This is a genomic window from Variovorax sp. YR750 (genome assembly GCF_900109805.1).
Taxonomy (GTDB): Bacteria; Pseudomonadota; Gammaproteobacteria; order Burkholderiales; family Burkholderiaceae_C; genus Variovorax; species Variovorax gossypii.
This window is the reverse complement of the sequence record NZ_FOBJ01000016.1, coordinates 111,450-224,025: the sequence shown is the minus strand read 5'-3', so window position 1 is coordinate 224,025 and position 112,576 is coordinate 111,450. Positions and strand designations below refer to the sequence as shown.

General features: G+C 68.5%; 103 protein-coding genes and 1 tRNA gene (2 of these 104 only partly in view). 40 read left to right on the top strand and 64 right to left on the bottom strand.

The features are described from left to right. Positions 1-1,580, bottom strand: the 5' portion of a protein-coding gene (locus tag BMY35_RS29145; RefSeq protein WP_093206473.1) for an FAD-dependent monooxygenase. Its footprint begins 169 nt before the window's first position; only the first 1,580 of its 1,749 coding nucleotides appear in the window; its start codon is at positions 1,578-1,580; its stop codon lies off the left edge, out of view. A 98-nt stretch (positions 1,581-1,678) separates the two neighbouring features. On the opposite strand from BMY35_RS29145, the gene BMY35_RS29140 reads away from it, so the two are divergent. Beyond that, positions 1,679-2,461, top strand: coding sequence for a helix-turn-helix transcriptional regulator (locus BMY35_RS29140; RefSeq protein ID WP_093206472.1), 783 nt, complete (start codon positions 1,679-1,681; stop codon positions 2,459-2,461). A 10-nt stretch (positions 2,462-2,471) separates the two neighbouring features. Here BMY35_RS29140 and BMY35_RS29135 read toward each other — a convergent pair whose 3' ends face one another. Further along, positions 2,472-3,575, bottom strand: coding sequence for a fumarylacetoacetate hydrolase family protein (locus BMY35_RS29135; RefSeq protein ID WP_093206471.1), 1,104 nt, complete (start codon positions 3,573-3,575; stop codon positions 2,472-2,474). A 148-nt stretch (positions 3,576-3,723) separates the two neighbouring features. Here BMY35_RS29135 and BMY35_RS29130 point away from each other — a divergent pair, with 148 nt between their 5' ends. Then, positions 3,724-4,908 carry a DUF3108 domain-containing protein gene (locus BMY35_RS29130; protein ID WP_093206470.1) on the top strand — a complete coding sequence of 395 codons (1,185 nt, stop codon included), beginning with the start codon at positions 3,724-3,726 and terminating at the stop codon, positions 4,906-4,908. Positions 4,909-5,022: 114 nt separating this feature from the next. Continuing rightward, on the top strand, positions 5,023-5,334 hold the full coding sequence (locus BMY35_RS29125) for a BTH_I0359 family protein (RefSeq protein WP_093206469.1): 312 nt from the start codon (positions 5,023-5,025) through the stop codon (positions 5,332-5,334). A gap of 37 nt (positions 5,335-5,371) precedes the next feature. Here the strand turns inward: BMY35_RS29125 and BMY35_RS29120 are convergent, their stop codons facing one another. The 5 genes from BMY35_RS29120 to BMY35_RS29100 all read right to left on the bottom strand — a co-directional run bounded on the left by BMY35_RS29120 (position 5,372) and on the right by BMY35_RS29100 (position 10,890). Beyond that, on the bottom strand, positions 5,372-5,902 hold the full coding sequence (locus BMY35_RS29120; protein ID WP_177213732.1) for a spore coat protein U domain-containing protein: 531 nt from the start codon (positions 5,900-5,902) through the stop codon (positions 5,372-5,374). Then, complete coding sequence (locus tag BMY35_RS29115; RefSeq protein WP_177213731.1) at positions 5,860-8,181, bottom strand: fimbria/pilus outer membrane usher protein; 2,322 nt, start codon at positions 8,179-8,181, stop codon at positions 5,860-5,862. The genes BMY35_RS29120 and BMY35_RS29115 overlap by 43 nt, the downstream gene beginning before the upstream one ends. A 43-nt stretch (positions 8,182-8,224) precedes the next feature. After that, complete coding sequence (locus BMY35_RS29110) at positions 8,225-9,040, bottom strand: fimbrial biogenesis chaperone (RefSeq protein ID WP_093206466.1); 816 nt, start codon at positions 9,038-9,040, stop codon at positions 8,225-8,227. A 30-nt stretch (positions 9,041-9,070) separates the two neighbouring features. Beyond that, positions 9,071-9,586, bottom strand: coding sequence for a Csu type fimbrial protein (locus BMY35_RS29105; RefSeq protein WP_093206465.1), 516 nt, complete (start codon positions 9,584-9,586; stop codon positions 9,071-9,073). A gap of 248 nt (positions 9,587-9,834) precedes the next feature. Continuing rightward, the gene (locus tag BMY35_RS29100; RefSeq protein ID WP_093206464.1) at positions 9,835-10,890 is read right to left on the bottom strand and encodes an AbrB family transcriptional regulator; all 1,056 of its coding nucleotides are present in this window, start codon (positions 10,888-10,890) and stop codon (positions 9,835-9,837) included. Positions 10,891-10,968: 78 nt separating this feature from the next. On the opposite strand from BMY35_RS29100, the gene BMY35_RS29095 reads away from it, so the two are divergent. Beyond that, positions 10,969-11,862: a ChaN family lipoprotein gene (locus tag BMY35_RS29095; RefSeq protein ID WP_093206463.1), complete on the top strand. Its 894-nt coding sequence runs from the start codon at positions 10,969-10,971 to the stop codon at positions 11,860-11,862. A 72-nt stretch (positions 11,863-11,934) separates the two neighbouring features. Here BMY35_RS29095 and BMY35_RS29090 read toward each other — a convergent pair whose 3' ends face one another. From BMY35_RS29090 to BMY35_RS29070, 5 genes are all read right to left on the bottom strand, one after another. Continuing rightward, a complete protein-coding gene (locus BMY35_RS29090) occupies positions 11,935-17,253 on the bottom strand; it encodes a beta strand repeat-containing protein (RefSeq protein ID WP_093206462.1) in 5,319 nt (1,772 codons plus the stop codon). Positions 17,254-17,331: 78 nt separating this feature from the next. Then, complete coding sequence (locus tag BMY35_RS29085) at positions 17,332-18,735, bottom strand: CsgG/HfaB family protein (RefSeq protein ID WP_093206461.1); 1,404 nt, start codon at positions 18,733-18,735, stop codon at positions 17,332-17,334. A 13-nt stretch (positions 18,736-18,748) separates the two neighbouring features. Then, a complete protein-coding gene (locus BMY35_RS29080; protein ID WP_256229942.1) occupies positions 18,749-19,267 on the bottom strand; it encodes a hypothetical protein in 519 nt (172 codons plus the stop codon). A 432-nt stretch (positions 19,268-19,699) separates the two neighbouring features. Then, positions 19,700-20,275 (bottom strand): methylated-DNA--[protein]-cysteine S-methyltransferase, encoded by a 576-nt coding sequence (locus BMY35_RS29075; protein WP_093206460.1) that lies wholly within the window; start codon positions 20,273-20,275, stop codon positions 19,700-19,702. 120 nt (positions 20,276-20,395) lie between these two features. After that, positions 20,396-21,730 carry an omega-aminotransferase AptA gene (locus tag BMY35_RS29070; RefSeq protein WP_093206459.1) on the bottom strand — a complete coding sequence of 445 codons (1,335 nt, stop codon included), beginning with the start codon at positions 21,728-21,730 and terminating at the stop codon, positions 20,396-20,398. A 231-nt stretch (positions 21,731-21,961) separates the two neighbouring features. On the opposite strand from BMY35_RS29070, the gene purU reads away from it, so the two are divergent. Next, on the top strand, positions 21,962-22,819 hold the full coding sequence (gene purU / locus BMY35_RS29065) for a formyltetrahydrofolate deformylase (RefSeq protein WP_093206458.1): 858 nt from the start codon (positions 21,962-21,964) through the stop codon (positions 22,817-22,819). 81 nt (positions 22,820-22,900) lie between these two features. Here purU and BMY35_RS29060 read toward each other — a convergent pair whose 3' ends face one another. From BMY35_RS29060 to BMY35_RS29045, 4 genes are all read right to left on the bottom strand, one after another. Further along, a complete protein-coding gene (locus BMY35_RS29060) occupies positions 22,901-23,275 on the bottom strand; it encodes a YXWGXW repeat-containing protein (protein ID WP_093206457.1) in 375 nt (124 codons plus the stop codon). Positions 23,276-23,440: 165 nt separating this feature from the next. Continuing rightward, entirely contained in the window at positions 23,441-24,760 is a 1,320-nt protein-coding gene (locus tag BMY35_RS29055) for an SGNH/GDSL hydrolase family protein (RefSeq protein WP_177213730.1), read from the bottom strand. Between the two features lie 65 nt (positions 24,761-24,825). Beyond that, the gene (locus BMY35_RS29050) at positions 24,826-28,122 is read right to left on the bottom strand and encodes a carboxyl transferase domain-containing protein (RefSeq protein ID WP_093206498.1); all 3,297 of its coding nucleotides are present in this window, start codon (positions 28,120-28,122) and stop codon (positions 24,826-24,828) included. Between the two features lie 13 nt (positions 28,123-28,135). Next, positions 28,136-29,749: an AMP-binding protein gene (locus BMY35_RS29045; protein WP_093206456.1), complete on the bottom strand. Its 1,614-nt coding sequence runs from the start codon at positions 29,747-29,749 to the stop codon at positions 28,136-28,138. 85 nt (positions 29,750-29,834) lie between these two features. Here BMY35_RS29045 and BMY35_RS29040 point away from each other — a divergent pair, with 85 nt between their 5' ends. The 3 genes from BMY35_RS29040 (at position 29,835) to BMY35_RS29030 (ending at position 35,188) form a co-directional block, all read left to right on the top strand. Further along, entirely contained in the window at positions 29,835-30,542 is a 708-nt protein-coding gene (locus BMY35_RS29040) for a TetR/AcrR family transcriptional regulator (protein ID WP_093206455.1), read from the top strand. Positions 30,543-30,569: 27 nt separating this feature from the next. Then, positions 30,570-31,826: a branched-chain amino acid ABC transporter substrate-binding protein gene (locus tag BMY35_RS29035; RefSeq protein ID WP_093206454.1), complete on the top strand. Its 1,257-nt coding sequence runs from the start codon at positions 30,570-30,572 to the stop codon at positions 31,824-31,826. Between the two features lie 140 nt (positions 31,827-31,966). Beyond that, positions 31,967-35,188, top strand: coding sequence for a bifunctional cytochrome P450/NADPH--P450 reductase (locus tag BMY35_RS29030; RefSeq protein ID WP_093206453.1), 3,222 nt, complete (start codon positions 31,967-31,969; stop codon positions 35,186-35,188). A 25-nt stretch (positions 35,189-35,213) separates the two neighbouring features. Here BMY35_RS29030 and BMY35_RS29025 read toward each other — a convergent pair whose 3' ends face one another. Further along, positions 35,214-35,858, bottom strand: coding sequence for a DUF1444 domain-containing protein (locus BMY35_RS29025; RefSeq protein ID WP_093206452.1), 645 nt, complete (start codon positions 35,856-35,858; stop codon positions 35,214-35,216). Positions 35,859-36,064: 206 nt separating this feature from the next. Between BMY35_RS29025 and BMY35_RS29020 the strand changes: the two genes are divergently transcribed. Continuing rightward, positions 36,065-36,598, top strand: coding sequence for a hypothetical protein (locus BMY35_RS29020; protein ID WP_143080770.1), 534 nt, complete (start codon positions 36,065-36,067; stop codon positions 36,596-36,598). A 25-nt stretch (positions 36,599-36,623) separates the two neighbouring features. On the opposite strand, the gene BMY35_RS29015 is transcribed toward BMY35_RS29020, so the two are convergent. The 6 genes from BMY35_RS29015 to BMY35_RS28990 form a co-directional block, all read right to left on the bottom strand. Then, entirely contained in the window at positions 36,624-37,508 is an 885-nt protein-coding gene (locus tag BMY35_RS29015; RefSeq protein ID WP_093206450.1) for a hypothetical protein, read from the bottom strand. A gap of 177 nt (positions 37,509-37,685) precedes the next feature. Next, entirely contained in the window at positions 37,686-38,465 is a 780-nt protein-coding gene (locus BMY35_RS29010) for an esterase/lipase family protein (RefSeq protein ID WP_093206449.1), read from the bottom strand. A gap of 86 nt (positions 38,466-38,551) precedes the next feature. Further along, positions 38,552-39,187: a TetR/AcrR family transcriptional regulator gene (locus tag BMY35_RS29005; protein ID WP_093206448.1), complete on the bottom strand. Its 636-nt coding sequence runs from the start codon at positions 39,185-39,187 to the stop codon at positions 38,552-38,554. Between the two features lie 30 nt (positions 39,188-39,217). Then, positions 39,218-39,649: a phasin family protein gene (locus BMY35_RS29000; RefSeq protein ID WP_256229935.1), complete on the bottom strand. Its 432-nt coding sequence runs from the start codon at positions 39,647-39,649 to the stop codon at positions 39,218-39,220. A gap of 85 nt (positions 39,650-39,734) precedes the next feature. Beyond that, the gene (locus BMY35_RS28995; protein WP_177213729.1) at positions 39,735-40,292 is read right to left on the bottom strand and encodes a hypothetical protein; all 558 of its coding nucleotides are present in this window, start codon (positions 40,290-40,292) and stop codon (positions 39,735-39,737) included. Between the two features lie 162 nt (positions 40,293-40,454). Next, positions 40,455-42,152, bottom strand: a complete 1,698-nt coding sequence (locus BMY35_RS28990) for a WS/DGAT/MGAT family O-acyltransferase (protein WP_093206445.1) — start codon at positions 42,150-42,152, stop codon at positions 40,455-40,457. A gap of 209 nt (positions 42,153-42,361) precedes the next feature. Between BMY35_RS28990 and BMY35_RS28985 the strand changes: the two genes are divergently transcribed. Further along, positions 42,362-44,431, top strand: coding sequence for a prolyl oligopeptidase family serine peptidase (locus BMY35_RS28985; protein WP_093206444.1), 2,070 nt, complete (start codon positions 42,362-42,364; stop codon positions 44,429-44,431). A 2-nt stretch (positions 44,432-44,433) separates the two neighbouring features. Further along, positions 44,434-45,354 (top strand): arginase, encoded by a 921-nt coding sequence (gene rocF, locus BMY35_RS28980; RefSeq protein ID WP_093206443.1) that lies wholly within the window; start codon positions 44,434-44,436, stop codon positions 45,352-45,354. A 129-nt stretch (positions 45,355-45,483) separates the two neighbouring features. On the opposite strand, the gene BMY35_RS28975 is transcribed toward rocF, so the two are convergent. The 14 genes from BMY35_RS28975 to BMY35_RS28910 form a co-directional block, all read right to left on the bottom strand. After that, positions 45,484-46,047: a DUF805 domain-containing protein gene (locus BMY35_RS28975; RefSeq protein ID WP_093206442.1), complete on the bottom strand. Its 564-nt coding sequence runs from the start codon at positions 46,045-46,047 to the stop codon at positions 45,484-45,486. 50 nt (positions 46,048-46,097) lie between these two features. Continuing rightward, positions 46,098-47,462 (bottom strand): DUF58 domain-containing protein, encoded by a 1,365-nt coding sequence (locus BMY35_RS28970; protein WP_093206441.1) that lies wholly within the window; start codon positions 47,460-47,462, stop codon positions 46,098-46,100. A gap of 8 nt (positions 47,463-47,470) precedes the next feature. Further along, positions 47,471-48,466: an AAA family ATPase gene (locus tag BMY35_RS28965; protein WP_093206440.1), complete on the bottom strand. Its 996-nt coding sequence runs from the start codon at positions 48,464-48,466 to the stop codon at positions 47,471-47,473. Between the two features lie 14 nt (positions 48,467-48,480). Then, a complete protein-coding gene (locus BMY35_RS28960) occupies positions 48,481-49,782 on the bottom strand; it encodes a DUF4350 domain-containing protein (RefSeq protein ID WP_093206439.1) in 1,302 nt (433 codons plus the stop codon). Then, positions 49,779-50,483: a DUF4129 domain-containing protein gene (locus tag BMY35_RS28955; protein WP_256229934.1), complete on the bottom strand. Its 705-nt coding sequence runs from the start codon at positions 50,481-50,483 to the stop codon at positions 49,779-49,781. The genes BMY35_RS28960 and BMY35_RS28955 overlap by 4 nt, the downstream gene beginning before the upstream one ends. 160 nt (positions 50,484-50,643) lie before the next feature. Further along, on the bottom strand, positions 50,644-51,375 hold the full coding sequence (locus BMY35_RS28950) for a hypothetical protein (RefSeq protein ID WP_093206438.1): 732 nt from the start codon (positions 51,373-51,375) through the stop codon (positions 50,644-50,646). Then, the gene (locus tag BMY35_RS28945) at positions 51,365-52,354 is read right to left on the bottom strand and encodes a stage II sporulation protein M (protein WP_093206437.1); all 990 of its coding nucleotides are present in this window, start codon (positions 52,352-52,354) and stop codon (positions 51,365-51,367) included. Before BMY35_RS28945 ends, BMY35_RS28950 begins: the two co-directional genes overlap by 11 nt. Next, entirely contained in the window at positions 52,351-53,082 is a 732-nt protein-coding gene (locus tag BMY35_RS28940) for an RDD family protein (RefSeq protein WP_093206436.1), read from the bottom strand. The genes BMY35_RS28945 and BMY35_RS28940 overlap by 4 nt, the downstream gene beginning before the upstream one ends. 16 nt (positions 53,083-53,098) lie before the next feature. Further along, a complete protein-coding gene (locus tag BMY35_RS28935; RefSeq protein WP_093206435.1) occupies positions 53,099-53,617 on the bottom strand; it encodes an RDD family protein in 519 nt (172 codons plus the stop codon). A gap of 83 nt (positions 53,618-53,700) precedes the next feature. Beyond that, the gene (locus BMY35_RS28930; protein ID WP_093206434.1) at positions 53,701-54,714 is read right to left on the bottom strand and encodes an FUSC family protein; all 1,014 of its coding nucleotides are present in this window, start codon (positions 54,712-54,714) and stop codon (positions 53,701-53,703) included. Beyond that, the gene (locus BMY35_RS28925; RefSeq protein WP_093206433.1) at positions 54,711-55,181 is read right to left on the bottom strand and encodes a MarR family winged helix-turn-helix transcriptional regulator; all 471 of its coding nucleotides are present in this window, start codon (positions 55,179-55,181) and stop codon (positions 54,711-54,713) included. Before BMY35_RS28925 ends, BMY35_RS28930 begins: the two co-directional genes overlap by 4 nt. Before the next feature lie 44 nt (positions 55,182-55,225). Next, a complete protein-coding gene (locus BMY35_RS28920) occupies positions 55,226-55,921 on the bottom strand; it encodes a DUF2242 domain-containing protein (protein WP_093206432.1) in 696 nt (231 codons plus the stop codon). A gap of 86 nt (positions 55,922-56,007) precedes the next feature. Continuing rightward, on the bottom strand, positions 56,008-56,670 hold the full coding sequence (locus tag BMY35_RS28915; RefSeq protein WP_093206431.1) for a nucleoside/nucleotide kinase family protein: 663 nt from the start codon (positions 56,668-56,670) through the stop codon (positions 56,008-56,010). A 36-nt stretch (positions 56,671-56,706) separates the two neighbouring features. After that, a complete protein-coding gene (locus BMY35_RS28910) occupies positions 56,707-57,981 on the bottom strand; it encodes a Glu/Leu/Phe/Val family dehydrogenase (protein WP_093206430.1) in 1,275 nt (424 codons plus the stop codon). Between the two features lie 232 nt (positions 57,982-58,213). On the opposite strand from BMY35_RS28910, the gene BMY35_RS28905 reads away from it, so the two are divergent. From BMY35_RS28905 to BMY35_RS28895, 3 genes are all read left to right on the top strand, one after another. Continuing rightward, entirely contained in the window at positions 58,214-58,540 is a 327-nt protein-coding gene (locus tag BMY35_RS28905) for a DUF4148 domain-containing protein (protein ID WP_093206429.1), read from the top strand. 135 nt (positions 58,541-58,675) lie between these two features. Further along, on the top strand, positions 58,676-59,140 hold the full coding sequence (locus BMY35_RS28900) for a hypothetical protein (RefSeq protein ID WP_093206428.1): 465 nt from the start codon (positions 58,676-58,678) through the stop codon (positions 59,138-59,140). Positions 59,141-59,278: 138 nt separating this feature from the next. Next, a complete protein-coding gene (locus BMY35_RS28895; RefSeq protein ID WP_019657564.1) occupies positions 59,279-59,746 on the top strand; it encodes an Lrp/AsnC ligand binding domain-containing protein in 468 nt (155 codons plus the stop codon). Between the two features lie 15 nt (positions 59,747-59,761). Here BMY35_RS28895 and BMY35_RS28890 read toward each other — a convergent pair whose 3' ends face one another. Next, positions 59,762-60,466, bottom strand: coding sequence for a YggS family pyridoxal phosphate-dependent enzyme (locus tag BMY35_RS28890; RefSeq protein WP_093206427.1), 705 nt, complete (start codon positions 60,464-60,466; stop codon positions 59,762-59,764). Between the two features lie 51 nt (positions 60,467-60,517). Here BMY35_RS28890 and BMY35_RS28885 point away from each other — a divergent pair, with 51 nt between their 5' ends. Beyond that, positions 60,518-61,561: a type IV pilus twitching motility protein PilT gene (locus tag BMY35_RS28885; protein WP_093206426.1), complete on the top strand. Its 1,044-nt coding sequence runs from the start codon at positions 60,518-60,520 to the stop codon at positions 61,559-61,561. Positions 61,562-61,697: 136 nt separating this feature from the next. Beyond that, on the top strand, positions 61,698-62,834 hold the full coding sequence (locus BMY35_RS28880; RefSeq protein WP_093206425.1) for a PilT/PilU family type 4a pilus ATPase: 1,137 nt from the start codon (positions 61,698-61,700) through the stop codon (positions 62,832-62,834). 5 nt (positions 62,835-62,839) lie between these two features. Here the strand turns inward: BMY35_RS28880 and BMY35_RS28875 are convergent, their stop codons facing one another. Continuing rightward, the gene (locus BMY35_RS28875) at positions 62,840-64,393 is read right to left on the bottom strand and encodes an MFS transporter (RefSeq protein ID WP_093206424.1); all 1,554 of its coding nucleotides are present in this window, start codon (positions 64,391-64,393) and stop codon (positions 62,840-62,842) included. Further along, a complete protein-coding gene (locus tag BMY35_RS28870) occupies positions 64,390-64,872 on the bottom strand; it encodes a MerR family transcriptional regulator (RefSeq protein WP_093206423.1) in 483 nt (160 codons plus the stop codon). Before BMY35_RS28870 ends, BMY35_RS28875 begins: the two co-directional genes overlap by 4 nt. An 87-nt stretch (positions 64,873-64,959) precedes the next feature. On the opposite strand from BMY35_RS28870, the gene BMY35_RS28865 reads away from it, so the two are divergent. After that, complete coding sequence (locus BMY35_RS28865) at positions 64,960-65,868, top strand: NAD(P)-dependent oxidoreductase (protein WP_093206422.1); 909 nt, start codon at positions 64,960-64,962, stop codon at positions 65,866-65,868. A gap of 69 nt (positions 65,869-65,937) precedes the next feature. On the opposite strand, the gene BMY35_RS28860 is transcribed toward BMY35_RS28865, so the two are convergent. The 3 genes from BMY35_RS28860 to BMY35_RS28850 all read right to left on the bottom strand — a co-directional run bounded on the left by BMY35_RS28860 (position 65,938) and on the right by BMY35_RS28850 (position 67,842). Next, entirely contained in the window at positions 65,938-66,759 is an 822-nt protein-coding gene (locus BMY35_RS28860) for a BON domain-containing protein (protein ID WP_093206421.1), read from the bottom strand. Further along, positions 66,756-67,367, bottom strand: a complete 612-nt coding sequence (locus BMY35_RS28855) for an SIS domain-containing protein (RefSeq protein ID WP_093206420.1) — start codon at positions 67,365-67,367, stop codon at positions 66,756-66,758. Before BMY35_RS28855 ends, BMY35_RS28860 begins: the two co-directional genes overlap by 4 nt. A 97-nt stretch (positions 67,368-67,464) precedes the next feature. Beyond that, positions 67,465-67,842 carry a YraN family protein gene (locus BMY35_RS28850; protein ID WP_093206419.1) on the bottom strand — a complete coding sequence of 126 codons (378 nt, stop codon included), beginning with the start codon at positions 67,840-67,842 and terminating at the stop codon, positions 67,465-67,467. Positions 67,843-67,913: 71 nt separating this feature from the next. Between BMY35_RS28850 and rsmI the strand changes: the two genes are divergently transcribed. Further along, positions 67,914-68,867 carry a 16S rRNA (cytidine(1402)-2'-O)-methyltransferase gene (rsmI, locus tag BMY35_RS28845; protein WP_093206418.1) on the top strand — a complete coding sequence of 318 codons (954 nt, stop codon included), beginning with the start codon at positions 67,914-67,916 and terminating at the stop codon, positions 68,865-68,867. On the opposite strand, the gene BMY35_RS28840 is transcribed toward rsmI, so the two are convergent. Together BMY35_RS28840 and BMY35_RS28835 are read right to left on the bottom strand one after the other, a co-directional pair. After that, positions 68,864-69,409, bottom strand: a complete 546-nt coding sequence (locus tag BMY35_RS28840; RefSeq protein ID WP_093206417.1) for an RNA 2'-phosphotransferase — start codon at positions 69,407-69,409, stop codon at positions 68,864-68,866. The two genes, rsmI and BMY35_RS28840, sit on opposite strands and share 4 nt — an antisense overlap. After that, positions 69,406-70,299 (bottom strand): LysR family transcriptional regulator, encoded by an 894-nt coding sequence (locus BMY35_RS28835; RefSeq protein WP_177213728.1) that lies wholly within the window; start codon positions 70,297-70,299, stop codon positions 69,406-69,408. Before BMY35_RS28835 ends, BMY35_RS28840 begins: the two co-directional genes overlap by 4 nt. A gap of 101 nt (positions 70,300-70,400) precedes the next feature. Between BMY35_RS28835 and BMY35_RS28830 the strand changes: the two genes are divergently transcribed. After that, entirely contained in the window at positions 70,401-70,922 is a 522-nt protein-coding gene (locus BMY35_RS28830; protein ID WP_093206415.1) for a hypothetical protein, read from the top strand. Positions 70,923-70,939: 17 nt separating this feature from the next. Here BMY35_RS28830 and BMY35_RS28825 read toward each other — a convergent pair whose 3' ends face one another. From BMY35_RS28825 to BMY35_RS28805, 6 genes are all read right to left on the bottom strand, one after another. Next, positions 70,940-71,668, bottom strand: coding sequence for a glutathione S-transferase (locus BMY35_RS28825; protein WP_093206414.1), 729 nt, complete (start codon positions 71,666-71,668; stop codon positions 70,940-70,942). 68 nt (positions 71,669-71,736) lie between these two features. Further along, complete coding sequence (locus tag BMY35_RS37950; protein ID WP_143080769.1) at positions 71,737-72,279, bottom strand: hypothetical protein; 543 nt, start codon at positions 72,277-72,279, stop codon at positions 71,737-71,739. Positions 72,280-72,289: 10 nt separating this feature from the next. Then, the gene (locus tag BMY35_RS28820) at positions 72,290-74,125 is read right to left on the bottom strand and encodes a LysM peptidoglycan-binding domain-containing protein (RefSeq protein WP_093206413.1); all 1,836 of its coding nucleotides are present in this window, start codon (positions 74,123-74,125) and stop codon (positions 72,290-72,292) included. Between the two features lie 16 nt (positions 74,126-74,141). Beyond that, positions 74,142-76,895, bottom strand: a complete 2,754-nt coding sequence (locus BMY35_RS28815; protein WP_093206496.1) for a type VI secretion system Vgr family protein — start codon at positions 76,893-76,895, stop codon at positions 74,142-74,144. A 680-nt stretch (positions 76,896-77,575) separates the two neighbouring features. Further along, a tRNA-Arg gene (locus BMY35_RS28810) sits at positions 77,576-77,650 on the bottom strand. A 43-nt stretch (positions 77,651-77,693) separates the two neighbouring features. Continuing rightward, complete coding sequence (locus BMY35_RS28805; RefSeq protein ID WP_093206412.1) at positions 77,694-78,368, bottom strand: TetR family transcriptional regulator; 675 nt, start codon at positions 78,366-78,368, stop codon at positions 77,694-77,696. A gap of 178 nt (positions 78,369-78,546) precedes the next feature. Here BMY35_RS28805 and BMY35_RS28800 point away from each other — a divergent pair, with 178 nt between their 5' ends. From BMY35_RS28800 to BMY35_RS28785, 4 genes are all read left to right on the top strand, one after another. After that, complete coding sequence (locus BMY35_RS28800) at positions 78,547-79,833, top strand: efflux RND transporter periplasmic adaptor subunit (RefSeq protein WP_093206411.1); 1,287 nt, start codon at positions 78,547-78,549, stop codon at positions 79,831-79,833. Positions 79,834-79,851: 18 nt separating this feature from the next. Continuing rightward, the gene (locus tag BMY35_RS28795; protein WP_093206410.1) at positions 79,852-83,019 is read left to right on the top strand and encodes an efflux RND transporter permease subunit; all 3,168 of its coding nucleotides are present in this window, start codon (positions 79,852-79,854) and stop codon (positions 83,017-83,019) included. Then, on the top strand, positions 83,012-84,445 hold the full coding sequence (locus BMY35_RS28790; protein ID WP_093206409.1) for an efflux transporter outer membrane subunit: 1,434 nt from the start codon (positions 83,012-83,014) through the stop codon (positions 84,443-84,445). The genes BMY35_RS28795 and BMY35_RS28790 overlap by 8 nt, the downstream gene beginning before the upstream one ends. Before the next feature lie 152 nt (positions 84,446-84,597). Continuing rightward, entirely contained in the window at positions 84,598-85,221 is a 624-nt protein-coding gene (locus BMY35_RS28785) for a c-type cytochrome (protein ID WP_093206408.1), read from the top strand. A 56-nt stretch (positions 85,222-85,277) separates the two neighbouring features. Here the strand turns inward: BMY35_RS28785 and BMY35_RS28780 are convergent, their stop codons facing one another. From BMY35_RS28780 to BMY35_RS28770, 3 genes are all read right to left on the bottom strand, one after another. Beyond that, the gene (locus tag BMY35_RS28780) at positions 85,278-85,844 is read right to left on the bottom strand and encodes a DUF2946 family protein (protein ID WP_093206495.1); all 567 of its coding nucleotides are present in this window, start codon (positions 85,842-85,844) and stop codon (positions 85,278-85,280) included. Positions 85,845-85,948: 104 nt separating this feature from the next. Further along, the gene (locus BMY35_RS28775; RefSeq protein WP_093206407.1) at positions 85,949-86,947 is read right to left on the bottom strand and encodes a YheT family hydrolase; all 999 of its coding nucleotides are present in this window, start codon (positions 86,945-86,947) and stop codon (positions 85,949-85,951) included. Positions 86,948-87,020: 73 nt separating this feature from the next. Beyond that, on the bottom strand, positions 87,021-87,473 hold the full coding sequence (locus tag BMY35_RS28770) for a YybH family protein (RefSeq protein ID WP_093206406.1): 453 nt from the start codon (positions 87,471-87,473) through the stop codon (positions 87,021-87,023). 218 nt (positions 87,474-87,691) lie between these two features. Here BMY35_RS28770 and rutA point away from each other — a divergent pair, with 218 nt between their 5' ends. From rutA to rutF, 6 genes are read left to right on the top strand one after another with little or no spacing between them, the layout of a single operon-like run. Continuing rightward, a complete protein-coding gene (gene rutA / locus BMY35_RS28765) occupies positions 87,692-88,804 on the top strand; it encodes a pyrimidine utilization protein A (protein WP_093206405.1) in 1,113 nt (370 codons plus the stop codon). 16 nt (positions 88,805-88,820) lie between these two features. Next, positions 88,821-89,612 (top strand): pyrimidine utilization protein B, encoded by a 792-nt coding sequence (rutB, locus tag BMY35_RS28760; protein WP_256229918.1) that lies wholly within the window; start codon positions 88,821-88,823, stop codon positions 89,610-89,612. A 26-nt stretch (positions 89,613-89,638) separates the two neighbouring features. After that, a complete protein-coding gene (gene rutC, locus BMY35_RS28755; RefSeq protein ID WP_093206404.1) occupies positions 89,639-90,031 on the top strand; it encodes a pyrimidine utilization protein C in 393 nt (130 codons plus the stop codon). A gap of 5 nt (positions 90,032-90,036) precedes the next feature. Further along, complete coding sequence (gene rutD / locus BMY35_RS28750) at positions 90,037-90,843, top strand: pyrimidine utilization protein D (RefSeq protein ID WP_093206403.1); 807 nt, start codon at positions 90,037-90,039, stop codon at positions 90,841-90,843. Then, entirely contained in the window at positions 90,840-91,436 is a 597-nt protein-coding gene (locus tag BMY35_RS28745; protein ID WP_093206402.1) for a malonic semialdehyde reductase, read from the top strand. Before rutD ends, BMY35_RS28745 begins: the two co-directional genes overlap by 4 nt. Before the next feature lie 14 nt (positions 91,437-91,450). After that, positions 91,451-91,999: an NADH-dependent FMN reductase RutF gene (rutF, locus tag BMY35_RS28740; RefSeq protein ID WP_093206401.1), complete on the top strand. Its 549-nt coding sequence runs from the start codon at positions 91,451-91,453 to the stop codon at positions 91,997-91,999. 42 nt (positions 92,000-92,041) lie between these two features. Here the strand turns inward: rutF and rutR are convergent, their stop codons facing one another. Then, entirely contained in the window at positions 92,042-92,746 is a 705-nt protein-coding gene (rutR, locus tag BMY35_RS28735; RefSeq protein ID WP_093206400.1) for an HTH-type transcriptional regulator RutR, read from the bottom strand. Positions 92,747-92,957: 211 nt separating this feature from the next. On the opposite strand from rutR, the gene BMY35_RS28730 reads away from it, so the two are divergent. The 7 genes from BMY35_RS28730 to BMY35_RS28700 all read left to right on the top strand — a co-directional run bounded on the left by BMY35_RS28730 (position 92,958) and on the right by BMY35_RS28700 (position 99,828). After that, positions 92,958-93,959 (top strand): isopenicillin N synthase family dioxygenase, encoded by a 1,002-nt coding sequence (locus BMY35_RS28730; protein ID WP_093206399.1) that lies wholly within the window; start codon positions 92,958-92,960, stop codon positions 93,957-93,959. Positions 93,960-93,963: 4 nt separating this feature from the next. Further along, positions 93,964-94,350 carry a VOC family protein gene (locus tag BMY35_RS28725; protein ID WP_093206398.1) on the top strand — a complete coding sequence of 129 codons (387 nt, stop codon included), beginning with the start codon at positions 93,964-93,966 and terminating at the stop codon, positions 94,348-94,350. A gap of 63 nt (positions 94,351-94,413) precedes the next feature. Then, positions 94,414-95,523 (top strand): BMP family ABC transporter substrate-binding protein, encoded by a 1,110-nt coding sequence (locus BMY35_RS28720; protein ID WP_093206397.1) that lies wholly within the window; start codon positions 94,414-94,416, stop codon positions 95,521-95,523. Between the two features lie 19 nt (positions 95,524-95,542). After that, complete coding sequence (locus tag BMY35_RS28715; protein WP_093206396.1) at positions 95,543-97,072, top strand: ABC transporter ATP-binding protein; 1,530 nt, start codon at positions 95,543-95,545, stop codon at positions 97,070-97,072. After that, entirely contained in the window at positions 97,065-98,228 is a 1,164-nt protein-coding gene (locus tag BMY35_RS28710) for an ABC transporter permease (RefSeq protein WP_218153027.1), read from the top strand. The genes BMY35_RS28715 and BMY35_RS28710 overlap by 8 nt, the downstream gene beginning before the upstream one ends. Continuing rightward, the gene (locus BMY35_RS28705) at positions 98,225-99,157 is read left to right on the top strand and encodes an ABC transporter permease (RefSeq protein WP_093206395.1); all 933 of its coding nucleotides are present in this window, start codon (positions 98,225-98,227) and stop codon (positions 99,155-99,157) included. Before BMY35_RS28710 ends, BMY35_RS28705 begins: the two co-directional genes overlap by 4 nt. Next, the gene (locus BMY35_RS28700) at positions 99,154-99,828 is read left to right on the top strand and encodes a cysteine hydrolase family protein (protein ID WP_093206394.1); all 675 of its coding nucleotides are present in this window, start codon (positions 99,154-99,156) and stop codon (positions 99,826-99,828) included. Before BMY35_RS28705 ends, BMY35_RS28700 begins: the two co-directional genes overlap by 4 nt. Positions 99,829-99,831: 3 nt before the next feature. On the opposite strand, the gene BMY35_RS28695 is transcribed toward BMY35_RS28700, so the two are convergent. Beyond that, positions 99,832-100,590, bottom strand: coding sequence for a hypothetical protein (locus BMY35_RS28695; RefSeq protein ID WP_093206393.1), 759 nt, complete (start codon positions 100,588-100,590; stop codon positions 99,832-99,834). A 46-nt stretch (positions 100,591-100,636) separates the two neighbouring features. Here BMY35_RS28695 and BMY35_RS28690 point away from each other — a divergent pair, with 46 nt between their 5' ends. The 3 genes from BMY35_RS28690 (at position 100,637) to BMY35_RS28680 (ending at position 102,793) form a co-directional block, all read left to right on the top strand. Then, the gene (locus BMY35_RS28690; protein WP_371287204.1) at positions 100,637-101,236 is read left to right on the top strand and encodes a LemA family protein; all 600 of its coding nucleotides are present in this window, start codon (positions 100,637-100,639) and stop codon (positions 101,234-101,236) included. Positions 101,237-101,324: 88 nt separating this feature from the next. Continuing rightward, positions 101,325-102,242, top strand: a complete 918-nt coding sequence (locus tag BMY35_RS28685; protein ID WP_371287203.1) for a TPM domain-containing protein — start codon at positions 101,325-101,327, stop codon at positions 102,240-102,242. Between the two features lie 5 nt (positions 102,243-102,247). Beyond that, on the top strand, positions 102,248-102,793 hold the full coding sequence (locus tag BMY35_RS28680; RefSeq protein WP_093206490.1) for a TPM domain-containing protein: 546 nt from the start codon (positions 102,248-102,250) through the stop codon (positions 102,791-102,793). Between the two features lie 38 nt (positions 102,794-102,831). Here BMY35_RS28680 and pdeM read toward each other — a convergent pair whose 3' ends face one another. After that, positions 102,832-103,509: a ligase-associated DNA damage response endonuclease PdeM gene (gene pdeM / locus BMY35_RS28675; RefSeq protein ID WP_093206392.1), complete on the bottom strand. Its 678-nt coding sequence runs from the start codon at positions 103,507-103,509 to the stop codon at positions 102,832-102,834. Between the two features lie 65 nt (positions 103,510-103,574). Here pdeM and trxC point away from each other — a divergent pair, with 65 nt between their 5' ends. Then, entirely contained in the window at positions 103,575-104,024 is a 450-nt protein-coding gene (trxC, locus tag BMY35_RS28670) for a thioredoxin TrxC (RefSeq protein WP_093206391.1), read from the top strand. Between the two features lie 4 nt (positions 104,025-104,028). Here trxC and BMY35_RS28665 read toward each other — a convergent pair whose 3' ends face one another. The 7 genes from BMY35_RS28665 to BMY35_RS28635 all read right to left on the bottom strand — a co-directional run. Then, positions 104,029-106,791, bottom strand: a complete 2,763-nt coding sequence (locus BMY35_RS28665) for a ligase-associated DNA damage response DEXH box helicase (protein WP_177213727.1) — start codon at positions 106,789-106,791, stop codon at positions 104,029-104,031. Continuing rightward, a complete protein-coding gene (locus BMY35_RS28660) occupies positions 106,788-108,443 on the bottom strand; it encodes an ATP-dependent DNA ligase (protein ID WP_093206390.1) in 1,656 nt (551 codons plus the stop codon). Before BMY35_RS28660 ends, BMY35_RS28665 begins: the two co-directional genes overlap by 4 nt. 1 nt (position 108,444) lies before the next feature. Beyond that, positions 108,445-109,476: a ligase-associated DNA damage response exonuclease gene (locus tag BMY35_RS28655; RefSeq protein WP_093206389.1), complete on the bottom strand. Its 1,032-nt coding sequence runs from the start codon at positions 109,474-109,476 to the stop codon at positions 108,445-108,447. A 77-nt stretch (positions 109,477-109,553) separates the two neighbouring features. Further along, on the bottom strand, positions 109,554-110,096 hold the full coding sequence (locus BMY35_RS28650; RefSeq protein WP_093206388.1) for a DUF3617 domain-containing protein: 543 nt from the start codon (positions 110,094-110,096) through the stop codon (positions 109,554-109,556). A gap of 77 nt (positions 110,097-110,173) precedes the next feature. Further along, the gene (locus BMY35_RS28645) at positions 110,174-110,884 is read right to left on the bottom strand and encodes a phosphatase PAP2 family protein (protein WP_256229909.1); all 711 of its coding nucleotides are present in this window, start codon (positions 110,882-110,884) and stop codon (positions 110,174-110,176) included. A 25-nt stretch (positions 110,885-110,909) separates the two neighbouring features. After that, a complete protein-coding gene (locus tag BMY35_RS28640; protein WP_093206386.1) occupies positions 110,910-112,076 on the bottom strand; it encodes a Gfo/Idh/MocA family protein in 1,167 nt (388 codons plus the stop codon). A 170-nt stretch (positions 112,077-112,246) separates the two neighbouring features. Next, on the bottom strand, positions 112,247-112,576 hold the end of the coding sequence (locus BMY35_RS28635) for a substrate-binding domain-containing protein (RefSeq protein WP_093206385.1). 633 nt of this gene lie beyond the right edge of the window; 330 of the gene's 963 nt are visible here — the last part of the coding sequence; the start codon falls outside the window, past its right edge — the gene reads right to left on this strand; it ends in the stop codon at positions 112,247-112,249.

The window sequence follows — 112,576 nt, the reverse complement described above, 5'->3', positions numbered from 1 at the left end:
TCGGTGCCCGGGCTGGCGATGCTGCGAACCACAGAGGGCAGCGCGCCCTTCCGTGCCTGCTCGATGTCCGGGGCCGGCAGCGCGACGAGGTCGGGCCGCAACACCAGCAGCGTGAAGGTGGGCGCGATCCAGTCGGTGAGGTGACCGCGTTCGAGCTGCTGCTCGGGCATCGCCTCGCCCGGCAGCGGGCCTGCGGGCAGCGCGTCGCCCTCGCTCGACAGCGGCGAGGCGGCATAGCGCACCGCCTGCGTCTGGCGCGGGTTGATGAGCTGCGCGATGCCGCGATGCGCCTCCGACAACGACAGCGCCGCCTCGCGCAGCAGGTCGAAGCCGCGCGACGGTGGCGACATGAACTCGGTGCTGCGCATCGCGTTCTCGGCGTTCACGTGGAAGGCCTCGATGCGCTCCTGCGAGTACGAGTCGAGCAGCGCCGCGTCCGACAGGCCCTTGGCCACGAAGGCCAGCTTCCACGCGAGGTTGTCCGCGTCGTCGAAGCCCGAGTTGAGCCCGCGCACGCCGAAGATCGGCATCGCATGCGCCGCGTTGCCCGCGAAGACGACGCGGCCGTGGCGGTAGCTCTCGAGCGTCATCGCACCGGCACGATAGACCGAGGTCCACACCGTCTTCCACGGCAGGTGGCCTTCGCCGATGGCGTCGAGATGGCGCTGCACGAATTCGGCCACTGCTGCCGGCTGCAGCGCCTCCTCGGTGCTCTGGCCGGGGCGCAGCTGGTAGTCGATGCGCCAGATGTCGTCGGGCTGGCGGTGCATGAGCACGGTCGAGCCGGGGTTCCACGGCGGATCGAACCAGGCGCGGCGTTCGGTCGGGTGGCCGCTCTTCAGCTCGATGTCGATGATCACGTAGCGGCCTTCGTAGCCCGTGCCTTCCAGCGCGAGCCCCATCGTCTTGCGCACGAAGCTCTGGCCGCCGTCGCAGGCCGCGAGCCACTGGCCGCGCAGCCGGTAGGCACCTTCGGCATTGCGCACATCGAGCGTCACGCCTGCGTCGTCCTGCGAGAGGCCGGTGAGCTCGGTGCCCCAGCGGATATCGACGAGCCCCGGCGTGCGCTCGTTGCGGCGCAGGATTTCCTCCAGCAGGTAGTGCTCGGCGTAGTACTGCTCGAGATTGATCATCGGCGGCAGCTTCTGCCGCTCGTCGTTCGGCATCTCGAAGCGGAACACTTCGGCCGTCTTGTAGAAGCTGCGCCCGCCGGTCCATGGCAGGCCCTTGTCCATGAAGGCACGCAGCACGCCGAGCCGCTCCATGATCTCCAGGCTCCGGCGCGAGATGCAGGCCGCGCGGCTGCCAACGCACACGGTGTCGTCGGCCTCGAGGATCACGCTGCGCACGCCGTGGTTCGCGAGCCCCAGCGCGAGCGCCATGCCGACCGGGCCGCCGCCCGCGATCACCACCGGGTGGCTGCCGGCTTCGACGCCGCCGGGTTCGAGCGCGGGCGTCCTGGGTTCGTAGCGCGTGTAGTGGAAGGCGCCGACGGAGGGCGGCAGTTCGGTGGCGCTGGCCGGCGGTGGCACGGGGCCGCTGGCGGCATCGCCGGGAGAGGCAGCGGGGGAGTTCGTCATCCGGCGGGATTGTCCCGATGCGCGCGGGGCGGCAATGTCATAACTTCGTACGAGGTAGTTACCCGAATCCCCGCTCTCCAATTCCCCGTTTTCCACGCATGAGACGCTGGCGCATCCACCCCGCCGATGACACGACGCTGGCCGCGGCCGTGGTCGGCGACGTGCTCTCCGGCGTGGGCACGCCGCTCCTGGCGACCAGCTATCTCAAGGCCATGCAGCGCGTGATGCCGGTGACCTTCTGCACCGTGTTCGTGGTCGACGCCGCGGGGCGCATCGAGCTGGTGTCGGCCGCCAGCAGCTACGGCAGCACGGCCGAGCGCACATCGGAGCGCTACGTGGCGCAGCGCTTCGATCTGCTCGACCCGAACATGGCCTGGCTCGCGGCGCGCAAGCTGCCGAAGCGCGCGCAGCTATGGATGGGCCACCAGCGCGCCGACGAGGTGGCCGACCCGGTGTACCGCGCCGCCTGCTATGGCGACGTGGGCATCCGCGAGCGCGCATCGGTGCTGTTGCTGCAGCCCACGGGGCAGCGCGTGGCGGTGAGCTTCTACCGCAGCCTCGCGCAGCCGGAGTTCGGCGCGGCGGACTTCGCGCTCATCGAGGCGCACGCCACGCTGCTGGCCGACGCCACCGCGGCGCACGGTCGCAGCGCCGTGGCTGCGCGGAAGGCGGTGGAACCCGCCCTCGCCTCGCGGCTGCTGAAGCTGAGCCTGCGCGAACGCGAGGTCATCGGCCACCTGATGGCCGGCCGCACGGCCAAGGAGGCCGCGCGCGAGATCGGCGTGGAGCTGACGACGGTGCGCACCCACCAGTACCGCGCGTTCCGGCGGCTGGGGATACGGTCGCAGAAGGAGCTGCTGCGCGGCGCGGGGCCGCACTGAGCGAGCAGCCTCAGTCTTCCGAGGCTTCTTCCGCCTGCGGCGCCTCGTCGCCGACTTCCCCGGCCTGCTGCGGCTTCACCAGCGACACCGGCGCTTCCTTCGGGCGGCCGGCGGTGGACACGATCTCCTGGTCGATCGCGCCGAACAGCGAGCGCCCGTCCAGCCCCTTCATCTCGATGCGGATGGTGTCGCCGAACTTCATGAAGTCGGTGTAGGGCTGGCCGGTCTGGATGGTCTCGATGCAGCGCTTCTCGGCGATGCACGAGTAGCCCTTGGGCCAGTCCATGTGGCCGTTCTTCTCCACGCCCTTGTTGCTCACGGTGCCGCTGCCCACGATGCTGCCGGCGCGCACGTTGCGCGTCTTGGCGATATGGGCGATGAGCTGGCCGAAGTGGAAGGTCATTTCCGGGCCGGCGTCGCACATGCCGACCTTGCGGCCGTTCCAGCTGCTTTGCAGCGCGAGGTGCACGCGGCCTTGCTGCCAGGCCTCGCCCAGCTCGTCGAGCGTCACGGCCACGGGGCTGAAGGCGGTGGCGGGCTTGCTCTGGAAGAAGCCGAAGCCCTTGGCCAGCTCGGCCGGGATGAGGTTGCGCAGGCTCACGTCGTTGGCCAGCATCACGAGGCGGATGCCCTCCAGCGCCTGCTCGGGCGTGGCGCCCATGCGCACGTCGCCGGTGACGACCGCGATCTCGGCCTCGAAGTCGATGCCCATGGCCTCGCTGGGCACGACCACGTCGTCGGTCGGGCCGAGGAAGTCGTCGCTGCCGCCCTGGTACATCAGCGGGTCGGTGTAGAAGCTCTCGGGCACCTCGGCGTTGCGCGCCTTGCGCACCAGCTCGACGTGGTTGATGTACGCCGAGCCGTCGGCCCACTGGTAGGCGCGCGGCAGCGGAGCCATGCACATCGACGGATCGAAGGGAAAGGCGTGGCGCGCGCGGCCGGCGTTGAGACTGGCGTACAGGTCCTGCAGCTGCGGGCTCATGAAGCCCCAGTCGTCCAGCACCTGCTGCAGCCGGTTGGCGATGCCGGTGGCGTAGTGGGCGAGCGTGAGGTCGCGCGATACGACGACGAGCTGGCCGTCGCGCGAGCCGTCCTTCAGGGTGGCGAGTTTCATGATGCGGTGCGTGCTTGCTGGGAGGAAGGACGGGGACGCGGCGCCGGCACGGACCGGGCGCCGCTCCCACTTAAACTGGTTGGACGGGCGGCAGTTTACCGAGGTGGTCTTCGTGAACCTCCGGGCCGGCGCCTCACTCCACACAACGATGCCGACGCTCGTCGCCCCTTCTTCCCAGTTGCCTGCAGGCCTGCCCGGGCGTCCGTCGTGGCGCGCGCTGATCGGGCTGACGCTGCTCGTGGCGCTGGTCCACGTGGTGCTGCTCGGGGTGGCGCCGATGGCCATCGGGCCGGAGCCTTCGCCGCTGGCGAGCAAGTTCAGCACGCGAACCATCGTCATCGCGCCGCCGGCCTCGGAAGCACCCGCGCCTGCCGCCGCACCGGCCCAGGCCAAGCCCGCGCCGCCGCCCAAGCCGCGACGCCCGCGCGAGCCCACGGCGCCCAGGCCGAAGCCGGCCCCGGCAGCCGTCGCGCCGACGCCGGAACCCGACACCCCCACGAATCCCGCCCCGGAAACGCCCGACCTGACGGCCCAGGCCGCTACCGATTCAGGAGCAACGTCGCCGGAAGCGGCGGCCAGCGCGCCGGCGGGCCCGACCTCTCCCGCCGGCGGCACCGGAACCAGCACCGCGGCAGCCGTCGGCGGCGAAGGCTCGGGCACCATCGCGGGCACCCAGGCGATGAAGATCCCGGGCTCGGTCACGCTCGATTTCGAGGCCACCGGTCAGTCGGGGGCCTCCCCGCAGCGCGGCGTGTTCGGCGAGCTGGTCTGGCTGCAGGACGGCAGCCGCTACGACGGACGGCTGACGCTCAAGGCGGTGTTCTTCACGCTGCTGAACTGGCACAGCACCGGGCGGATCGGCCCTTCCGGCCTCGAGCCGGAGCGCTATTCCGAGAGCCGCAAGTCCGAGGTGGCCTCGCATTTCGCGCGCGACCGGGGGCAGGTCGTGTTCAGCAACAACGCGCCTCCCGTGCCCCTGCTGGCCGGCGCCCAGGACCGCATGAGCGTGATGATGCAGCTCGGCGGCCTGCTGGCCGCCAGCCCGGAGCGCTATCCGGCCGGCACCAAGATCTCGGTGCAGACCGTGGGCCCCAAGGATGCCGATGTCTGGGTCTTCGTGGTCGGCGAGGAGGAAAAGCTCAGCCTCCCGGCCGGCGAGTACGTCGCCCGCAAGCTCACGCGCGACCCACGCCGGGATTTCGATAGGAAACTGGAGCTCTGGCTTGCGCCAGCGTACGGCTACCTTCCCGTGCGCATCAAGCAGACGGAGACCAACGGGGACTTCGCTGACGCGCAATTGCGCAAACCCCTGCCTGCGGGCCCGTCAAATTGAGGAGAAAGTCACACCAACGGAGCAAAAGGGACTGGAGATATGCCAATTAGCCTGTTGGTTTTACAAATAGACAACCTATCTTGAAACTGGCGCGTTGATTGCTATCTAACCCCCATGAACGCCATCGACATTCTCACAGGGCCCGCCATGAACATGCTTTATGACTCGGAGTCTTTCGTCGTCGTGCACGTACAGCCCAACGAGGGCGACGCGCCCGCGCAGCCGAACATGCCGGTTCTGGAGCGCCACGGCTTCGAGATCGTGGACAAGCGTTCGGGCAAGGAGGTCTACCTCGATGGCTCATGGGCGGAACTGTTCCAGCAGCAGATCGCCGCATGGCAGCTCAACACCCCTACCCAGGAAGAAGTCGAAGACACGCTCGAGGGCTACGCCGAACTGGCGCATACCCCGGTCCTGGTGCACTGAGCCCCCACCGAAAACCGCAACACGCGACACGCGAGCCTCAGTAGGTCACGGTCACCGTGATGGTGTCGGAATAGCTGCCCGGCGCGGCCGTGTACTGGCCGGCGGGTATGCGTCCGTAGACGGTGTGCGTGGTGCTCGCGCTGGCATTCCCATTGAACCCGACCGATACCGAAGCGCTGCCCGACACCGTATCCGTCGCCCACACCGTTCCATAGCCCGAGCTGGTGTAGAGGTTGTAGCTCAGGGTGCGGGAGCCGTAGCTCATGTAGCGGCTCGCGGTCGTTCCCGAGTTTCCCGCGCTCAGGCTCAACGTATAGCTCAGGGTGTCGGTCCCGAGGATGCGCCCCGAGAAAGTGGCTGTCACCGTGATGGTGCTGCTCGTGGTCGTGGCGCTCGACGTCCCCGCGCTGTAGCTGCCGAAGCTCATGGCCGTCGCGCTGACGGTGGCCGAGCAGTTCAGCGTTCCCAATCCCGAGCCCGAACATGTCGCGTGCGTCGGTGCGGCACACAGGAATAGCACGCCGATCAGCGCGCCGAGACCGATGACGCGGGCGTTCCTGTTTCGCATGTGTAAGGTCCGATCTGTGGCAAGGTGCCGGCGGTGGAGACGGGGCCGACCGTGAAGCTGCAACGCCCGCCGCGCCATCTCGCCTCGAAGCGTTCGCCCGCGCGGGGCCGGTCGAGCTGCAACGCGCCGCCGTAGCCCGTGATCAGCGGCGCGGCGCGGTTCTCTCCCACGACATCGATGCCCGCCGGCAACGGCGAGCCGTCGGACAGCAGGACTCGCATGGTGACGCTCGCATCGCGCGAGATGTCGAAGGTGGCCACTGCAACGCCCTTGTACGAGGGCACCACTTGCAGCACGTCGGAGTGCACCTGCGCCGAGATCGGCAGGTCGCCGTTGTCCACGCTGATCCTGTTCGCCTCGTAGGCGTGCAGTCCCGTCACCAGCGCGCGCCCCTCCCCATCGGTGGTCGTCGCCAGGTTGTTCTCCCGATAGATCCTGATGCCGGCTGCACCGGGCACCGTCACCAGCGCGAAGCCGTCGCTGGACGACTGCGCCGCGAAGAACATGCCCGACGCATAGCCCAGCGAGCCTTCGGCCAGGACTCTTGCGCTGGTTTCCTTGTCGAGTTCGACGGCCTGCGCGGTGAACGTCGCATAGGGCGTGCGCCAGGTCGCCTCGGCCTGCGCGCGCTCGGTTTCGCCGTGCGAGGCGGCCACGCGCCAACCCAGGCCCTCGTCGCTCGGCGGCGTCTGGCTCACGTCGATCGTGGTGGTGGTCCTGCCGTTGTTCCGGCCCATCGTGGCCGACGCGGTCTGCCGCTCGCCCAGCGGCAGGGTCAACATCAGCCCGACCGAGGCCACGCGCTGCCGGCTCGCTGCGGTGGCCCCTGAATCGGTGCGCGCCACGTAGGTATTCAGGTACACGGCGCCGAGCTGGATGGAATGGTTGAGCGACAGCACCTTCGCCTCGTCGCCGCTGCTGTAGCGCAGTGCCGTATAGGCCAGCCCCAGGCTGCCGAGGCGGCGGCCGAGGGAACGGCCCACGAACAACTGGGCCTGTCCCGTGGTGTGCGTCTGGCTGTCAAGCCAGGCGACCTGCATGAAGCACGCGCTCGCCGTCTGCCGGCTGGCCGAGAAGCTCCACTCCGGGGCGATGTGCGCGAACGAGACACGCGCCAGCCTTCCGCTGCCCGTGTCCTGCGAACGACTGGTCGCGCCGTGCATGCCGAACTCTCCCAAAGGCGCCCACACCCAGGTCAGGCCGGCGCCGGCGACCTGAAGCCGTGGGCCACCCTCGCCATGCAATTCCAGCGTGGCCGTGTCGCTGAGACCGCGGCGCCAGTTGCCGGCGGCGAACATGCTGCCGTAGTCGTTGCTGCGAAGACCATAGTTCAGGCGGCTCCATCCGAGGTTGACCGAGTAGTCCGAAAGGCCCGCGCGCAGCAGGTTCGTGCTCACGTAGTAGGGCGTGGTGACGGTGCGCCGCACGCCCAGTGCGTCGGACACCGAGAAGCTCATCTCGCCCGCGCCAGTGAGCACCGGCACGTTGTTCAGCGAGAAGGGGCCTGAAGCGACCTGCCCCTGGTAGTGCAGCGTGTTGTTGACGTAGGCCTCGAGCGTCGACGCCACGGCCGCCCCGCCCGTGAGAGAAGGCACGGGATAGCTGATGTAGCCGGGGCTCAGCCCGAACTGGGTGCCGAACTGCAGTCCGGCGAAGCGCGACGGCGTGGACCATGCGGCGTTCTGCGTGATGGCGTCGCCGACTGTCAGCCGCGTGAGGCTGTCGGGGTCGTCGAGGCGGTAGTAGCTCTCGAGCCGGACCGTCTGCGCGAGCGACGAAACACCCGCCGCATCCTGGTAGGCCGTCTGCCCGACGAGCACGCTGTTCGCCAGCAGTCCCCAATGGCCGGACACCGTGCCGTCGAGCAACCCCGACGCGGCCGTGCCGTTGCGGTCATGCTGCAGCGCGACGCTGTAGTTGACGAAGGCGGCATTGACCGACGGCGTCAGCGCCGGCCGGCCCGCAGCCCTGCCTGCGAGCGCGTTTGCCACGAAGGCCGTCGCCGGCAGGCTCACGCGCGCCGTCTGCGTGCTTTCCTCGAGCGTCACGCTGCCGTCCGGCAACGCGGCGAGGTCGTAGTAGTCCACCCCACCGACCACTGCCGCCGTGCGATCGGGAACGACGACGCGCCATGCCTGCAGGTCGGCGCGGCTGAAGAGCAGCCGGCCGCCCTGCCGCAGCGCCGAAAGCGCGGCCCCCTGCGCCGCGCCGTTGACCTCCACGTCGACGATCAGCGCAGCGGGCGCCGCATCGTCCGCCGCCCGGGCCTGCATCGCCATCAGGCAACCGCAGAAGCAGCAGGCAGCGCAGGCCGGCAGCAGCCTAGCGAGCCACGGCAGCCGCACCTGGCACCTGCAGGAAGACCGGGGGCAGCGGCACGTCGGAATCCGTCTGCGCCTCGAACTGCAGACTCGTGCCCGGCGGCAGCGAAGGCAGCGACACCGGCAACCGGGCGCCCTGCCGCGGCAGCACGTAGACCGACATCCGCTGGCGCAGCAGCTCCTTGCCATCCGCCTGGCGCACGGTGACTTGCGTGAACTGCAGATGCTCGCGCCCCAGGTTGTCGACGGCCAGCGTGGGCGCGGACTGAGGTGCGGACGTGGCAACCGGCGCGCCTAGGCGCCAGGTCGCCGAAGGCGTGCCGGCAGGCGTCGAAGGAGGCACGAAGATCGGCAGCACCAGCTGCAGCAGGGTCTGCAGTTCGGGGCCGGCCCCCGGCGCTTCGCCGCCGCCATCGGCCACAGGAAGCGCCTTGTCGCGCGGCAGCTGTCTCAGGAAGATCCGGTAGCTGCGTTCGGCGTCGGCCAGCGCGCCCACCTGCAGGCCGAGGCGCACGATCTGCCGGCCATTGGGCGGAATCCGGAAGATGGCCGGATTGACCAGCACCTCGCGCGTCGGCGCATACACGTCCTGCCCGTCCTTCTGCGACCAGCTCATGACCTCGGCCTGCATCGGGATCTCGCTCGCGCCGTCGTTGGTCACGGTCAGGGAGGCCACCGGCCGGCCGGGCTGCAGCACCACGCGCACCGGTGCGATCTGGATGCTGGCGGCGCCGGCATCGAAGGAGCCGGCCATCGCGGCTGCGAGCGCGATGGCCGCCGCACGCGACATGCCGATGCTGCCGGCGAGATGGCGCATGAGCCGATCGACGAGCACGATCCGCGAAGCTCAGTAGGTGAGCGTCAGGGTGATGGTGTCGGTGTAGTCCGTGGCAGGCGCTACTGCGTACTGGGCGGCCGGGATCTTGCCGTAGACCGTGTAGGTCACGGCCGATCCGGTGCCGGTGTAGTCGGTGCCGGTGGTGCTGTTGCTCCAGTTGGTCGCGTAGGTCGAGTCCTTGTAGAGGCCGTACGACAGGCTGTTGTAGCCGCTGGTCGCGGTGGCGCTGGTCATGGTGCGTGCCGTCACCGAGCCGCTGGTGCCTCCGCTCATGCCCAGCGAGTAGGTCGTGCCGTAGGTGCACTGCACGGTGAACGCGGTGCTGCCGGTGAGGGCCGTGCCCGGCGTGAAGCTGCCGAAGGCGAGCGTATCGGGCGTGGACATGGCGCAGGAGCTCAGCACCGTTGCCGTCACCTTGAAGGTCGTGGTCGCCGTCGTCGCCTGCGCGGACTGCAGCGGCAGCACTGCAAGCGCCACGACGGCCGTCATCGTGGCGATGGCGCCACCAAGTCTCGGGATATTCATGCTTCGCCCTCGGAACAGTAGATATTGGAAAGAACCGCCGGACGGGTGTCCGGCCCTGAATCGCAAGCCGAATGTGGTCTTTGGTATGACTGGCCAGCGACGGGCGCAGTAAACCTAAAGAGTTAGGAAACAATTAGCAGCGTGTGAGGAAAAAGTCTCGGAAGTAACCGAAGCCTGCGAACGGGCAAAGAAAAAGCGCCCCGCGGGCGCTCCTTGCTGCTTTCTGCTTCTTCGCCGGGCGCCCGCCCTCAGCGGTAGATCCACCGGAACATCGGCCCCACGATCAGCAGCACCGCCACCAGCCGGCAGACCTGGAAGGCTGTGACCACCGGCACGCCCAGCTGCAGCACCTTGGCCGTGATCGACATCTCGGCGATGCCGCCCGGCGAGGTGCCCAGGATCATCGTGGCCGGATGCAGCCCGGTCGCCCAGGCCAGCAGCCAGGCCACGGCGGCGCACAGCAGCAGCATGCCGAAGGTGCCCAGCACCACCGAGCCCAGCCAGCGCGGCGCCGTGTGCAGGAACTCGCGGCTGAAGCGCACGCCCAGGCTCACCGCGATCACCAGCTGCGCCGTGTTCGACATCCACGTGGGCACGGCCGACAGCGACTGGCCCGCCATCGTGAAGCCCATCGCCACCAGCAGCGGCCCGATGAACCACGGATTGGTGCGCTTCAACGCGCGCATCGCCAGGCCGCCGATGCCGGTCGCCGCCGCCAGCAGCGCGAGCCCGCCGGGGTTCACTTCGCGCACGCCGGGCGGGTTGATCTCCAGCCCGTGCAGCCCGCTCCACTGCATCGCGAAGGGGATCGTCACCGTCACCACCACCAGCCGCAGACTGTGCGCCGCGGCCACCAGGTCGGTGCGCGCGCCGGCCGACTCGGCCATCAGGGTCATTTCCGAGGCACCGCCGATGGCACCCGAGAAGTAAGTCGTGGCTCTCATCGACTTCGCCGGCACCTGCGGCATGCGCGACGCATGCATCGAATGCAGCCAGCGCCCGAAGCCGACGCCCAGCAGCAGCGCCCAGGCAATGGCCAGCACGATCGCCCACCACACGCTGGCCACGAGCCCCACCACGTGCGGCGTGAAGTACAGCCCGAGCGCCGTGCCGATGGTCCATTGCCCCGCGTTGCGCAGCGGCGTGTAGCTCGCGGTGGGCGCGCCGGCGATGGAGGCCAGCGACACCGCGAGCAGCGGGCCGATCATCCAGGGAAGCGGCGTGTGCAGGGCCAGGCACGCGCACGCGGCAGCGAGCGCCAGCAACAGCGTGGCCAGCACGCGAACGGGATAACGGGAAGACACGGACCGGAGGAAGGGACGACAGGGAAAAGCGGCGGCGGACGGCACCGCGTGCGCGCGCCGAGGGCATAGTATGGCGCGATGCCTCTTCCTTACTGGCCCGCCCGGGCTTCACGCTTCCTGCTGCCGCCCCTGTTCGCCGCCACCGCGTTCACGACGGGCTGCACGGCGCTTTCCTTTTCTTCTTCCGGCGCCGCCGACGCGCCCGATGCCCCCATCGCCCGCCGCGTCGCGGCGCTGCAGCCGGTGGATGCCGTGCTGCTCGGCGAGCAGCACGACGCCCCCGAGCACCACGTCATCGAGCGCGAGGCGGTCGAGGCGCTGGCCGAGCGCGGACATCTCGCCGCGCTGGCGCTGGAGATGGCCGAGGAAGGCCGCAGCACCGCGCAGCTCGCCCGCACCGCCACCGAGGCGCAGGTGCAGGCCGCCCTCGACTGGAGCGACAAGGCCTGGCCCTGGGCCAGCTACGGCCCCGCCGTGATGGCCGCCGTGCGCGCGGGCGTGCCCGTGGTCGGCGCCAACCTGCCGCGCGCCCGCATGAAGGACGCCATGGCCGACGTCTCGCTCGACGTGCAACTCAACGGCGAGGCCTACGCCGCGCAGCAGGACGCCGTGCGCGAGGGCCACTGCAGGATGCTTCCCGAGTCGCAGATCGTTCCCATGACGCGCATCCAGGTCGGCCGCGACCGCGCGATGGCGCAGGCCGTCGTCAAGGCGAGGAAGCCGGGCCAGACGGTGCTGCTGATCGCCGGTGCCGGCCACGTCGTGCGCGCGCTCGGCGTGCCGCAGCACCTGCCCGACGAGGTCAAGGTCGCCACCGTGCGGCTGCTGGCCGCGCAGGCCACTTCGGCGACAGACCCCGCCACGGGCGACTACGACCGCATCTGGCGCACGCCGCCTTTGCCCGAGAAGGACTACTGCGCCGAGTTCAAGCGACAGCAGCAGCAACAGACGAGGCCGCAGCCGAAGACCTGAGCGCGCGACCCACGAGAAAAAAGCCGCCGGCCCGAAGGCTCGCGGCTTTTCTTTCTTCAGGAGTCCGCAGACTCAGCGCGAGGTGATCGTCGACACCACCGAGTTGCCCGTCGCCGAGGCCGTGATCTGGTTGCCCGTGGTGCGCAGCGTGCTGTTGCCCACCGGACCCGAGACCGCGACGCCGAAGTTCACGCTCGTCACCGTGGCCGTCACCGCGCCGCTGTTGACCTGGTAGTTGCCGATGGCCGCGCTCGGCGCGCCGGTGTTCAGCGCCGTCTGCGTCACGCGGTTGGTCGCGCTGTTGCCGAAGGCCTGCGCCGCCAGCGTGTTGCCGGTGACGCCGGCAGCGCCGTTCGACACGCCCGCGCCGGTGCCGTTGAGCGCCACCTGGTAGCTCGTGCCCGTGCTGGTGGCCGACACCGCGCCCGCGTTGTTCTGGCTGTTGAGGATCGCCGCGCTGGCGCCCACATTGAGCGCCAGCGGCGCGCCGACCAGGCTCGAGGTACCCACCGTGGCCGCACCGCCGTAGCTGCTGCCGGCGCCGGACTCGAGCACGTTGGTCGCCGCGTTGCCGCGCGCCAGCGCCGCCGTCGTGTTGCCGTCGAGCGAAACGCTGCTGCCGTTGAGCGGCACCGCGCTCGCCAGCGTGGCATTGGCCACCGTGCTGGCAGTTGCCGTCACGCCCGCCGTGCTGCCCTGCACGTTGACGATGCCGGTGCTGGCGCCCTGCGTCGCGCTGCTCGCCACCGTGGCGGTATTGGCCGCGCGGTTGGCCGTGGCCTCGGCGAAGGTGCTGTTGCCCGAGATCGTGAGCGCGCCGTTGATCAGCCCCGTGGTGGGCGCGGCGTTGTCGTCGTTGTGGATCGAGGTGGCGGCGGTGCTGCTCACCGTCGATGCGGCCGTCTGGCGGTTCGACAGCACGTGGTCGCCGGTGGCCGTCACGTTGTCGGCGCTGCCGGTCTCGCCGAGCGTGGCCGAGCCGGTGGCGCCCGCAGGCAGGGTGTTGACCGCGCTCACGCTCAGCGTGTTCGAGGCGTCGTTCATCACGCCCAGCGCGGTGTTGCTGTTGCCCGAGAGCCGCACCGTCGAGCCCGTGGACCCGGCCGGCGCGAACAGCTCCTGCGTGGACGATGCCGTCACCGGCGCGGTGCCCGCCTGGCTCGACTGCAGCGCAGTGCGCGCACCCACGTTCGAGCCCGCCAGCGTCACGCTGTTGAGCGCCGTGTTGGCCACGGCCTTGGCGCTCTGGCTGTTGTTCGTCACGCCCAGCGTCGAGGCATTGACTGCGGACAGCGGCGCCGAGTCGATGCCGATGCTGCCCGTCGCGGTGGCCGAGACCGCGCCGGAGCCGACCTGCACGTTCGCCAGCGCATGGTCGGCCGACACCGCCACGGACGAAGCCGGCCCACCCGTCGCGGTGGCCGACGCCGGCGCACCGCCCGCGATGGCGCCGCTCTTCACGTCGATGCTGTTGGTGGCTGCGCTGCCGGTCGCGGCCGCGATGGTGCTGTTGCCGTCCAGCGTCGCGCTGCTGCCGACGAGCGCGGTGGGGCCGGTCAGCGTGAGCTTCGTCGCGTTGTTGGCGTTGGCGATCACTGCCGCGCTGCTGTCCTGCGCGTTCAGCACCGCCGTCCTGGCCGACTGCGAGGCGCCGCCGGACAGCGAGGCCGCGTTGGTCGCGCGGTTGGCAGACGCTTCCGAATACGTCGTGTTGCCCGAGACCGCGAAGCTGCTGTTGACCAGGCCCGAGTTGCCGGCCACCAGCCGGTCCTCGTTGTAGATCGCGGTGTCGGCGGTGCTGGTGACGGAGGTGCCGGCCGACTGGCGGTTCACCAGCACCTGGTCGCCCGCGGCGATGGTGTTGCCGGGCAACGGGCCCTGCGCGATGAGCGCCGGCGCCGGCAGCGAGCCCGAGGTGCCGCCCGTGACGGCGAGCTTGTTGTCCACGTCGTTGATCACGCCCAGCGCCGTGTTGGCGTTGTTCGACAGCTTCACCGACGAGCCTGACACCGAGGCCGGCGCGAAGGCCTGCATGAACGAACGCGCCTCCACCGCCGCCGTGCTGCCCTGCCCCGACATCAGCGCGGCGCGGGCCGACACGTCGGTGGCCGCGAGCGCGATGGCGTTGCTGCCGGTGTTGGCCACGGCCTTCGCGCTCTGCGTGTTGTTGGAGGCGCTCAGGGTCGAGCCGGCGATCACCGCGCCGGGCGCCGTGTCCACGCCGAAGGCGGCTGCCGTCTTGGAAGAGATGGTCGGGCTGGTCACGAGCTGGATGTTCGAGAGCGCATGGTCGGCCACCGCGCCTGCAATGCCGGCGATGCTGGTCGCGCCGCCGAGCGGCAGTCCGTTGCCCACCGCGATGGTGTTGCCCTTCACGTCGATGCGGTTGGCCGCGGCATTGCCCGTGGCGGAGCCGCCTGCGGAGTTGCCGTCCACCGTCACCTGCGAGCCCTGGATGCTCGCGCCGCCCAGCACCACCTGCACGCCGTCCTTGTTGGTCAGCAGCGGGCCTTCCTGGCCGGTGAGCGAGCTCACCGCCGCGCTGGTGAGCTGCAGGTTCTGCACCGCGGTGGTGGTCGAGACGCCGACGGCATCGATGCCCACGCCGTTGGCGGCGCTGTTGCTGGTGGCGCCGGCCAGCGTGGCGTTGCCGGTGGCGGCGATCTTCGAGTTGCTGACCGCTCCGCCGACAACCACGTTCACCTCGGGCCCGCCGCTGCGCTGCGCCGACACCGAGCCCTGTCCCGATTGCGCGTTCTGCACGCTGAAGGCCGCGTTGGTGGCGAGCACGTTGCCTGTCAGCGTCGCGCCCGACAGCGAGAAGCCGGAGGTGTCGATGTCGTTGCCCGTCACCTTCACCGTGTTGCCCGTGGCGCGGCTGCCGTAGGCCAGCGCCTCGGCCGTGTTGCCCGAGCTGGTGACCGAGCCGTCGGCCAGCGTGCCCGTGACCGTGGTGCCGGCCACCACGCCACCGGCCGCGATGGCCGAAACGCCGGTGCCCGCGCCCGCCACCGCCTGCGTGTTGGTGACGTTGGCCACCGAGGCATTCGCGCCGCTCAGGTTGTTGATATTGAGCGTCACGCCACTGGCGGCGTCGTTGCCGTAGGCGGCGGCGACGAAGGCGTTGCCGCTATTCGCGACGCTGGCGGCGGAGACGTTGCCCGCGACCGCGGCCGCGAAGGTGTTGGCGCCGGTGGCCGCGGAGTTGACGTTCGCCTGCACCGACTGGTCGTTCAGCACGCCGTAGGCGGCGCTCACCGTCGGCAGCGCGCCGGCCGAGTTGCTGAACGGCAGCCCGCCGAGCAGGTCGACCGTGACGCTCGATGCCGGCGTGATGCCCAGGCCGGGTGCGGCCGCGAGGTTGCCTGCGCTCACGCCCAGCGTGTTGGCGGCCGAGTTGCCGTAGGCGATGGCGCGCTGGAGGTTGTCGGTGAGCGCGGCCGAGCCCCCGCTCAGGTTGCCGTTCACCAGGAGGCGCGCCTCGGGGTTCGACAGCCCCGCGCCGACGGCGGAATTGGCGTCGTTCATCTGCACGCTCGCGATGCCCGCGCCCGTGCCCACCGAGTTGCCCGAGAGCGTGAGCGTGTTGGTGGCGCCGCTGCCCAGCGCCACGGCTTCCTGCCGGTTGTCGTCCAGCACCAGCGTGCTGTTGGCGACCGGCGCGCCGCCGCCGTTGGCGACCAGCCAGATCTGCGAGCCGATGCTGGTGGCCGCGACGCCGCCGCCGTAGTTGCCCTGCAGGTTGGTAAGCGTGGCCGAGCCGCCGGCGGACACGCGCCCGTCGGAATTCGTGCCGCCCGTGAGCGTGGCGTTGCCCGTGCCCAGCGCCACCGTGCCGGCCTGCAGCGCGAGGCTCTGCGTGATCTGGTTGCCCTGCGCGGTGGCCGCCGAGGTGTTGTCGGAAACGCTGACCGTGCTGCCGGTGGTCTGGCCCGTGCCGGGCGACTCGCCCGTCTGCGCCGCGATGACCGAGGGCAGCAGCAAAGCGCTGACCGGCGCGTTGGAGTTGGCCTGCTGGTTCGACACCGCGGCGGTGCCGGTGAACGAGGCCGCATTCTTGCCGGTGGCGATGGCGCTGGAGGCCGTGTTGCCCGTGACGGCCGCCGTGATGCTGTTGTCCGCGAGCGTGACCTGGCTGTTCTTGCTCGACTGCACGCCGGCCAGGATCTGCGCGCCCGTGGTCTGGGCGACAGTGGTCACGCCGAGGTTGCCCTGGCTGTTGACGATGGCCAGGTCGCTGTTGACGTTGCTGGTCACGCCCACGCCGTTGTGGATGCTGTTGTTGGCCGCGGTGGCGGCCGTGCCGGTGCCCGCGACGCTCACGTCGTCGATCAGGATGCGGTTGCCCGCCACGCCTGCCGTGGCGCCCAGCGCCTCGTTGCCCGTGGCCGCGCTGGAGATAGCGTTGCCCTGCACCGACAGCGAGCCCTGCAGCACGTTGGAGCCGCCCGCGGGCGCGCCGCTGACGATGCCCATGATCACCGAGCCGGTGTTGGAGGCCGAGCGCGTCGCGAGGATGCCGTTGCCGTTCGCCTGCAGGTTCGCGACCACCGCCGAGCCGGCGAAGGTCGGCGCGCCGCCCGACTGGATCTCGGCCGTGCTGTTGGCGCTGTTGGCCTTGAGCACGGCGGAGATCGAATTGCGTTCCAGCGATGCGGCCGTGGTCAGCGTGTTGCCCGCGTTCGCGGTCAGCATCAGGTCGACCATGTTGCCCAGCACCACCGCGCTGGAGCCCGTGCCCGTGGCCGACTGCAGCGAGGTGACGACGATGTTGCCCTTGGCGTCGAAGAGCGGCGCGCCCGCCGGATAGGTCAGCACCGAGGTGCCCGCCTGCGCCGGCGCCGCGACCGCCGCGGCGCCCGAGACGATCGAGCTGCCGCTGTTGAGCGTGGTGGCGGCGGAGATGGTGTTGTCGGCGTTGACCACGCTGCCGGTCTGCAGCGTGCTCGATTCCGAGGCCAGCTTGCTGCCGGTGACGCTGCTGTTGATGACGCCGGTGTTGGTCGCGACGCCGAGAGTGGCCGCGTTGTTCACCGGCAGGCCGGGCGCGGCCTGGATGCCGTTGCCGAAGCTGTTGCCCGTGGCGGTCGCGCCGATCAGGTTGCCGCTGGTGCTGATCGCCACCGGGTTGGGATTCGACGGCGTGCCGGTGGACGTGGTGCCCACGGTGGCGCCGGTGATGGCGGCGTTGACGTTCGCAGAGTTGGTGGTGCCCGCATTCACCGAGGGCGTGCCCGTGGCGGTGCCGTTGTAGGCGGCGTCGACCGAAGTCTCCGCGGCCTGCGCGCCGGAGGCCGCGGCGATCAGCGCCATCGCGACTGCGGTGCCGATGCTGCTGCGGCCGAACATGGGCGCGCGTGCGGCCCGGCTCTGGATCTTGCGTGCTTTCATGTCATGACTCCTCGGATGTTGGATGCGGTCTGGCTCGGAAAACGGATGGATGCGCGCTGCGCGGAACGCGCGAAGCGGTCAGTCGCCCTTGACGGCGCTGTCGGAAGAAGATGAAGAAGGCGCAGCGCCGCTGACCACCGGGCTGCCGATGCGCAGCTTGGCGATTTCCTGCAGGCCCGGGCCGTCGCGGTGGATCGACGTGTCGGCCGCGTCGGGCCGCCAGGTGATGCTGATGGCACCCGGCGCCACGCCGCGGTTGGCCAGCGCCGAGGTGACGGCCGCGATGCGCTGGTCGGTCAGCTCGTCGCGCTTGCGGGCGTCCCAGTTCTCGGTGTCGCGCGCCACCAGCACGATGTCGGTCGTGCCCTTCTTGGCGGCGCCGGCGATCTGGTCGATGAGCGCGAGCGAGCTGCCGCCCAGCGTGGTCGCACCGAAGTCGAAAGGCACCTGCGTCGCCGTGCCCGTGAGGCGCGCACCGCCGGCGCCACCCGCGTTGACGGCCACGCTGCCCTGCGCCACCGGCGAGGCGACGGCCGCGCCGCCCGCCGTCGCTACGCCCGGGTTGTCGACCTTGCGCAGTTCGGCCGCGGGCGTGAGCGGAATGGGCTCGCCGCCGCCCGGGCGCATCGTCATGCAGGGCCGGTAGTCCACCTGAGTGACGGCCGACATGAGGCGGACGACGCCTTCCTCGAGCGCGGCGCGCACGCCCATCTGCACCGGCTCCTGGCCCTTGGCGCCGATGTCCACGTCGTAGAGCTTGCTGCCGAAGAAGCGGAACACGTTCAGGCCCACCTCGTAGCCGTTGAACTGCTTGGTGAGGCTCACGGTGCGCACCACCATCAGCGACTTGGTGTCGACGATGCGCAGGTCGATGCTCACCGACTGGCTGAAGGTGCGCGCCTTCACGCCCACCTGGTTCACGCCGAACTCGGCGCCACCGGAGTTGATGTTGTAGTTGAGTTCGGTGATGCCGCCGACGATGAAGTAGTCGGACTTGTTGATGGTGCCGCCGAAGTACGGCAGCCACGGCACGTTCTGCCCGCCGTTGGGCCCGCCTAGCTGGTGCGTGCGGCCGTCGCCCAACTGGCGGCGATCGGCGTACGCGAGCTCGCGCTCGGCGATCACCGGGTCGAATCGCTCGGCGATGCTCACCGCGCCGCCGAGCTTGCCGAGCGCCGAATACACCATCAGCGCGCCGCCCTGCGTGATGGCGTTGCCTTCGTTGATGCTGTACTTGCCCGTGTAGTCCTTCACGTCGCCCACGCCGATGATGACGGGCGGGCGCCGCGTGGCCGCGATGTGGTCGGCGTAGCAGGCGAGCACCGCCTCCATCGGCGTGACGTTGTCGCGCACCGAGGGGCCGAGCACCACGGGTGCCTCGTTCGGCGCGAAGCGCTGCTGCGGCGCGGAGACGCAACCCGCCAGCGCCAGCGTGGCGACGGCGGCTGCGAGAACGAATGTGCGGCGAATGCGATGCTGCATGACGCGCTCCCGCTCAGTTGAGCACGCCGAAGGCGCACGCCGAGCTGCCGCCCACGCTCGCGGTCTGCGCGCCGGTGTTGCCCTGCGTCGAGTTCAGCGCCTGGTTGGCCGCGCCCTGCACCTGTGAGCTGGTACCGCCGACGATGCCCGATGCGACCGCGCCCGAGTTGGCCTGCGAGGTGCCCACCGTCGCGCCGCCGAGCGTGCCCACGGCCGTGCGGCTGTCGTTGCCCGATGCGTTGGAAGTGGAGCCTGCCGTGCTCGGCGAATTCGCGACCGTGCTGTTGTTGCCGTCGTTGCCCGTCGAAGTGGCCGAGACGTTGCAGTTGTACTGGCGGCCGATGTTGTTGGTCGTGTTGTAGACCGGTGCAGAGTAGTAGCCGCTCTTCTGCTTTCGGATCATGTCCTGGATCGCGGCCTGGTTGACCTTGTCGGTGCTGGTCTGGAACTGCCATGCGGCGTTCTCGCCGACGTTGTTGGCATGCGCAGCCAGAGGCACGCACAGCAGTGCCCAAAGAAATACGCGTTGCATGACGATCCCTCTTTCGCAAACGCACCCGAGGAATTCACGAGTGCCGTGTTTCGCGAGGGGATGCTAGGCACCGGCTGCAGTGGCCGGTATCCCTGGAACCGGTGGGCGGCATCCCGCGAACCGGTAGAAATGAAAGTGGCATGCCCACGACCTCGCGAGGGCCAAAGGGGCCGCGCGGCGCTTGCGGCCGCGCGTCGGAAGTTCAGGCTAGTCGCCGAACCAGAACAACAGCCAGACGCTGACCGAACCCAGCGTCGCCATCACCAGAATGAGCTGGAGACCGGCGGGAAGCGGCTTGCTCATCCAACGCTCGAAGTCTTCTTCCATCTCCGTCTCCTCGTTCTGGAATGAGGGGTCGGAGCGTGAAGCGTTTGCCGTCTTCTGTCAAAGCAGAAGAAATACCTCGTCGATTTCTTCGTCGACCTTTCTCATTCAGAACGGAAGCGACATCGTTGCCGGCTCCGCGAGCCTGCCGGCAGGCTTCGCATCGACCGCCGGCAGCGCGCCCTCGTGCTGCAGCAGTCGCTGCTTGCGAAAGACGCCACCGGCATAGCCCTTGAGGTCGCCGTTCTTGCCGATCACGCGATGGCACGGCACGACGATGCTGATCGGGTTCGATCCGTTGGCCGCGCCAACGTCGACGGCAGCGCGCGGATCGTCGAGGCCCAGATGCCGTGCAAGCTCGCCGTAGCTGGTAGTGCGGCCCGCCGGAATGCCGCGAAGCGCGGCCCAAACCTTCTGCTGCAGCGCGTCGCCCAGCGTGGCGACGGGCAGCGTCTCGATGGCCGCGAGGTCGCCGTCGAAGTAGCGACCGATGGCATTGGCCACCGTCTGCGGCGCAGAGCCTTCGCCCAGTTCCACTTCGTCGTCGTGCAGCTGCCGCAGAAGACGATGCAGGCGGGCGCGATGGTCCGCGAAGTCCAGCGCATGGATCGCGCCGGCGTGGTCGGTAACGAGAAGAAGCTCGCCCAGCGGCGAATCGAGACGGCTCAGTTGCAGCTTCAGCATGATCGTGTCCTCGAAAAGGAGAAGGCGGCGGGGGCCGCGAACAACTTCATGTTGCGCGTTCCCCGCCGCCTTCACTCGCCGTATCCGGACATCGATGTGCGATGCCCTTTCAGCGTTCGCTCAGGCGTGAGCCTTGATCGAATCGGCCAGCGTGTTCACCAGCGTGTCGATGTGCGACTTCTCCACGATGTACGGCGGCGCGATCACCAGCACGTCGCCCGCGGGCCGTACCAGCGCGCCCTTGTGGAAGCAGTCGAGGAAGATCTCGTAGGCGCGCTTGCCCGGCGTGCCCGCGATGGGTGCGAGCTCCACCGCGGCGGCGAGGCCGAGGCTGCGGATGCTGATCACGTTGGGCAGGCCCTTGAGCGTGCTGTGGAATGCGTCGCCCAGCACCTTTCCCATCTCACCTGCGCGCGCGAACAGGTTTTCCTGCCTGAAGAGATCGAGCGTGGCGATGGCCGCGGCGCAGGCCACCGGGTGGCCCGAGTAGGTGTAGCCATGGAAGAACTCGACCACGTGCTCGGGCGCGTCGGTCTTCATCATCGCGTCGTAGAGCTTGTCGCGGCAGATCACGCCGCCCAGCGGAATGACGCCGTTGGTCACGCACTTGGCGAAGTTCAGCATGTCGGGCACCACGCCGAAGTAGTCGGACGCGAAGTTGGTACCCATGCGGCCGAAGCCGGTGATGACCTCGTCGAAGATCAGCAGGATGCCGTGCTTGTCGCAGATCTCGCGCAGGCGCTTGAGGTAGCCCTTGGGCGGCAGGTACCAGCCCGCCGAACCGGCCACCGGCTCGACGATGATCGCGGCCACGTTGCTCGGGTCGTGCAGCGGCAGGATTCGCGTCTCGAGCTCGACCAGCGGGTCTTCGGCCCACACCGGCTCCTCGTTGTGGATGTAGGCGTGGTTCACCGGGTCGTGGATGAAGCGCATGTGGTCCACGCGCGGCAGGAAGGCCGAGCCGAACACCTTGCGGTTCCCCGGAATGCCGCCCACCGACATGCCGCCGAAGCCCACGCCGTGATAGCCCTTCTCGCGGCCGATGAACACGTTGCGGTGGCCCTCGCCGCGCGCGCGGTGGTAGGCCAGCGCCACCTTCATCGAGGTGTCGGCGGCTTCCGAGCCCGAGTTGCAGAAGAGCACCTTGTTGAGGTCGCCCGGGGCGAGCGAGGCGATCATCTCGGCCGCCTTGAAGGCCTTGTCGTTGCTCACCTGGAAGGCGGTGGCGTAGTCGAGCGTGTCGAGCTGCTGCTTGATCGCTTCGTTGATGGGCTTGCGGTTGTGGCCCGCGCCCACGCACCACAGCGAGGAGATGCCGTCGATCACCTTGCGGCCGTCGTGGGTGGTGAACTCCATGCCGTCGGCCGCCACGAACACGCGCGGGTCCTTGCGGAAATGACGGTTGGGGGTGAAGGGCAACCACTGGTTGTCCATGTTGAAGTCCTGATAGGCCATGTCTCGCTCCTGCGGTTGGGGTATCTGGGAGGGGAAAATCGCGATTCTGGCACCCCTGCCACAATTACGCCCCTGGATATGGATCACCCCCAGGCTTGCCCACTGCGTGCGGCCGCCAACCCCCTTGCCGGGGGCGATACCTGCGGCCCGGCAAAGCCGGTTCCGCGGTATCCCTGGAATCGGCGCGCGGCGGTAGAGCCGCATGCCGGTTGATCGAGCAACTGAACTGATATGACGACGAATACGCCCGCCTACATCCTGAACCTTTCCTGCCCCGACCGGACGGGCATCGTGCACGCCGTCTCGGGCTTCCTGCTCGAGCGCGGCGCCAACATCGAGGAGGCGGCCCAGTACAACGACCATGACACGGGCCTGTTCTTCATGCGCGTGCGCTTCGCCTGCGGCGCCCACAGCGAATCCGCGCTGCGCGAGGAACTGAAGACCTTCGCCACAGGCTTCGGCATGACCCTGCAGCTGCACGCCGCCGCCGAGCCGATGAAGACGGTGATCCTGGTCAGCAAGGAAGGCCACTGCCTGAACGACCTGCTGTTCCGCTGGAAGAGCGGCCTGCTCGCCATCGACGTGCGCGCCATCATCTCGAACCATCGCGACTTCTACCAGCTGGCCGCCAGCTACAACGTGCCCTTCCACCACATCCCGCTGACGGCCGCGACCAAGGCACAGGCCGAGACGAAGCAGCTGGAAATCATCGAGGCCGAGGGCGCCGAGCTCGTGGTGCTCGCGCGCTACATGCAGATCCTGAGCGACAACCTGTGCCGCAGCCTCTCGGGCCGCGCGATCAACATCCACCACTCGTTCCTGCCCAGCTTCAAGGGCGCCAAGCCCTACTACCAGGCCCACGACCGTGGCGTGAAGCTGATCGGTGCCACCGCCCACTACGTGACGGCCGACCTCGACGAAGGCCCGATCATCGAGCAGGACGTGGCCCGCGCGGACCACACCGACACGGTCGAAGACCTCACGGCCCGCGGCCGCGACACCGAGAGCCAGGTGCTGGCGCGCGCGGTGAAGTGGCACAGCGAGCACCGGGTGCTGCTGAACGGGCATCGCACGGTGGTGTTCCGCTGATCCCCGGATCCTCGTCGAGCAGCAGGCCCTGAAACGAACATGCCCCCTGAAAAGGGGGCATGCGTGCTTCAGGCGCTGCCGTCAGTTGCGATACGGATTGTTCGGCCGGCGGTCATAGCGGTTCGGTACGCCGTCGCCGTCACGGTCCCAGCGGCCCGAGTTGTAGACCCAGCGGCCGCCGTCCTGGCGCCACTCCGGCGGACGGTAGGCGTAGCCCGGGCGGGCTCGGACCCAGCCGCCGCCGATCCACACGTGGCGGCCGCCACGCCACTCGTAATGTCCCGGCGCCCACACGTAGCCGCGGCGCGGCGGGGGAACGCGCTCATAGCGCGGCGGAGGCGGCGGCGTCTGGATGGTGATCACAGGCTGCGCCTGCACGGCCGTCGGAACGGTCAGTGCGCCCACCGACAGAAGCGATGCAGCGCCGACGGAAAGAGCCAATGCGAGTTTTTTCATGAAGAACTCCTCATGAGTTGTTGGAGGAGCCTTCATGCTGCCCAGCCCTTGTGAACCTCCTGTAAGCCAGACACGAAGTCTTGTGTAAAGCTGTGACGCGCCTTTGGGGCCTTTTGGGCTCTTGCTAGCGCTCACTCACAGAGGTTCGCAGAGGTTTTCCGGCATTCACTCCTGCAGTTCGTGCAGGTCTATGGCCGTGGCCATCGCCGCATGGCCGGCCTTGTTGGGGTGCAGGTGGTCGCCCGAGTCGTAGAGCGGGTTCAGCGCCTGCGGGTCGGCCGGATCGCGCAGCGCGGCGTCGAAATCGATCACGCCGTCGATGTCCTGCCTGCTGCGGATCCAGCGGTTCACGGCCTCGCGCATGACTTCGTTCGCCTCGCTCCAGTAGGGCGTGTTCCTGAACGGCGGCACGGTGCCGATCAGCACCTTCACGCCCTTGGCGCGGGCCTGCTTCACGAGCTGCTTCAGCCCCTCGGTGATGCGCTCGGCCGTCGGCATGTCGCGCGGCTTCAGTTCGGCGCCGGGCACCTTGGCGAACATCGCGCGGCCGATGTCGTTGGTACCCAGCAGGATGATCGCGTGCGTCACGCCGCTCTGCTTCAGCGCGTCGAGCTCGAAGCGCGAGAGCCCGCTGGGCCCGATGCCGTCGGCCAGCAGACGGTTGCCGCCGATGCCGAGATTGAGCACCGCGACGTCCTGGCCGCCGGGTTGCGTATCGCGCAGGCGCGTGGCCAGCATGTCGGGATAGGCACCGCTGGTGGCCTCGGTGCTGCCGGCGGTGATCGAATCGCCGAATGCCACGACAGTGCGAATGGACCTGGTGGTGAGCACGTCGAGCCCTGTCACGATCTGGTTCAGCACCAGCGTCGACGGGTTCCTGAGCTTCGGCGTCATCACGGCATTGCCGGCCGTGACCCAGGTCGAGCCCGACTCCAGCATCGATGCCGTGGCGAACGGCGTGGTGCGGTCGAAGAAGGCGCTCACGACCACTGTCTGCCCCGCCTGCACCGGAAGGTCGACGCCATCGCTCCATGCATCCGCGCCCGGGGCGATGGTGAGGCTGCTGCGGCCGCCGAAACGCAGCACGTGCAGCGAGGTCGGCGAGAACGCCTCGCCACCGGTGCCGCGCGCCACGCTCGCGGCGGCGATGCGCAGCGGCGTCTTGCCGAAGCGATTGGAAAAGCGGATGCGGATGCGCTCGCCGTCGAGCGACAGCTCCACCTTCTGGCGAAGCGTCTGCCCGCGCAGGTCATTGCCCGCTGGCGACGAGAAGCCGGCGCCTCCCGGGCTCGCGGCCATCTCGGCGAACTCGACAGGCGCCACGGCCCAGCTCGCGACCCAGTGCGCCTCGGCGGGCTGCCGCGGACGCCCATCGGGCGTGACGGCCTGCACGCCGACGGCCAGCAGGGCGAGGAGGAAGGCGGCCACCCAGTGCGCGACGGCAACGTCGCGGAGGCGGGCTGCCCATCGGGAGACCAGATTCATGCGCGCAAAGCGGCCCAGTGTACGGAGCCACTGTTCCCCCGCGCGTGACGAGGTCTAAAGCCCGGTTACCAGGTGTCTACATACGCAACCGCAGGTGCCTGCGCCTTCGTGGCCGATGAAAGGCCACGCACCAGCCAGGTGCGTGTTTCGGCGGGGTCGATCACCGCGTCGATCTCCAGCGTCTGCGCCATGTGGATCGCCTCGCCGTTCTCGTACTGCTGCGCCACCAGCTTCTTGAAGAGCGCATCGCGCTCGGCGCCCTCGGACGCGGCGGCCAGTTCCTTGCGGAAACCCAGCCGCACGGCACCTTCGAGCCCCATCGCGCCGAATTCGCCGGTGGGCCAGGCCACTGTGAAAACAGGCGCATCGAAGCCGCCGGCCGTCATCGCCTGCGCACCCAGTCCGTAGCCCTTGCGCAGCACCACGGCGAAGAAGGGAACGCGCAGGTGCGAGGCCACCATGAACATGCGGCACACGTGGCGCACCTGCGCCTGCGCCTCGATGTCGGGCCCGACCATGAAGCCGGGCGTGTCGCACAACGAAACAATTGGAAGGCCGTGCGCGTTGCACAGCTGCATGAAGCGCGCGGACTTGTCGGCCGCCTCCACGTCGATCGCGCCGCCGAGATGATGCGGGTTGTTGGCCATCAGGCCCACGGGCCTGCCCTCGATGCGCGCGAGCGCGGTGACGATGCCCGCGCCGAAGCCCGCGCGCAGCTCGAGCAGCGAGCCGGTGTCGGCCACGCCGCGCATCGCGGCGCGCACGTCGTACACGCGAAGCCGGTTCTCAGGCACCACATGGCGCAGCGTGCGCGGGTCGGCGCACTGCCAGTCGGTGGTCGCGCCCTGGAAGTACGAGAGGTACTGCTTCGCGGCGGCCACCGCGGCGGCTTCGTCCTCCACCAGGATGTCGATCACGCCGTTGCGCGACTGCACGCCGCTCGGCCCGATCTGCTCGGGCGCGAAGGTGCCGAGCCCGCCGCCCTCGATCATCGCGGGGCCGCTCATGCCGATGTTGCTGCCCTTGGTGGCGATGATCACGTCGGCGCAGCCCAGCAGCGCCGCGTTGCCCGCGAAGCAGCGCCCGTGCACGATGCCCACGACGGGCACCTTGCCCGACAGCGCCGCGAACTGGCTGAAGGTGTGGTTGTTCAGGCCGGCCACGATGGGCATGTCGGTGTCGCCTGGTCGCCCGCCGCCGCCTTCCGCGAACAGCACCAGCGGCAGCCTGAGCTGGTGCGCCACCGCCAGCAGCCGATCGGTCTTGTGGTGATTGCGCATGCCCTGCGTGCCGGCCAGCACGGTGTAGTCGTAGGCCAGCACCGCGCAGCGCGAGGCCTCGGGCCCGAACTGCTTCGCGTTGATGCTGCCCAGCCCCGTGACCATGCCGTCGGCGGGCGTGTTGACGATCAGGTCTTCCAGCGAGCGGCGGCGCGTCTGCGCGGCGATGGCGAGCGCGCCGTACTCGATGAAGTTGCCGGGATCGGAGGCCGTGTCGCACAGGTCGGCGATGTTCTCGCGCGCGGTGCGCCCGCCCTGCGCGTGGCGCTTGTCGACCGCCGTCTTGCGGTTGGCATCGAGCGTGTAGGCGTGGCGGTCGATCACCTTCCGCAGGTCGGGGCGGATCGCATCCAGGTCGTGCTCCGCGCGGGCTTCCGCCTGCACCGCCTGCGCGTCGACGGCTTCGAGCTGCACCAGCGACTGCCCCTCGACGAGGTAGTCGCCGGGTGCGGCCAGCAGCGCGACCACGCGGCCGGCCACGGGCGCGTGCAGCAGGTGCTCCATCTTCATGGCCTCGAGCACGCCGAGCTGCGCGCCGACCGGCAGCACGTCGCCCACCTCGACCTCGAACTGCACGAGGCGCGCGGGCATCGGGGCCTTGACGGTGAGTTCGTCCGATCCGTCGTCATCGGCAACAGGCGACGATTCCGCCGGTGTCTGCACCGTCTTCCTCGCCTGCTTTTCGAAGGCGGTTGCGGCAGCGAGCAGATCGCCCAGGTGCGCCTCCACGAAGCGCGTGTGCACCGCCTGCGTCGCGAACTCGGGCCGCGCCGCGATGGCACGCAGCAGCGGCAGGTTGGTGGCGATGCCGTCGATGTGGCATTCGTCCAGCGCGCGCAGCGAGCGGCGCAGCGCGTCCTCGAAGCGCGGCGACGGCGAGTGCACGATGAGCTTGGCCAGCAGCGTGTCGTAGTGCGGCGATGGCGCGAGGCCCGCGTAGCCGTGCGTGTCCACGCGCACTCCGGGGCCGGCCGGCAAATCGAAGCGCGCGAGCGTGCCGCCCGAAGGACGGGCATTGCCCTGCGCGTCGAGCGTCTCCGCGTTGATGCGCCACTGCACCGCGAAGCCGCGCTGCGCCGCCGTGCGATCGGGCTCCACGCCGAGCTCGCCCAGCGACTGGCCGGCAGCGACGGCGATCTGCAGCTGCACCAGATCGAGCCCCGTCACGGCCTCCGTCACCGTGTGCTCGACCTGCAGGCGCGGGTTCGCCTCGATGAAGACGAAGGGCAGCGTCGCCGATGCCGCGTCGACGAGAAATTCGAAGGTGCCGAGGCCCCGATAGCCCACCTTCTTCGCCATGCGCAGCGCCGCCTGCGTGACCTGCGCGCGCAAGGCTTCGGGCAGTGAGGGGCTGGGCGCGATCTCCACCAGCTTCTGGAAGCGCCGCTGCAGCGTGCACTCGCGCTCGCCGAGGCTGGCGACAGCCTTGCCGTCGCCCAGCACCTGCACCTCGATGTGCCGCGCATTGCGCATCAGCCGCTCGACGTACACGCCCTCGATGCCGAAGGCGGCCTTGGCCTCCGACATGCAACGCGCATGCGCCTCGGGCAGATCCTCCGCGTTCAGCACCGCTCGCATGCCGCGCCCGCCGCCCCCGCCGATGGCCTTCACCATCACGCCGGCACCTTGCGCATGCTGCTCGGCGAAGAAGGCCTGCGCCTGCGCGAGCGTCACGGCGCCGGCGCTGCCGGGCATCACCGGCACGTCGCACTGCGCGGCCAGCTCGCGCGCGCGCGCCTTGTCGCCGAAGAGCTCGAGCTGCCCGGGCGTTGGGCCGATGAAGGTCAGGCCGGCATCCGCGCAGGCCTGCGCGAAATCGGCGCGCTCGCTGAGAAAGCCGTAGCCGGGATGCACCGCATCGCAGCCCCGGGCCTTCGCCACGGCGATCAGCGCCGCGATGTCGAGGTACGCAGAAGGCCCCGTCGCGTCGAGCGCAACGGCCGTGTCGGCCAGCTGCACGTGCAGCGCCGTCGCGTCGTCGCGCGCATGCACCGCCACGCTGGCGATGCCCAGGTCGCGCAGCGCGCGCACCAGGCGCACCGCGATCTCGCCGCGGTTGGCAATCAGAACTTTGGAGAACAGCAAACGGAACCTCTCAGCTTTTGTCTTTGAGCAATCGGCGCAGCACCTTGCCCGCGCCGGTGGTGGGCAACGCGTCGATGAAGCTCACCGCGCGCGGCGCCTTGTAGCTAGCCATGTTGTCGCGCGACCAGGCGATGAGCGCATCGGCTTCGAGCGCGGCGCCCGGCTTGCGCACGATGAAGGCCTTCACGACCTCGCCCTTCTCGGCATCGGGCTGCGCGATGACTGCCGCCTGCGCCACCGCCGGATGCTTGATGAGGATGGTTTCGACCTCCTCGGGGAACACGCTGTAGCCCGAGACCTTGATCATTTCCTTGAAGCGGCCGATGAAGGTGAGATACCCGTCGGCGTCGATCCTGCCCATGTCGCCCGTGTGCACCCAGCCGTTGCGCAGCGTGGCGGCCGTGGCCTCGGGCTTGTTCCAGTAGCCCTTGAACGAGCCGGGGCTGGTGAGCACGATCTCGCCGACCTCGCCGGTGGGCACGTCGGCCTGCGTATCGGTGTCGATGATGCGGATGGTCACGCCCGGCACCGCGATGCCCTGCGTGCCCCAGCGCGGCGCGTGGTGCGGCGTGTAGGTGTCGCAGGTGTGGGTCTCGCTCAGGCCGTAGGCCGCCTCGAACGAGGTGCAGTTGGGCGCGTGCGAGCGCCACTGCAGCGCCAGCGGCTCGGTGAAGGTGATGCCGAAGCTGGTCACCGGGTTCATCTTCAGGCTCGACAGGTCGAAGCCGGCGATGTCCGGCACCTGCATGCAGGCCACGTTCATCGGCGCGATGCTGTACCACCAGCTCACCCTGTAGGTGTCGATGGCCTGCAGCACGGCGCGCGGATCGAAGCGATGCATCAGCACCGAGGTCGCGCCGGTGAGCACGGGCACGTTGACGCCCATCAGCATGCCGGCGATGTGATACAGCGGCGCGATGGACAGCAACACGTCCCCGGGCCCCACGCCGTTGCAGTCGGCCGCCGCGCGCGTCTTGAAGAGTGCGTTGCCGTAGCTCAGCATCGCGCCCTTGGGCAGGCCGGTGGTGCCCGAGGTGTAGGTCATGAGCGCCACGTCGTCCATGGCGATGGCCACGGGCTGCGGCTTCGCATCGCCACGCATCACGGCGAGAAAGTCTTCGCAGCCCTCGGCCGCGGCGCGGCCGGCCTTGCGCTCCGCCGCCAGTTCGGCCGGCAGGTCGAGCGAGGGCGGGTCGGGCAGCAGGTCGGCGTAGTGCACCACGAAGACGTGTTCCAGCGCGCTCTCCGGCTGCACCTTGCGCACGACCGGCAGCAGCGGCGCGGCGGCGACGATCACGCGCGCCTTCAGGTCGTTGACCTGGTAGGCCAGCTCGTGCTCCTTGTTGAGCGGCCCGCTCGGGCAGACGATGGCGCCGATCTTCTGGATGCCGAAGTGCGCCACCAGGTACTGCGGGCAGTTGTTGAGGAAGAGCACCACCGGCTCGCCCTTCTTCACGCCCAGCGCCTGCAGGCGCGCGGCGAAGGCGTCGCTCGCGCGGTCGAGCTCGGCCCAGCTCATCGAGTGGCCGTACCAGATGCAGGCGGGGCTGCCGCCACGCCCGCGCGCGTGGGTGCGCAGGTACTCGTGCAGGGGCTGCTGCGGGCGTTCGGGCAATGTCTCCATGGCGTCACTTTCTCAGGGTTATCGATAGCCGCCTGCGGCGGGCGGGCGCTTGCCAATGCCGCATGGTGCACGAACAATCCTACCCATGGGTATAACTTCCGCGACACGGCACAAACCCTCTGCACAGCAAGAGCAGCAGCAGAGCGAGAGCAGCACGACGGCACAGCCGCACCTTCCGCAGGGCACCGGCCGCCAGCGCGCGGCCACGCAGGGCACCGACCTGCAGCGCGAGCGCATCCTGCAGGCGGCGGCGCAGCTCTTCGCGGCGCAGGGCTATGCCAACACGACCATGGCGCAGATCGTGCGCGAACTGGGCGTGACCAAGCCCTTCGTGTACTACTACTTCCGCGACAAGCAGGAGATCTTCGAGACGCTGTCGTGGCGCCCCGCGGTCGACTGCTTCACCGCGCTCGACTTCGCCGCCGCCGACCCGCGCCGCGCGAGCGAGAAGGTGCTCGAGGGCATCGAGCGGCTGATCCGAGCGACCATCTCGCACCACCCGGTGGCCTTCTTCCCCTATCGCGAGCCGCAGGTGTACCGCCCCGAGTACATCGCCGCGCAGAAGAAGCTCGCGCATCACTTCTACGACCTGCTGTGCCCGCTGCTCGAGGAAGCACGCGCCGACGGCGACCTCGACTTCACCGAGACCAAGATCACCGCGCTCGCGGCCTGCAGCCTGCCGGGCTTCCTCTACAGCTGGTACCGCCCGGGCGGGCGCCTCTCGCCCGACGAAGTCGTGGCCGAACTCACGAAGCTGGCAAGCCGCGTGATCGGGCTGCGCACGAAGAACTGAAGACAACACCTCCGGAGACAAATCACCATGAAGTTCAGGAAAGCGCCACTGGCGCGGATCGCCCTTGCCTGCCTGCTGGCCACCGCCGGCGCGTCGCACGCCCAGCAGGCTACCTACAAGATCGCCTACATCGATCCGCTGTCGGGCCCCTTCGCCAACGTCGGCGAGCTGATGCTGATGCACACGCAGTACGCCATCGAGGACATCAACGCGAAAGGCGGCGTGCTCGGCGGCACGAAGCTGCAGCTGCTGCAGTTCGACAGCAAGCTCTCGGCGCAGGAAAGCCAGAGCGCGCTGCAGGCAGCCATCGACCAGGGCGCGAAGGCCATCGTGACCGGCGGCTCGGGCTCCTCGGTGGTCACGGCGCTGGTGCAGTCGGTGGCGCGCTGGAACCAGCGCAACCCGGGCAAGGAGCTGATCGTTCTGAACCACTCCTCCATCGACCCCGAGATGACGGGCAAGGCCTGCAGCTTCTGGCACTTCCAGACCGAGGCCAACACCGCGATGAAGATGAAGGCGCTGGCCAACTACATCAAGAAGACGCCGGACGTGAAGAAGGTCTACCTGCTGAACCAGGACTACGCGCACGGCAAGCAATGGGCCAGCTACGGCCGCCAGCTGGTGGGCCTGGCGCGGCCCGACATCCAGTTCGTGGGCGAGACGCTGCACCCCATCGGCCGCGTGAAGGACTTCGCGCCCTACATCGCCAACGTGAAGCAAAGCGGCGCCGACTCGGTCATCACCGGCAACTGGGGCCAGGACATGACGCTGCTGCTGAAGGCGGCCGGCGACGCAGGCTACAACCTGCGCTACTTCAACCACAGCGCGGGCTCGGTGCCGGGCACGGTCACGGCTGTGTCGCAGGCCAAGCTGGGCCAGCTGACCTGGGTGGCCGAATGGCACCCGGGCGAGGCCGACACGCCGAAGGTCGACGCGCTTGCCAAGGCCTACAAGGCCAAGACGGGCAAGGACTTCCTCGCGCCGCGCATCGACATGACGCCGCGCCTGCTGGCCGCCGCCATCGACAAGGCCGGCTCCACCGACACGGTGAAGGTCGCGCGCGCACTCGAGGACCTGACTTTCGACTCCGTGGTGGGCCCGGTGCGCATGCGCGCAGAAGACCACCAGCTGCTGCTGCCGCAGGTGGTCAACACCATCGCGCCGGTGGACGGCAAGACGGTGAAGACGGGCTGGGAAGGCACGAACTATGGTTTTCGCACCGACGCGGTCTATACCGGGAACGAACTGGCACAGGGCACGGAGTGCAAGATGGTCCGGCCCTGAGCGATTCCTTCGCGACTGCTGAAGAGGGCGGGGTCTTGTAAGGGAAACCCCGTCCTGCCTGCCGCCTGTGCCGTCGGGATACTCCGGCTTGCGAAGCCCGGATATCAGAGGCGGGTCCATTCCAAAGGCACAACAAGACCATGGCAGGCAAAAACTCGCTCCATCCGATCCCTCACCCGGCGAAGAAACCCTTCGTCGGCAACCTGCTGTCGATCGGGTCCGACTCTCCCGTGCTCGACATGTGGAAGATCGCGCAGGACCTCGGCGGCATCTACTGGCTGGACATGCCGGGCATGCCGGTGATCGTGGTGTCATCGCCCGCGCTGGTCGACGAGCTCTGCGAGGAAGAGCGCTTCGACAAGAGCACGCGCGGCGCGCTGCGCCGGCTGCGCGCCGCGTCGCACGGCCTCTTCACCTCCGACACGCACGAGGAAACCTGGTCGAAGCCGCACAACATCCTGCTGGCCAACTTCAGCCAGCGCGCGATGCAGGCCTACCACCCGATGATGCTGGACATCGCCGGGCAACTGGTCACCAAGTGGGAGCGCCTGAACTTCGACGAAGAGGTGGACGTGGTGCGTGACATGACCGCGCTCACGCTCGACACCATCGGCCTGTGCGGCTTCGGCTACCGCTTCAACTCGTTCTACCGCGAGGGCTTCCATCCCTTCGTCGATGCGATGGTGCGCACGCTGGAGACTGTGCAGAACCGCCGCGGCCTGCCGCTCGAAGAGCTAATGCTGAAGAAGGAGCTCGCGCAGCAGCGCAAGGACATCCGGTACATGCACAAGATGGTGGAGGACATCATCGAGGAGCGGCGCGCGAGCGGAGCCGACATCGCCACCAAGCCCGACCTGCTGAGCTACATGATCGCGGGCGTGGACAAGAAGAGCGGCGAGAAGCTCACCGACAAGATGATCCGCGACGAGTGCATCGAATTCCTCATCGCGGGACACGAAACCACCAGCGGCCTGCTTTCCTTCGCCATCTACTTCCTGCTGAACAACCCGGACGCCATGGCCAAGGCGCAGGCCGAGGTCGACAACGTGTTCGGCCCCGACACCACGCAGAAGCCCACCTACGCGCAGGTCAACCGCCTGCAGTACGTGATGCAGGTGCTGAAGGAGTCGCTGCGCCTGTACCCCACCGCGCCCGCGATCTCGATGCGCGCCAAGGAAGAAACGAAGATCGGCGGCCAGTACACGATCAAGAAGAACAACATGGTCATCATGCACGCGCTGGCGCTGCATCGCGACAAGGGCATCTGGGGCGAGGACGCCGACCAGTTCAACCCCGACCACTTCAGCCGCGAGGCCGAGCGCGAGCGGCCGGTGAACGCCTTCAAGCCCTTCGGCAACGGGCAGCGCGCCTGCATCGGGCGGCAGTTCGCGCTGCAGGAAGCAGTGCTCACGCTGGGCATGATCCTGCAGCGCTTCAACCTGGTGGACCACACGGGCTACAAGCTGAAGATCAAGGAAGCGCTGACGATCAAGCCCGAGAACTTCAGGATCAAGGCGCTGCTGCGCGACCCGGCCACGCGCCCGCGCGGCAACATGACCGATGCGGCCGCCGCCCCGGTGCAGCCTGTGCAGGCTGCCGCGCGCAAGCCGCAGGCGGCGCGCCATGGCACCTCGCTGCTGGTGCTGCAGGGCTCGAACCTCGGCACGGCCGAAGACCTCGCACGCCAACTGGCAGAGGCCGGCGAGATGCGCGGCTTCTCCACGCAGCTGGCCTCGCTCGACGACTATGCCGAGCGGCTGCCGGCCAGCGGCGCGGTCGCCATCGTCTGCGCTTCGTACAACGGCGCGGCACCCGACAACGCAGCCGAGTTCCACCGCTGGCTCGACAAGGCCGACGACTCGCTCAATGGCGTGCGCTTCAGCGTCTTCGGCTGCGGCAACACCGACTGGGCCTCCACCTACCAGGCCGTGCCGCGCCGCATCGACGAGCGGCTGGAAGCGCTGGGCGCCGCGCGCGTTCACTCGCGCGGCGAGGGCGATGCGCGCGAGGACATGGACGGCGCCTTCCAGGACTGGAGCGACGCGCTCTGGCCCGAGCTGGCGAAGGCCTTCGACATCAAGACCGGCGCCGACACGCCCGCGCAGAGCGAGCCGCTCTACACGCTGGAAGAACTGCCGCCGCCGCAGAAGAACGCGATCGTCGACGCGCTGGGCGCGGTGGCGCTGCGCGTGATCGAGAACCGCGAGCTGCAAAGCGGCGGCAGCGACGGCGAAGCCGGCCGCTCGACCCGCCACGTCGAGCTGATGCTGCCCGAGGGCCTGGTCTACCGCGCCGGCGACCACCTGAGCGTGGTGCCGCGCAACGGCCCCGCGCAGGTCGAGCGCGCGATGAAGCGCTTCGGCTTCGACCGCACGGCCCATGTGCGGCTGCACGCGGCGGCGGGCCGCAAGGCAGCGCTGCCGGTGGAACAGGTGGTGGCGGTCGACCGCCTGCTGGGCGACTATGTCGAACTGCAGGACGTGGCGACGCGCAAGCAGATCGCGACGCTCGCGGCATATACCGAGTGCCCGTTCAGCAAGCCAAAGCTCGTGGCGCTGTCGGGCAGCGACGAGGCCTCGCAGGCGAAGTACAAGGCCGAGGTGCTGCACAAGCGCAAGTCGGTGCTCGACCTGCTGGACGAGTTCCCGGCCTGCCAGGTGCCCTTCGCCGTGTTCCTCGAGATGCTCTCGCCGCTCTCGCCGCGCTACTACTCGATTTCATCGTCGCCCACGATGACGCCGGGCCGCTGCAGCGTGACGGTGGGCGTGGTGAACGGACCGGCCAAGTCGGGCATCGGCACCTTCGAGGGCGTGTGCTCCAACTTCCTGGCGCGCGCGGAAGCCGGCGACACGGTGCACGGCGTGGTGCGCGAGACCACGGCCGAGGGCTTCAGGCTACCGGAGGACGCGAGCCGGCCGCTCATCATGGTCGGCCCCGGCACCGGGCTCGCGCCCTTCCGCGGCTTCCTGCAGGAGCGCGCGGCGCAGGTCGAGGCGGGCACCGCGCTCGGCGAGGCGCTGCTCTTCTTCGGCTGCCGCCATCCGGAGCAGGACTTCATCTACGCGGACGAACTCGAGGCATGGGCGCATCGCGGCCTGATGAAGCTGCACACCGCGTTCTCGCGCGCTGGCGAGCGCAAGGTCTACGTGCAGGACCTCATCCGCGAGCAGGCCGCCCACGTGTGGAAGCTGCTGGAAGCGGGCGCGGTGGTCTACGTGTGCGGCGACGGCTCGCGCATGGAGCCCGATGTGCGGCGCACGCTGAGCGACCTCGCGCGCGAGCACGGGCACGACAGCACCGCGTGGATGGACAGGATGATCGCCGACCAGCGCTACGTGCTGGACGTGTGGGCGGGGAACTGAGGAAGGCCCGAGGGCCTGGCGACGCTCAGGCTTCGAGCGCCGGCTCGCAGTAGTCCTTCAAGGTGCCGCGCACGCACCAGCCGTCGGGCGTCAGCGCCATCACTTTGCCGGAGAGGCCGTGCGGCCCCGCCCCGACCCTGACACCCGCGGCGGCACGGCACATACGGCCCAACACTTCGGCGGCCGAGACGGTCTCGCCGCGCTTCTCGAAGCTGGCCCCGCTGTCCATGAAGTAGACGACGTCGCGGCTCGGCACCACCGCGAGCAGCTCGCCCTCGAATCCCAGCGCAAGCAGCTCCCAAAGGTCCGGCAGCAGCAGCATGCAGGCCTCGAAGCCATCCCCCGCCACGAGGGCCCTGTACATGCCGAGATCCCGCGTGACGACATTGGACGCGACGAGCCGCAGCATGTTGTCGATCGCCAGTTCGTACAGCGACTGCGCGTCGAGCCCCGTTTCCGCCATGCCTTGCGGCGTCAGCGTGATGAACTGCGCGGGCGTGTCGACCGCGAAAGTCACCAGCAGGTCGGAGTCTGCGGCGAAGGGATAGGCCACCGGCGCATGCGCCTCCCGATCGCCGCCGCGCGCCTCGATCTGGTCGAGCACCGGCCGCATCGACTCCAGGAAGTCGACATGCTTGATGCAGGGGTAGACAGGCGGCAGGCTGTGCATGGTGCCGCCATTGTTTTGGGCGGGCCGGGCGCGCCGCAAGTGACAGAAGTCATGGCCTGAAGGTGGATTTGCCTGGCTGGAGATACGCCGTTCCGCCTATCCCCCGGGGGCCGCATGACTTTCTGCACTGGCCCGCCGCGACGCGGCCGTCAACAATGCGACCGGATGTCACGAGTACACCAGCCGACTGGCAAGAGAGGACTTCCATGAGATACCTGCCCCTGCTCGCGGCAATGCTCCTGCTGCCCGCGGCGGCCGTTGCGCAGCCTGCGGCTGCCACGCAGGCGGCCGAGGCTTCGCCCACCACGATGGACGAGGACATGACGGTGCTGGCGGAGCGCGCCGTGCGCGTGACCGCGGCGAACGGGGTCACGCTGGACTATTCGCCGGAAAGCATCGAGCTCGTCGAGCAGCGACTGGGAAAGCTCCACGATGCCTTCCGGAAGCTGCAGGACGAGCCTTCGGGCAAGCTCGCGTCGCCTTCGGACTACGAGATCCGGCTCATGTCCCTGACCTACGGCGCGTACATCGCCGAGGTTCTGAAGCGCAAGCATGGCGAAGGCACTTGGTCTTACGAGAGCAGGCTGTATGCGGGGCAGGAGGTCCCGACATTCCATGTCGGCGCCAACCGCATCGAAATGTGGCCGCAGATCAAGGTGGAAAAGCGGTTGAGGAGCGGACCGGAGGATAACGTCTGGCACTACTTCCAGCTGACCCTGCAGAAGCTCGGAGCGAAATAGCCACCGCAGTTCCTGGTTGCCGGCGTCAGATCTGGCGCGTCTGTCCGACACAACCCAGCCGGCTGCAGGTGCGCACCGTGTGCGGGTTGAACGTCGTCTTGGCTGTCACGATGTTGAGCGCCGCCTTGTGCACGCGGCAATAGACCGCGGAGCAATGTCCACAACGGTGCCAGCCCTTGGTCGGCCTCAGCAGGCCCAGCGGGACCGCGTTGCAGATGCAGCACGTCACGGTCACCTCGTCGAGGACATCCACATGCGCGCGCTTCAACTCACTTACTCCGATCACGGTATCGGGCTGCCCCTCATCCCACATCACGCTGCAGCCATGCCACACGTGCGTCTGGGGCACGGTCTGCACGATCGTGCGGCGCATGGCTCCGCGGTAGGAAAGATTGATGCCGATGCCCATGTGGTGCCAGCTGTACCACTGGGCCGTCTTCATGTGCAGCGTGTAGGTGCAGGCGGCAATCGGCAGCACGGACACGGTCATGCCGTTCTTGCGTGCGGCGATGCGCAGCATCGCCTCCTTGAAGGTGTCCTGGGCCGCCACGTTGCCGCCCGCCGCTGCGACCCAGTTGTTGCGCAGCAGCGTGAAGTCGGCGCCGGAGCCCGGATAGTTCGCATCGACGTTGTTGATTCCCGCGACGACGGGCGGCTCGACAAGGATGTTCATCGCAATGATGTCCTCCCACACCGACACCGCACTGCCCGGGTCCCGGATGCGGCCGGTGCCCCCCGTCAGCGCCCAGTTCCAGCACGCGTTGTCGTAGACGTTGCCGGCGCCGGTTCCCGGCACGGGAAAGCCGGAGCGCTGCCTGGGCGTGCCGAGCGGGGCCGCAACGGGGCGAGCGTCCATGAGGTTGATGTAGCTGGCAAGCCGCAGGCGTTGATCCTGGCTGAGATTGGCCATGTCGTCTCTCGGTTGGGGGCCGGGCGCACTGCCTGGCCGTCGGGGCCGATCATGCAAAGCGATGGCTGTTCAAGCCCATCCCATGAAGCGGGTAGGTCGCGCGGCCAGGTGCGAGTCCTCGAAAGCAGAAAGCCGGCAACCGCCGGCTTTCTGGTTCTTGGTTAGAGCCTCTGCGGCTCAGGCGTCCCGATCCGGATCCGGATACACCAGCGGCCCCAGCACCCCGCGGTTGAACGGCTTCCACTCGCCCTCCGGCTGCGCCAGCCGGTCCGCCACCGCATAGAGCACCGCCGGGTGCGCGCCCAGCCCCAGGTGGCTGGCGATGACTTCGATGTTCTCCGACTGCGGGCCGGTCTTCTCGATGCTGCAGCGCCATGCGACGACACCGTCGGTGCGGCTGAAGATCGAGGTGGTCGGCACGGGCGGCGTGGGCTGCACGAACTTCATGCGGCGCGGGTCGTGCGAGCTCTGGCCGCTCACGCCCTCGTAGACGCGCCATGCGTTGGTGGCGCGCGGGCTGCCCGAGAAGGGGCTGCCCAGCGTGATGACGTTGCGGATCATGTGCGAGTAGGACGAAGCCAGCATCCGCGCGTAGACGCCGCCCAGGCTCCAGCCGATGACGCTGACCTTCTGGCCGCTGTTGTCGTGCAGCGTCTTCAGCAGCTCGACCATGCCCTGCTCCACGCCCTCGCGCGGGCCGAAGTTGCGGCCCTGGCCCCAGCCGTGGGCGTCGTAGCCGCGGCTGCAGAGGTATCGGCGCAGCAGCAGCGTGGAGCCGTCGCCCGCCACCAGGCCCGGCAGCACCAGCACCGGGTGCCCGTCGCCGCGCGGCGTGAGCTGCAGCAGCGGCCACATGGCGAGGCCGGCGCCGGTTTCCCAGAGCGCGCGGGCTTCGGCCAGCAGCAGCAGGCGCGAGGGCGGCGTGACGTGTTCCTTGGCGTAGGTGGCGGTGGTCATGATGGATGGCTCCTTTGTGGTTTTTATCTGCTTCAGGACGAACATGGGGCCCGCGGACTCAATGCCCCGTGGGACGACAGCGGCATTTATCCGAGGTATTTGGCCCTCAGGTAATCAAGGTAAGCCCTCGATTCGCCGGAAACATACGGCGAGACGAGCGTGAGCGTGTAGAAGGCCGCAAGGCCCGGGTCGGCCTGGGCCAGGGCATCGCGCCCCGGCACCAGCCGCTCGAACGAGAGCCAGCAGGTGGTGGTGAAGACCATCTGCAGCGCCAGGATGCGGGCCTGCTCAGCGCTGGTCTCGATGACGCCCGAGGCCACGAGGCCCTCGCACAGCGTCTGCGCGGCCAGCAGGTTCTGCGCGGTGAGGGCCTGGGCGCGCTGGCCCAGCGAGGGGTACTCGCTGGCCAGGAAGGCCATGTCGCGATAGATGAAGCGGTACTCGTCGATGGCCTCGAAGCGCAGGTGCAGCGCGAGCCAGAGGTCGTCGATGGCCGCGATGGATGCCGACGAGCCGTTCAGGGCCTCCAGCCGCTGCTCGAAGCGCCTGAACAGCCACTCGACGATGAGCTGCTTGGCCTTGAAGTGGTAGTGCAGGTTGCCCGGGCTGATGCCCAGTTCGGCGGCGATCTTGTGGGTCGACACGGCCGCGAGGCCTTGCGCGTTGAACAGCGCGAGGCTGGCCTGCAGGATGCGGTCGCGCGTGGTGTTGGAGCTGGCCACAACCGGGTTGGCTTGTCGCTGCGTTGTCGCTCAGCGCTGGGCGCGACGGCCGCGGGAGGCGGCGGTGCCGGTGGTGCCTTCGAGTTGCGCCACGCGCTCGCGCAGCCGGGCGATCTCGTCGCGCAGGGCCTGCACTTCGTCGGCGCCGGGAATGCCCAGGCGCTGCAGTGCGGTGGCGACGCGCTGGTCGAACACGTCCTCGAACTTGCGGATGCCGAAGCTGTCGAGGCCGAGGCTGGGAACCTTGCCGTGCCCGATGCCGAGCAGGCCTTCGATCACGTTGGCCTGGCGCTTGGCGACGTCGTTGCGCACGTTGTCCAGCGCCTTGAGGCCGGCGCGCAGCAGGACTTCGGCCTTGCCGGGCTCGGCGGGCTTCCTGCTCGCCGCGGGCGCCGCCTTGCGGGGCGCCGTCTTCCTGGCGGCTGCCGGAGCCTTCTTCGCAGGCGCTGCCCTCTTCTTCAACTTTGCAGTTTCGTCAGGACGGGTCGCCATGCAATGCTCCAGATGCCGGAAAAAGGGAAAAGGGCGCCAGAAGGCGCCCCGGGGGTCAGGCCGCCTTGCGGGCAGCGGCGCGGCGAACCGGCTTCTTGGCGGCGGTGGCCTTGGCCTTCACCGTGCGAACCGGCTTGGCAGCTTCTTCAGCGCCGACCACGCGGGCTTCGATCTGCTTGGTGCCGGCGACGACGCGGTCGGCGATCTGCACCGAGACGGTGGCCAGCGGCTGGTTCAGCGCGCCGAGAGCGTTGATCACCGAGGTGGCGACCGGCGATTCGACGCGGGCCACGCGACCGGCGACGGCTTCGATGCCGCTGGTGGTGCCGGCGGCGACGCGGTCCATGACCGAGACGATGCGGCCGGTGTCGATATCCACGCGGTTGGCCAGGAAGCCGTTGATCTTCTCCTGCGCGCCGATCAGGTTGGCCTTGACCTGCTCGCTCACCAGCGGAATCTGGCGGCTGCCGAGGAAGTCGCTGTAGCGCGAAGCGGCGCCGCCCAGCAGGCGATGCACGCCGGCGCGGTAGGCGCCGACCAGGGTCTTGCCCGCGTCGTTGTACTGGCCGACGACGTGAACGGCTGCGGAAGCGATGGAGGTTTGCGTGGACATGATGAAGATTTCCTTGAAGTTGATGGGCTTCGCGAAGGAAACGAGAGATGAATCAGTCGCGATGGGCCTATCTTCTTCCGCGGGGCCTAGGCCTGGAAAACTAGAACGGTCGGAAAACTAGTCCAACTGCCCCAATTTTCTTCGGCCGGCCCGGCCTGCCGATCATGCCGCGGCGGCCCTGGGAGCGCTGGAACGCTTCGCCGGGGCGGCCTTGCGGGCCGGCGGCTTGGGCGGCGCGGCCTTCCTGGCGGGTGTCTTGGCAGCAGCCTTGACGGGCGCCTTGACTGGCGCCTTCTTCGCCGCGACCTTCACCGCCGCCTTCTTGCGCGCGGCCGGCTTCTTCCTGGCGGCGGCAGCGGCGGGCGCGCTCTCGGCTTCGTCGGAGGGCTCCTGCACGGCCGACTTCGGCGGCATGGGCGCTGGCGCCGCGCCGGCGGCGGCCGGGTGCTTCTGCGTGAGCTCCATCAGCAGCTTGTGCTCGGCCAGCATGTAGTCGCCGATCTCGGTGATGTCGGGCACGGCGCGGCGGCAGGCGATCAGGCCGTAGTCCATGCGGCCGTTGTAGCTCTGCACCGTCACGTTGAGCGCCGTGCCGTGGCTGGCGATCGACACCGGGTAGTAGCAGGTGACCAGCGCGCCAGCGAAGTACATCGGGAAGGGCGCGCCCGCCACGTTGGAGACCGCCACGTTGGCCGCCGGCGGCAGCAGGTTGACGATGCCCGAACGCCCCACCATCGAGGCGATGCCCGACACCAGCCAGGGCGCGGCGAAGGTCGGGAAGTCGTCCAGGACCACCGCCTTGAAGCGGTTCATGGTCGACTTCGAGCTGTTCGAGGAGGCATTGATCGCCTTCAGCCGCTGCACCGGGTCGGTGATGTCGCTGGCCAGGCTCACGAGGATCATGCTGGCCTGGTTGTTCGCCGTGTCGTCGCCCGCCTCGCGCAGGCTCACCGGCACGCCCGCCACCAGCGGCTTGGCCGGCAGCTCGTTGTTGTCGGCAAGGTAGTGGCGCAATGCGCCGGAGACGGTGGCCAGCACCACGTCGTTGAGCGACACGCCGAAGTGCTTGGCGATGTACTTGGTCTCGGCCAGCGAGATGGTGCGGCCCGCGAAGGTGCGCTGGTTGGTGATCGACACGTTCAGCGAGGTGCGCGGCGCGAAGAGGTTGAACTTCTTCGGCGCGGCGGCGGTGTCCTTCTCGGCCGCCTTCTCGTCGGGCTTGGCGAGGCCGCTGATAGCGCGCGCGATGGCGGGCGCCATCTTGAAGAGCTTCACGTACTGCTGCGCGGTGTTGCGCAGCGCCGCTGTGGCGAGCTCGGCCATGCCCAGCTGGTAGTTGTTGCCGCGCGGTCGGCCGCGCGGCGGCTTCACCACGCGGCCGGTGGGCTCGAGGTCGAAGATGGCCTTGCCCACTTCCACGCCGGCCTGCCCGTCGATGCCCGCATGGTGCACCTTGGTGTAGAGCGCCACCTGCCCGCTCTTGAGGCCGTCGATGATGTAGAACTCCCACATCGGGCGGCTGCGGTCGATCAGCGACGAATGCAGCCGCGCCACGTACTGTTGCAACTGCCGGTTGGTTCCGGGCTTGGGCAGCGTGATGTGGCGCACGTGGTAGTCGAGGTCGATGTCGTTGTCCTCGACCCACACCGGGTTGGTCATGTCGAAGGGCATCAGCGCGAGCTTGCGCGTGAACACGTCGGCCAGGTGGATGCGGCTGGCCATGAAGTTCTTGGCGTCCTCGTAGAACTCGCCCTTGTAGCCCTTGGGCAGGTCCAGCACGTTCAGCGAGCCCACGTGCATGGGCATTTCCGGCGTTTCCAGGTGCAGGAAGGTGGCATCAAGACCGCTCAGGTGTTTCATGTGTTGTCTCTCCTTGGTGGGGCATGCGCCGTTCGGCAGGATACCGTGCGCATCGCGTTCCCGGGCCTCTGGTTCTTCAGTGTTTCCACCGGGGGAAGGCACTCGCGCGACAGGGGTTTGCCCGCAGTAGCAGGAAAGTGCCAGTCGCCCGGCCGGGGCGACAACCGTGCCGTTCACGGTCTTTCACACGGGCTCCGTACACTGCGGCCATGACATCCAGCCTCCCCCCGCAGCCCTCCCAGGACGACAACCTCTGGCTCGAAGACATCGACGGCGAAAGGCAGCTCGACTGGGCACGCGCCCAGAATGCCATCACCGTGCAGGCCTACGCGCAGTCGCCTGCGTTCGAGGCGCTCCAGCAGGGCATCCTCGAGGTGCTCGACTCCGACGATCGCATCCCGATGGTGCGCAAGATCGGCCCGCGCTTCTTCTACAACTTCTGGCGCGACAAGGACCATCCGAAGGGCCTTTGGCGCCGCACCACGCTCGACGAGTACCGCAAGCCGCGCCCCGAATGGGAGAGCGTTCTCGACCTCGACGCGCTGGCCGCGGCCGACGGCGAGAACTGGGTCTGGCACGGCGCCGACTGCCTGGAGCCCGAATACCGGCGCTGCCTGATCTCGCTGTCGCGCGGCGGCGCCGACGCCGACGTGGTGCGCGAGTTCGACCTCGAGACGAAGCAGTTCGTGCCGGGCGGCTTCTCGCTGCCCGAGGCCAAGAATCACGTGGGCTGGAAGGACATCGACAACCTCTACGTGGCAACCGACTTCGGCCCCGGCTCCATGACCAGCTCCAGCTACCCGCGCATCGTGAAGCAGTGGCGGCGCGGTACGCCGCTCGAGAGCGCGGTGACCGTGTACGAAGGCCTGCACGAGGACATGTCCGTCAGCGCCTACCGGGACAACACGCCCGGCTTCGAGCGCGACTTCGTCTCGCGGCAGATCGACTTCTACGAGAGCGAGACCTGGCTGCGCAAGGCCGACGGCACGTTCGCCAAGATCGACGTGCCCGACGACTCGCTGGCCGAGATCACGCGCGAGTGGATGCTGATCGAGCCGCGCACCGACTGGACCGTGGCCGGTGCCACCTACAGGTCGGGCTCGCTGCTGGCCGTGAAGTTCGACGACTACATGGCCGGCCGCCGCGAACTCACGGTGCTGTTCGAGCCCGACGACACCACCGCGCTCGACAGCCATTCGTGGACGCGCAACCACCTGATCGTCAACGTGATGCACGACGTGGTGAACCGCCTCGAGGTGCTCACGCCTCCCGCCGGTGGAACGGGGCCGTGGAAGCGCGAGAGCCTGGGCGGTGCGCCCGAGCTCTCGACCATCGCGGCGGGCGGCATCGACGAGGACGAGAACGACGACTACTTCCTCACCGTGAGCGGCTTCCTGCAGCCGACCACGCTCTACATCGGCACCATCGGCACCGCTGAAAAGAGCGAGCCCCAGGTGCTGAAGGACAGCCCCGCCTTCTTCGATGCCTCGCGCCATCGCGTGAGCCAGCATTTCGCGACTTCGAAGGACGGCACGCGCGTGCCCTACTTCGAGATCGCCCCGAAGGACCTGAAGGCCGACGCAAGCAACCCCACGCTGCAGTACGCCTACGGCGGCTTCGAGATCCCCCTGCAGCCCAGCTACAGCGGCAGCATCGGCCGCGCATGGCTGGACCAGGGCGGCGTGTACGTCGTCGCCAACATCCGCGGCGGCGGCGAATACGGCCCGCGCTGGCACCAGGCCGCGCTGCAGGAGAACCGGCTGCGCACCTGCGAGGACTTCGCGGCCGTCTCCGAAGACCTGATCGCGCGCGGAGTCACCTCGCCCGCGCACCTGGGCGCCATGGGCGGCAGCAACGGCGGCCTGCTGATGGGCAACATGCTCACGCTCTATCCGCAGCTCTACGGCGCCATCGTGAGCGAGGTGGCGCTGCTCGACATGCGGCGCTACACGCACCTGTCGGCCGGCGCCTCGTGGATCGCGGAATACGGCGACCCCGACCAGCCCGAGGAGTGGGAGTTCATCCGCGCCTTCTCGCCCTACGAGAACGCGAAGCCGGGCCGGGCCTATCCGCCCGCGCTCTTCACCACCTCCACGCGCGACGACCGCGTGGGCCCGGTGCATGCGCGCAAGATGCACGCGAAGATGACGGCGCTGGGCCACGACAGCAGCTTCTACGAGAACCTGGAAGGCGGCCACAGCGCGGCCACGGACAACAAGGAATCCGCCTTCATGGACGCGCTGGGCTATGCCTACCTGTGGCAACACCTGAGGAGTTGAAGATGAGCAACGCGAACGTCACCCTCGAACTGATCGGCGCGCCCACCGACGTCGGCGCCAGCGTTCGCGGCGCCGGCATGGGGCCCGACGCGCTGCGCGTGGCGGGCCTGCCCGAGGCGCTCGCGCGGCAGGGCTACACGGTCATCGACCGCGGCAACCTCGCGGGCCCGGCCACGCCCTGGGCCCCGCCGGCCAACGGGCTGCGCCACCTCGACGAGGTGATCGCCTGGAACCGCTCGGTGTACGCGGCCGTCGACACCGCGCTGGGCACTGGCCACGTGCCCCTGATGATGGGCGGCGACCACTGCCTGGCCATCGGATCGATCAGCGCGGTGGCATGGCATGCGCGCAAGCGCGGCAAGAAGCTGCGCGTGCTGTGGCTCGACGCGCACTCCGACGTCAACACCGAGACCACCAGCCCCAGCGGCAACCTGCACGGCATGCCGGTGTCGTGCCTGCTGGGCCACGGGCCGGCGGTGCTCACGGGCTGGAGCGGCGAGCGTGCGGCGCTGCAGCACGACGCCATCCGCTTCATCGGCATCCGCAGCGTGGACGGCGACGAGAAGGAAGCCATCCGCACGCTGGGCCTGAACGTGTTCGACATGCGTCACATCGACGAGCACGGCATGCGCACCACCATGACCGAGGCGCTGCAGGACGTGGACGAGGACACGCACCTGCACGTGAGCTTCGACCTCGACTGCCTCGACCCGGCCGACGCACCCGGCGTGGGCACCGGCGTGCGCGGCGGGCCGACCTACCGCGAGATGCAGCTGTGCATGGAGATGGTTGCCGACACCGGGCGGCTCGGCTCGCTGGACGTGGTGGAACTCAACCCGGCGCTCGACGTGCGCAACCAGACGGCCGAAGTGGCCGTCGAACTCATCGAGAGCCTGTTCGGCAAGTCGACTCTGGTGCGATAGCAGGAACTCCCCCAGGCTTCGCGCACTTCGTGTCGCCTCTCCTCCCCCTCGCTGGGAGCGACACCTGCGGCCCGGCAAGGCCGGTTCCGCGGTGTCTCGCGAACGGGCCACGCCAAGCATCGAAATGAATCAGGGGCGCTCGACCTGCGCCGCCTTGGCGCGCGTCGTGTAGCCCTGGTAGGCCGGAAGCGCGACGGCCGCGAGGATGCCGAGCACCGTGATCACGGGCAGCAGCCATGCGCCGATCAGCACGCCGATGCCGTTGGGCGGCGGCGGCGCGCCGAAGCGGTTGCGGCCCTTGGTGCCCGACTTGAAGACCCAGATCAGCGCGACGAAGGGGATCAGCGCCAGGAACAGCATCCAGCCCGACCAGTCCATGTCGTGCGAACGCTGGATGCCGGTCAGCACGTAGAAGACCAGATAGGGAATCGCGAGCAGGAAGGTCAGCCCCCCGATCACGCCCTCGGAGCGCGCGAGGCCGCTGAAGCCCAGGATCCCACCCATCACGCCGGCCGCGACGATGAAGATGAGGTAAGAAAAAAGCGTGTAAGCCAGGAAGCGGGCCCGCCCGATGCGGCCCTTGGCGGACCACAGCTTCACCGGCTGCACGGCATCGGTGCCGCCGTCGTAGACGTCGGCCACCGCGGAGCGGGGCGCCGCGTACGGATTGGGATTGGTGAAATCGGTCGTCATTTGCTTCTCTCTCCTCTGCTTTGTAAAGAGCCCATTGTGGGCAAAGACCTTTACAAAAGGCCAGCCCTTTTGACAGCGTGGTAGCGATTCACCAGCGCCACGGCCAGGTCGGCAGGCTCCACGTCGACCGACAGCGGGTCGTTGCCGACCACGCGCGCGAAGGCGTCGCGGCGCGACTGCTCGAAGAGGTGCGCCGCGGCCACGTCGACCGCGTCCCGCGCATGCACCAGCGGCTGCGCGGCGATGTGCCCCAGCACGCGCTCGCGCAGGCTCGCCACCAGCACCAGGTGCTTGCGACGCAGCAGCTTGATGGCGGGGCGCAGCTCGGCGGCATCCTCGTCGCGGAAGTTGGTCAGCACGATGACGAGCGCGCGCCTTTTCTGCACGCGCAGCAGTTCCTGCGCGGCCAGCAGGTAGTCGGAATGGGTGGCGCCGGGCTGGATGTCGTGCAGCCGGTTCATCAGCGCATTGAGCGTGGCCGTTCCCTTGCGCGGGGCGAAGTCGCGCCGCTCCTCGGGCGGACAGCCGAAGGTCATGGCGCCGACCTCGTCGCCCTCCTTCAGCGCAACGTAGCTCAGCAGCATCAGCGCGTTGAGCGCTTCGTCGAAGTGGCTGCTGGCCTTCAGCGCCAGCGCTCCCTCGTCGGCGCGCATGCGGCGGCCGCAGTCGAGCAGGAACAGCACGCACTGGTCGCGGTCGTCCTGGAACTCGCGCACGATGGGCCGGCGCTGGCGCTGCGTGGCCTTCCAGTCGATGTGGCGCAGCGAGTCGCCGGTCTTGTAGTCGGCGAGCTGCCGGAAGTCGGTGCCCAGCCCGCGCTGCGCATAGGTCTTGATGCCGATCTGCGCGAGCCGCCGGTCGCCCGAGAGCCACGCGTAGCGCGCCAGCGCGGCGAAGTTGGGATACACGCGCAGCCGGCGCGGCTCGCCCAGCGTCTGGCGCAGCTCGAAGCAGCCGAGCCGGGTGCGCCAGCGCAGCTGCGTGGCGCCGAACTGCGCGACGCCGCGCTGGGTGGCGGTGGCCGTGTAGCGCAGCGCGACGCGCGAGAGCGCCGGCACGGCGTGCGCCTGCGGCAGCCCCTCGAAGGCGAAGTGGGTGTCGAGCTCGTCGAACACCGACACCTGCCAAGCCTGGGAGCCTTCGTTGACCAGCGTGAGCGTGAGCACGGTGGGCACGCCGAGCGAGAAGGCGCCCGGCAGGTTGCGCTCGATGCGCAGCGGCGCCGCACGCCACGCGCGCAGGCTGCTCCACAGGTCGAAGCCGGCGAGCACGAAACCCAGCGCTAGCAGCACGCCCGCCACGGCGGCGACGTACGCCAGCGGCACGCCCAGCAGCAACGCCACGGAGGCGGCCGCGCTCAGGCCGGCCAGCGCCAGCACGGCCGCACGCGCGGGGATCGGAACAGCAGCGCGCATCCGCGGACCTAGAGCCGTGGCGCCTCGACGCTGTCGCGCGCGGCGCGCAGCAGGGTGTCCACGCCCATGCCTTCGAGCTGCGCGTCGGGCGAGATCATCACGCGGTGCCGCAGCGCGGGCAGCGCCTGGCGCGCCACGTCGTCGGGCGTGATGAAGTCGCGCCCGGCCATCAGCGCGGCGGCGCGGGCGGCGCGCACCAGGGCCATGGTGCCGCGCGGCCCGGCGCCCGACGACAGGCCCGGCCAGTCGCGCGTGGCGCGCGCGATGCGCACCGCGTAGTCGATCACGCGCTCGTCGGCCTGCACCAGGCAGGCCAGCCGCTGCAGCTCGAGCACCTGCGCCTCGTCGAGGCAGGGGCGCACGGCCTCCAGCGGAAACTGGTTGCCGGCACGCTGCCGCGTGGTCAGCTGCACGATGGCGTTCTCTTCGGTGTGGCTCGGAAAACCGATGTCGATCTTCAGCAGGAAGCGGTCGAGCTGCGCCTCGGGCAGCGGATAGGTGCCCTCGGTGTCGATCGGGTTCTGCGTGGCCATCACCATGAAGGGACGCGGCAGCGGCATGGCCGTGCCTTCGAGCGTGACCTGGTACTCCTGCATGACTTCGAGCAGCGCGCTCTGCGTCTTGGCCGGCGCGCGGTTGATCTCGTCGGCCAGCAGCAGGTTGGTGAACACCGGCCCCTGGTGCACGCGCAGGGTGCCGAGGCTGCCGTCGCCGCGCGAGGCGATGTCGAGCACCGCGTGGCCGGTGATGTCCGAGGGCATCAGGTCGGGCGTGAACTGCACGCGGGCGTAGCGCAGCGTCATGGCCTGTGCCAGCGCCCGCGCGAGCAGTGTCTTGCCGAGCCCCGGCACGCCTTCGATCAGCACGTGGCCCGAGGCGACCAGCGCCACCAGCGTCTGGTCGACCGCCTCGAGCTGGCCGACCACGGCCTGGCCGACCTCGGCGCGCAGCGTCTGCAGCCACTGGGCCGCGCGCGTCAGTTCTTCGGGTTGGATGGCTTGCATGTGCGTCTCTCGGTTCAGGATGTGGATCGGGCGGAAGAAGAAGAAGAAGATGAGTCGGAGGACCTGGGCACGAACGGCCCGTTGGCATCGAGCCGCCTGCGCGCGGTTTCGAGCACTTCCAGGTCGACCGCCATGCCGCCGGCATGCCGGGGGCGCGCGCCGTCCATCGCGCGCGCGAGCATGGCCGCGTCCAGGCCCGTGGCCTGGGCGATGGCGGCGGTGCGCGCCGCGGCATCGCGACGGGCATGGCCGCGCAGCTGGCGGCGGGCGGATTCGTCGAGCGCGCGCAGCTGCGCCGCGTGCAGCGCCTGCGCGCCGTGCATGTGCAGGAAGCCAGCGGTGCCGCGCACCTGCTCGGCCATGGAGCGCCGGTGCGTGCCGGCCGAAGGCGCCAGCGGCCCGAAGCGCACGGCCGCGCGCCAGAGCGCGAATGCCAGCGCCAGCATGCCGACGACCAGCGCCACCCAGCCCCTGTGCCAGAGCCAGAGCATGAAGGGCTCGCGCGCTTCCTCGACGACGAACCAGACCTCCGCCCCGCTGCGCGCCTGCACGGCCGCGGCAGCGAACAGCGCGTTGTCGGCGCGCACCATGTTCTCGTTGTGCCACAGACCCCAGGGCATCACGGTGACGGTGCCCCGGCCGACCCGCACGCGGATCGCCTCCGTGGCGCCGCGCGTGCCGAGCACCGCCCACAGCGGTGGCGGCTGCTTGTCGGCGGCACGGTAGCGCGACGACGACCACCAGGTGCAGATGCGGAAGCTGCGTCCGCCGGCGTAGCTCGCGGGCACGGTGTCGGGCTCGGTGACGGCGTAGCAGTCCGCGTCCTTGGGAGGCGGATCGAAACGGCGCGAGGCGGGTGCTTTCTCTTTCTTCTTCGGCTCGGGAGCGACTTTCTTCTCGTCCGACCCGGGCTGCTTCTCGCGGACCAGCGGAAGCCAGTCTTCCAGCTGCTCGCCGCTCACGAGGTAGGCGGGTATCACCAGGTGCCCGCCCTGCTCCACCCATTCGCGCAGGCGCTTTCCACGCTCGGGGAACATGTCCCAGTAGCTGGAGGCGAGCACCAGCCGCGCCTGCGCGGGCGGCATGGCGTCGAGGCTCTCGCGCCTGACCACCTTCATGCCGAGTTCGCGCAGCATGGCCTGCGCGCCGTAGAACCGGTTCGTCCTGGCCTCGCCGCTCGCGGGCGTGGACACCTCGGTGTCCGCCCATTCGGTGGCGGAGACCAGCCAGAAGCCGACCAGCGCCACCACCAGCACCGCGAGGATGCGGACCGCCCAGGCGCTGTTGTTGTTGCCGCTGCTGTTGGTGCTGCTCATGCGGTCGCGCCCTTCAGGCCACTGGCCGGCGCGGCAGCGGCGGCCGCGTCGGGCAGGTGCAGGTCGAACTCGCCGCAGATCGCCAGCACCTGCGCCGTGCCGGGCAGCCGCCCGCCGTACGCAGCCAGCTGCCAGGCATCCACCAGCCGCGCGAAGAAGGCCTGCGCCTCGGGCGCGAGCCGCGTCGAGGCGAGCGCCACGCACTCGCCCTCCGTGCTCGCGGCGCGCACCGGCACCCCGTGCGCATGCACCAGGCGCGACAGCGCACCGCGATACAGCAGCGACAGCGCCGCCCGCTGCTGCCCGCGCTGCCAGAGCCCGGCCGCGGCATTGCCGATGTCGTCCGGCAGGCTCTCGGGCCGGATGTCGAGGCTGCCCACATGGCTGGGCAGCGGCGCCTTGCCCGGTCGCGCCCCACCGGCGCGCACCCGCACCCAGCGGTGCAGCCGGATCGCCAGCCAAGCCAGCGCCAGCGCGGCCAGCCCCCAGATCAGCCAGCGAGCCCCCTCGGCCACCGCCCGCACGAAGTCGCGCAGCCAGTCGAGGCTGTCGGTCTTCTTCTCGGGCTCCTCTTCTTCGTCGCGGTCCTTGAAGCGCAGCTGCTTCTCGGTCCTGGTGCCCGGCATGTTCGGATCGGCACGCACCTTGTCGATCGCGGCGTTCACCTGCTCGCGCGTCGACGCGGCTCCGTCCGCAGCCAAGGCCGCCGAAGGCGCCATCGTCCCCACGCACAAGAGCACGAGCAGAGCGGCCAGAAGCCCCCTTCCAGGGATACCGCGGAACCGGCTCTGCCGGGCCGCAGGTATCGCCCCCTGCAAGGGGGGTGGCGCAGCGACACGAAGTGCGCGAAGCCTGGGGGTGTTACCTGAACCCACGACGGAACTCCTGCTCGATGTCCCAGGCCTCGAGCTCCACCCGGCGGTTGAGGTACATCGCGAAACCCGCCGCCACGTAGAACGGCTCCAGCACGCCCACGACGAGCGCGTATGCGCCGGCAGTCAGCAGGCTCTGCAGCAGCGAGTCCGACTGCGTGAGCCAGCTGAACAGGTCGCGGGTGCTGCCTTCGGGCGCGAACCAGAACAGCAGCGACAGCAGGCAGATGTCGAGCGCCATCTCGACGTTCGCGAACACCAGCTGCATCCCCGTGGCCGCGCCGCGTCGTCCGCGCAGCAGCTGCGTGCGGCGCCTGCGCCTCGCGCTCCCGCGCTGGCCTTCGAGCTGCTCGATGGCCTGGGTGAACGAACGCCAGGGCGAGAAGCGCCGCCACAGCAGCGTGCGCAGCAGTTGCCCGCCCCACACGGTACGGCGGTTGGCCCACAGGTCGGACCAGCGCGTCTCCTGCCCGAACACGGCACGCGAATGGACGAAGAGCAGGCTGCGGTCGAGCCAGGGCTTGAGCCAGAAGATCAGCAGGCTGGGCAGCCAGCCGGCGATCTCGACCGTGCTGAGGGCCAGCAGCACCATGACGATGTGCACCGGCAGGAAGGTGCGCCACACAGAGCGCGCATGGCTGCGCACCAGCTGCGCGCCGAGGTCGGCCGCCTCGGCCATGGGCCGCGGCCGCAGCGCGATGGCGAGGCCGTCAACCTGCATCGTCTTCTCCCGCCTTCCCGGCGGCGCGCGGCCGGCCCTGCCAGCCCAGGTACGCCAGCACCAGCACCCAGCAGGCGCCGCCCACGCCGTACTTCACCGCCGGCGCGATCCAGCGCGCCGAGGACCAGAAGGCTTCGACCGCCGCGGCGATCAGCAGCAGCCCGATGACGCCGTAGACGATCACCACCGCATGGCGCGCCGCCAGCCGCAGCGCCTCGAGCCGCGTGTGCCGCCCCGGCGCCACCCACGAATAGCCGAGCCGCAGGCCCGCCGCGCCGGCCAGCACGATGGCGGTGAGCTCGAAGGCCGAGTGCGTGACCACGAAGGAGAGGAAGTTCCGGCTGTGGCCCGCCCCGATCAGGTAGCCGCCCACGGCCCCGATCTGCACGCCGTTGAACACCACCACCGCCGCGCTGCCCACGCCGGCGAAGATGCCCGCCGCGAAGCAGCGAAAGCCGATGCCGATGTTGTGCATGATGTAGAAGCCGAACATCTGCCAGTCGTCGCCCGCGCTGCGCGTGCGGCCCAATGACTCGGCACTGTCGCTGTACATCGAATCGAACTCCTGCACCGAGTTGGCATCGAGCAGGTGCAGGATGAAGCCCGGGTCGCGCCAGGCCGCCCAGCCGGCCAGGAGAAGCGGCAGCACGAACATCAGCGCGGAGACCAGCAGGTAGACGCGATGCGCCCGCACCGCTTCGGGAAAGTCGACCAGCGCCAGCCGCGCGAAACGCGCGAGGCCGTAGTCGTGCCGGCGATAGATCAGCCGGTGCGCGCTCTGCGTGAGGCTTTCGAGCCGCTGCGTGAGATGGATCGGATAGGCGCGCGCCTGCGCCAGCGCGAGGTGCTCGCACACGCGGCGGTACAGCGTGGCGAGCCGCGCGCCGTCGAACTTGCGCTTGGTCTCCGCGACGCGGATGACTGCTTCGAGTTCGGCCCACAGGGGCGCATAGGCGGCTTCGAAGTCGAGCGGCGTCATGGCGCTGTCCCTCCCCGTGCGTCGACGGCGGCGGCGCCGTTGCGGCGGCCCAGCACCCATTGCGCCACGCCGAGCAGGCGCTGCGATGCGGAGGCTCCCGTGGTGTCCGGGCCCAGCACCGGCTCGGCGACGCGGGCGAGCTCGTCGAAGCGCTCGGGCGTGAGGCGCGTGGCGCGCCCGGCCCACGACACGATGGCCATCTGCTCGCGCGCCGACAGAGGCCGCGCGGGCGCCTGCGGCTCGGCCACGGGCAGGCTGCCGTGCAGGTTCACCTGGTCGCTGAACACCACCAGCGTGCCGGCGGCGAGGTCGCCCAGCCGCTTGCTGTCGTGCCGCCACAGCATCGACACGATGCCGGCGCCGTAGAAGGAAGGCATGAAGTCGGCCGCGCGCAGCAGGTTGCGCGTGAGCGCGGCGGCGGGCGTGACGGGCAGGCCCGAGTCCATCACCACGCGCAGGCCCATCACGCGCTTGCCGGGCGTGGCCGCCGCGCGCGTGAGCTCGAACACCACGGGATAGAACCACTCGAGGCAGAAGTAGGCGATGAGCAGGATGCCGAAGCCCATCTTGCCCAGCATGCCGACCGTGATGGAGATCGCGACGAAGATGCCGAGCCGGATCGCGAGGTCGATGAGGTACGCCAGCCCGCGCGCGACCAGTCCGGCCGGGCGCAGCGAGAGCGCGATGCCTTCCGGGGTCTCGGCGGTGTAGAGCGTGTCGAGGCGCACTGGCGTCGAGCCCGCCTCAGGCCTGCAGCACGACCGTGTCGGCGATCTGGTCGTGCAGGCAGCGGCGCGACGCGCGGAAGATGAACAGGCTGTCCACCACCAGGTAGAGCGGCCCGAGCAGCGGCCAGATGGTCATGACGAACATCGGGCCGTCGCGCAGCGCCAGGATGCGCCCGATCTGCGCCTGCGAGCCGTCGGGCCGTGCGATGCGGATCTTGAACAGCGCCTTGCCGATGGTCTGGCCGCGGGTGGCCAGCAGGTAGCCGTGCAGCACGAGATAGAGAACGATGCCGGAGGCCGCGCTGGAGATGCGGGGCTCCCAGAAACCGAGGCCGTCGTCTTCCCAGAGGTTGATGGGCGTGAACATCGCGAGGAACCAGATCGCCGCGATGGAAATGCCCGCGTCGAGCATCGCGGCGAGGAAGCGCGTGCCACGCGATGCGAGCTCGCCCGGCTGCGCGCCGCCGGGCTGCACCACGTCTTCCACATGGGATTGCGGAGGCGCGTAGCGCGCGTCCTGCGACTTGTCTTCCATGCCCGTCCCTCTCCGAAACGAATGAGTTTTCGGAAGATTCTAGGGTGTCGACGTTCACGCCCCCAGCCGGACGAGTGGCCGGACTACCTCGGCGGATGCGGATCGAGGCTGGCCGCCAGGCGGCGCAGGTCGTCGAGGAGCAGGCCCAGCGGAGCGGCGAGCAGAGCGTGCGGCACGCTCTCCCGCGAGGCCTGCGCGCGGCGGTCGAGCTCGGCGAGATCCGGCGGCGCGCCCTTGCCCTCGATCGCATCGGCCATGCCGGCAACGGCCGCGCCCGCGGCCTGCGCGGCTTCGTGCCATGAGGCATCGGCCAGCGCGCTTCCGGTCTGCCGGAACACGCGCTCCAGCATCGCCGCGTCCTGGAAGACGCGTGCCGCCAGCCGGGCCTTGTCGCGATACGAGGTTCCGTGCGCCGGGCCGCGGCGCCACCAGCGCGCCTCGAGGTCGGCGCCTCCGGCCAGCGCTGTCAGGCGGACCAGTGCCGCTCGCGTGCCTGCGTGGATGCGCTCCGTCTCCGCCGCGTTCGGGGGCCGTCGCGAGGCGCCCATTCGCCTCGCGATGCCGCGCAGCAGGGCGGCACAGCCCTCGTCGAAGCGCGCGCCCGCGTGGTACTCGGACATCACCGTCGAAACGACGAGCGCCACGCCCACGCCGATGCCGATCTGCGCCATGCGAAGCAGCGCCACCTGCAGCGCCGAATGGCCCGGAATGCCGCCGGCCGACAGGATGATCAGCGCGGCCACGGGCGCGCTGCGCAGGCCCGGCGCGGATGCGCTGGCGAACGACAGCAGCATGACCACGCCCAGCGTGGTCGCGAGCACCGGCGCGCCATGGTGATGCAGATAAACGCCGGCAAGTCCGAAGAGCGCGCCGGCCGCCGTGCCGCGCACGCGATCCCATCCCGCGTCGAGCGTGGAACCGGCGCTGGGGCGCATGACGATCAGCACGCTCATCACGGCCCAGAAGCTCTCGGGCAACCGCAGGGCCGTCGCCGCGCCCCATGCGATGGCCACGGCCGCCGCGAGCTGCGCGCCGGAGCGCCAGCGGCCATGCCGCCAGGGAGCGGCAAGGCGCTGCAGTGCGCTCGTGCCGTTCATGGCGCTGGCGTCTTCGCCTTGCCGCCGAGCGTGGCCGCGATGCCGTCGATCAGCGCGCAGGCCTGCAGCAGCAGGGCGCGCTGGTCAGCGTCGAGCGTGGCATCGATCGCCTCGGCAAGCGCCGCTTCACGCGTTCGCATGATGGCCTTGAGCCGGCGCGTGCCCTCGGCGGTGAGGGACAGCAGCCATTGGCGCCCGTCGGCCGGGTGCGGCGCGCGGCCGATCCAGCCTTCGGCCTCCAGTTCGGCCAGCAGCCGGGTCAGCGACTGGAGCTTGACGCGTTCGAGCCCCGCGAGTGTCGTGGGCGTGCACGGCCCGTGCTGGTGGAGCTGGCCCAGCACGCTGAGCTTGGCCACGCTCGGCCCCTCGGGCGTGACGCTGCCGCTGCGCAGCTGTCGCGTCAGCAGCGATACGGAAGTGCGAAGGCGCGAGGCGCACTGCGCCGGATCCGGGATGGTGGAAGCCATGCCCGGATTGTAAGACGCGTCTTGGTATTTTGGGCCGGCGCCGCTCAGCCGCGGTTCGGCGACGAAGTCACCGGATAGGTGACTGCCGGCGCGGCGGCAGGCTCGGGCATTGCAGCGGGTGGTGGCGAGGCGACCGGCGTTTCGGCGGGCGCCCCGGCCTCCTCTTCTCCTTCCGGGCCCTCGAGGTAGCGGTCGAGCAGCGAGAAGAAGCGGTCGTAGAAGCGCTCGTCGGTCAGCGTCTCGCTCGCCACCTTCACCATCGCGTCGTCGCTGCCCGCGAACGGCAGCGAGAGCGAGCCGATCGCGCCCACGCCGAGGCTTGCCGAGTTGTTCACCTTCTTGAGGCCGTAGCGGTCCTGCAGCGCGGTGGCGAAGGCCACGGTACTTTTGCTCGCCTTGCCGCTGCGGGTGCTTTCCCGCGCGCAGACCACGCGGAACTCGACCTCCACATGCACCTCGGCCGCCGGCTGGAAGCTCTTGCGCCCGGTGACGAGGTCGGAGTTGGCGGCCGTGATCATGTAGCCCTGGCTCAGCAGCGCCCGGCGCGCGGCCTCGCAGGTCTGGGCTTCGGTGGCCTCGTAGTCGCGGGTGTGGGTGGTGGTGGAGCCGAAGGCCTCGGGTTCGTAGTTGACCCGGCGGGAGGTACTGCCGCAACCGGCGAGCACGAGGGCTGAAAGCAGGCCGATGACGACGACCCGGGCGTGGACAAAAGGAAGAAAGAAGGAGTGCATGGACGGCATGACGCGGCGAATGCTAACCGGCGGCCTTGCCGGCAAGCCTTCGAGCGCGCCCGTGCAGGCGCGTTCCCGCCATGCGGTCGAAATTTTCAGGACCAGGGCAGCACATGATGCGCGCGAACCCGCGTCGCCGCGATCAGCCGCGCGTTCGGTGCGTCGGTGCTCGCGACCCAGGCGCGCGCTTCGTCGGCGCTGCGGCCGAACTGCTGGTGGCGGCGCACCAGGCGCTCTTCCCGCAGGGCATCGTCGATGTCCACGTACCAGACCTCGTCGAGCATCGCCGCCGCTCCCGCCCATGGGCCGACGTCGTGCAGCAGGTAGTTGCCCTCAGTGATGACGAGCTGCGTCGAAGGCAGCACCGCGATCGCGCCGGCGACCGGCTCCTCGATCTCGCGGCGGAACTCGGGGGCATAGACGATGTCGCCGTCGGGCCGCTGCTCGCGCAAGCGCTGCAGCAGGGCGACATAACCGGCGCTGTCGAAGGTGTCGGGAGCGCCCTTGCGGCCGGCGCGGCCGAGCCGTTGCAGCTCGACATTGGCAAGGTGGAAGCCGTCCATGGGCACGACCTGTGCGCGGTCGGCACCCACCGCCTGCAGCAGCGCCGCCGCGAGCGTCGACTTGCCCGCGCCGGGCGCGCCGACGAGCCCCAGCAGCCTGCGCTGCCCGCCGGCCATGAGGGCCTGCAGGCGGGTGGCGCTTTCGGGGGGAAGAGGAGGAAGAAGCGGGAGGTTCTGCGCGGGGGTGGTGGTCATCCCCCGAGCGTAGCCTCCCCTGGCGTCAAAAAAAGATCAGGGATACAGGCCGCGTTCCTGGCGAGCCATCAGGATGCGCTCGCAGGCCACCGCGTACGTCGCCGTGCGCAGGGTGATCTTGTGCTTGTCCGCCGTGTCCCAGATGTGGTTGAGCGCGTTCATCATGATGCGGTCGAGGCGCACGTTGATCTCGTCCTCGTCCCAGAAGAAGGACGAGAAGTCCTGCACCCATTCGAAGTAGCTCACGGTCACGCCGCCGGCGTTGCAGATCACGTCGGGCACCACCAGCACGCCGCGCTCGGAGAGGATGTCGTCGGCCTGCGGCACGGTGGGGCCGTTGGCGCCTTCGAGCACCAGCTTGGCGGTGGTCTTCTGCGCGCGCTCGGCGGTGAGCTGGCCTTCGAGGGCCGCCGGGATCAGGATGTCGCAGGGCGTGTTCCAGAAGTCCTCGTTCGGCACGATGTCGCCGCCGGCCTTGAAGCCGATCACGCCGTCGGTGCGCGAGATGGGCACCAGCTTGGCCAGGTCGAGGCCGTTGCTGTTGACGATGGTGCCGGTGTGGTCCTGCACCGCGACGATCTTGGCGCCGGCTTCGGCGAAGAGTTCTGCCGCGACGGAACCCACGTTGCCGAAGCCCTGCACCGCGATGCGCGCGCCGCGCAGGTCGATGCCCAGGCGGCGTGCAGCTTCGCGGCCGGTGACGAACACGCCGCGGCCGGTTGCCTTCACGCGGCCCAGCGAACCGCCCAGGTGCAGCGGCTTGCCGGTGACGACGCCAGTGGCGGTGCCGCCGACGTTCATCGAGTAGGTGTCCATCATCCACGCCATGATCTGCGCGTTGGTGTTGACGTCGGGCGCGGGGATGTCGGTGTGCGGGCCGATGATGATGCCGATCTCGCTGGTGTAGCGACGGGTGACTTTCTCGAGCTCCTGCAGCGAGAGCTTCTTCGGGTCGACGCGGATGCCGCCCTTGGCGCCGCCGTACGGCAGGTTGACCGCCGCCGTCTTGATGGTCATCCAGGCCGACAGGGCCATCACTTCTTCGAGCGTGACGTCGGGGTGGAAGCGAACGCCGCCCTTGCCCGGGCCGCGGCTCATGTTGTGCTGCACGCGGTAGCCCTCGAAGTGGGCGATGGTGCCGTCATCCATTTCGATGGGCACGTCGACGATGAGCGCGCGCTTGGGGCGCTTGAGGGTTTCGACCCAGCGGGCCAGCGGGCCGAGGTACGGCACGACGCGATCGACCTGCGAAAGATATGTGCCCCACGGGCTGTTGGCTGTAGGACTGACGAAGGAGAGTTGTTCGCTCATATGAGTTCCCTTGCTCGGTTTGTTAGGGTGGCCGCAACGATAGACCTCCGCCGCGCGTTGCGCCATGGCTTATGCGCGCCGCGGAGGCGGTTATGCAAGAGAGGTTGGTGGCGCCGCGGCGCGCACATTGCGCCGATGTAATCGCGGCGTGCGGAGGCTGACGGCATCGCTTCCTAGATTGGCACGGTCGGCGCCATTTCCGGCGACGGCGAACAACCAGGAGACACCGACCATGCCGCATCGCACGCTTCTTCTTTCTTCTTCCCTTCTCGCCGCCGCCGCGCTGGCACCGCTGGCTGCATCCGCCGCCGGCGAGTACCACTTCGCGCCGACCGAAGCCGGCGTGACGCGCTACCCCGACCACGCGAAGCAGGACCCTTCGCGCGACAGGGTCGTCGCCGAGCTGGCGACGGCGCAGAAGCAGCCCGCGTGGAACAACGTGAGCCGCGGCGCGCCCTGGCCGGCCGCGCGCACCGGCCAGCCCGCCACGCGCGAGGCGGTGGAGGCCGAGGCCATCAAGGCCATGCGGGCGGGAACGATTCCGTCGGGCGAGCGATAGGCCGCCACGACCGTTGTCGGCGCAGATGACAGAAACGTCATCGACGGGTTATCGACCTCGCGGATCCGCTTCGTAGAGTTGCCTCACCAACCCAGGCAAACCCAGCAACCAACGTCACACATCAAGGAGTAACGAATGAGCAAGCAAGCTTCCGCCACCCGTCTGTTCGGCACCGCCGCCCTCGCCGCCCTGCTGGGCACGATCGCCGCGCCGAGCTTCGCCGGCAACTACGCAGAGGGCGATCCGCGCCCCGCGCCGCTGGCCTCGTCGACGACGCGCGCCGCGGTGACCGCCGACGCGGTGCAGTGGCTGAAGACCGCGCCGACACAGGGCTACACCAGCGGCTACCAGCAGGAGCCGGTCGCGGTCTCGGCCAACAGCCGCGCCGCCGTGGCGGCCGACACGCGTCTCTGGATCCAGTCGGGCCTGGCGGCCCAGCAGGCCAGCGAAGCCGGCGCCGACACCATGAAGCCGGGCTACCGCGAAGCCGCCGCCGAATACGCCCGGCTGCGCGCGAGCCCGGCCTACGGCGCCCTGGTCGACCAGCTCAAGAACCAGCAGGCGGCCGCGCAGTCGCAAATGCAAACGCAAGTTCGCTGACGGCGAACGGAACGCACGGCGGCTCCCTGGGTAGTCCAGGGTAGGCTGCCGGCAGTTCCTTGGTTCTATCTCCTATAGCCGGCGGCCATAGGCCGCATCTTCCGCCACGATTCGCTGTCCGGGCTGGATAATCCTCCGATGCTCGACCTGGACCGCATCGATCTCCGGCTGCTGAAGATCCTTCAGGAAGACGGCCGCATCACCAACCTCAAGCTGGCCGAGGCGGTGGCGCTATCGCCCACCGCGGTGCTGGCGCGGGTGCAGCGGCTCACGCGCGACGGCTTCATCCAGGGCTACGAGGCGCGGCTCGATCCGCACAAGCTGGGCCGCGGCTTCACCGTCTTCGTCGAGGTGCTGCTCGACCGCACCACGCCCAACGTGTTCGACCAGTTCAAGGCTGCCGTGCAGGTGCGCGACGAGATCATGGAATGCCACATGGTCGCGGGCGGCTTCGACTACCTGCTCAAGACCCGCATGGCCGACATGGCCGCCTACCGCGAGTTCGCCGGCACCGTGCTGTGGCAGCTGCCCGGGGTGCGCGAGACGCGGACTTACGCGGTGATGGAAGAAGTGAAGAACAGCGCGCGGCTGCCGTTGGGGGTCTGACGCACGAAGAGGCGATCAGGCCGGCCTGGCGTAGGTGCGCCCGCCGAAGATCGCCGTGCCGACGCGCACCATCGTGCTGCCCGCGCTGATGGCGGCCTCGAGGTCCGCGCTCATGCCGAGCGACAACGTGTCCAGCGCGATGCCCGCGTCGCGGATCGACTGGTACACGGCATGCGCGCGCAGGCACAGATCGCGCTGCGCTTCGAAGCCGGCGGCCGGCTCGGGAATCGCCATGAGCCCGCGCAGCCGAAGTTGTGGCAAAGCCGCCACAGCGCGCGCCAGCGCCAGCGCCTCTTCCGGTGGCACGCCGGACTTGTTGGCGCCGCCGTCCACATTAACCTGAAGGCATACATCCAGCGGCGGCAGGTGCGCCGGCCGCTGGGCCGAAAGACGCTCCGCGATCTTCAATCTGTCGATGCTGTGGACCCAGTCGAAGTGCTCGGCCACCGGCCGCGTCTTGTTGCTCTGAAGCGGCCCGATGCAGTGCCATTCGAGGGAAGAACGCAGGTCGGCGAGGGCTTCGATCTTGTCCAGCCCTTCCTGCACGTAGTTCTCGCCGAAGGCCGACTGGCCCGCCGCGTGCGCCTCGCGCACCGCCTCGGGGCCGAAGGTCTTGGACACCGCCAGCAACCGCACTTCCGACCGGTCGCGGCCGGCCGTTACACATGCCTTCGCGATCCGGTTGTTTACTTGCTGGAGGTCGTCGCCAATCATCGTCATAATCGTCCAAAATCGTATCAAAACGTCACGAAACCCGAGCCGAGGAGCCCCGTGGACATCACCCAATTGCTGGCGTTCAGCGTCAAGAACAAAGCCTCCGACCTGCACCTTTCCGCGGGCCTGCCGCCCATGATCCGCGTCAACGGCGACGTGCGCCGCATCAACGTCGACGCGCTCGACCACAAGGGCGTGCACGCCATGGTGTACGACATCATGAGCGACACGCACCGCAAGCACTACGAAGAGTTCCTGGAGGTCGACTTCTCCTTCGAGATCGACGGCCTCGCGCGCTTCCGCGTGAACGCCTTCAACCAGGCGCGCGGCGCGGCCGCCGTGTTCCGGACCATTCCTTCGAAGATCCTCACGCTCGAACAACTCAACGCGCCGAAGATTTTCGGCGAACTGGCGCTCAAGCCGCGCGGGCTGGTGCTGGTGACGGGCCCCACGGGCTCGGGCAAGTCGACCACGCTGGCCGCGATGATCAACTACCTCAACGAGAACGAGTACGGCCACATCCTCACGGTGGAAGACCCGATCGAATTCGTGCACGAGTCGAAGAAGTGCCTGATCAACCAGCGGGAAGTGGGGCCGATGACGCTGTCGTTCTCCAACGCCCTGCGCTCCGCGCTGCGCGAAGACCCCGACGCCATCCTGGTGGGCGAGCTGCGCGACCTGGAAACCATCCGCCTGGCCATGACCGCCGCCGAAACGGGCCACCTGGTGTTCGGCACGCTGCACACCTCGTCGGCCGCCAAGACCATCGACCGGATCATCGACGTGTTCCCCGGCGAAGAGAAGGAAATGATCCGAGCCATGCTCTCGGAGTCGCTGCAGGCCGTGATCTCGCAGACGCTATGCAAGACCAAGGACGGCCAGGGCCGCGTGGCGGCGCACGAGATCATGCTGGGCACGCCGGCCATCCGGAACCTGATCCGCGAGGCGAAGGTGGCGCAGATGTACTCCACCATCCAGACCGGCCAGGGCTCGGGCATGCAGACGCTGGACCAGAACCTGACGGAACTGGTGCGCCGCAATACCATCTCGGCAGCAGAGGCCCGCGGCAAGGCCAAGATCCCAGAGAATTTCCCAGGCTAGTCATGAGGCCCCCCGGCTTTTCACTTCGCTGCGCTGCGTGTGACTCCACCCCCCAAGGGGGAGGCGCGGCCGCCTTGGGGCGGCCCGGCGGTCGGCCGCCAACGGGTTCAATCTAAACAGATCAAGGAGCGCTCTCATGGAACGCGATCAAGCCAGCCAGTTCATCAACGACCTGCTCAAGCTCATGGTGAGCCGCAACGGCAGCGACCTGTTCATCACGGCCGACTTCCCGCCGGCGATCAAGGTCGACGGCAAGGTCACCAAGGTCTCGCAGCAGGCGCTGGGCGCGCCGCACACGCTGGCGCTCACCCGCTCGATCATGAACGACCGCCAGACGGCCGAATTCGAGCGCACCAAGGAGTGCAACTTCGCGATCTCGCCGACCGGCATCGGCCGCTTCCGCGTGAACGCCTTCGTGCAGCAGGGCAAGGTCGGCATGGTGCTGCGGACCATTCCCGCCAAGCTGCCGACCATCGACGGCCTGGGCATGCCGCAGGTGCTCAAGGACGTGTCGATGACCAAGCGCGGCCTGTGCATCCTGGTGGGTGCCACGGGCTCGGGCAAGTCGACCACGCTGGCCGCGATGATCGACTGGCGCAACGAGAACTCGTTCGGCCACATCGTGACGGTGGAAGACCCGGTCGAATTCGTGCACCCGCACAAGAACTGCGTGGTGACGCAGCGCGAAGTGGGCATCGATACCGACAGCTGGGAGGCCGCACTGAAGAACACGCTGCGCCAGGCACCCGACGTGATCCTGATGGGCGAAATCCGCGACCGCGAGACCATGGAACACGCCGTGGCCTTCGCCGAAACGGGCCACCTGTGCATGGCAACGCTGCACGCCAACAGCGCCAACCAGGCGCTGGACCGGATCATCAACTTCTTCCCCGAAGAGCGCCGCGCCCAGCTGCTGATGGACCTGTCGCTGAACCTGCGCTCGCTGGTTTCGCAGCGGCTGGTGCCGACGGAAGACGGCCTGGGCCGCGTGGCCGCGGTGGAAGTGCTGCTGAACACGCCGCTGATTTCCGACCTGATCTTCAAGGGCGAGGTGGGCGAGATCAAGGAGATCATGCGCAAGAGCCGCAACCTGGGCATGCAGACCTTCGACCAGGCGCTGTTCGACCTGTTCGAGAGCCACTCGATCAGCTTCGAAGACGCCATCCGCAACGCCGACTCGGCGAACGACCTGCGCCTGCAGATCAAGCTCAACAGCCAGCGTGCGCGCAGCACCGACCTGGCCGCGGGCACGGAGCACTTCGCGATCGTCTGATCGGATCAGTCGATCGTTCGCTGCCACGCGGCGAACACGCCGGCAGCCAGCGCAATCACAGCCATCGCGGTGAAGCCGTCGAGCGAGGCCATGAACGTGGCCTGCTGCTCCAGCGTACGGTAGAGCGTGCCGAGCGCCATCGCATGCGCCTCGCCGGCCGCATGGCCTGCCGCGGCGAAGCCGCGGGTCAATGAATCCAGCGCCTGCATGAAGCTCGCGTTCGCGGCATTGGCCGATTCGCTCAGCCGCACCTCGTGCAGCGCCAGCCGGTGCTGCTGGAGCGCGATCACGGTCGAGGTCGCGAAAGAGATCGCCAGCTGGCGCACGAGGTTCTTCAGGCGGTAGCCGTGCGCGAACTCCTCTGCCGCGAAAGGCTTGAAGGTGAGGTTCGCCACCGGCAACACGACGAACAGCATCAGCAGTCCGCGCAGCAGCAGCGGCACCAGCAGTGCCTCGCGCCCGGCCTGCGGCGTGACGCGCGACAGCAGCCACGCCGCCAGCGCCGCGATGCCGAAACCGACGACGATCAGCCACTTCTTGCGCGCCAGCCGCGCCGAGTACTTCAGGTAGACGAAGACCAGCAGCCCGGTCGCGAACGAAGCCGCGCCCGTGAAGTAGCCGGTGTTGCCCACGGTGAAGCCCAGGCCGCCCTCCATCATCCGCGGCAGCAGGTAGCTGAAGCCCGTCGAGAGGTAGTAGTAGACGACGTAGAGCGCCAGCCCGACGCGGAACGACGCATTGCGCAGCGCATGCAGCCGCACCAGTGGCGCGGGATGCTGCCACTGCTGCCAGCCGAACCACGCGAGCCCTGCGACGCCAGCGATGGCCAGGCCGATGAGCGCGGGCGAGCCGGCGAAGAGCTCGAAGTGCGAGCGCGTCAGCACCACCTGCAGCGCGGCCTGCGCAAGCGCGAACACCACATAGGCAATGTAGTGCGGCTCGGTACGCTCGTGCGGCTCGACGTCGCCGATGTCGGGCAGCGTCCAGAGCACGAGCAGGCCGATCAGCGCCGCGGCCGGCGCGGTGCTCGCGAACAGCCAGCGCCAGTCGAAGTTGGCGACCAGGAAGGCGCCCGCGATGGGTGCCAGCGCACCGCCGAAGACGATCAGCACCATGAACGCCTTCAGCGCCTTGGCGCGGCGCGCGGGCGGAATGCCGATCTGGATCAGGATGCGGCAGGCGCCGAGCATCGGCCCGACGAAGTAGCCTTGCGCGGCACGCGCGAGCGTGAGTTGCATCGAGCTGTCGCACAGCGCCGCACCCACGCCGCCCGCGGCGAAGGCGAACATGCAGACTGCCAGGTAGCGCCGGTAGCCCAGCCGCTCGATCCAGGCGTGCTGCTGCAGGATGCCGAGCACGGCGCCCAGCGCATAGGCGCTCGAGGCCCACACGAGTTCGTCGGGCGAGGCGTTCACGCCGCCGGCGATGTAGCTGGCGAAGAAGGCGAAGAGCGCGTTGTCGAAATAGTCGATGGCCGTGACGAGGCCGATGGCCCAGGGCAGCAGCGCGACCGCGGCACTGCTGCCGCGCGAAGGCCATGCCAGGGCCGTCGTGCTCATGATGCGGGCCGTTCCTTGCGACGCTGCTCGAGCGCCTCTTCCACCGGCTCGCCGGCGAGGCGACGCTCCACATAGTCGAGATCGCGCTTGAGCTGCGCCTGCAGCGCGGCGGCTTCCTTGAGCTCGCGACGGACCTGCGCCACGCGCGCGTCGAGCGTCGCCAGCTGCCCGGTGAGGGTTTCGCGCAGCGTCTTGAGCGAGGCGTTCGACAGCCGCGGACGCCCGCCTTCGGCCGGCGCCTCCATCGGCTGCTGAAGCATCGCGGTGATGGCCGTGAGCGAGAAACCCAGCGAGCGCATGCGCAGCACGCGCGCCAGCTTGTCGAGATCGGCCTGCTCGTACAGGCGGTAGCCGCCCTCGCTGCGCACCGGCACCACGATGCCCAGTTCCTCGTAGTACTTGAGCGTGCGCGGCGTGACGTCGAGCCGGGCCGCGGCGTCGCGCACCGTGATGGTCCTGGCGGGGTTCTGGACGGTCATGATGGGGCGATTTTACCCAAACCTGTACGTTCACGTATATGTTAGACGCATCCCACCTGCGACGGAATGGCTTTAAGCTGTCGCCCCATGAGCAGCATCAACCCCCGCACCTACGAATCCGTTCCCGCACAGACAGTGGCCTTCCTCGGCCTCGGCGTCATGGGCGGCCCGATGGCCGGCCACCTGGCAAAGGCCGGCCACAGCGTCACGGTCTACAACCGCACGGCCGCCAAGGCGCAGGCCTGGGCCGACGAATTCGGCCCGCCCGGCCGCCATGCCGCCACCCCGCGTGAAGCGGTCGCGGGCGCCGACATCGTGTTCAGCTGCGTCGGCAATGACGACGACCTGCGCTCGGTGGTGCTGGGCGACGACGGTGCCTTTGCCGGCATGAAGAATGGTGCCGTGCTGGTCGACCACACCACCGCCTCGGCCGACGTGGCGCGCGAGCTTTCCAGGGCGGCCCAGGCGCTGGGCCTGCACTTCATCGACGCCCCCGTCTCGGGTGGCCAGGCCGGCGCGCAGAACGGCGCGCTCACGGTGATGTGCGGCGGCGACGCGGCAGTGTTCGAACGCATCAAGCCGGTGGCCATGGCCTTCTCGCGCGCGGTCACGCTGCTGGGCGAGAGCGGCGCCGGCCAGCTCGCGAAGATGGTCAACCAGATCGCCATTGCGGGCCTGGTGCAGGGCCTGTCGGAAGCCATCGCCTTCGGCCAGCGCGCCGGACTCGACATGGAAGCCGTGCTGGGCGTCATCAGCAAGGGCGCGGCCCAGAGCTGGCAGATGGAGAACCGCGGCAAGACCATGATCGAAGGTAAGTTCGACTACGGCTTCGCCGTCGACTGGATGCGCAAGGACCTGGGCCTGGTGCTCGACGAAGCCAAGCGCAACGGCGCGCGCGTGCCGGTGACGGCGCTGGTCGACCAGTTCTATGCCGACGTGCAGCAGGCCGGCGGACGGCGCTGGGATACCTCGAGCCTCATCACGCGGCTCAAGTGACCGGCCAGGTGACGCCATGAAAAAAGCCCGCTGATGCGGGCTTTTTGTTCTGGCTCGCCGGCCGGCTCTTCAGCGCACCGGCGAGGTCGTCACCCCGCTCGAGGACGGCGTCGACGTGGACGAGCCCGAAGCGGGCAGCGGCTCCATCGGCGGCAGCGGCACGCGCGAGGTGGAGGAAGACGACGACGGCGTGGAGGGCGTAGCCGAAGTCACCGGCGCCGGTCCCGCTCCGCCGCGCTGCGCGGCGGCCTGGTTCGCCGCCTGGCTTGCCGCCAGGTCGGCCTCGCTCACGACCTCGACCACGCGCACCACCTTGACCACGCCCGACACGCCACGCGTGATCTCGGTGGCGCGATCGGTCTCGCGGCGCGTGGCGATGCCCATCAGGTAGACCACGCCGCGCTCGGTCACCACCTTGAAGGAATTGGCGAAGATGTCCTTGGCGTCGAGCAGGGAGGCCTTCACCTTGCCGGTGATGTAAAGGTCGTTCGAGCGGTCCTGGAAGGTGCTGGAGGAGCCGACGGTCAGCTCGTTGACCACCGAGCGCACGTTCACGATGCGGCTGACTTCGTCCTCGACGCGGCGGCGGTCGGCGTCGCTGCCCACGGCGCCCGTCAGCAGCACCTGGCGGTTGTAGCTGGTGACGCTCACGTACATCTGGTCGTTGGCAATGTCGCGCACGCGGGCCGCCGCGCGCAGCTCGATGCCCTGATCGTCCAGTTGCGCGCCCGAGCTGCGGCGGTCGGTGGCCACCATGCCCACGCCCACCACGGCCGCGCCACCCACGACGAGCGGCACGCAGGCGGAAAGACTCGTGACCAGTGCGGCGCCCAGGGTCAGGGCGAGAGCGAAACGTTGGGTCGATGTCGTCGTCATGGTCGTCATGGTCATGAGGAAACTTCCTGTTCTCCGAGTAACTGGGCGTCCACGCCGTCGCACAGGCAATGCAGCGCGATCTGGTGGATCTCGTGGATGCGAGCCGCACGCTCGTGCGGCACGCTGATCTGGACGTCGGTCTCGCGCAGCGCGCGGCCGATGGAGCCGCCCGCGCCCGACGCGGCATTGCCGAGCAGCGCGACCACGGTCATGTCGCGCTCGTGCGCCGCGGTCACGGCGGCCAGCACCGAAGCCGAGTTGCCGCTGATGCTCAATGCCAGCAGCACGTCGCCGGCCTGGCCGAGCGCACGGACCTGCCGGGCGAAGCGGTCGGCATCCACGGCTTCCGCGCCGTCGGCACCGGGGTCGGTGGCGTCGCCGGGCAGCGCGATGGCGCCGAGCTCTGGCCTCTCGCGTTCGAAGCGGCCCACGAACTGCGCGGCGAACTGGGCCGCCAGCAGGCCCGACACGCCGGCTCCGCAGGCGAGCACCTTGCCGCCGCTGGTCACGCACGCCAGGATGGCCTGCATCGCTTGAGAGATGGGTTTGCTGAGGACCGGTCCGGTCTGGTATTTGAGGTCGGCACTGTCGATGAAGTGCTGCTGAATCCGTTGCTCGAGCATGAGGCGGGATGATAACTGCGGGTTGTGAAACAAGACGTTTGAGTTGTGGAGCCTTGGTCAGCGCTTCGGTTCCCGTGCGAGGGCATGACGAGAGGCATCAGCCCGCGTCGAAAGCCCCTTGCAGCCAGGTGATTTTCTCCTCGACCAGCACCACGTCGAAACGGCACGGCGGAAGCGTGCGCAGCCGGCTCAGGTAGTGCTGCGCGGCGAGCACGATGCGCCGCTGCTTCGCTCCGGTGATGCTGCCGCCTGCCCCGCCGTGCGCGCCGGTGCTGCGCTGGCGGACCTCCACGAACACAAGCGTGCCCGCGGGCGAAGGGCGCGGATCGCGCATGATCAGGTCGATCTCGCCGCCGCCGCGCCCGGGCGTCCGATAATTGCGGGCGAGCAGCACGAGGCCGGCGTCCCGCAGGTGGTCGAGCGCGGCGTCTTCCGCCGCATCGCCCCGATGCTTCGTCGTGGTGTCGGTCTTCATGGCCCTCCCTGTCTGCGGCCTGCTTGCGATCTCTTTTTCTGACTTCTTGTTCGTTCCGACGGAGAAACCCCTTGGCTTCACTCGCCCCTGCTTCTTTCGGCGCCGCCCTCGCGGCCGCGCACGACGCCGCGGGTGCGCAGCATTATCCGCAGGGCACGCTCTACGTCGTCGCCACGCCCATCGGCAACCTGGCCGACATCACGCTGCGTGCGCTGCACGTGCTGCAGCTGGTGGACGCCATCGCCTGCGAGGACACGCGCCATACGCAGGCCCTGCTGCGCGCCTACGGCATCGACCGCCCCGGCTCCCGGCTGCTGGCGGTGCACCAGCACAACGAGGCCGAGGCCGCGCAGGCCGTGGTTGCGCGGCTCGCGCAGGGCGAGCGCATCGCCTACGTCAGCGACGCCGGCACGCCCGGCGTGAGCGACCCCGGCGCACGCCTTGCGGCCGCCGTGCGCGCCGCGGGGCAGCGCGTGCTGCCGCTGCCGGGTGCCAGCAGCGTGACCACGCTGATCGGTGCCGCGGGGCTGGTGGCCGACGGCGGCGGTGACGGCAATGCCAGCAGCAGTGCCTTCGTCTTCGCTGGATTCCTGCCGAGCAAGTCGGGCGAGCGCGACACGGCCGTGCAGGCGCTGTCGCAGGAGCCGCGCGCAGTGGTGCTGCTGGAGGCCCCGCACCGCATCGAAAACCTCGCGCGCGCGCTGTCCACGCTGGGCGAGCGCCGCGTCACCGTGGGCCGTGAGCTCACCAAGCAGTTCGAGGAAATCGCCACCGTCGCGGCCAGCGCATTGCCCGACTGGTTCGGCGCCGACCGCGACCGCACGCGCGGCGAGTTCGCGCTGGTGCTGCACCCCGTGGCCGTGAGCGGCGACGGCGGCGCGGAAGGCGAGCGCGTGCTGCGCCTGCTGCTGGCCGAACTGCCCGTGAAGACGGCCGTGAAGCTCGCGGCCGAAATCAGCGGCGCCCCGCGCAACACGCTGTACGACACTGCCCTGCGCATCCGCAACGAGGCGGAGCAGGACTAGCCCGGCGGAAGAAAAAGAAACTCCGGCGGTACCGCCGCGGTCAGCCAGACCCCGTTTTCCGCACGATGGAAGACATGGCCGGCCGCATGCATGCGGCCCGCATCCACCCTGAGCACATGCGCCTTGCCATGGCGCTGCCCCACCAGCACCGCAGTGGCTTCGTCGGCTGACAGATGCACGTGCTGCCTCGATCCCGGCAGCAGGCCCTGGGCACGAATGGACGCCAGGAAACGCGTGGCCGTGCCGTGGAAAAGCAGCGGCGGCGGAGCAATCGCCTCGAAGCTGCGGCTGACCTGCGGTGTGGAGTGGCCTTGCAGCGCACGAATGCTCAGCCCGTCGGCCGACAATTCGTAACGCTTCTTCGCGCCCGAGTCGACTGCGTGCAGGACATCCGCCGTCGTCAGGTCGCACCCTGCTGCCACGGCTCCGGCCACCAGCGCTTCGATGCCGGCCCAGCCCTGCGCATCGAGCCGCAGGCCGATGGACTCCGGCGCATGCCGCAGGATGTAGGCGATGAACTTGCTGGCGTCTTCGGGCGTCATCGGGTCTTCCAGTGGTCGCCGTGTGCGAGCAACGCGTCCATCAGCCGCTGCACGTGCGCGGTCGGTGGCCGGTCGGCCGCATGGAACACGTGGTAGTCGAGCGACGGATAGCCCTGCAGCGGAATCGCCACCAGGCCATTGGGAATGTGGCAGCAGGCATTCACCACCGTGAGGCCGAAGCCCAGTTGTGCGAAGCGCAGCATCAGCTCCCAGCCGTTGGCTTCGAGCGATGGCTGCCACTGCACCGACTCGGCCTGCAGCAGACGGCCGAGCAACTCGCGATGCGGCCGCCCCGCCGGCGGCACGATCAGCTGCGCACCCTTCAGGTCGCGCAGGCGCACCGACTTGCGCGAGGCCAGCGCGTGGCCTCGCGGCACGACCAGCACCTGCCCCACAGATGTCAACCGCACGGCACGCAGATCGGCGGGCACGGTGCCGAGCGGCGCGATGCCCAGCTGCGCCTGCCCCGAGCGCACTGCCCGAATCGATTCGTCGCGATCGCGCGTGAGCAGCTGCAGGTGCGGCGACGCCCCCGCGCCCGAGAACCGCGACAGCGCCTTGCCCAGCAGGTAGAGATACGCGCCCTCACCGGCGGCCAGGGTGACCACCGGGGCGTCCTGCCCCTGGGCCAACCCCTTCACGAAGCGCTGGTTGAACGCGAGAAGCTCCCGCGCATGCCTCGCAACCTGCTCGCCCGTCGCAGTGAGCTCAAGCGCACCGCCCACCCGCACGTAGAGCTTCGCGTCGATCTGTTCCGACAGCTTGCGCACCTTGGCGTGCAGCGCCGGCTGGCTGATGTGCAGCAGGCGCGCCGACTCGCTGAAGTTCAGCGTGTCGGCGAACACGGCGAACGACTGCAGTGCATCGAGGTTGGTGCGGGGGATGTCCATCTGGCTATCCATTCTATGGATAGCCCATCCAACAACAGTAGTTCCTGGTGATGAGCTTCATTTCTACGATCCGCCTGCTTCAAGACAAAAAGGAACAAGAAATGAAACACACATCTGCATCTACATCTGCACCCGCATCCCGACTCCCCCGGCTCGGCATCGACATCGGCCGCGTGCTGATCGCGGCCGAAGGCGCCGGCGGCGCGGACACATCCTTCATCGGCGGCTCGCTGCAGGACGCGCTGGACACACCGCCCTACGAAGGCATGTTCGAGGCTGTCGGCCCGTTGGTCGAGAAGTTCGAGGGCCGCGTGTGGCTGGTGTCGAAATGCGGGCCGAGCGTGCAGGCCAAGAGCCGTGCGTGGCTGCGGCATCACAGCTTCTTCCAGCGCACAGGCATCGCGCCCGCGAACCTTCGCTTCTGCCTGCAGCGGCCGCAAAAGGCCGACCACTGCCGCGAGTTGCGGATCACGCACTTCATCGACGACCGCAGCGACGTGCTGCACCACCTCGAAGGCATGGTGCCTCACCGGTACCTCTTCGGCCCGCAGCGCAAGCCGGTGACAGTCGCAGGATTGGTGTTGCTGCCGGCGTGGAAGGACGCGGCCGCCCTCGTCAACTGACCGGCAAGCTCGGAGAGCTAGCCATCCAGCTCGGCGTAGCGCCTGAAGATGCCGTCTTCGTTGAACGCGATGCGGCGAGGACTCTGGAGGTAGTCGCGCACGCGCTGGCGGCGCTTGACATTGGCATGCAGCTTCTCGACTGCGGGTGTCGCGGCCAGCGCCCGCGCCGAGGCTTTTGGAAACGCGTAGCGCAATCCGTCCACCAGCTGGAACAGCGACAGGTCGGCGTAGGTCAGCGTGTCGCCCACCAGATGCTGGCTGCCCGCGGGATTGCGCTGCAACACGCATTCGAACCAGTCGAGGAACTTCGGGATGCGCTCTTCACGAAAAGCCTTTGCGCGCAGCATGGCCGCATCGCGCTGGTCTTCGTAGTAGGCGCCGACCGAGATCGGATGGTGCGTGTCGTGCGCCTCTGCCACCGCATCGGCGATGGTGAGCTGCAGCTGGTGCGTCCACAGCCCGTCCGATTCGCCCACGCCCGAAAGGCCGAGTCTGGGGCCCAGGTACAGCAGGATCGCGGCGGTCTGACCGACCACGATGTCGCCGTCGACGAGGAACGGCGGCGCGAACGCCGGGCGTGCGCTGTCGGGGTCACCCAATCGTTCGCCCAACGCGGACTCGCCTCCGCCTTCGGCCTCGGGCAACCGCGCCACGTCTACATAGTCCGCGCCAGCCGCCTCGAGCGCGAGCCGCACGAATTCACCGCGGCCCTGGATGGTGGGCCAGTAATGGAGTTGATAGGGCATGCGGGGATGGTGGCATGGGTGTGGGCGCGCGGGCAATCATGAACACTTCATCGCTCGAATCGCCTCCCTCAAGGAGCTCGCGTAATTGGTGGAAGAAGCGAGCAGAAGGCGCGCTCGACCTCTTCCCTGCTCGCAGACGCCTTCAGCGCGCGCGGGTAGGTTTTGATCCTTCTTGCTCCAACAGTGAAGCTCATCATGCGGAAAGTTCTTTCTCCGTCATAAAAAACAATTCCATCCAATCCGTCGCGTACGTTGGCCTCCGGAACCCTGAACGAGCGCAATGCATGGCTCAACGCGGAGAACGACTCACTGTCTCGTTCGGTGAAAACCTTTCTGAGCAAGTCGTCAGGTATTTTCAAGCGACGACCATTTAAATACAGCATTGAATCATTATTTTTCCATCGAATGTCGCAGTCAGAATCAATGCGGTCGCTATTCGCAAATTTAATTATTTTCTCCGAAACCTCTTGACTCTCCACTCCTCCTCCAAGACTGCCCCATCCAATAAAATGATCGCTCCTAAATCCAGCAAAAGAGTCAACAGGAATTAGAAAAAACACCATGAAGAAAAAAGCGCCCTCAATTCTTCGAAAAAGAAAAAACACCTTCATATAAAAACCCTCAATCAGTTTTTGTTTCCGGCTTCTTCCTCTTTGGTCGAGGAGGAACACCAATAACCCCGTTCAGTGCATCAACATCCATTGAATCCAAACCAGAGTTGGCAAGATCTTTTTTAGCCTGCTCGTGATAAGAAACGGGAACGAAATATCTCAAATAACTGGGACTTTTTACTATTTCTCGACGCTTCCTTCCGCTCTTTTCAATCACCTCCACCATCTTCTCCGGTTCCATGTTGAATGGGGAAAATTGAATTCGATCTTCTTGATTTCCACCGAGCAAGATCAGATTTCCCTTTCCTTCCTTTCCGTATGCAAAACCAACGTGATAGCCGTGCCCATTTTTTCGTGTGGCAATCGCAATTGCCCCATATATCGGCTGACCCAACTCCACAAACAAAGGGTTTCTTATATTTTTCTCCTCATCCATTTCATAAAAACCATGTGCCCTACCGAGCGTGGCACGCCGATCCCGAAAACCCACGTTATCTACTGGATAACCCGCCTTTAACAAGCACCAATTAGCAAACGCGGCGCACCAGGCTCTTCGAGAAAGAAATTTCGAGCCATCTCCTATTTCGACGTGATAGTCGATCTCCTTCTCCAGTACGTCTTCTCCTTTGCCGTATCTAAGTTTTGCTTCAGCAATGGCGATAGCCATCCAGGGTGCACGGTCCGGCATTGCATTGATCAACGCCAGAACCTTCCCCGTTCCCTCCTTCGATCGCTCCGAATCCGATGACCTGATTCCAGACGAAACAGGCGGTGGTGCGGGAGCAGAAACACGTACGCGCTTCGGCGGAGCTCCCGGGCTCGCCGGTGCACTCACAGGCGGGGGCTTGGCGGCCAAGGACGGAGGATTCGATGACCTGCCGTCCGGCTTTGCCTTGCCGCTCCCGGTAATCAGCAGCACCTCCCCGGGGTAGATCCTGTCGCGGTCGAGTCCGCTTGCCTCCTTGATGCCGGCAACGCTGGTGCGATAAAGCGTCGCGATCTTCCAAAGGCTGTCGCCAGGCTGCACCACATAGCTCATGGGCTTCCTCTGCCCCACCGTCGAACTGTTGACCTTCTCCGATCCGGCAACGCCCTTCCATCTCCTGAATTTCGCCAGCAGATTGAAATCCCTCCCGACGTCGCCCTCGATGGTTCCGACCACCACGGCCTTCTTGCTCTTCGGTTCCGCCACCTTGACGTGGACGGCCGATTTGTCGGCAGGATGAATCACAGGAGGAAATCGCCCCGTGGCGTCGGACTTGACCGTTTCCTCCTTGCCTCCTCTTTGCAGAATGATCTCGGCGTCGGGCAACGGCTGGCTGCCGTCGGTCGCGTTGATCCTGCTCACGGCGACCCAGGTTTCCTTTCTGGTCTCGGCGTTGGCGTGATACCCCTCGATCTCCGCGATGCTGTTCACTATCTTTTCGAGTTCGGCATCGCTGCACTCGCCGATCTTTCTGCTGGCCGGAATGCCGCTCGTCTTGAGCAGATCGCGCGCATATTTTTCCGTGTCGTTTTCCTTCTTCGGGGCGTAGACAGGAATGGCTTCCGGAATCGTCCTGTCGCCGTGCAGTCGCTTCAGGTTCGCCTTCAGTTCCTCTCGCCCCGCATCTTCATCGGGGAAGATCAGGAAGGTCCGGCCCGATCTGGTCGTGGCGAATCCGACGTAGCCCTTTGCCTTTCTGGGCGCGGGCACACCGTCGACCATCCGGGCGGTCAGATCGCCGGGGTTGTTGATGCGCCATGGCAGCGTTCCGCCCGAGCGCAGCAGGTGTCGGCCGTCTTCGCAGATGAACTCGGCGACTTCGATGTTGGGGTGGTAGGTAGCGGATATCAGCTTGGGCATGCGTGGTCTCTCGCGGTCAGGCCAGGCTGCTCAGATGAGCTGCGACTGCCGACTCGGGGAGGAAGTGATTGAAGGCCGAGGCACCTCCCGGCGGGGCATATCTCGAGCTTTCGGCATCGGGCGATTCATCGTCCTCACGGACCTCGTCACCTTCGTCGTTGTCCGGACCGGCCTGGCGCGCGTGGATCGTCGGGACAGGCGCCCAGTCCCACGCCTCCTCGCCCACGACCAGCACCGCCTCGTCGGGCGTCTCGAAGCTGATCCTGGGGAGCCGCCCGTCGTCGGGAATCACGCCCTCCGCCCTGATTTCCTGTTTCTCGCCGAGGATCCTGTAGGGCAGTCCAGCCATCTCCGCGTGCTTGAAGACTTCGTCGCTGCCAAGCGGCGCGAAACGGACGCTGTACTTGTCGTCATGGCTAACGCCCTGCATGCGCAGCCGCTTGGCCATGTCCATCGGCCCCGCATAGCTGTGGGTAGCGGCGTGTTCGCGCCAGAGGCCTCTGGTTCCATGCACGATGCCCGAGGCGTTCCACTTGCTGAAGCTGCCGCCTCCGTTGATCAGGATCTCCTCCTTCGCGGTGATGGCGATCCGGTCGGCTTCGAGCTTGATCTCCAGCCTGGCCAGCAGGTTGATGCTGTTCTGCAGAGCGACGATGTCGATGCCCGCGGTGGCGGCCGTCAGGCGGATGGCCTTGTACGCGAAGAGGCGCGCGGCCTCCCTGACGCTCACCAGGAAGCTCCTGCCCGCGCTGATGCTCGTATGGCCGCCGCTGCTCAGGGCGTTGTGCGTGATGCTGGCAATGTGGGTGGCGCCCGCCGCGGTGCTCTGGATGCCGGCCGCGCTGGCGAGCACGAGGTGAGGCTCGTCGAGTTCCGGAAACGCGTCCGGCTGCGAGCCTCCGCTCCTGCCCTTGATCGCATCGTTCTGCTCCTTGAGTGCCGTCGTGACAGCATCCTGGTCGCCCGCTTCGTGCGCCCTGGCCTCCTGCGCGGTCTGGCTCTGACGCTCGTGCAGATCGCGCGCGGCCGTCAGGCGCGCGACGGTTTCGCCGAGGTCGGTGATATGCGCCTGCGCGCCGGGCCGAGCCTCGGTGGTGAGCAGCAGCCCCTTTGCGGCGCGCACCGTCGCATGGCCGTCGGTGCGCAGTTCGGCTCCCTCACCCCGGTCGTCCTTGCGGCCCGACGTGTCGTCGATGCGGCCGATGTGGCCGAGGCTCAGGCTGCTGCTGAGGTGGTCGCTCTTGAGCTGGGCCTGGAGCTTGCCATGATGGTCGTCCAGTGCCAGATGATTGCCCCGCGCTCCGCCCGCACGGCCCGAACCGTCGCTTGCGCCCAGCTCGCGGCTGCGGATGCCCGAGAGATTCTTCTGGTCGGGCAGGCGCCACGCAGGCATGTTCTCGGCATTGAACACGCGGCCGGTGATGATGGGGCAGTCCGGATCACCGCTCAGGAAATCGACGACCACTTCCTGGCCGATGCGAGGCAGCGCGGCGGTACCGAAGGTCTCGCCAGCCCAGGCCATGGACACGCGCACCCAGCAACTGGAGTTCTCGTCGTGTCGGCCGAGGCGATCCCAGTGGAACTGGACCTTGACGCGGCCGTACTGGTCGACCCATATCTCTTCGTTCTTCGGGCCGACCACGATGGCGGTCTGCGGACCGCGCGTGCGAGGCTTCGACGTGGTGCGCGGCGGTCGCCATGCATGGCTGACGGGCTGCGCCTCGAAGCAGAAGCGCTGAATCGAGCCTTCGCCCGCGTCGGCGCCTTCGCTGGCCTGGAGGTTTTCCTGCAGCTCGTAGTCGACGCTGGTCAGCAGGTATTTCTGGTTCTGGTCGTCCCTGGGATGACTCGCCAGCTGGAAGGTGTAGCCCGGCGCGAGCTCGCGTCTGTTGGAACGCCCGCTCGCGGTGCAGCGTCCGCTCAGCTGCTCTTCGGTACGGATGCGCGTGCAGGTCTCGCCGTCGTCGTACTGCCGGTAGCCGCCGGGCCATTCGTAGAGCTCGAAGTCGTCGTGCGCATGGCCGGCGCGCAGTTGCCGCCGGCTGGAAAGATCCGCCCTTGGCTTGAGCGGGTCGAACTCGTTGGTGAAGTGAAGGCCCGATCGGATTTCTTCCCCGGTTTTCCATTCGTAGATGCGCTCGTTCGGGCTCGATCCCCCTCCGGTCATGCCCGCCTTCTCCAGGGGATGGAAGCGCACGATGTCGCCTCCCGGCAGCGGATCGTGCGAGCTCGCGATGTCGTCCGCGAGCACCAGCACATGCCGCTGCGCCTCGTGCCTGAAGTAGTAGCAGATGCCCTCGAGTTCGCACAGGCGCGAGACGTACGAGAAATCGCTCTCGTGATACTGCACGCAGTAGTCCCGGACGCGGTAGTCGCGGCCCAGTCTTTTCTCCACGGGGTAGCCGTAGCCGCCGAGCACGTCGGCCACGATTTCCGGCACGGTCTTGTTCTGGAAGATGCGGAAGTCGCTTCGACGCGTGGCGAGCCACAGCCATGGGCGCAGCCTCATCCGATAGAAGGAATGGCGGGCGTCCTCCCCGGTCAGGCCGAAGGATGCGACGACGCCGCCCAGATGGCGCGTATCGCCGCTCTCCGTCCGCACCTCCACAGTGGCGGGCTTGCCGAGCAGCACCCTGGGATCGACGCCGTTGCTGCTGCCCAGCAGATCGATGTCGAAGGCATAGAGCTGGCTCAACGCTTCGTGGCCGGCCAGCCGGTGGAACTGCAGCGCCTCCCCCATCGGCGTTCGAATGGTGACGCGGCGTGTCATCGCACCGCCGAAGACGCGGGAACGCACGACCGGCGAACGTGCCGGTGCGTGCCATCGAAGATGGACATGGATCCTCCCTGAAATCGCCGCTCTGATCGGCGGCATGTTTCGTCGGAGTATCCGAGCGGGCACGGTCTTCCATCTGACAACAACGAGATGGCTTGCCGATTCGTGAACGAATGCGCGTACCGGCCGCGCGCCCTGTCGCGGCCCGGCAGCGGAGGTGTCGAATGTTCACAGGTCGATGCCTGGGCTCACCGCGTTTCGCACGCTCGGGTGCGTCCCGCCTGCTTCCACTTCTTAATTACTTACTTCTCTTATTTAAAGATAGTAGTAGTAGATAAGGGTAAACCCGCGCTGTGGACAGCACCGTTTTTTCCTTGCGTGACAAGGACTTGCGGTTCCCGTACTACTGTGTGTGTGCCTGCTTCGGGACTGCTTCCGGAAATGGAACAACATCCTGGAAGTCGATCCGGCTGTGGATAAGGCATGACTTGTGCCGAAACTGTCCCCAGAGTTGTCTGATGCCGTGCGGACGCGCGATGTCTTCGAGCCTTCAGGGCCCTTCGGGAAATGCGCGGGAGAGGATCGGCTGCCGCCCGAGCGCGGGGGCGGTGGCGGTTTGCTTCGGGGAAAAACAAAAAAGCCGGACACATACGAAATGTGTCCGGCTTGGTGTCTGGTCCCGCCGCCAGGAATCGAACCTGGATCTCAGCCTTCGGAGGGCCGAATTCTATCCGTTGAAATACAGCGAGGAATCTGGGTCCGGCGTGCACCGGAGCCACGCATTATCGCCTATCAGGCGACGACGGTTTCGGTCTCGTCGACAACGGGTGCGCCCGGCAACGGCCGGACGAAGCCGAGGCCCGCCAGGTAGACCCTGAACGTGCGCCTGCCGGTGGGCACCAGGTCGAAGGCCTGGGGGTCGAGCAGCCAGTTTTGGATGAGCCCGCTGATCAGCGCATGCAGCCCCTGCGCCGCCACATGGCCCGGCACCGGCAGCTTGATGCGGCCGCGGCGCGCGGCCATGCGCAGGGCCTTCTCGAAGTCACCGACGCAGGCGTTGCGGGCGTCGAGGTGGCGCTGCTGCACCGAGGCCATGTCGTGCGTGTATTCGACCTTGTGGGTCGCGATGTCGAACACGCGGCGCACCTGCGGGTCGGTGGTCATGAGGGTGAGCGCGTGCACCATGCCCTCCTCGATTTCCGCCAGTGGGTCGTCGACGCCGGGAGCGGTCGCCGCCGCCCTGGGCGAGGTCTCCAGCGGCAGGATGACGCGCTCCATCATCGCGTTGAAGAGATCGGCCTTGTCCTTGAAGTGCCAATAGATGGCGCCGCGCGTCGCGCCGGCCTGCTGCGCGATCTGCTGCAGCGTGGTCTGCGAGACGCCCTGCGCCTGAAACAGCAGCTCCGCGGCATCGAGCAACCGATGCCGCGTGGCCAATGCCTCTTCCTTCGTACGACGTGCCACCAAGTCTCCTGATTTGTAAAGACAACGCCCTCTATGTATCGTGGGGCCATTGCATGGCTGTCACTATACATCCATGAATGTATGTAAACTAGCCGGCTTCCCCGATGGCCGACCTGGCTGTACAGGTTTCCGGTTCGCACCGCGCGCCCGCCATCTCCCGTCTTCGCATCAAAGGAATCGCATGCCTCTCCTGCATGTTTCGCGCCAATCGTCCTTTTCGCCGCGCCTCGCGACCGTGGCCGCCGTCGTCCTGCTGGTCCTCGCGGGCTGCGGCAAGAGCGATGCGCCCGGAGGCCCGGGCGGCGGAGGCGGTGGCGGTGGCCACCCCGCGCCCGAAGTCGGCGTGGTCGTGGCCGCGCCGACCGACGTCGGCCTCGTCACCGAGCTGCCCGGCCGCCTCGAGGCCTCCCGCATCGCCCAGGTCCGCGCCCGCGCATCGGGCATCCTGCTGAAGCGCGAATTCCGCGAAGGCAGCGACGTGAAGGCCGGCCAGCTGCTGTTCCGCATCGACCCGGCGCCGCTGGTGGCCGCCACCCAGAACGCGCAGGCCACGCTGGCCCGCGCCGAAGCCAATGCCGTACAGGCCAAGGCCCTGGCCGACCGCTACAAGCCGCTGGTCGAGGCCAATGCGGTCAGCAAGCAGGAATACGCGACCGCCGTGGCCTCCGCCAAGCAGGCCGAGGCCGACGTGGCATCGGGCCGCGCAGCGCTGCAGACCGCCAAGATCAACCAGAGCTATGCCGACGTGACCTCGCCCATCGCGGGCCGCATCGGCCGCGCGCTCGTCACCGAGGGCGCGCTGGTGGGCCAGGGCGACGCCACCGAGCTGGCCGTGGTGCAGCAGATCAATCCGCTGTACGTGAACTTCACGCAGTCGGCCTCCGACGCGATGAAGCTGCGCCGCGCCGTGGCCGCCGGCCAGTACAAGCGCGCGAGCGGCGAGGAAGCCGCGACCATCCGCGTGGTGCTTGAAGACGGCACCGACTACCCGCTCGAAGGCAAGCTGCTGTTCTCCGACCTCACGGTCGACTCCACCACCGGCCAGGTCACGCTGCGCGCCGAAGTGCCCAACCCCAAGGGCGAGCTGCTGCCCGGCCTGTACGTGCGAGTGAAGCTCGAGCAGGCGCAGGCCACCAACGCGATCACGGTGCCGCAGCAGGCCGTCACGCGCACCCAGCAGGGCGACACCGTATCGGTGGTCGACAAGGACGGGAAGATCAGCCAGCGCAGCGTGAAGATCAGCGCCGCCAAGGACAACCAGTGGGTGGTGCTCGACGGCCTGAAGGCCGGCGAACAGGTGATGGTCGACGGCTTCCAGAAGCTGCAGATGATGCCGCCCGGCACGCCGGTGAAGGCAGTCCCGTGGACCAAGCCCAACCCGAACGGCGGCGCGGCCAAGCCCGCCGCCGAGGGAGCCGCGCCTGCGGCACCCGCCTCCGCCGAGAAGACCCCGGCCGAGAAGAAGTAATCAGGAGCGCGCCCGCAAATGGCCAAATTCTTTATCGACCGACCGATCTTCGCCTGGGTGATCGCACTGTTCATCCTGGTGGTGGGCGGCGTGTCAATCACCCAGCTGCCGATCTCGCAGTACCCGCCGGTGGCGCCACCCGCCATCGTCATCAACGTCGCCTACCCCGGCGCCTCGGCCCAGACGCTCGAGGACAGCGTGCTGTCCGTCATCGAGCGTGAAATGAACGGCTCCCCGGGCCTGATCTACATGGAATCGGTGGCCCAGGCCGACGGCACCGGCTCCATCACGATCAGCTTCGAGCCCGGCACCAACGACGACCTCGCGCAGGTGGACGTCCAGAACCGGCTGTCGCGCGCGACGCCGCGCCTGCCCTCCGCCGTGACGCAGCAGGGCGTGCGCGTGGACAAGTCGCGCAACAACTTCCTGATGTTCGTGATGCTGTCCTCGGACAACCCGAACTTCGACCCGGTGGCGCTCGGCGACTACGCCGCGCGTAACGTCGTGCCCGAGCTGCAGCGCGTGGTCGGCGTGGGCCAGGCGCAGCTGTTCGGTTCCGAGAACGCGATGCGCGTGTGGATCGACCCGGCCAAGCTGCAGGGCTTCAACCTGTCGTCGACCGACGTCAACAACGCCATCCGCGCGCAGAACGCGCAGGTGTCCTCGGGCACGCTGGGTGACCTGCCCAACATTCCCGGCCAGGCCATCGCGGCCACGGTGACCGTGAACGGCCAGCTCGTCAACGTGGAGCAGTTCCAGAACATCGTGCTGCGCGCCAACACCGACGGCTCGACCGTGCGGCTGAAGGACGTCGCGCGCGTGGAGCTCGGCGGCCAGTCGTACGCCACCTCGGCCCGCCTGAACGGCGTGCCCGCGGTCGGTATCGGCGTGCAGCCCACGCCCAACGGCAACGCGCTGCAGTCGGCCAAGGCGATCCGCGCCAAGATGGCCGAACTCGAGCGCTACTTCCCGCAGGGCGTGAAGTGGGCGATTCCGTACGACAGCTCGCGCTTCGTGCAGATCTCGATCACCGAAGTGGTCAAGACGCTGCTGGAAGCCGTGGCGCTGGTGTTCATCGTGATGTTCCTGTTCCTGCAGAACTGGCGCTACACGATCATCCCGACCATCGTGGTGCCGATCGCGCTGCTGGGCACTTTCGCCTCGCTGCTGGCGCTGGGCTTCTCGATCAACGTGCTGACCATGTTCGGCATGGTGCTGGTGATCGGTATCGTGGTGGACGACGCCATCGTGGTGGTGGAGAACGTCGAGCGCATCATGAGCGAGGAGGGGCTGCCGCCGCTCGAAGCCACGCGCAAGGCCATGAGGCAGATCTCCGGCGCCATCATCGGCGTGACGGTGGTGCTGATCTCGGTGTTCGTGCCGCTGGCGTTCTTCGCGGGCTCCACCGGCAACATCTATCGCCAGTTCTCGGCGGTGATGGTGGCCTCGATCGCCTTCTCGGCCTTCATGGCGCTGTCGCTCACGCCGGCGCTGTGCGCCACGCTGCTCAAGCCGGTGGAAGCCGGCCACCACCACGAGAAGACCGGCTTCTTCGGCTGGTTCAACCGTGGCTTCTCGCGCACGGCCAAGGGCTACGAGAGCGTGGTCGCGCGCATCCTGCGCCGCGCCGCGCGCTACCTCGTGATCTACGTCGCGATCATCGGCGCGGTGGTGTTCACCTACACCCGCCTGCCGAGCTCCTTCCTGCCGCAGGAAGACCAGGGCAACATCATCGTGAACGTGCAGCTGCCGCCTGGCGCGACGCAGGAGCGCGCGCTGTCGGTCATGCAGCAGGTCGAAGGCTTCATCCTGAAGCAGCCCGAAGTGGAAAGCATGGTGGGCGTGATGGGCTTCAGCTTCTCTGGCCAGGGCCAGAACGCCGGCCTCGCCTTCGTGACGCTGAAGGACTGGGAAGAACGCAAGGACCCGGCCCACTCGGCCAGCGCGCTCGCCGGCCGTGCCTTCGGCGCGCTCTCGGGAATCCGCGACGCCTTCATCTACCCGCTGAGCCCGCCGCCCATTCCCGAACTGGGCAACGCCAGCGGCTTCAGCTTCCGCCTGCAGGACCGTTCGGGCGCAGGCCACGACGCGCTGATCAAGGCACGCAACCAGCTGCTGGGCATGGCCTCGCAGAGCAAGGTGCTGGCCCAGGTCCGTCCCGACGGCCTGGAAGACGCGCCGCAGCTGCAGATCGACATCGACCGCGACAAGGCGAACGCGCTGGGCGTGAGCTTCGACGCGATCAACACGACGCTGTCGACCGCGCTGGGTTCGAGCTACATCAACGACTTCCCGAACCGCGGCCGCCTGCAGCGCGTGGTGGTGCAGGCCGACGCTCCGGCGCGCATGCAGCCCGACGACCTGCTCAAGCTGAACTCCAGCAACACGCAGGGCCAGCCGGTGCCGCTGTCGGCCTTCGCGACCACCAAGTGGGTCACGGGCGCCACGCAGACGGTGCGCTACAACGGCTATCCGGCGATCCGCATCAGCGGCGACGCGGCACCCGGCTACAGCACGGGCGCCGCCATGGCCGAGATGGAAAAGCTCGCCAAGCAGCTGCCGCAAGGCTTCGGCTTCGAATGGACCGGCCAGTCACGTGAAGAAAAGCTCGCGGGTTCGCAGGCCATCATCCTGTATGCCTTCGCGATCCTGGCGGTGTTCCTCTGCCTGGCCGCGCTGTACGAGAGCTGGTCGATCCCGCTGTCGGTGATCCTGGTGGTGCCTCTGGGCGTGCTGGGCGTGCTGGTGGCGACGATGCTGCGCTCCTATTCGAACGACGTGTACTTCCAGGTGGGGCTGATCACCATCATCGGCCTGTCCGCGAAGAACGCGATTCTGATCATCGAGTTCGCGAAGGATCTGCAGGCACAGGGCAAGGGGATCATCGAATCGGCGCTCGAAGCCGCCCACCTGCGGTTCCGCCCGATCATCATGACCTCGCTGGCCTTCGGCCTCGGCGTCGTGCCGCTGTTCATCGCCTCGGGCGCGGGCTCCGCAAGCCAGCGCGCCATCGGCACCGGCGTGCTCGGCGGCATGGTGACGGGTACGGCCCTCGCCGTGATCTTCGTGCCGGTGTTCTTCGTGGTGGTGCGCAAGCTGTTCAAGGGCAGCGCGCGCCAGCACGAGGCCGACAAGCGACACGCCGAAGCCGCCGGCATTGCACCGGAGCAACCACAACATGACTAAGAAACTGATTCCAACCGCGCTGGCCGCCGCGATGCTGCTGGCGGGCTGCTCGCTGATCCCGACCTACGAGCGCCCCGCCGCGCCGGTGCCGACCACCTACCCGGGTGATCCGGCGCAGCCGTCCGGCCAGGCCGCGGCCAACCTGCCGTGGCAGGACTTCTTCACCGACCCGCGGCTCGCGGGCCTGATCCGCACGGCGCTCGCGAACAACCGCGACCTGCGCGTATCGGTGCTCAACATCGAGCAGGCGCGCGCGCAGTTCCAGATCGAGCGCTCCAACCTCTTCCCCGCGCTCGGCCTCACGGGCACGGGCTCGCGCTCGAGCCCCAACGCCTACCAGGCGATCGATCCGAGCCAGGGCAGCGTGTCGTCGCAGTACGCCGTCAACTTCGGCTTCACCTCGTGGGAGATCGATTTCTTCGGCCGCATCCGCGCGCTGAAGGACCAGGCGCTGGCGCAGTACCTCGCCACGGACGAGACCCGCAAGGCGGTGCAGACCAGCCTGATCGCGTCGGTGGCCAACGGCTGGCTCACGCTGCTGGCCGACGACGAGCTGCTGGAGATCACGCGCCAGACCATGGTCACGCGCGAGGAGTCGGTGCGCCTTACCAAGCTGCGCTTCGACAACGGCGTTTCGTCGGAACTCGACTACCAGGCCGCGAACGGTCAGCTCGAGGCCGCGCGCGCGGCCTACGCGCAGCAGCAGCGCACCCGCGCGCAGGACGAGAACGCCCTCGCCCTGCTGCTGGGCGCGCCGGTGCCGGCCGATGCGACGGCGGGCGGCGCGAAGGGCCTGGACGGCATCAAGCCGATGCCCGACGTGCCGGCCGGCCTGCCCTCGGACCTGCTGGCGGAGCGACCCGACATCCGCTCGGCCGAGCAGCAGCTGATCGCGGCCAACGCCAACATCGGCGCGGCGCGCGCGAACTTCTTCCCGCGCGTGTCGCTGACGAGCTCCATCGGAACCGCCAGCAGCGAGTTCTCGGGCCTGTTCGACCGCGGCTCCAAGGCATGGTCGTTCGCTCCGACGGTGACGCTGCCGATCTTCGACGCCGGCCGCAACATCGCCACGCTCGACTCGGCCAAGGCCGGGCGCGAGATCGCGGTGGCGCAGTACGAGAAGTCGATCCAGACCGCGTTCCGCGAAGTGGCCGACGCGCTCGCGGGCCGTGCCACGCTGGGCGAGCAGGTACGCGCGCAGCGTGCGCAGGCCGATGCGGAGTCGGTGCGCTACAAGCTCTCCGACCTGCGCTATCGCAACGGCATCGCCAGCGCGCTCGACCTGCTCGATGCGCAGCGCTCGCTGTTCACGGCCCAGCAATCGGCCGTGAACTCGCGCCTGCTGCAGCTGCAGAACCAGGTCACGCTCTACCGGACGCTGGGCGGCGGCTGGGCCACGCGCGACGGCAACGGCGAGAAGGGCTGAAGCCCTCGAGGGCGTCTCGAGCTCGATCAGGGCCGAGACGCCAAGGCGTCCCATAAGGGTGCTCCCTTGCCCCCGCCGGCAAGGGCACTCCCTATAATCGCCGGTTGGTTAGGAAAAGCCCCCCGACGAGCCCCCGATAATTGAGGACGCGAATGAGCGCAGACCCGCATTACCAGGCCACAGAAGAAGCCCACACCGGGCCGATCAAGAACCCGAAGCAACTGCTGCTCGCGGTATTTTTTTCCTTCATTGTCCCGATCCTGATCATCGTGGGCCTTGTCTCCTACGTGGTCTCGGGTACCAAGCCCGCCGGCACCGCCGAGGGCGAGAACATGGCGCTCTACGGCGTGACCAAGGAAGCGCGCGACCGTGACGTGGCCGAACGCCTCAAGAAGGTCGGCAGCATCGAGATCCGCGACGCCAACCGCCCGCTCGCAGCCGGCGAGGCCGTGTTCAAGGCCCAGTGCGTCGCCTGCCACGGAGCGCCCGGCATCCCCGGAGCCCCTCACCTGAACGACGCCGCAGCCTGGGGCCCGCGCATCGGCCAGGGTTATGCAACGCTGCTCGAACATGCCCTGAAGGGCAAGGGCGCCATGCCTGCGCAGGGCGGCGGCGACTTCGAAGACCTCGAAGTGGGCCGTGCCGTGGTCTACATGGCCAATGCCGGCGGCGCCAAGTTCCCGGTGCCTGATCGCCCCGCAGCAGCAGCCGCGGCGCCTGCCGAAGGTGCTTCAGGTGCGGCTCCTGCCGCAGCGGCCAGCGCGCCAGCCAAGTAAGCGTTTTCCCTGATCAGCCACGAAAGAAAGCCGGCCCAGCGCCGGCTTTCTTTCGTTCAGGGGTGCGACGCGGCCGCAACGGCGGCGTGGCGTTCGGCAGGGCTCAGCACATGGCCGAAGCGCGCGGGCAACTCGCTGGCCTGCACGTTCGCGGGTGTCCACAGGCCCCGTTCCACGGCTTCCGCCGCGATGCCCACGTCCTGCGTGTGCACCAGCCCGAGCCCGAGCGGCGAGACCAGGTAGAGCCGCCCTTCCTCATCGAGCAGGCAATCCGACACCGTGGTGGCCACGCCCGTATGGGCCGTGACGGCGAAGCCGCCGCTCGCATTCGCATCCTCGGCAACGCGCCAGACCAGCGGCGAGGCCTCCAGCTCCACGTAGACGCGCTGCGGCCCGTTCTGGAAGAACCACTGGCCTTCGTCGTCGTGCTCGTAGTTGCGGTGGATGAATTCGATCAGCTTGTCGTGCCGCAGCATCGAGCCCTTGGCCGAGCGGAACGGGCCCATGGCCTGGGTGCGGTCGTCGCGCATGTACCAGTTGCCGCGCGCGTCGAGGCCGAGCCAGCCGTAGCAGTGCGGCACGTTGGGCCACTTGGCGAGCGCTTGTTTGACGATGTCGTCCATGGCGAGCATTTTGCTCGCCCCCAGGCTCCGTGCACTTCGTGTTACTTCGCCAACCCCCTACCGGAGGCGGACCGGCCGCTTCGGGCGGCCGTGCGCGGCGGCCCTCACGAATGAACAGGGGGTGCGAACTGAGCCAACCACCCGCCGACCCGCTCTGGCATGCCCCGCACATGCCCCGGCGGCGACCCCATCGGAAAGCCGACGTGCCCGCCATGCGCGGGCTGCCACAGCGTGACGTGCGCCCCGACCTCGCCGGGCTTCGGCAGGCTGCTCGCCGGAATGAACGGATCGTTGCGCGCATTCACCACCAGCGCGGGCACGCGGATCGAGGCCAGGTGCGGCTTGGCCGAGCCCCGGGCCCAGTAGTCGTCGGCGTCGCGAAAGCCGTGCAGCGGGGCGGTGAAGACGTTGTCGAATTCGTAGAGGTTGCGCGACGACATCAGCCGCTCGCGGTCGAACAGGCCCGGAAACTGCGCCAGCTTGGCCAGCGCCTTGGGCTTCATGGTCGCGAGGAACATCCGCGTGTAGACCAGCTTGTTGAAGCCCTGTCCGATGGCCTCGCCACCCGCCGCGAGGTCGAGCGGCGCGCAGACCGAAGCGACGGCACTCACCACGCCGGAGGCGGTTTCGCCCGCTTCGGAAGCCCATCGCATCAGCGCATTGCCGCCCAGCGACACGCCCGCCGCCAGCACCGGCCCTCCGCCCTTCTGCGCATGCTGCTCGCGCATGCGCGCGAGGATCCAGCCGATCTCCTCGAAGTCGCCCGAGTGGTAGGCGCGCGGCGCGAGGTTCATCTCGCCGCTGCAGCCGCGGAAGTGAGGCACCGCGAAGGCCATGCCTCGCGACGCCGCAAAAGCCGCGAAGGCTTCGGCGTAGTGGCTGCGCGACGAGCCCTCGAGTCCGTGGAACAGCACCAGCAGCGGCCTCGCGCCGGCAACCGGCGCATCGACGAAGTCGACGTCGATGAAGTCGGCACCATCCGGCGTGGACCAGCGCTCTCGCCGGTAGACCGGGGCCGGCCCGTCGAAACGGCGGGCATAGAGCGCGGCCCAGATGGTCTGCAGGTTGCCGCCGGGCAGCCAGCGCGGCGCCGCGTAGTCCATCGACTCGAAGGAAGTCGCGGCGGCAGCCGCAACAGGAGAAAAGGAAGCTGCGGGAGAAAGCATCAATCGATCGTCAATGCAGGACCTGGGGCGGATCGTTCGCGTCGTCCGGTTCGCGTGCGGTGCCGGGGCTCGCGTGATGCGCCACCATGCGCCAGCCCTGGGCGGTCTTGTGATAGACGTTGGTCGCCAGCACGAAGGCATGGCGCGGCCCCTCGGCGGTGAGCACCTCGATGCGCTCGAGCACGTTGTGCACCGCGCTCGCGAGCGAATCGATCTTGCGCACCCGCGCCGGCATGGCGTGGATCGCGCCGTTGCCGAACATCTGCTCGAAGGCCGCGCGGATCGCCACGGCCCCCACCAGCCTCGGGCCGCCGGGGTGCACGCAGAACACCTCGTCCTCATCGGCCCAGCAGGCCATCAGCGCATCGATGTCGCCGCGCTGCAGCGCTTCGTAGAAGGCCGCCTCGACATCGTCGGCGGTACCGCCGATGGCCGCGGCGGCGCGGAGTGGGGTCTTGGGCATGGCGTGATTTTGCCGTGCGCTCCATGACGCCGGCACTGCACCGCTTTGGTCCTTGCCGCACCGGCTGGCCGCAGCCCGGCCGGATCGCATGCTCTGTTTTGGACCAAATGGTCAAAAAGAAAACGCCGATTTCTCATAAGCAGTTGATCTGAAAGGACTTATCCAACTGGCACGGCGCATGCAAGGAGCCTCTCGAACCCGCAACAGGAGCCCTTCCAATGAACGTCGGCATCTTCATTCCCATCGGAAACAACGGCTGGCTGCTTTCCGAGAACGCACCGCAGTACAAGCCCAGCTTCGAGCTCAACAAGCAGATCACGCTGAAGGCGGAGCACTACGGCGTCGACTTCGCGCTGTCCATGATCAAGCTGCGCGGCTTCGGCGGCAAGACGGAGTTCTGGGACCACAACCTGGAGTCCTTCACGCTCATGGCCGGCCTGGCCGCGGTCACCAGCAGGATCAAGCTCTTCGCCACCGCCGCCTCGCTGGTGATGCCGCCGGCCATCGTGGCGCGCATGTCGTCCACCATCGACTCGATCTCCAACGGCCGCTTCGGCCTCAACCTCGTCACCGGCTGGCAGCGGCCCGAGTACTCGCAGATGGGCATGTGGCCCGGCGACCAGTTCTTCGGCACCCGCTACCAGTACCTGTCCGAATACATCCAGGTGCTGCGCGACCTCTGGGGCAAGGGCTCGTCCGACTTCAAGGGCGACCACTTCAAGATGGACGACTGCCGCCTGAGCCCGCAGCCGCAGGCCGACATGAAGGTAATCTGCGCCGGCCAGAGCGACGCGGGCATGGAGTTCTCGGCGAAGTACGCCGACTACAACTTCTGCTTCGGCAAGGGCGTGAACACGCCCAAGGCCTTCGCGCCCGCGGCCGAGAAGCTCATCGAGGCCACCGCGAAGACCGGTCGCAAGGTCACCACCTATGTGCTGATGATGGTGATCGCCGACGAGACCGACGAGGCCGCGCGCGCCAAATGGGAGCACTACAAGGCCGGCGCCGACCACGAGGCCATCGCATGGCTGGGCCAGCAGGGCGCGGCCGACACGAAGTCGGGCGCCGACACCAACGTGCGCCAGATGGCTGACCCGACCTCCGCCGTGAACATCAACATGGGCACGCTCGTAGGCTCGTACGAGAACGTCGCGCGCATGCTCGACGAAGTGGCAGAGGTGCCCGGCACCGAAGGCGTGCTGCTGACCTTCGACGACTTCGTGCAGGGCGTCGAAGCCTTCGGCGAGCGCATCCAGCCGCTGATGAAGAGCCGCGCGCACGTGCCGAGTCCCGTGCCCTCGCAGGTCGAGCCCGAGCGCCTCGCGGCCTGAGCGGAAGGAGCGCCACATGACCACTCCCGCACGCAACGCCACCCTCACCTCGAACACGCCCGTCGGCGCACCGCGCGCGCCCGGTGCGCCGGCGCCGTTGATACTTCCCGCGCGCCCCGAGCCGCTCGCGCTGCACGCGAGCGACTCTGCGCTGATCGTCGTCGACATGCAGAACGCCTATGCATCCATCGGCGGGTATGTCGACTCGGCCGGCTTCGACATCTCCGGCGCGCAGGGCACCATCGCCGGCATCGTGCGCGCCATCGCGGCGGCACGCGCCGCCGGCATGCTCGTCGTGTTCCTGCAGAACGGCTGGGACGCGGGCTACGTCGAGGCCGGCGGCCCCGGCTCGCCGAACTGGCACAAGTCGAACGCGCTCAAGACGATGCGCGCGAAGCCCGAGCTGCAGGGCAAGTTCCTCGCCAAGGGCGGCTGGGACTACGAGCTCATCGAGGAAATGAAACCGCAGGCCGGCGACATCGTCGTGCCGAAGACGCGCTACAGCGGCTTCTTCAACAGCACGCTCGACAGCACGCTGCGCGCGCGCGGCATCCGCCACCTGGTGTTCACCGGCATCGCCACCAACGTGTGCGTCGAATCGACGCTGCGCGATGCCTTCCACCTCGAGTACTTCGCCGTGATGCTGGAAGACGCCACGCACGAACTCGGCGGGCCCGCGATCCAGAAGGCCTCGGTCTACAACGTGGAGACCTTCTTCGGATGGGTCTCCACGGTGGACCAGTTCTGCAGCGTCTTCGCGCTCGCCTCCACTACCCAACCCGCACCGGCCGAAGCGGCCATCGCCTGATTTCTCTTCACCAACAAGGAGTCTCCATGCCCAAGCAAGCCATCATCCCACCCGGCACCGGAGTGCCGATCGCCCCCTTCGTTCCCGGCACGCTCGCCGACGGCGTGCTCTACGTCTCGGGCACCCTGCCCTTCGACAAGGACAACAACGTGGTGCACGTGGGTGACGCCAGCGCGCAGGCGCGCCACGTGCTCACCACCATCAAGGGCGTGGTCGAGGCTGCCGGCGGCACCATGGACGACGTGACCTTCAACCAGATCATGCTCAAGGACTGGGCCGACTACGCGAAGATCAACGCGGTGTACGCCGAGTTCTTCCCCGGCACCAAGCCCGCGCGCTACTGCATCCAGTGCGGCCTGGTGAAGCCCGATGCGCTGATCGAGATCGCCTCGATCGCACACGTCGGCAAGAAGGCCTGAGCTTCATGAGCGCCCTGCACTACGAGGTGCACGGACCGTCCGGCGCGGCAGCCACGGTGCTGCTGTCGTCGGGCCTCGGCGGTTCCGCCGGGTTCTGGCAGCCGCAGCTCGGCGCGCTGATCGTCGCCGGGTACCGAGTCATCGCCTACGACCAGCGCGGCACGGGCCGCAGCCCCGCCGCGTTGCCCGAGGCCTATGCCATCGCGGACATGGCCCGGGACGTGATCGAGATCCTCGACGCGACGAACACTTCGCAGTGCCACTTCGCAGGCCACGCGCTCGGTGGCCTCGTCGGGTTGCAGCTCGCGCTCGACACACCTTCGCGCATCGCGAGCCTCGCGCTCGTCAATGCGTGGTCGACGCCCAATCCGCATTCGGCGCGCTGCTTCGATGCACGGCTCGCACTGCTGGGCGCGTGCGGACCGCGCGCGTATGTCGAAGCACAGCCGATCTTCCTTTACCCCGCCGCCTGGGCCGCGGGGAACGCGCAGCGCGTGGCCGACGAAGTCGATCACGCCTTCGCGCACTTTCCGGGCGAAGCCAACATGAGGGCGCGCATCGCCGCCCTTCGGGCATTCGACGTCGACGCACGCCTCGCCGACATCGCCGCACCCGCACTGATTGCAGCGGCCAGGGACGACACACTCGTGCCCTGGACCTGCTCCCAACGCCTGGCCGACGGCATGCGCGACGTCACGCTCGACTTCGTGCCGCACGGCGGCCATGCCCACAGCGTGACCGAGGCGGAAGCCTTCAACCGCAGCCTGCTCGACTTTCTTTCGCGGGTCAGCGCACCCGCCGTTCCAGCATGACCTCCACCAACACTCTCGACGACGCCGCGCTGTCGCTGCTCTTCACCGGCGCGCGCACCCACAACGGCTGGACCGCCAAGCCCGTCACCGACGCGCAGCTGCGACAGATCTACTCGCTCGCGAGCCTCGGCCCCACCTCGGCCAACTGCTCGCCTGCGCGCTTCGTCTTCGTGCGCACACCCGAAGGCAAGCAGCGCCTCGCGCCGGCCCTGTCGAAGGGCAACCTCGACAAGACCATGGCCGCGCCCGTCACGGTCATCGCCGCGTGGGACCGCAAGTTCTACGACAGGCTACCCACGCTGTTCCCGCATGCCGACGCGCGCAGCTGGTTCACCGGCAGCCCCGAGGCCGCGCACGAGACCGCCTTCCGCAACGCCAGCCTGCAGGCGGGCTACCTGCTGCTCGCGGCGCGCGCGGTCGGCCTCGACGCGGGTCCGATGTCGGGCTTCGACAAGGCGAAGGTCGACGCGGCCTTCTTCGAGGGCACCGACTGGACCGTCAACTTCCTCATCAACCTCGGCCACGGCGACGCGTCGAAGGTGTTCGGCCGCCTGCCGCGGCTGGCCTTCGACGAGGCCTGCTTGCTGGCCTGAAGGAGCTGCGCGACATGCTGCACAACGCCATGGCCTCGAACCCCGTCTCCCCATCGGCATCGATTCCCCCCGGCTTGCAGAAGGCCGACTACCGCAATGCGATGGCACGGCTGGGCGCAGCGGTCAACATCATCACCACCGACGGTCCCGCGGGCCGCGCGGGCTTCACTGCCTCGGCAGTCTGCAGCGTGACCGACGAGCCGCCGACGCTGCTGGTGTGCCTGAATCGTTCGGCCTCGGTGTACCCGGCATTCAAGGCGAATGGCGTGCTGTGCGTCAACGTGCTGGCTGCTGGGCACCAGTCGCTGTCCGCGCTCTTCGGCGGCAGGACGCCGATGGACGAACGCTTCGCCGCAGCCCGCTGGAGCAGCAAGACCACCGGTTCGCCGGTGCTCGACGACGCGGCCGTGTCCTTCGACTGCCGCGTGGTGCACGCGACGAGCGCGGGCACGCACGACGTGCTGTTCTGCGAAGCGGTTTCCATCGCCATCGGTGGCGCGGCGCAGGGGCTCATCTACTTCGACCGGCAGTACCACGAGATCGCGGCACCGCAGCAGCACTGATCTCTTTTCCTTCCCTCTCCCCAAGGGGAGAGGGAGTAAGCCTCAGCGCGGCGCGATGCCCTGGAGAACGATGCGCTGCACGTTCTCCACCGTGCGCTCGAAGAATGCCTCGTCTTCCAGCGTGTGCCCCGACAGCGCCTGCACCTGTACGCCGAAGTCCGCGTAGTGCTGCGTCACCGCCCACAGCGCGAAGATGAGGTGATGCGGATCGACAGGCGCCAGCTTGCCCGCTTCGATCCATGCGCGGATCACTTCCGATTTCTTCTCCACCAGCGTGCGCAGTTCTCGGTCGAGTTCGTCGCGCAGCAGCGGTGCGCCCTGGATCATCTCCAGGCAGAAGAGCCGCGACGCATCGGGCCGGTCGCGCGAGATCACCAGCTTGCGGCGGATGTAGTCGCCGATGGCCTGGGCCGGGTCCTGCTCCGCGCTGAAGCCGCGCAGCGGTTCGAGCCACAGCGCGAGCAGGTCGCGCAGCACGTTGACGTAGAGCTCTTCCTTGTTCGCGAAGTAGTAGAGCAGGTTGCTCTTCGAAACGTCGGCGCGCGCCGCCACCTGGTCGATGGACGTGCCATGCAGGCCGAAGCGCGAGAACAGTCCCAGCGCGGCACCGAGGATCGCGCTGCGCTTGTCCTCGATCTGCCGCAGCCTGCGGTTCACCGCGGACGCGCTGCGCACCGCGGGCTTCGCGCGCTTGCGCACCGGGATCTCTTTGCTGGCGCTCGCGGCCAGTGCTTTGGTCTTCGGCATCTTCCCTCGCTCTTCCCTCGTTCGTTCGGTCGTGAATCGGTGGACAGGACAACGCACCACTGTAAAGCCGCGATGCATCGCCTTGCGCCGCAACCGTCTTCGCGGCACGGCAATGCGCACCATACTGACGCGACGGATGGGTTTTGTCCATTTGGTCCAACTGGCACAGACGTTGCATGGCGAAAGGCATGCCAAGCATGAGGAACCTGCCATGACCCTGCTTTCCGTACCCATCATCGATCTCGCGCCCTACTTCGCCGGAACCGCCGAAGGCAAGGCGGAGGTAGCGAAGAAAGTCGACGAGGCCTGCCGCAGCATCGGCTTTCTCGTCATCACGAACCACGGCATCTCGCCCGATCTGATCTCGCGCGTGTCATCGCTCTCGCGCAGGTTCTTCGACATGCCGCTGGGCGAGAAGCGCAAGGTCGATCGTCCGCGCGAGGACGCGGTGCGCGGCTACAGCGCCGTGGGCGAGGAAGGCCTCTCCTACAGCCTCGAGGAGGCGGCGCCGGGCGACCTGAAGGAGTCGTTCTCCATCGGCCCCTCGAGCGTGCCGGACGACGACTACCACCGCGGGCCTGCCGCAGGCCCGCACTTCGAGCCCAACAGCTGGCCGCCCATCGACGGCTTCCGCGAAGCCTACGAGGGCTACTTCGATGCGATGAGCGATCTCTCGCGCTCGCTGATGCGCGTCTTCGCGCTCGGCCTGTCGCTGCCCGAGTTCTTCTTCGACGACAAGATCGACAAGCACATCAGCATGTTCCGCGTGCTGAGCTACCCGCCGCAGCGCGAGCAGCCGCTGCCCGGCCAGCTGCGCGCGGGCGCGCACAGCGACTACGGCAGCCTCACGATCGTGCTGCCCGACGACAAGGGCCTGCAGGTGTTCAACAAGGCCGGCCAATGGGTCGACGTGCCGCAGGTCGAGGGCGGCCTGGTGGTCAACATCGCCGACCTCATGATGCAGTGGACCAACGACCAGTGGGTGTCCACGCTGCACCGCGTGATCAACCCGCCCTTCGAGGTGGCGAGCACCAACCGCCGCCAGTCGCTGGTGTTCTTCCACCAGCCCAACTACGACGCGATGGTCGAGTGCCTGCCGAGCTGCCTCGCGCCGGGCGAGCAGGCGAAGTACGCGCCCATCTCGTCGGGCGACCACCTCACCTCGAAGTTCGTCAAGCAGACGACCTTCGGCGGCACCAAAGTGGCGGCCTGAACGCATGGCTCATCTGTCATACGTCAACGTCTTCGCGAAGGACGTGGTCGCGCTCAGCGGCTTCTACCAGCGCGTCTTCGGCTTCGAGGAGATCGAGGCGATCCGCTCGCCGATCTTCCGCGGGCTCGATACCGGCAAGTCGAGCCTCGGCTTCAACGCCCTCGATGCCTACGAGCTGCTGCACCTGAGCGAGTTCTCCGACACGCGCGGCGTGAAGTTCCTGCTGAACATCGACGTCGACAGCCAGGCCGACGTCGACCGCATGGTGCCCGTTGCGCTCGAAGCCGGCGCCACGCTCGTGAAGCCGCCTTACGTCACCTACTACAACTGGTACCAGTCGGTGCTGCTCGATCCAGAAGGCAACGTGTTTCGCATCAACTTCATGATGTGACGCGCGCCGCTCTCTTGCTTTCCCCTCCTCTCTTCTTCAACGCCTCTTCTCAAAGGTAGTTCCATGCAGCAGCTGCGCACCCTCACTCCCGGCCTGGGCCTGGCCATGACCATCGCGGCCGGCGGCGCGTTCTTCACCTCGCTGCCCGCAGCGGCGGCCGATGGCTTCACGCTGAAGGACAAGCCGAAGATCGCGATGCTCTACTTCGGCCCGAAGAACGACGGCGGCTGGACGCAGGCCTTCGACGAGGCCCGCGTGAAGATCGAGAAGGAGATCGGCCAGAAGATCCAGTTCGTGGAGAACGTGCCCGAGGACGCGTCGGCCATCAAGCCGGCGGCCGAGAAGTTCATTCAGCGCGGCGCCAACATCGTGATCGGCACCGCCTTCGGCTACTCCGACAGCTTCAAGGACCTGGCCGCCAAGTACCCCGACGTGGCCTTCCTCAACGGCTCGGGCACCACCAACGGCAGCAACCTCGAATCGTTCTACGGCCGCACCTACGAGAGCCAGTACCTCTGCGGCATGGCCGCCGGTGCCGCATCGAAGACCGGCAAGCTCGGCTTCGTCGCGGCCAACCCCTTCGGCGTGGTGAACTGGACCATCAACGCCTTCGCGCTCGGCGCGCAGAAGATGAACCCGAACGCCACCGTCAACGTGATCTACACCGGCGCGTGGAACGACCCGGTGAAGGAGCGCGCGGCGGCTGCCGCACTCATCGACCAGGGCGCCGACGTGATCGGCCAGCACGTCGACAGCCCCACGCCGCAGATCGTCGCGCAGGAGCGCGGCGTGTACGGCACCGGCCACCACCGCGACCTGCGCCAGTTCGCGCCCAAGGCCACGCTGTGCTCCTCCGTGTGGGTGTGGGACCGCTTCCTGACGCCGGAGCTCAAGAAGATCATCGCCGGCGGCTGGAAGCCCGCGCAGTACGGCGCCTTCATCGAGATGAAGGATGGCGGCACCGACATCGCCGGCTTCGGCCCCGCGGTGCCCAAGGACAAGGCCGCGACCATCACCGCCGAGCGCGACGCGATCATGAAGGGCAAGCAGATCTACGCCGGCCCGCTCGCCGACCGCGACGGCAAGGAACGCGTGGCCAAGGGCGCCGTGCTGTCGGATGCCGACCTCTGGAAGATGGACTGGTTCGTCAAGGGCGTGGTCACGCAGAAGTGAGCCGAAGGCCAAGCACCTCATGCCCAATGCGCTCGAACTCACCGGCATCCGCAAGTCCTTCGATGGCTTCGCGGCCCTGACCGACGCCCACTTCGCAGCGCGCTGGGGCGAAGTGCACGCACTGCTGGGCGAAAACGGCGCGGGCAAGTCGTCGCTGATGAACATCGCAGCCGGGCTCTATGCGCCCGAGGCCGGGCAGCTGCTGGTGGACGACAACGCGGTGCGATTCGACGGCCCGCGCGACGCGGCGAAACACCGCATCGGCATGGTCCACCAGCATTTCAAGCTGGTGCGGCCGTTCACGGTGGCGCAGAACATCCTGCTCACCGCACCGCCGCCGGCCGAGTTCCAGAGCCATGGCGAGCGGCTGCGCGAGATCACGCGCGACATCCGCAACAAGGCCGCGGAACTGGGCTTCGACATCGATCCGTCGAAGCGCGTCGACGCGCTGTCGATCGCCGAGCAGCAGCGCGTGGAAATCCTCAAGGTGCTTCTGGCCGGCGCGCGCATCCTGATCCTCGACGAGCCCACGGCCGTGCTGACCGACCAGGAGGCCGCGCGCCTGCTGCAGACGGTGCAGGGGCTGGCGCGCAAGGGCGCCGCCGTGGTGCTGGTCACGCACAAGATGGCAGACGTGAAGACGTATGCCGACCGCGTGACGGTGATGCGCGGCGGGCGCACGGTGGCCACGCTGAAGCCGGAAGAAGCGTCGGTGGCCGAGCTGGTGAAGCTCACGGTGGGCGAGTCGATCGCCGCCACGCAGGCGTTCCAGGCTTCGACTGCACAGCGCGGCCCGGTTCGCCTCACGGTGCGCGGGCTGCGTACGCCGGCATCACCCGAAGGTCGCCGCGTGCTCGACGGCGTGGACCTCGAACTGCACGCGGGCGAGATCTACGGCCTTGCCGGCGTCGGCGGCAACGGCCAGGGCGAACTGGCGGGCGCGATCATGGGCCTGCCGGGCGAAGCCACTGAAGGCGAGATCCGGCTCGAAGGCCACGGCGACCTGAAGACCATGGCCGCATCGGTGCGCCGTGGCATCGGCATCGCCGCCATTCCGGCCGACCGCTACGGGCTCGCGCTCGCGGGAGGTCTCTCGGTGGCGGAGAACTACGCCATCGGCCGCGTGCACACCGGTCGCTACGGCCCCGTGTGGCGCCTGCGGCGCAACCGCATCCAGAGCGACACGCAGGAAGCGGTGCGCGCCTTCGACGTGCAGGGCGTGCGCTCGGTCGCGCAGAAGGCCGCGCTGCTCTCGGGCGGCAACGCGCAGAAACTGGTGCTCGCGCGCGAGTTCGGCAAGTCTCCCACGCTGGTGCTCGCGCACAGCCCGAGCCGCGGGCTCGACGTGCGCGCCAGCGCCGAGGTGCATGCCCGCCTGCGCGCCGCGCGCGACAGCGGCGCCGCGGTGCTGCTCATCAGCGAGGACCTCGACGAGGTGCTGCAGCTCGCCGACCGCGTGGGCGTGATGACGCGCGGACGCATCGCCGGCGAGTTCGCCCAGCCCGCGGACCGGCAGGCCATCGGACAGGCGATGGTGGACCATGGCTGACGCATCCCTCATGGCCGACATGGCAGCTCCTTCTTCCAAGATTCCTTCTCCCATCGCCCACGAGGCACCGCGCGCGACACAGCCGCTGGCCCGCCGCCGCTACGCGCTCGAGATCCGCCAGCACATGTCATGGCGCTGGCAGGCGCTGATCCTCGCTGCCGCGCTGCTCGCGGGCTTCGCCATCTCCGCCGCGATCCTCGTGGCGGCCGGCGTGCCTGCCGACGAACTCGCCAACGAGTTCGTGATGCAGACCTTCTTCGACGGCCAGAACTTTCGCGCCGTGCTGTTCCAGGCCGCGCCGATGATCCTGGTCGGCCTCGCCGGCTCCATCGCGTTCCGCGCGCGCTTCTGGAACCTCGGGCTCGAGGGCCAGATGATCTGGGGCGCCATCGGCGCGACAACCATCTCGATGTGGCAGATCGGCCCCGAGAACCTGCGCCTGCCGCTGATGTTCGTCGCGGCCGTCGGCTGCGGCCTGCTGTGGGTGCTGGGGCCCGCGTGGCTCAAGCTGAAGCTCGGCGTGAACGAGATCATCTCGACGCTGATGCTCAACTACATGGCGGCCAACTTCCTGCTGCACCTGGTCTACGGCAGCTGGAAGGACCCGAAGGACAACTTCCCCTACTCGCCGCAGTTCCGCGCCTTCGAGCGCCTGCCCGAGCTGGGTGCCGGCATCGGCAGCTCCATCCTGCTCGCGGGCGTCGTCGCGATGCTGGCGTGGTGGCTGGTGAGTGTGAGCCGCGTGGGGCTCTACCTGCGCTTCGTCGATGCGAATCCGCGCGTGGCGCATGCCAACGGCGTGCCGGTGCGGCGCACGATCTACGGCGCGGTGCTGCTGTCGGGCGCGATGGCCGGGCTGGCAGGCTTCGCGGTGGCCGCGGGGCAGGAGGGACGGCTCACGCAGGCCTTCTACCAAGGCTACGGCTTCTCGGGCATCCTCATCGCCTTCCTTGCGCGCAACAACCCGCTTGCGGCCACGGTGGTCGCGCTGCTGGTGGCGGCTCTCTTTGTCACAGGGCGCAGCCTGCAGGTGTTCTACCAGGTGCCGTTCTCGATGGTGCAGCTCATACAGGCGGTGATCGTGGTGTGCGTGGCGTCGAGTGACTTCTTCATCCGCCACCGGTTGCGGCGCGTGGGCGGGGAGGCTTCTGCATGAGCGGTGGCATCGTTCTCAACTGGCTGGCGAGCACGCCGGACTTCGCGGTGCCTTACGCCTTGGCAGCGCTCGGACTCATCATCTGCGAGCGCGCGGGCGTGCTCGCGCTCGGCGCAGAAGGCCTGATGCTGGTCGGCGCGCTGGCCGGCATCGGCGCACAGATCGTCATCGGCCAGCCGGCCGTGTCGCTGGTGCTCGCGATGCTGGCAGCCAGCGTGGTGTCGGTACTGTTCGCGGTGATGGTGATCTGGCTGCGCGTGAACCAGGTGATCGCCGGGCTCGCGCTGGTGTTCTTCTGCCAGGGGCTCACGGCGCTGGTCGGCTCGATGGCCGAGTGGACCAACCATGCCACCGAAGGCATCGGCACGATGGGCCTGTGGCCGCTGTCGCTGCTGCCGGTCGTGGGCAGGCTCTTCGAGCAGAACGCGATGGTGTGGCTCACGCTGCCGATCTTCGGCGCGGTGGCGTGGTTCTTCGCGCGCACCTCCGCCGGCCTGCGGCTGCGCGCGGTGGGCGAGAACCCGCAGGCCGCCGACGCCGCCGGCATCCGCGTGACGGCATGGCGCTTCGCGGCGGTGCTCGCGGGCTCGGCGCTCGTGGGGCTGGCGGGCGCCTACATCTCGGTGGTGAGCACCAAGCTGTGGATCGCGGGCATGACCGGCGGACGCGGCTGGATCGCCGTGGGTCTGGTGATCTTCGCGCGCTGGTCGCCGTGGAAGGCGCTGGTGGGCGCCCTGCTCTTCGGCTGCATCGAGGCGCTGATCCCGCAACTGGCCGCGGCCGGCGTGCAGCTGCCGCAGTACTTCGTGATGATGACGCCGTATGCGGTGACGCTCGGCGTGATGGTATGGGTCGCGCTCTCCCGGCGCGGCGCCGATGAAGAGCCCGGTGCGCTGGGCCAACCCTATGTGCGGGAAGAACGCCGATGAAGGCCTGGGTCTACGACGAGGAGCGCGAGCTCGACACGGCGAAGTTCGCCGACTACCTGAATCCCACGACCACCGCGGTCGTCTCCATCGACATGCACCGTGGCCATCTCGACGACAGCCCCGACTGCCCCTGCCCCGCGCCGCGCGCGCGCGACGTCGTGGAACCCATCGACGGCTTCCATGACGCAGTGCGGGCGCTGGGCGTGCGCATCGTGCATGTGCGGTCGGTGCTGCGGCCCGGCGGGGTGGACGACATCAACGGCATTCCGTCCGCATGGCGCCGCACCTTTCCGCTGCACGTGGGCGAGATTCCGAATGCCGACGCGCATGCCATCGAAGGCTCGAAGTGGACCGAATGGGTCACGCGCGTGGAGCCCGGCGACATGCGCGTGGACGGCAAGCGCCGCCTCTCGGCCTTCTACCCGACCGACCTCGACTTTCTTCTTCGCAACCAGCGCATCGAGACGGTGGTACTCAATGGCGGCTTCACCGACTGCTGCGTTCTCAACACGGCCTTCGACGCCAGCAACCGCAACTACCGCGTGATCGTGCTGCGCGACCTGGTGCGCGGCACCGATGCGCACCTGGAAGGCGCGGCGCTGGCGATGGTGTCGCTGCACCTCGGGCTGGTGATGGATTCGCGGGAGCTGCTGCGCCAGTGGCGCAGCTGAAGCTCAGACCTGCACACCCAGCCAGCGCGCGGCCACAGCCGGCATGTCGCCCTGCGCGGACTCCCACACCAGTTCGGGTGCAGCCACATGCACACCGGGCGGCGCGATGCGCAGCGCCACATCGACCAGCTCGGCCACCTTCGCAGCGCGCACCGGCTGCTCGCTGCTCGGCACCATGAAGCGCACAACCGACAGCATCCACGCGGCCACCCGCTCGAAGGGGTTGGCGAGCTTCGCGTTCGCCGGCTTGCGCGCCGATCGCACGAGGATCACGCGCTCGAAGCCGCAGGCCACCACCGCCTGCTCGTCGAGGCTGGCGAGCCCGCGCTTGAGCGCCTCGGGCAGCTTGCCCTGGTCGTGCGGCTGCACGATGGCCAGCGTCTGTACGCCGCAAGCACGCAGCCAGCGGGCCAGCTCGGGCAGGTCGGAGGGCTCGGGTACCCACAGCGCGCGTTCGCGGTCGTGGTACAGGCGCGGCGGATCGAAGGCGATGATGGCGGTGTGGGCCGAGGTCGGCGGCCACTGCGCGATGGGCAGCTCCGGGCTCAGGTAGGTCTCGACACCGCGCAGCCCGTCGCGGATCGGCTCTTTCGCCAGCACGCGCGTATGTGCATGCCGGTGGCTGCCCGCCAGTCGCCGCAGCAGCTCTGCACCCAATGCGCCGGTCGCGCCCGCGATCAGCAGCGTTCCGAAGGCGGAAGAGGCAACAGGCAATACCGCACGATTGGCGGCTTGCAGGGCTTGTAGAGGATCGACGGGCATGGAGCCGTCTATGCTACCTTCCGCATCTTCTGCGGAGGTAATGCAAATGATGATGAAGCGCTGGCTCTTGATTCTTGCCGCGGTCGTGTCCCTGAGCGGCTGCGGCTACAACCAGTTCCAGTCCCTCGACGAGGCCAGCAAGTCGGCCTGGAGCGAGGTCCTCAACCAGTACCAGCGGCGCGCCGACCTCGTGCCGAACATCGTGGCCACCGTCAAGGGCGAGGCCAGCTTCGAGCAGGACACGCTCACCAAGGTGATCGAGGCGCGCGCCAAGGCCACCTCGATCCAGGTGACGCCCGAGACGCTCAACAACCCCGAGGCGTTCAACAAGTTCCAGCAGGCGCAGGGCGAGCTTTCTTCCGCGCTGTCGCGGCTGATGGTGGTGTCCGAGCGCTACCCCGACCTCAAGGCCAACCAGTCGTTCCGCGACCTGCGCGTGACGCTCGAAGGCACCGAGAACCGCATCACCGTAGCGCGCAACCGCTACATCGAGAGCGTGCAGGAGTACAACGTGCTCGCGCGCAGCTTCCCGACCAACATCACGGCCAAGGTCTTCGGGTACGCGACCAAGCCGAACTTCTCGGTGCAGAACGAGGCGCAGATTTCCACGCCGCCCACCGTCGACTTCAGCACCCCGAAGAAGTAGCTCTCCCCCAGGCTTCGTGCACTTCGTGTCACTGCGCCAACCCCCTCGCCGGGGGCAACACCTGCGGCCCGGCAAAGCCGGTTCCGCGGTGTTCCTGGAATGGGTCGCGCGCGCGCTTGCAGTACTGGTCGCAGCCTGGATGCTGCTGGCGTCGGGTGGAGCGCTCGCGCAGGGCCTGCTGCCGATCCCCACGCTCACCGCGCGCGTGATCGACCAGACCGGCACGCTCGACAGCGCGCAACGCAACGGCCTCGAGACCAAGCTCGCCGCCTTCGAGCAGCGCAAGGGCTCGCAGATCGTGGTGCTGATGGTGCCGACCACCGCGCCCGAAGACATCGCCGCCTACACGCAGCGCCTGGGCGACGCCTGGAAGATCGGCCGCAAGGACGTCGGCGACGGCCTGCTGGTGGTGGTGGCCAAGGACGACCGCAAGATGCGCATCGCCACGGCCAAGACGCTCGAGGGCGCGGTGCCCGACCTCGCGGCCGCGCGCATCATCGACGAGGAGATGAAGCCGCGCTTTCGCAACGGCGACTTCGCGGGCGGGCTGAACGCGGCGGTGGACCGGCTCATCGGGCTGGTCGACGGCGAGCCGCTGCCCGAGCCCTCGCGCAACACGGGTGGCGGTGGCGGCGGCAACGAGGGCTTCGACTGGGAGAACCTCGCGATCTTCCTGTTCGTGGGCGTCTTCATCGGCGCGCCGATCGCACGCGCCATCCTCGGCAAGAAGCTGGGCACGATGGTCGTGGGCGGCGGCGTGGGCGTGGTGGTGTTCTTCATCACCACCAGCATCGTCATCGCGGTGATCGCGGGTCTCGTGGCGCTGATCGTCTCGCTGGTCGCAGGCACGGGCAGGCCCGGCGGCGGAAGTGGAGGCGGCTGGAGTTCCGGCGGCGGCGGTTGGGGCGGTGGTGGCGGCGGCTTCAGTGGCGGCGGCGGGGGCGGAGGTTTCAGCTCCGGCGGTGGCGGCAATTTCGGCGGCGGCGGCGCGTCGGGGGATTGGTGAACACGATGCAGACCATGAACGCGAAGCCGACCGACGCGGGCCTCTTCACGAAGCTGGGCCGCATCTGGCGCCATCGCTGGATCGACGAATCCGAGGTTCGCCGCGCGATTCCCCCGGCCGCGCTGGAGCGCCTCGCGGGCCGCGTGAGCGCGAGCGAGCGGCGCCACAGCGGCGAGATCCGCATCTGCGTCGAGGCCGGCCTGCCGATGTCGTACCTGTGGCGCCATGCGCCGCCGCGCGAGCGTGCCGTCACGCTGTTCGGCAAGCTGCGCGTGTGGGACACGGCGCACAACAACGGCGTGCTCATCTACCTGCTGCTGGCCGAGCACGCCATCGAGATCGTGGCCGACCGGGGCATCGACGCGCATGTCGACGACGCCGAATGGGCCGCGATGGCGCAGCGAATGAGCGCGGCCTTTCGCGAAGGCCGCTTCGAGGACGGGCTAACGCAGGCGCTGGAAGAAATCTCCGCTCTGCTGGTCGAGCACTTTCCGCTGGCCGAGGGTGAGCTCGACGTGAACGAGTTGCCCGACGAGCCCGTGGTTCTCTGACTTCTTCCTCCCTCCCCCGCTGGGGGAGGGTGCATGAGTCACTCCTGGACCGGCAGCGCCCACACTGCATCACCGCCCACAGCATGAAAGCGCCGCCCCGGCGCCGATTCCATCATCCACCCGCCCGTGAACTCGCCGAAGGCCGGCAGCACGGCCTGCTGCTCGTCGCTCGCGAAGCACGGCAACCGCACGCTGTCGCGACCCCGCCCCTGGAGCCTGCAGACGGGATGCAGATGGCCCGCGAGCACGAAGTGCGTCGCATGCGTCTGCGGATGGTGGCAGCAGGCGAAAGGCCCCAGCAGGAAGGGCTCGTCGACCACCTCGATGTGGAGCGCCTGTGGTGGGTCGCCCGCGCGGCTGTCGTGGTTGCCGCGCACCAGCGTCATGGAGATGGTCGCATGGCCTACGCGCCAGGCCTCCACGGTGGCGAGCACCGTGCGCGCCTGGGCCGCATGCAGGAAGTCGCCGAGGAACACGATGCGCCGCGGCTCATGCCTTTCGATCAGCGCATCGAGCCGCGCCAGGTTCCCCTGCGTGGTGCCGCCCGGCACCGGCTGGCCGAGGGCGCGGTAGGTTGCGGCCTTGCCCAGGTGCAGGTCGGCCACGAACAGCACGCGCTGCGCGGGCCACCAGAGCGCGCGCTCCGGCAGCAGGTGCAGCAGCTCGCCTGCCCAGCGGACGGCAAGCGGCGAAGCGGAGGTATCGGGAGAAGCCACGAAGCCAGTGTCGCAAAACCTGCGACCGCCTTGCAAAGGCCCTCCAGAGCCCCCATCTGCCGGCCATGACCGAATCGCCCCCGCTGCACATCGTCTGCCCGCACTGCCACACGACCAACCGCGTGCGCACGGCGCAGCTGGGCAGCGCGCCCGACTGCGGCAGCTGCCATCGCCCGCTGTTCACCGGCCATTCCACCGCGCTGGCGGACGCGGCCACCTTCGACCGCCACATCTCCCGCAACGAGATCCCGGTGCTGGTCGATTTCTGGGCGCCCTGGTGCGGCCCCTGCCGGCAGATGGCGCCGGCCTACGAGCAGGCCGCCGCGCAACTCGAGCCCTACGTGCGGCTCGCCAAGGTCGACACCGAGGCGGTGCCCGCACTGGGCGCGCGCTTCAACATCCGCAGCATCCCGACGCTGGCGCTGTTCCGCGGTGGACGCGAGGTGGCGCGGCAGGCCGGCGCGATGGGCGCGGCCGACATCGTGCGCTGGGTGAAGGCGCACGGCGCGGGCTGAAGACTCAAAGCGGCGGAAGCGGCCGTGAAGGCCGTGAGGGCCGCCTGCGGTCGCGCCGTTGGCTCACCGGCTTCGGCGGCTTTCCCGGCCCTTCCTGCCCGAAGGCCAGCGTTCCCTTCACGCGCTCCACGCCGCCGACCGTGACCGCGCCGCCCGCGGCTTTTTCGAGCTGCTCGACCATGCGTGCGATGCGGTCGGCCACGTTCTCGTTCGACAGCTTCTCGCGGAACAGCTCGACCATCAGCGGAAACGAAAAAGGCGTTGGCCGCACGAGCGGCTTCAGCACCAGATGCTGCGTGGCGATTCGTTCCAGGCTCGCGCGCAGCCGGCCGATCTCCAGTTCCTGCGAGAGCAGTTCCTGCTCCGCCTGCTGCAGCAGCCTGTTGCCGGGGTCGTACTTGCGGAACACCTCCCAGAACAGCGACGACGAAGCCTGCAGCTGCTTGCTGCTGCGCTTCTCGCCCGGATAGCCCTGGTAGATGAGGCCCGAGACGCGCGCGATCTCGCGGAAGCGCCGCTGCGCGAGTTCGCTGGCGTTGAGCGAGGCCAGCACCTCGTGCAGCAGCAGTGCATGCGCGTCCTTGCCCTGTGGCAGCTTCAGCACCTGCGGCAGCAGCACCGGCCAATCGACCTCCGTCGCGCTCAACAGTTCGAAGCCGTAGTCGTTGACCGCGATCGAGAAGGTCCGCGCCTCGTGCTGCGCGATGCGCCAGGCCAGCAGGCTCGCGAGCCCGAGGTGCACGTGCCGGCCAGCGAAGGGATAGAGAAACAGGTGCGAGCCCTCGCGCGTGCTCAGCGTTTCGGCCAGCAACGTTTGCGGCGTCGGCAGTGCCGACCACTGCTGCTGAATCTCGAGCAGCGGGCGCACGCACTGCAGCTCGGGCGAGTCGTAGCGCCCCTCGCCGGCCTGCGCGAGCTGCTGCACCACCGCATCGGCCAGCGTGTTCGACAGCGGCATGCGCCCGCCACCCCAGCGCGGCACCGCGGCCCGCTTGCCGCTCGCGCGCCGCACCCAGGCCGTCATGTCGTGGATGCGCACCAGCTCCAGCATGCGGCCGCCGAAGAGAAAGCAGTCGCCGGCCTTCATGCGCGCGACGAAGCTTTCCTCCACGTTGCCGATCTTCGAGCCGCCGAGGTACTGCACCGAGATGCTCGCGTCGCTCACGATGGTGCCGATGTTCATGCGGTGCCGCCGCGCGAGCCGCGCATCGGGCACGCGCCAGACACCCTCGGCATCGGGCACCACGCGCTTGTAGTCCGGGTAGGCCGCGAGCGATGGCCCGCCCTGCGCCACGAACTCCAGGCACCACTGCCAGTTCTCGCGCGAGAGGCCTTCGTAGGCGGCTGTGCCGCATACCTCCTCGTACAGCTCGTCGGGTACGAAGCCGCCGCCCAGCGCCACGGTCACCAGGTGCTGCACCAGCACGTCGAGCGGCTGCTCGGGCGAATGGCGCGCCTCGATATGCCCTGCCGCGATGGCGGTGCGCGCGGCCGAGCCTTCCACCATCTCGACGCTGTGCGTGGGCACGAGCGTGATGCGCGAAGGCCGCCCCGGCGCATGGCCCGATCGGCCCGCGCGCTGCAGCAACCGCGCCACGCCCTTGGGCGAGCCGATCTGCAGCACGCGCTCCACGGGCAGGAAGTCCACGCCAAGGTCGAGGCTCGAAGTGCAGACCACCGCCTTCAGCTCGCCGCTCTTCAGGCCCAGCTCCACCCATTCGCGCACCTCGCGGTCGAGCGAGCCGTGATGCAGCGCGATGAGCCCGGCCCACTCCGGTCTGGCTTCCAGCATCGCCTGGTACCAGATCTCTGCCTGCGATCGCGTGTTGGTGAAGACCAGCGTGGTGCTGCTCGCGGCGATCTCCTCGATCACCTGCGGCAGCATCGTGAGGCCGAGATGCCCGCCCCACGGAAAGCGCTCGGCGACGCCGGGCAGCAGCGAATCGACCACCAGCTTCTTCGGCACCTGCCCTTGCACGAGCACGCCGTCTTCATGGCCCAGCAGGGCATGCATCGCCTCGTGCAGGTTGCCCAGCGTGGCCGACATGCCCCAGATCGCGAGGCCCGGGCTCCATCGCTTCAGCCGCGCGAGCGCGAGCTGCACCTGCACCCCGCGCTTGTTGCCCAGCAGTTCGTGCCATTCGTCGACCACCGCCATGCGCACATGCCCGAGCACCTCGCGCGCATCGGCACGCGCGAGCATCAGCGAAAGGCTCTCGGGCGTGGTGACGAGCACCGTGGGCAGGCGCTGGTTCTGCGCGTTGCGCTCGGCCGAAGTGGTGTCGCCGCTGCGCGCGCCGGCACTCCATGGATGCACTTCGGCACCGAGGGCTTCGAGCGCCTGCTGCAGCGCGCGCAGCGTGTCGGCCGCCAGTGCGCGCATCGGCGTGAGCCACAGCACGGTGAGCGGCTCGGCAACGGGCCGTGCGTTTGCGTTCGCCTTGCGCGCCCGTGCGAAAGCCTGCAGCGCCCCGAGCCACACGGCATACGTCTTGCCCGCGCCGGTGGTGGCATGCAGCAGGCCCGACCTGCCATCGGCAATGGCCTTCCAGACCTCGCGCTGGAACTTGAACGGCTTCCATCCGCGCGCGGCGAACCACGCATCGAGCGCGGCCTTGACCGCCCTGCTCCTTCCCCCTTTGGGGGAAGGTCGGGATGGGGGCAGACGGCCTTGAGCGGGCCGCGCACTGTTCGAACGCCGCGTGCCCCCACCCCCGCCCTCCCCCAGCGGGGGAGGGAGTGAAGACAGGTCCTGCGACTTGTTCATGTGGGCAACAGCGCCGCCAGCGTCTGCAGGGTGTCAGCCTCTTCCACCGGCTTGTCCTCGCGCCAGCGCAGCATGCGCGGAAATCGCACCGCGATGCCGCTCTTGTGCCGCGTGCTGCGCGCGATGCCCTCGAAGCCGAGTTCGAACACCAGCGTGGGCCTGACGCTCTTCACCGGCCCGAAGCTCTCCACGGTGGTCTTGCGGATGATCGCGTCCACGCGCGCCATCTCGGCATCGGTCAGGCCGGAGTAGGCCTTGGCGAAGGGCACGAGCTTGCGGTCTTCCTGCCCGGGCGGGCCGTCCCACACCGCGAAGGTGTAGTCGCTGAAGAGGCTCGCGCGCCGGCCGTGGCCGCGCTGCGCGTAGATCAGCACCGCGTCGACGCTCAGCGGATCGATCTTCCACTTCCACCACACGCCCACGTCTTTGGTGCGGCCCACGCCGTACTGCGCGTCGCGGCGCTTGAGCATCATGCCTTCCACGCCCATGGCGCGCGCCGCTTCGCGCTGGCGCGCGAGGTCGAGCCAGTCGGGTCCTGTGAGCATCGGGCTGGGCAACAGCGAGGGGTGCCGCATGCGCTCGACCAGTTCGTCGAGCAGCGCGCGGCGCTCCGGCTGGGGCCGCGCGCGCAGGTCGCGCCCTTCCCATTCGAGGATGTCGTAGGCCAGCAGCACCACCGGCATGTCGCGCAGCAGCTTCGCGCCCAGGGTCTTGCGGCCGATGCGCTTCTGCAGCTCGGCGAAGGGCTGCACGCGACCGTCGCGCCACACGACGATCTCGCCGTCGAGCACGGTGCCGTCGGGCAGCGCCTCGCCGAGCGCGGCGAGTTCGGGGAAGCGCTCGGTCACCAACTCTTCACCGCGCGACCACACCCATGCGGCGCCCGCGCGCTTCAGCAACTGGGCGCGGATGCCGTCCCACTTCCATTCGACGATCCAGTCCTGCGGCGGGCCCAGCACCGCGTCGAACTGCTCTAGCGGCAGGTTGAAGGGATGCGCGAGGAAGAAGGGATACGGCTGGCCACTGGTCTTCTGTTCCTGCTCCGCGCCCGACTCGGGCGCAACGAGCGCCTGATAGTCGACGGCCCTCGGCCTCCCGCCGATGTGCGTGTAGCCCATGAGGCGCTGCGCGACGCGCTTGGCGTCGATGCCTCCCACAGCCGCCAGCGCCTGCGTGACCTGCAGCTTCGACACGCCGACGCGGAAGGCGCCGGTGATGAGCTTGAAGTACACCAGCCGCTCCTCTGGCGCGAGCTGCCGCCATTGCGCGCGCAGGCGGTCGGCAAGCTCGTCGGGCGCATTCTTCGCGGCATCGCGCAGCGGCAGCAGGTGCTGCTCGACCCAGCCTGCGAGGCCGAGATCGTGCGCCTCGCTGGGCGGCGGCAGCAGCAGCGCGATGGTTTCGGCGAGATCGCCCACGGCGTCGTAGCTCTCGTCGAACAACCATTCGGGCAAGCCCGCCGCCTCCTGCGCGAGCAGGCGCAGCAGCTTGACCGGCACCAGCTGGCGCGGCTTGCCGCCGGCGAGGAAGTAGACGGCCCAGGCGGCATCCGCCGCGTCGGCCTCGCGCAGGTAGCGCTGCAATGCCGCCTGCTTGGCGAGGCTCGAGGTGCTGGCGTCGAGCTCGTGGTACAGCGCGGCGAAGGCCTTCATCTCACGCCTCCGCCCCCTGGTCGTCCTCGTCGCCGTACTCGGTCCTGAAGGCCTGCGCATCGAGGCCGTTCTCGCAGAGCCACCGCACCATCACCTGCACGCTGCCGTGCGTGACGAACACACGCTCGGCTCCCGTGCCGGCGATGGCCTGCTGCAGGCCGGGCCAGTCGGCATGGTCGGACATCACGAAGCCCCGGTCCACGCCGCGCCGCCTGCGCGTGCCTCGCAGCTGCATCCAGCCGCTCGCGAAGGCGTCGGCGTAGTTGCCGAAGCGGCGCATCCACGGCGAACCCTGCGCCGAGGGCGGCGCGAGCACCAGCGAGCGCTTTAGCAGCGCGGCATCGACACCCGCATCGTCTGCGCGCAGGGTGGGCGGCAGCGCCACGCCGGCCGCGCGGTACACGGCATTGAGCGGCTCCACCGCACCGTGCACGACGATGGGCCCGATGCTCGCGTCCACGCCGTGCAGGATGCGCTGCGCCTTGCCGAAGGCGTAGCAGAAGAGCACCGATGCGCGCCCCGCCTCTGCATTCGCGCGCCACCATGCGTCGATCTGCGAGAACAGCTCGGCCTGCCTGGGCCAGCGATAGACCGGCAGGCCGAAGGTCGACTCGGTGATGAAGGTGTCGCAGGGCACCGGCTCGAAGGGCGCGCAGGTGCCGTCGGGCTCGGTCTTGTAGTCGCCCGAGGCCACCCATACGCGCCCGCCGTGCTCGAGCCGCACCTGGGCCGAGCCCAGCACGTGGCCCGCCGGATGCAGCGAGACGCGCACGCCGTGGTGCTCGATCACCTCGCCGTAGGGCAGCGTCTGCAGCGGGATGTCCTGGCCGAGGCGTGCGCGCAGCGTGCCGGCGCTGTCGGTATGCGCCAGGTAGTGCGCATGCCCCGGGCGCGCGTGGTCGGAATGCGCGTGCGTGATGACGGCACGCGCCACCGGCCGCCACGGGTCGATGTAGAAATCGCCGGGCGGGCAGTACAGGCCCTCGGGCCTGGCGACGACGAGGAGGTCTTCTTCCTGCTTTGCGGGAGGCATGGCACGCCATCGTAGGCGCTGCCGGGCTTTCGCGCCGCCGAACGGCGGGCGCGAAGCGTTGTGGGCTGGCTCCTACCCTACGGACGCTTCGGACGGTTCTTCATCATGTCGAGCACGTTCATCTTCATGCCGTTGGGCATGACCATGTCGCCTGGCTTCTGGTCGGCCTTGCAGGGGCCGACCCAACGGGCTTCCATGGCGCTCGTGCCTTCGGCCCGGCCCATCAGCGGCGGGCTGTAGGTCGACTTGCTTTCCATGCGGTAGGCGGTGTTGAAGTCGCCGCTGATGACCGCATGCGAGGTGGCCACCGTGTTGCCGATCTTGCAGACCGAGTCCATGACCAGCTTGCCGCTGTCGGTGCGCAGCTCCTGCTTCGAGCACATGTCCTTGCCCATGCCCTGGCCCATGTCGCGCATGGCCTTGTCGGTGGCGGCGTCGATGCACTGCTGCATGGTGTGGGTGCCGCCGCCGGGGCTGGCGCCCTTGCCCGTGGCTTCACCGGTCTGGGTCTGGATCTCCCAGAGGCCGGGCTTGCGGGCGGGGAAGTCGAGCGCGAACGCCGGGCCCGCGACGACACCGGCCGCGATGCAGGTCACGACGGCGGAAAGGCGAATCTTCATGGCGGACTCCCGCTCCTTCGGATGGCGAAGCCCGGGTTGTACCTTGCGCGCCGCCGCGTTGGAATACCGCGATCGGCCTACGCCTGCGCCCCGGGTCGTTGCCGCGTGGCGAGGCCGAACGCCACGCCCAGCACGAAGCCGCCCAGCACGTCGATCAGCACATGCTGGCGCACCGCCATCGTCGAATAGACGATGCCCGCCGCCCACGCTACGTTGGCGACGCGCAGCCAGGCCGGCGCCCCCACCGCACGAAGCTGCCGCGCCAGCGCGACGCAGGTGAACACCGAGAACGAGACATGCAGCGAGGGAAAGGCATTGCCGGCCGAGTCGACCATCTTGAGGAACTGCAGCGAGGTGCCCGGCGTGGTCTCGACCACGAAGTTGGGAATCGCCGTGGGCATGAACCAGAACACGAGCAGCGCCAGCAGCGTCATGGCCGCGCAGCCCAGCGAGAAGCCTTGCAGCTCGCGCATGTCCCTGGCCAGCAGCACCGGCAGCGCGATGTAGCCCCAGAGCGAGAGATACACCGGCAGCAGCCACGGCCAGAAGGCGACCAGCCGGTCGATGGGCGTGAGCGGCAGCACCCAGGCCTGGCCCGCGTTCTTCATGATCCAGAAGTACAACGGAAAGAAGCCGAGCGTGGCGACGGTGTTGCCGACCAGCTTCAGCGGAAACAGCGTGATGCTGCGCTTCCACAGGGCCGCAAGCCACGGCGGCACCCTCGACGAAGACGATGCGGAAGAGGACGACGGAGAAGAAGAGGTGACGTCGGACGCGGGAGGTGTCATGGAGGCCCGGGCAGCGCGCCGCGCGCTACCAGGGCGTCCACTTTAATTCGCTTTTCGCCGAAGCCACCGTGCGTTCGATGAAGCGCACGCCGCGCGCGCCGTCCTCCACGCGCGGGTAGTCGGCAGCCAGCGGATCGGCCGGCAGGCCCGCGAGCCTGGCGCGGATGTCCGCCGCCACGCCCGCGTACACGTTCGCGAAGGCCTCGATGAAGCCTTCGGGGTGCCCCGCCGGCAGCCGGCTCGCGCGCTTCGCCGACTCGCACAGCCAGGGCGCGCCGCGCGTGAGCACCTGCAGCGGTCCGTCGTGCGGCAGGTGCACCAGCCGGCTCGGCTGCTCCTGGTGCCATTCGAGCGTGCCCAGCGTGCCCGACACGCGCAGGCGCAGGTCGTTCTCCAGGCCGGTGTTGATCTGCGAGGCGATGAGCACGCCGCGCGCGCCGCCTTCGAAGCGCAGCAGCAGGCTGCCGTCGTCGTCGAGCATGCGGCCCGGCACCAGCGCGCCCAGGTCGGCGCACAGGCTTTCAATGCGCAGCCCGGTGACGGTGGCCACGAGATTCTCGGCATGCGAGCCAATGTCGCCGATGGCGCCGGCCGCGCCGCTGCGCGCGGGGTCGGTGCGCCAGTCGGCCTGCTTGTTGCCGCCGCTGGCCTCGACATGGCTCGCGAGCCAGCCCTGGTTGTATTCGACGACGACCTTGCGCACTTCGCCGATCAGGCCCGAGCGCACCATCTCCCGTGCCTGCCGCACCATCGGATAGCCGGTGTAGTTGTAGGTGACGCCGAACACCGTGCCCCGCTTGGCCACTGTGGCGACCAGCGCGTCGGCCTGCTCGCGCGTGTGCACCAGCGGCTTGTCGCACACCACGTGGAAGCCTGCTTCGGCGAAGGCCTGCGCCACCGGAAAGTGCACGTGGTTGGGCGTGACGATCGACACGAAGTCGATGCGCTCGCCCTCCGGGCGCTTCAGCTCGTCGGCCAGCAGCGCCTGCCAGTCGCCGTGGTTGCGGTCGTCGGCCAGGCCGAGGTCGCGGCCCGAGGCGCGCGCCTTCTCGGGGCTGGACGAGAGCGCGCCCGCAACGAGCTCGATCTGCCCGTCGAGCGCCATGGCCTTGCGGTGCACGGCGCCGATGAAGGCGTCGCGCCCGCCGCCGACCATGGCGTAGCGCAGTTTGCGAGGAGGTGTGTCTGTCATCGATCGTCTTGGCGTTTCCGGAAACTGTTCCCTCTCCCCTTGGGGAGAGGGCTGGGGTGAGGGTGGCGGCATTTGCGCACGCACCGTTTTCGCCGTCGCCGCTGGCCCTCATCACCCCAACCCTCTCCCCAGAGGGAGAGGGAGCAAAGCAGGCCCGCCGCTTCAGAACATCAGAACGGCGAGTTCGGGTGGTAGAAGTCTTTCGCGTTTTCCTTGGTGATCAGCACCGACGGAATGATGGTCGTCGCCGGCAGCTTCTCGCCCTTCAGGCGCGCCTCGGCCGTGAGCTTGATCGCGTCGTAGATGAACTTGGGCGAGTAGCTCACGTCGGCCGTGATGCGCTTGTCCTTGCCGTCCATGATGGTCTTGACCATGTCCTTGGCGCCAGCGCCGCCGAACACGATCTTGATGTCGTCGCGCTTGGCCTGCGAGATGGCCTTGAGCACGCCCACGGCCATGTCGTCGTCGGCGGCCCAGATGGCGTCGATGTTCTTGAAGCG

Coding starts and splice junctions, on each gene's coding strand:
- BMY35_RS28640 (WP_093206386.1), bottom strand. CDS start 112,076: ATGACAGACACACCTCCTCGCAAACTGCGCTACGCCATGGTCGGCGGC.
- BMY35_RS28700 (WP_093206394.1), top strand. CDS start 99,154: ATGAAGGCCTGGGTCTACGACGAGGAGCGCGAGCTCGACACGGCGAAG.
- BMY35_RS28995 (WP_177213729.1), bottom strand. CDS start 40,292: ATGTCCACGCAAACCTCCATCGCTTCCGCAGCCGTTCACGTCGTCGGC.
- BMY35_RS28870 (WP_093206423.1), bottom strand. CDS start 64,872: ATGACCGTCCAGAACCCCGCCAGGACCATCACGGTGCGCGACGCCGCG.
- BMY35_RS29085 (WP_093206461.1), bottom strand. CDS start 18,735: ATGCAGCATCGCATTCGCCGCACATTCGTTCTCGCAGCCGCCGTCGCC.
- BMY35_RS28945 (WP_093206437.1), bottom strand. CDS start 52,354: ATGACGCCGCTCGACTTCGAAGCCGCCTATGCGCCCCTGTGGGCCGAA.
- BMY35_RS28710 (WP_218153027.1), top strand. CDS start 97,065: ATGGCTGACGCATCCCTCATGGCCGACATGGCAGCTCCTTCTTCCAAG.
- BMY35_RS29095 (WP_093206463.1), top strand. CDS start 10,969: ATGCCTCTTCCTTACTGGCCCGCCCGGGCTTCACGCTTCCTGCTGCCG.
- rutC (WP_093206404.1), top strand. CDS start 89,639: ATGCCCAAGCAAGCCATCATCCCACCCGGCACCGGAGTGCCGATCGCC.
- BMY35_RS28930 (WP_093206434.1), bottom strand. CDS start 54,714: ATGAACGGCACGAGCGCACTGCAGCGCCTTGCCGCTCCCTGGCGGCAT.
- rutF (WP_093206401.1), top strand. CDS start 91,451: ATGCTGCACAACGCCATGGCCTCGAACCCCGTCTCCCCATCGGCATCG.
- BMY35_RS28950 (WP_093206438.1), bottom strand. CDS start 51,375: ATGCAGGTTGACGGCCTCGCCATCGCGCTGCGGCCGCGGCCCATGGCC.
- BMY35_RS29115 (WP_177213731.1), bottom strand. CDS start 8,181: ATGGCGATGCAGGCCCGGGCGGCGGACGATGCGGCGCCCGCTGCGCTG.
- BMY35_RS29110 (WP_093206466.1), bottom strand. CDS start 9,040: ATGCGCCATCTCGCCGGCAGCATCGGCATGTCGCGTGCGGCGGCCATC.
- BMY35_RS28725 (WP_093206398.1), top strand. CDS start 93,964: ATGGCTCATCTGTCATACGTCAACGTCTTCGCGAAGGACGTGGTCGCG.
- BMY35_RS28705 (WP_093206395.1), top strand. CDS start 98,225: ATGAGCGGTGGCATCGTTCTCAACTGGCTGGCGAGCACGCCGGACTTC.
- BMY35_RS28860 (WP_093206421.1), bottom strand. CDS start 66,759: ATGACCATGACGACCATGACGACGACATCGACCCAACGTTTCGCTCTC.
- rutB (WP_256229918.1), top strand. CDS start 88,821: ATGACCACTCCCGCACGCAACGCCACCCTCACCTCGAACACGCCCGTC.
- BMY35_RS28880 (WP_093206425.1), top strand. CDS start 61,698: ATGGAACGCGATCAAGCCAGCCAGTTCATCAACGACCTGCTCAAGCTC.
- BMY35_RS29075 (WP_093206460.1), bottom strand. CDS start 20,275: ATGCTGAAGCTGCAACTGAGCCGTCTCGATTCGCCGCTGGGCGAGCTT.
- BMY35_RS28660 (WP_093206390.1), bottom strand. CDS start 108,443: ATGAAGGCCTTCGCCGCGCTGTACCACGAGCTCGACGCCAGCACCTCG.
- BMY35_RS28840 (WP_093206417.1), bottom strand. CDS start 69,409: ATGACGCCCGAAGACGCCAGCAAGTTCATCGCCTACATCCTGCGGCAT.
- BMY35_RS29045 (WP_093206456.1), bottom strand. CDS start 29,749: ATGGAGACATTGCCCGAACGCCCGCAGCAGCCCCTGCACGAGTACCTG.
- BMY35_RS28935 (WP_093206435.1), bottom strand. CDS start 53,617: ATGGAAGACAAGTCGCAGGACGCGCGCTACGCGCCTCCGCAATCCCAT.
- BMY35_RS29030 (WP_093206453.1), top strand. CDS start 31,967: ATGGCAGGCAAAAACTCGCTCCATCCGATCCCTCACCCGGCGAAGAAA.
- BMY35_RS28695 (WP_093206393.1), bottom strand. CDS start 100,590: ATGCCCGTCGATCCTCTACAAGCCCTGCAAGCCGCCAATCGTGCGGTA.
- BMY35_RS28975 (WP_093206442.1), bottom strand. CDS start 46,047: ATGACGACCGATTTCACCAATCCCAATCCGTACGCGGCGCCCCGCTCC.
- BMY35_RS29060 (WP_093206457.1), bottom strand. CDS start 23,275: ATGAAAAAACTCGCATTGGCTCTTTCCGTCGGCGCTGCATCGCTTCTG.
- BMY35_RS28865 (WP_093206422.1), top strand. CDS start 64,960: ATGAGCAGCATCAACCCCCGCACCTACGAATCCGTTCCCGCACAGACA.
- BMY35_RS28905 (WP_093206429.1), top strand. CDS start 58,214: ATGCCGCATCGCACGCTTCTTCTTTCTTCTTCCCTTCTCGCCGCCGCC.
- BMY35_RS28965 (WP_093206440.1), bottom strand. CDS start 48,466: ATGCAAGCCATCCAACCCGAAGAACTGACGCGCGCGGCCCAGTGGCTG.
- rutD (WP_093206403.1), top strand. CDS start 90,037: ATGAGCGCCCTGCACTACGAGGTGCACGGACCGTCCGGCGCGGCAGCC.
- BMY35_RS29090 (WP_093206462.1), bottom strand. CDS start 17,253: ATGAAAGCACGCAAGATCCAGAGCCGGGCCGCACGCGCGCCCATGTTC.
- BMY35_RS29025 (WP_093206452.1), bottom strand. CDS start 35,858: ATGCACAGCCTGCCGCCTGTCTACCCCTGCATCAAGCATGTCGACTTC.
- BMY35_RS28855 (WP_093206420.1), bottom strand. CDS start 67,367: ATGCTCGAGCAACGGATTCAGCAGCACTTCATCGACAGTGCCGACCTC.
- BMY35_RS28815 (WP_093206496.1), bottom strand. CDS start 76,895: ATGACACGCCGCGTCACCATTCGAACGCCGATGGGGGAGGCGCTGCAG.
- BMY35_RS28730 (WP_093206399.1), top strand. CDS start 92,958: ATGACCCTGCTTTCCGTACCCATCATCGATCTCGCGCCCTACTTCGCC.
- BMY35_RS28900 (WP_093206428.1), top strand. CDS start 58,676: ATGAGCAAGCAAGCTTCCGCCACCCGTCTGTTCGGCACCGCCGCCCTC.
- BMY35_RS29040 (WP_093206455.1), top strand. CDS start 29,835: ATGGGTATAACTTCCGCGACACGGCACAAACCCTCTGCACAGCAAGAG.
- BMY35_RS28795 (WP_093206410.1), top strand. CDS start 79,852: ATGGCCAAATTCTTTATCGACCGACCGATCTTCGCCTGGGTGATCGCA.
- trxC (WP_093206391.1), top strand. CDS start 103,575: ATGACCGAATCGCCCCCGCTGCACATCGTCTGCCCGCACTGCCACACG.
- BMY35_RS28825 (WP_093206414.1), bottom strand. CDS start 71,668: ATGCCCTATCAACTCCATTACTGGCCCACCATCCAGGGCCGCGGTGAA.
- BMY35_RS28665 (WP_177213727.1), bottom strand. CDS start 106,791: ATGAACAAGTCGCAGGACCTGTCTTCACTCCCTCCCCCGCTGGGGGAG.
- BMY35_RS29140 (WP_093206472.1), top strand. CDS start 1,679: ATGAGACGCTGGCGCATCCACCCCGCCGATGACACGACGCTGGCCGCG.
- BMY35_RS28650 (WP_093206388.1), bottom strand. CDS start 110,096: ATGAAGATTCGCCTTTCCGCCGTCGTGACCTGCATCGCGGCCGGTGTC.
- BMY35_RS28785 (WP_093206408.1), top strand. CDS start 84,598: ATGAGCGCAGACCCGCATTACCAGGCCACAGAAGAAGCCCACACCGGG.
- BMY35_RS28835 (WP_177213728.1), bottom strand. CDS start 70,299: ATGGACATCCCCCGCACCAACCTCGATGCACTGCAGTCGTTCGCCGTG.
- BMY35_RS28970 (WP_093206441.1), bottom strand. CDS start 47,462: ATGCGCGCTGCTGTTCCGATCCCCGCGCGTGCGGCCGTGCTGGCGCTG.
- BMY35_RS28925 (WP_093206433.1), bottom strand. CDS start 55,181: ATGGCTTCCACCATCCCGGATCCGGCGCAGTGCGCCTCGCGCCTTCGC.
- BMY35_RS28645 (WP_256229909.1), bottom strand. CDS start 110,884: ATGACACCTCCCGCGTCCGACGTCACCTCTTCTTCTCCGTCGTCCTCT.
- BMY35_RS28800 (WP_093206411.1), top strand. CDS start 78,547: ATGCCTCTCCTGCATGTTTCGCGCCAATCGTCCTTTTCGCCGCGCCTC.
- purU (WP_093206458.1), top strand. CDS start 21,962: ATGACGACGAATACGCCCGCCTACATCCTGAACCTTTCCTGCCCCGAC.
- BMY35_RS29130 (WP_093206470.1), top strand. CDS start 3,724: ATGCCGACGCTCGTCGCCCCTTCTTCCCAGTTGCCTGCAGGCCTGCCC.
- BMY35_RS28830 (WP_093206415.1), top strand. CDS start 70,401: ATGAAACACACATCTGCATCTACATCTGCACCCGCATCCCGACTCCCC.
- BMY35_RS29035 (WP_093206454.1), top strand. CDS start 30,570: ATGAAGTTCAGGAAAGCGCCACTGGCGCGGATCGCCCTTGCCTGCCTG.
- BMY35_RS28915 (WP_093206431.1), bottom strand. CDS start 56,670: ATGACCACCACCCCCGCGCAGAACCTCCCGCTTCTTCCTCCTCTTCCC.
- BMY35_RS29015 (WP_093206450.1), bottom strand. CDS start 37,508: ATGGCCAATCTCAGCCAGGATCAACGCCTGCGGCTTGCCAGCTACATC.
- BMY35_RS29020 (WP_143080770.1), top strand. CDS start 36,065: ATGAGATACCTGCCCCTGCTCGCGGCAATGCTCCTGCTGCCCGCGGCG.
- rutA (WP_093206405.1), top strand. CDS start 87,692: ATGAACGTCGGCATCTTCATTCCCATCGGAAACAACGGCTGGCTGCTT.
- BMY35_RS28850 (WP_093206419.1), bottom strand. CDS start 67,842: ATGAAGACCGACACCACGACGAAGCATCGGGGCGATGCGGCGGAAGAC.
- BMY35_RS29055 (WP_177213730.1), bottom strand. CDS start 24,760: ATGAATCTGGTCTCCCGATGGGCAGCCCGCCTCCGCGACGTTGCCGTC.
- BMY35_RS28895 (WP_019657564.1), top strand. CDS start 59,279: ATGCTCGACCTGGACCGCATCGATCTCCGGCTGCTGAAGATCCTTCAG.
- BMY35_RS28910 (WP_093206430.1), bottom strand. CDS start 57,981: ATGAGCGAACAACTCTCCTTCGTCAGTCCTACAGCCAACAGCCCGTGG.
- BMY35_RS28890 (WP_093206427.1), bottom strand. CDS start 60,466: ATGACGATGATTGGCGACGACCTCCAGCAAGTAAACAACCGGATCGCG.
- BMY35_RS28770 (WP_093206406.1), bottom strand. CDS start 87,473: ATGCCCAAGACCCCACTCCGCGCCGCCGCGGCCATCGGCGGTACCGCC.
- BMY35_RS29120 (WP_177213732.1), bottom strand. CDS start 5,902: ATGCGAAACAGGAACGCCCGCGTCATCGGTCTCGGCGCGCTGATCGGC.
- BMY35_RS28655 (WP_093206389.1), bottom strand. CDS start 109,476: ATGCCTCCCGCAAAGCAGGAAGAAGACCTCCTCGTCGTCGCCAGGCCC.
- BMY35_RS28790 (WP_093206409.1), top strand. CDS start 83,012: ATGACTAAGAAACTGATTCCAACCGCGCTGGCCGCCGCGATGCTGCTG.
- BMY35_RS28680 (WP_093206490.1), top strand. CDS start 102,248: ATGCAGACCATGAACGCGAAGCCGACCGACGCGGGCCTCTTCACGAAG.
- BMY35_RS29070 (WP_093206459.1), bottom strand. CDS start 21,730: ATGGCCTATCAGGACTTCAACATGGACAACCAGTGGTTGCCCTTCACC.
- BMY35_RS28820 (WP_093206413.1), bottom strand. CDS start 74,125: ATGCCCAAGCTGATATCCGCTACCTACCACCCCAACATCGAAGTCGCC.
- BMY35_RS28720 (WP_093206397.1), top strand. CDS start 94,414: ATGCAGCAGCTGCGCACCCTCACTCCCGGCCTGGGCCTGGCCATGACC.
- BMY35_RS29080 (WP_256229942.1), bottom strand. CDS start 19,267: ATGCAACGCGTATTTCTTTGGGCACTGCTGTGCGTGCCTCTGGCTGCG.
- BMY35_RS28985 (WP_093206444.1), top strand. CDS start 42,362: ATGACATCCAGCCTCCCCCCGCAGCCCTCCCAGGACGACAACCTCTGG.
- BMY35_RS28690 (WP_371287204.1), top strand. CDS start 100,637: ATGATGATGAAGCGCTGGCTCTTGATTCTTGCCGCGGTCGTGTCCCTG.
- BMY35_RS28990 (WP_093206445.1), bottom strand. CDS start 42,152: ATGAAACACCTGAGCGGTCTTGATGCCACCTTCCTGCACCTGGAAACG.
- BMY35_RS28875 (WP_093206424.1), bottom strand. CDS start 64,393: ATGAGCACGACGGCCCTGGCATGGCCTTCGCGCGGCAGCAGTGCCGCG.
- rutR (WP_093206400.1), bottom strand. CDS start 92,746: ATGCCGAAGACCAAAGCACTGGCCGCGAGCGCCAGCAAAGAGATCCCG.
- rocF (WP_093206443.1), top strand. CDS start 44,434: ATGAGCAACGCGAACGTCACCCTCGAACTGATCGGCGCGCCCACCGAC.
- BMY35_RS29135 (WP_093206471.1), bottom strand. CDS start 3,575: ATGAAACTCGCCACCCTGAAGGACGGCTCGCGCGACGGCCAGCTCGTC.
- BMY35_RS29125 (WP_093206469.1), top strand. CDS start 5,023: ATGAACGCCATCGACATTCTCACAGGGCCCGCCATGAACATGCTTTAT.
- BMY35_RS28960 (WP_093206439.1), bottom strand. CDS start 49,782: ATGAGCAGCACCAACAGCAGCGGCAACAACAACAGCGCCTGGGCGGTC.
- BMY35_RS29105 (WP_093206465.1), bottom strand. CDS start 9,586: ATGAATATCCCGAGACTTGGTGGCGCCATCGCCACGATGACGGCCGTC.
- BMY35_RS28715 (WP_093206396.1), top strand. CDS start 95,543: ATGCCCAATGCGCTCGAACTCACCGGCATCCGCAAGTCCTTCGATGGC.
- BMY35_RS28775 (WP_093206407.1), bottom strand. CDS start 86,947: ATGGACTACGCGGCGCCGCGCTGGCTGCCCGGCGGCAACCTGCAGACC.
- BMY35_RS28920 (WP_093206432.1), bottom strand. CDS start 55,921: ATGCCGTCCATGCACTCCTTCTTTCTTCCTTTTGTCCACGCCCGGGTC.
- BMY35_RS28745 (WP_093206402.1), top strand. CDS start 90,840: ATGACCTCCACCAACACTCTCGACGACGCCGCGCTGTCGCTGCTCTTC.
- BMY35_RS29010 (WP_093206449.1), bottom strand. CDS start 38,465: ATGACCACCGCCACCTACGCCAAGGAACACGTCACGCCGCCCTCGCGC.
- BMY35_RS37950 (WP_143080769.1), bottom strand. CDS start 72,279: ATGAAGGTGTTTTTTCTTTTTCGAAGAATTGAGGGCGCTTTTTTCTTC.
- BMY35_RS28780 (WP_093206495.1), bottom strand. CDS start 85,844: ATGGACGACATCGTCAAACAAGCGCTCGCCAAGTGGCCCAACGTGCCG.